This window comes from Bizionia gelidisalsuginis (genome assembly GCF_008086185.1).
GTDB lineage: Bacteria > Bacteroidota > Bacteroidia > Flavobacteriales > Flavobacteriaceae > Bizionia > Bizionia saleffrena.
On the sequence record NZ_VSKN01000001.1, the window covers coordinates 57,672 to 173,014 of the forward strand.

At 34.6% G+C, this 115,343-nt stretch carries 104 protein-coding genes and 1 riboswitch (2 of these 105 cut by a window edge); of the genes, 52 read left to right on the top strand and 52 right to left on the bottom strand.

Annotated elements, in window-relative coordinates:
* The 3 genes in view from ES677_RS00305 to ES677_RS00315 are tightly spaced (at most 18 nt apart) and all read left to right on the top strand, a layout consistent with a single transcriptional unit that may run on beyond the window.
* Positions 1-18, top strand: the 3' portion of a protein-coding gene (locus ES677_RS00305) for a 2TM domain-containing protein (RefSeq protein ID WP_148380279.1). It extends 1,320 nt beyond the left edge of the window; 18 of the gene's 1,338 nt are visible here — the last part of the coding sequence; the start codon falls outside the window, past its left edge; the stop codon is at positions 16-18.
* Between the two features lies 1 nt (position 19).
* On the top strand, positions 20-334 hold the full coding sequence (locus ES677_RS00310; RefSeq protein ID WP_148368754.1) for a 2TM domain-containing protein: 315 nt from the start codon (positions 20-22) through the stop codon (positions 332-334).
* Between the two features lie 18 nt (positions 335-352).
* A complete protein-coding gene (locus ES677_RS00315) occupies positions 353-1,108 on the top strand; it encodes a LytR/AlgR family response regulator transcription factor (protein WP_148368753.1) in 756 nt (251 codons plus the stop codon).
* Positions 1,109-1,114: 6 nt separating this feature from the next.
* On the opposite strand, the gene ES677_RS00320 is transcribed toward ES677_RS00315, so the two are convergent.
* On the bottom strand, positions 1,115-2,341 hold the full coding sequence (locus tag ES677_RS00320) for an LETM1-related biofilm-associated protein (RefSeq protein ID WP_148368752.1): 1,227 nt from the start codon (positions 2,339-2,341) through the stop codon (positions 1,115-1,117).
* A 145-nt stretch (positions 2,342-2,486) separates the two neighbouring features.
* Here ES677_RS00320 and ES677_RS15770 point away from each other — a divergent pair, with 145 nt between their 5' ends.
* The 4 genes from ES677_RS15770 (at position 2,487) to ES677_RS00340 (ending at position 7,370) form a co-directional block, all read left to right on the top strand.
* On the top strand, positions 2,487-3,137 hold the full coding sequence (locus ES677_RS15770) for a DUF4331 family protein (protein ID WP_148368751.1): 651 nt from the start codon (positions 2,487-2,489) through the stop codon (positions 3,135-3,137).
* A gap of 23 nt (positions 3,138-3,160) precedes the next feature.
* Positions 3,161-3,730 (top strand): DUF4331 family protein, encoded by a 570-nt coding sequence (locus ES677_RS15775; protein ID WP_148368750.1) that lies wholly within the window; start codon positions 3,161-3,163, stop codon positions 3,728-3,730.
* A gap of 106 nt (positions 3,731-3,836) precedes the next feature.
* Positions 3,837-5,126, top strand: coding sequence for a tetratricopeptide repeat protein (locus ES677_RS00335; protein ID WP_148380098.1), 1,290 nt, complete (start codon positions 3,837-3,839; stop codon positions 5,124-5,126).
* Positions 5,127-5,132: 6 nt separating this feature from the next.
* Complete coding sequence (locus ES677_RS00340; protein WP_148380099.1) at positions 5,133-7,370, top strand: TonB-dependent receptor; 2,238 nt, start codon at positions 5,133-5,135, stop codon at positions 7,368-7,370.
* A 553-nt stretch (positions 7,371-7,923) separates the two neighbouring features.
* Here the strand turns inward: ES677_RS00340 and ES677_RS00345 are convergent.
* The 3 genes from ES677_RS00345 to ES677_RS00355 form a co-directional block, all read right to left on the bottom strand.
* Entirely contained in the window at positions 7,924-8,733 is an 810-nt protein-coding gene (locus tag ES677_RS00345) for an anti-sigma factor (protein WP_148380100.1), read from the bottom strand.
* Positions 8,734-9,264 carry an RNA polymerase sigma factor gene (locus ES677_RS00350; protein ID WP_148368746.1) on the bottom strand — a complete coding sequence of 177 codons (531 nt, stop codon included), beginning with the start codon at positions 9,262-9,264 and terminating at the stop codon, positions 8,734-8,736.
* Between the two features lie 72 nt (positions 9,265-9,336).
* Complete coding sequence (locus ES677_RS00355) at positions 9,337-9,918, bottom strand: superoxide dismutase family protein (protein ID WP_148368745.1); 582 nt, start codon at positions 9,916-9,918, stop codon at positions 9,337-9,339.
* A 216-nt stretch (positions 9,919-10,134) separates the two neighbouring features.
* Between ES677_RS00355 and ES677_RS00360 the strand changes: the two genes are divergently transcribed.
* Together ES677_RS00360 and ES677_RS00365 are read left to right on the top strand one after the other, a co-directional pair.
* Positions 10,135-11,262: a vWA domain-containing protein gene (locus tag ES677_RS00360; protein ID WP_148380101.1), complete on the top strand. Its 1,128-nt coding sequence runs from the start codon at positions 10,135-10,137 to the stop codon at positions 11,260-11,262.
* A gap of 111 nt (positions 11,263-11,373) precedes the next feature.
* Positions 11,374-12,840, top strand: coding sequence for a sigma 54-interacting transcriptional regulator (locus ES677_RS00365; RefSeq protein WP_148368743.1), 1,467 nt, complete (start codon positions 11,374-11,376; stop codon positions 12,838-12,840).
* A 170-nt stretch (positions 12,841-13,010) separates the two neighbouring features.
* On the opposite strand, the gene ES677_RS00370 is transcribed toward ES677_RS00365, so the two are convergent.
* The 3 genes from ES677_RS00370 to ES677_RS00380 form a co-directional block, all read right to left on the bottom strand.
* Positions 13,011-14,222 carry a bifunctional alpha/beta hydrolase/OsmC family protein gene (locus tag ES677_RS00370; RefSeq protein WP_148380102.1) on the bottom strand — a complete coding sequence of 404 codons (1,212 nt, stop codon included), beginning with the start codon at positions 14,220-14,222 and terminating at the stop codon, positions 13,011-13,013.
* A gap of 17 nt (positions 14,223-14,239) precedes the next feature.
* Complete coding sequence (locus ES677_RS00375; protein ID WP_148380103.1) at positions 14,240-15,883, bottom strand: M1 family metallopeptidase; 1,644 nt, start codon at positions 15,881-15,883, stop codon at positions 14,240-14,242.
* Between the two features lie 123 nt (positions 15,884-16,006).
* Entirely contained in the window at positions 16,007-16,924 is a 918-nt protein-coding gene (locus ES677_RS00380; protein ID WP_148380104.1) for a helix-turn-helix transcriptional regulator, read from the bottom strand.
* A gap of 152 nt (positions 16,925-17,076) precedes the next feature.
* On the opposite strand from ES677_RS00380, the gene ES677_RS00385 reads away from it, so the two are divergent.
* Together ES677_RS00385 and ES677_RS00390 are read left to right on the top strand one after the other, a co-directional pair.
* Complete coding sequence (locus ES677_RS00385) at positions 17,077-18,168, top strand: hypothetical protein (RefSeq protein WP_148380105.1); 1,092 nt, start codon at positions 17,077-17,079, stop codon at positions 18,166-18,168.
* 41 nt (positions 18,169-18,209) lie between these two features.
* Entirely contained in the window at positions 18,210-18,842 is a 633-nt protein-coding gene (locus ES677_RS00390) for a hypothetical protein (protein ID WP_148380106.1), read from the top strand.
* An 86-nt stretch (positions 18,843-18,928) separates the two neighbouring features.
* Here the strand turns inward: ES677_RS00390 and ES677_RS00395 are convergent, their stop codons facing one another.
* From ES677_RS00395 to ES677_RS00415, 5 genes are all read right to left on the bottom strand, one after another.
* Positions 18,929-20,737, bottom strand: coding sequence for an acyl-CoA dehydrogenase family protein (locus tag ES677_RS00395; protein WP_148368737.1), 1,809 nt, complete (start codon positions 20,735-20,737; stop codon positions 18,929-18,931).
* Positions 20,738-20,911: 174 nt separating this feature from the next.
* Positions 20,912-22,102, bottom strand: a complete 1,191-nt coding sequence (locus tag ES677_RS00400; RefSeq protein ID WP_148368736.1) for an acetyl-CoA C-acyltransferase — start codon at positions 22,100-22,102, stop codon at positions 20,912-20,914.
* Between the two features lie 118 nt (positions 22,103-22,220).
* Entirely contained in the window at positions 22,221-24,629 is a 2,409-nt protein-coding gene (locus tag ES677_RS00405) for a 3-hydroxyacyl-CoA dehydrogenase/enoyl-CoA hydratase family protein (RefSeq protein WP_148380107.1), read from the bottom strand.
* Between the two features lie 5 nt (positions 24,630-24,634).
* Entirely contained in the window at positions 24,635-25,084 is a 450-nt protein-coding gene (locus ES677_RS00410; RefSeq protein ID WP_148368734.1) for a MarR family winged helix-turn-helix transcriptional regulator, read from the bottom strand.
* Between the two features lie 118 nt (positions 25,085-25,202).
* Positions 25,203-26,972 (bottom strand): AMP-dependent synthetase/ligase, encoded by a 1,770-nt coding sequence (locus tag ES677_RS00415; RefSeq protein WP_148380108.1) that lies wholly within the window; start codon positions 26,970-26,972, stop codon positions 25,203-25,205.
* Between the two features lie 525 nt (positions 26,973-27,497).
* Between ES677_RS00415 and ES677_RS00420 the strand changes: the two genes are divergently transcribed.
* Together ES677_RS00420 and ES677_RS00425 are read left to right on the top strand one after the other, a co-directional pair.
* Positions 27,498-28,052 carry a hypothetical protein gene (locus ES677_RS00420; protein WP_148368732.1) on the top strand — a complete coding sequence of 185 codons (555 nt, stop codon included), beginning with the start codon at positions 27,498-27,500 and terminating at the stop codon, positions 28,050-28,052.
* Complete coding sequence (locus ES677_RS00425; protein ID WP_148380109.1) at positions 28,052-28,498, top strand: hypothetical protein; 447 nt, start codon at positions 28,052-28,054, stop codon at positions 28,496-28,498. Before ES677_RS00420 ends, ES677_RS00425 begins: the two co-directional genes overlap by 1 nt.
* A gap of 224 nt (positions 28,499-28,722) precedes the next feature.
* Here the strand turns inward: ES677_RS00425 and ES677_RS00430 are convergent, their stop codons facing one another.
* From ES677_RS00430 to ES677_RS00440, 3 genes are all read right to left on the bottom strand, one after another.
* A complete protein-coding gene (locus ES677_RS00430) occupies positions 28,723-29,526 on the bottom strand; it encodes a helix-turn-helix domain-containing protein (protein ID WP_170234420.1) in 804 nt (267 codons plus the stop codon).
* Between the two features lie 198 nt (positions 29,527-29,724).
* Positions 29,725-33,390, bottom strand: coding sequence for a phosphoribosylformylglycinamidine synthase (purL, locus tag ES677_RS00435; RefSeq protein WP_148380110.1), 3,666 nt, complete (start codon positions 33,388-33,390; stop codon positions 29,725-29,727).
* 946 nt (positions 33,391-34,336) lie between these two features.
* On the bottom strand, positions 34,337-35,542 hold the full coding sequence (locus ES677_RS00440) for an RsmB/NOP family class I SAM-dependent RNA methyltransferase (protein WP_148368728.1): 1,206 nt from the start codon (positions 35,540-35,542) through the stop codon (positions 34,337-34,339).
* A 174-nt stretch (positions 35,543-35,716) separates the two neighbouring features.
* On the opposite strand from ES677_RS00440, the gene ES677_RS00445 reads away from it, so the two are divergent.
* Positions 35,717-36,823 (top strand): WD40/YVTN/BNR-like repeat-containing protein, encoded by a 1,107-nt coding sequence (locus ES677_RS00445; protein WP_148380111.1) that lies wholly within the window; start codon positions 35,717-35,719, stop codon positions 36,821-36,823.
* Between the two features lie 42 nt (positions 36,824-36,865).
* Here ES677_RS00445 and ES677_RS00450 read toward each other — a convergent pair whose 3' ends face one another.
* The 7 genes from ES677_RS00450 to ES677_RS00480 form a co-directional block, all read right to left on the bottom strand.
* On the bottom strand, positions 36,866-37,315 hold the full coding sequence (locus ES677_RS00450) for a hypothetical protein (RefSeq protein WP_148368726.1): 450 nt from the start codon (positions 37,313-37,315) through the stop codon (positions 36,866-36,868).
* Between the two features lies 1 nt (position 37,316).
* Positions 37,317-37,796 carry a hypothetical protein gene (locus ES677_RS00455; RefSeq protein WP_148368725.1) on the bottom strand — a complete coding sequence of 160 codons (480 nt, stop codon included), beginning with the start codon at positions 37,794-37,796 and terminating at the stop codon, positions 37,317-37,319.
* A gap of 33 nt (positions 37,797-37,829) precedes the next feature.
* A complete protein-coding gene (locus tag ES677_RS00460; protein WP_148368724.1) occupies positions 37,830-38,372 on the bottom strand; it encodes an RNA polymerase sigma factor in 543 nt (180 codons plus the stop codon).
* Positions 38,373-38,564: 192 nt separating this feature from the next.
* Positions 38,565-40,406: an ABC transporter ATP-binding protein gene (locus ES677_RS00465; RefSeq protein ID WP_148368723.1), complete on the bottom strand. Its 1,842-nt coding sequence runs from the start codon at positions 40,404-40,406 to the stop codon at positions 38,565-38,567.
* The gene (locus ES677_RS00470) at positions 40,407-42,137 is read right to left on the bottom strand and encodes a phospho-sugar mutase (RefSeq protein ID WP_148380112.1); all 1,731 of its coding nucleotides are present in this window, start codon (positions 42,135-42,137) and stop codon (positions 40,407-40,409) included.
* Between the two features lie 86 nt (positions 42,138-42,223).
* Positions 42,224-43,171 carry a glycosyltransferase family 2 protein gene (locus ES677_RS00475; protein ID WP_148368721.1) on the bottom strand — a complete coding sequence of 316 codons (948 nt, stop codon included), beginning with the start codon at positions 43,169-43,171 and terminating at the stop codon, positions 42,224-42,226.
* Between the two features lie 39 nt (positions 43,172-43,210).
* Positions 43,211-43,720 (bottom strand): DUF4199 domain-containing protein, encoded by a 510-nt coding sequence (locus ES677_RS00480; RefSeq protein ID WP_148368720.1) that lies wholly within the window; start codon positions 43,718-43,720, stop codon positions 43,211-43,213.
* A gap of 158 nt (positions 43,721-43,878) precedes the next feature.
* Between ES677_RS00480 and ES677_RS00485 the strand changes: the two genes are divergently transcribed.
* From ES677_RS00485 to ES677_RS00495, 3 genes are all read left to right on the top strand, one after another.
* Positions 43,879-44,130 carry a type B 50S ribosomal protein L31 gene (locus ES677_RS00485; RefSeq protein ID WP_148368719.1) on the top strand — a complete coding sequence of 84 codons (252 nt, stop codon included), beginning with the start codon at positions 43,879-43,881 and terminating at the stop codon, positions 44,128-44,130.
* 102 nt (positions 44,131-44,232) lie between these two features.
* Positions 44,233-45,408, top strand: a complete 1,176-nt coding sequence (locus ES677_RS00490; protein ID WP_148368718.1) for a GlmU family protein — start codon at positions 44,233-44,235, stop codon at positions 45,406-45,408.
* A gap of 87 nt (positions 45,409-45,495) precedes the next feature.
* On the top strand, positions 45,496-46,143 hold the full coding sequence (locus ES677_RS00495; protein WP_170234419.1) for a lysoplasmalogenase: 648 nt from the start codon (positions 45,496-45,498) through the stop codon (positions 46,141-46,143).
* On the opposite strand, the gene ES677_RS00500 is transcribed toward ES677_RS00495, so the two are convergent.
* Positions 46,140-47,774 carry an ABC transporter substrate-binding protein gene (locus ES677_RS00500; RefSeq protein WP_148368716.1) on the bottom strand — a complete coding sequence of 545 codons (1,635 nt, stop codon included), beginning with the start codon at positions 47,772-47,774 and terminating at the stop codon, positions 46,140-46,142. The two genes, ES677_RS00495 and ES677_RS00500, sit on opposite strands and share 4 nt — an antisense overlap.
* 515 nt (positions 47,775-48,289) lie before the next feature.
* Between ES677_RS00500 and ES677_RS00505 the strand changes: the two genes are divergently transcribed.
* The gene (locus tag ES677_RS00505; RefSeq protein ID WP_148380113.1) at positions 48,290-49,111 is read left to right on the top strand and encodes a T9SS type A sorting domain-containing protein; all 822 of its coding nucleotides are present in this window, start codon (positions 48,290-48,292) and stop codon (positions 49,109-49,111) included.
* A 62-nt stretch (positions 49,112-49,173) separates the two neighbouring features.
* Here the strand turns inward: ES677_RS00505 and ES677_RS15475 are convergent, their stop codons facing one another.
* Positions 49,174-49,527 (bottom strand): integrase core domain-containing protein, encoded by a 354-nt coding sequence (locus tag ES677_RS15475; RefSeq protein WP_317130598.1) that lies wholly within the window; start codon positions 49,525-49,527, stop codon positions 49,174-49,176.
* Positions 49,528-49,595: 68 nt separating this feature from the next.
* A complete protein-coding gene (locus ES677_RS15480; protein ID WP_211357852.1) occupies positions 49,596-50,120 on the bottom strand; it encodes a hypothetical protein in 525 nt (174 codons plus the stop codon).
* Between the two features lie 468 nt (positions 50,121-50,588).
* Between ES677_RS15480 and mtaB the strand changes: the two genes are divergently transcribed.
* Positions 50,589-51,917: a tRNA (N(6)-L-threonylcarbamoyladenosine(37)-C(2))-methylthiotransferase MtaB gene (mtaB, locus tag ES677_RS00515; RefSeq protein ID WP_148380114.1), complete on the top strand. Its 1,329-nt coding sequence runs from the start codon at positions 50,589-50,591 to the stop codon at positions 51,915-51,917.
* A 36-nt stretch (positions 51,918-51,953) separates the two neighbouring features.
* Here mtaB and ES677_RS00520 read toward each other — a convergent pair whose 3' ends face one another.
* Positions 51,954-52,250 carry a GNAT family N-acetyltransferase gene (locus tag ES677_RS00520; RefSeq protein WP_148368713.1) on the bottom strand — a complete coding sequence of 99 codons (297 nt, stop codon included), beginning with the start codon at positions 52,248-52,250 and terminating at the stop codon, positions 51,954-51,956.
* A 114-nt stretch (positions 52,251-52,364) separates the two neighbouring features.
* On the opposite strand from ES677_RS00520, the gene ES677_RS00525 reads away from it, so the two are divergent.
* Genes ES677_RS00525 through cls form a run of 3 tightly spaced genes read left to right on the top strand, consistent with a single transcriptional unit; the run spans position 52,365 to position 55,466 of the window.
* A complete protein-coding gene (locus ES677_RS00525; RefSeq protein ID WP_148368712.1) occupies positions 52,365-53,027 on the top strand; it encodes an alpha/beta hydrolase in 663 nt (220 codons plus the stop codon).
* Positions 53,028-53,079: 52 nt separating this feature from the next.
* Positions 53,080-54,009 carry a lytic transglycosylase domain-containing protein gene (locus ES677_RS00530; RefSeq protein WP_148368711.1) on the top strand — a complete coding sequence of 310 codons (930 nt, stop codon included), beginning with the start codon at positions 53,080-53,082 and terminating at the stop codon, positions 54,007-54,009.
* Positions 54,006-55,466 (top strand): cardiolipin synthase, encoded by a 1,461-nt coding sequence (gene cls, locus ES677_RS00535; RefSeq protein ID WP_317130595.1) that lies wholly within the window; start codon positions 54,006-54,008, stop codon positions 55,464-55,466. The genes ES677_RS00530 and cls overlap by 4 nt, the downstream gene beginning before the upstream one ends.
* 56 nt (positions 55,467-55,522) lie before the next feature.
* Here the strand turns inward: cls and ES677_RS00540 are convergent, their stop codons facing one another.
* Positions 55,523-56,095, bottom strand: coding sequence for a DUF2892 domain-containing protein (locus tag ES677_RS00540; RefSeq protein WP_148368710.1), 573 nt, complete (start codon positions 56,093-56,095; stop codon positions 55,523-55,525).
* 302 nt (positions 56,096-56,397) lie between these two features.
* On the opposite strand from ES677_RS00540, the gene rpmH reads away from it, so the two are divergent.
* Together rpmH and carB are read left to right on the top strand one after the other, a co-directional pair.
* On the top strand, positions 56,398-56,559 hold the full coding sequence (gene rpmH, locus ES677_RS00545; protein ID WP_092133229.1) for a 50S ribosomal protein L34: 162 nt from the start codon (positions 56,398-56,400) through the stop codon (positions 56,557-56,559).
* A 97-nt stretch (positions 56,560-56,656) separates the two neighbouring features.
* Positions 56,657-59,509, top strand: a complete 2,853-nt coding sequence (gene carB / locus ES677_RS00550; RefSeq protein ID WP_148368709.1) for a carbamoyl-phosphate synthase large subunit — start codon at positions 56,657-56,659, stop codon at positions 59,507-59,509.
* Between the two features lie 790 nt (positions 59,510-60,299).
* Here the strand turns inward: carB and ES677_RS00555 are convergent.
* The 5 genes from ES677_RS00555 to ES677_RS00575 all read right to left on the bottom strand — a co-directional run bounded on the left by ES677_RS00555 (position 60,300) and on the right by ES677_RS00575 (position 65,344).
* Positions 60,300-60,854 carry an acyl-CoA thioesterase gene (locus tag ES677_RS00555; protein WP_148368810.1) on the bottom strand — a complete coding sequence of 185 codons (555 nt, stop codon included), beginning with the start codon at positions 60,852-60,854 and terminating at the stop codon, positions 60,300-60,302.
* A gap of 50 nt (positions 60,855-60,904) precedes the next feature.
* Positions 60,905-62,296, bottom strand: coding sequence for a DNA recombination protein RmuC (gene rmuC / locus ES677_RS00560; RefSeq protein WP_148380115.1), 1,392 nt, complete (start codon positions 62,294-62,296; stop codon positions 60,905-60,907).
* A 69-nt stretch (positions 62,297-62,365) separates the two neighbouring features.
* Positions 62,366-63,160 carry an ABC transporter ATP-binding protein gene (locus ES677_RS00565; RefSeq protein ID WP_148368707.1) on the bottom strand — a complete coding sequence of 265 codons (795 nt, stop codon included), beginning with the start codon at positions 63,158-63,160 and terminating at the stop codon, positions 62,366-62,368.
* Position 63,161: 1 nt separating this feature from the next.
* Positions 63,162-64,193 carry a FecCD family ABC transporter permease gene (locus ES677_RS00570; protein WP_148368706.1) on the bottom strand — a complete coding sequence of 344 codons (1,032 nt, stop codon included), beginning with the start codon at positions 64,191-64,193 and terminating at the stop codon, positions 63,162-63,164.
* A 2-nt stretch (positions 64,194-64,195) separates the two neighbouring features.
* Positions 64,196-65,344: an ABC transporter substrate-binding protein gene (locus ES677_RS00575; RefSeq protein ID WP_148380116.1), complete on the bottom strand. Its 1,149-nt coding sequence runs from the start codon at positions 65,342-65,344 to the stop codon at positions 64,196-64,198.
* A gap of 68 nt (positions 65,345-65,412) precedes the next feature.
* Positions 65,413-65,641, top strand: a riboswitch (cobalamin riboswitch).
* A gap of 31 nt (positions 65,642-65,672) precedes the next feature.
* On the opposite strand from ES677_RS00575, the gene ES677_RS00580 reads away from it, so the two are divergent.
* From ES677_RS00580 to ES677_RS15580, 3 genes are read left to right on the top strand one after another with little or no spacing between them, the layout of a single operon-like run.
* Positions 65,673-67,502, top strand: coding sequence for a TonB-dependent receptor plug domain-containing protein (locus ES677_RS00580; protein ID WP_148380117.1), 1,830 nt, complete (start codon positions 65,673-65,675; stop codon positions 67,500-67,502).
* A 5-nt stretch (positions 67,503-67,507) separates the two neighbouring features.
* Positions 67,508-68,587, top strand: coding sequence for a YncE family protein (locus ES677_RS00585; RefSeq protein ID WP_148380118.1), 1,080 nt, complete (start codon positions 67,508-67,510; stop codon positions 68,585-68,587).
* A gap of 32 nt (positions 68,588-68,619) precedes the next feature.
* Complete coding sequence (locus tag ES677_RS15580; RefSeq protein WP_246124303.1) at positions 68,620-70,587, top strand: DUF5074 domain-containing protein; 1,968 nt, start codon at positions 68,620-68,622, stop codon at positions 70,585-70,587.
* Positions 70,588-70,635: 48 nt separating this feature from the next.
* On the opposite strand, the gene ES677_RS00595 is transcribed toward ES677_RS15580, so the two are convergent.
* Complete coding sequence (locus tag ES677_RS00595; protein ID WP_148380119.1) at positions 70,636-71,331, bottom strand: adenine nucleotide alpha hydrolase; 696 nt, start codon at positions 71,329-71,331, stop codon at positions 70,636-70,638.
* A gap of 15 nt (positions 71,332-71,346) precedes the next feature.
* Positions 71,347-72,744, bottom strand: a complete 1,398-nt coding sequence (locus ES677_RS00600) for a S41 family peptidase (protein ID WP_148380120.1) — start codon at positions 72,742-72,744, stop codon at positions 71,347-71,349.
* A 143-nt stretch (positions 72,745-72,887) separates the two neighbouring features.
* Between ES677_RS00600 and ES677_RS00605 the strand changes: the two genes are divergently transcribed.
* Genes ES677_RS00605 through ES677_RS00620 form a run of 4 tightly spaced genes read left to right on the top strand, consistent with a single transcriptional unit; the run spans position 72,888 to position 75,053 of the window.
* The gene (locus tag ES677_RS00605) at positions 72,888-73,397 is read left to right on the top strand and encodes an RNA polymerase sigma factor (RefSeq protein ID WP_148368700.1); all 510 of its coding nucleotides are present in this window, start codon (positions 72,888-72,890) and stop codon (positions 73,395-73,397) included.
* Positions 73,384-73,857: a hypothetical protein gene (locus ES677_RS00610; RefSeq protein WP_148380121.1), complete on the top strand. Its 474-nt coding sequence runs from the start codon at positions 73,384-73,386 to the stop codon at positions 73,855-73,857. The genes ES677_RS00605 and ES677_RS00610 overlap by 14 nt, the downstream gene beginning before the upstream one ends.
* Before the next feature lie 58 nt (positions 73,858-73,915).
* A complete protein-coding gene (locus ES677_RS00615; RefSeq protein ID WP_148380122.1) occupies positions 73,916-74,479 on the top strand; it encodes a DUF4252 domain-containing protein in 564 nt (187 codons plus the stop codon).
* Positions 74,480-74,507: 28 nt separating this feature from the next.
* A complete protein-coding gene (locus ES677_RS00620) occupies positions 74,508-75,053 on the top strand; it encodes a DUF4252 domain-containing protein (protein WP_148380123.1) in 546 nt (181 codons plus the stop codon).
* A 75-nt stretch (positions 75,054-75,128) separates the two neighbouring features.
* Here the strand turns inward: ES677_RS00620 and ES677_RS00625 are convergent, their stop codons facing one another.
* The 5 genes from ES677_RS00625 to purB all read right to left on the bottom strand — a co-directional run bounded on the left by ES677_RS00625 (position 75,129) and on the right by purB (position 81,004).
* Positions 75,129-77,801: a TonB-dependent receptor gene (locus ES677_RS00625; RefSeq protein WP_148380124.1), complete on the bottom strand. Its 2,673-nt coding sequence runs from the start codon at positions 77,799-77,801 to the stop codon at positions 75,129-75,131.
* On the bottom strand, positions 77,788-78,540 hold the full coding sequence (locus tag ES677_RS00630) for a GLPGLI family protein (RefSeq protein WP_148380125.1): 753 nt from the start codon (positions 78,538-78,540) through the stop codon (positions 77,788-77,790). The genes ES677_RS00625 and ES677_RS00630 overlap by 14 nt, the downstream gene beginning before the upstream one ends.
* A gap of 59 nt (positions 78,541-78,599) precedes the next feature.
* Positions 78,600-79,007: a GLPGLI family protein gene (locus ES677_RS00635; RefSeq protein WP_148380282.1), complete on the bottom strand. Its 408-nt coding sequence runs from the start codon at positions 79,005-79,007 to the stop codon at positions 78,600-78,602.
* A gap of 3 nt (positions 79,008-79,010) precedes the next feature.
* Positions 79,011-79,370, bottom strand: a complete 360-nt coding sequence (locus ES677_RS00640) for a hypothetical protein (RefSeq protein ID WP_148380126.1) — start codon at positions 79,368-79,370, stop codon at positions 79,011-79,013.
* Positions 79,371-79,660: 290 nt separating this feature from the next.
* Complete coding sequence (purB, locus tag ES677_RS00645; RefSeq protein ID WP_148368692.1) at positions 79,661-81,004, bottom strand: adenylosuccinate lyase; 1,344 nt, start codon at positions 81,002-81,004, stop codon at positions 79,661-79,663.
* A gap of 898 nt (positions 81,005-81,902) precedes the next feature.
* Here purB and ES677_RS00655 point away from each other — a divergent pair.
* Positions 81,903-82,376, top strand: a complete 474-nt coding sequence (locus ES677_RS00655) for a heme-binding domain-containing protein (RefSeq protein WP_148368691.1) — start codon at positions 81,903-81,905, stop codon at positions 82,374-82,376.
* 15 nt (positions 82,377-82,391) lie between these two features.
* Positions 82,392-83,630 (top strand): glycosyltransferase, encoded by a 1,239-nt coding sequence (locus ES677_RS00660; protein ID WP_148380127.1) that lies wholly within the window; start codon positions 82,392-82,394, stop codon positions 83,628-83,630.
* A 99-nt stretch (positions 83,631-83,729) separates the two neighbouring features.
* Here the strand turns inward: ES677_RS00660 and ES677_RS00665 are convergent, their stop codons facing one another.
* The 3 genes from ES677_RS00665 to ES677_RS00675 all read right to left on the bottom strand — a co-directional run bounded on the left by ES677_RS00665 (position 83,730) and on the right by ES677_RS00675 (position 87,489).
* Entirely contained in the window at positions 83,730-84,347 is a 618-nt protein-coding gene (locus ES677_RS00665) for a tRNA (guanine-N1)-methyltransferase (RefSeq protein WP_148368689.1), read from the bottom strand.
* A gap of 141 nt (positions 84,348-84,488) precedes the next feature.
* Positions 84,489-85,937, bottom strand: coding sequence for a glyceraldehyde-3-phosphate dehydrogenase (locus ES677_RS00670; protein ID WP_148368688.1), 1,449 nt, complete (start codon positions 85,935-85,937; stop codon positions 84,489-84,491).
* A 139-nt stretch (positions 85,938-86,076) separates the two neighbouring features.
* Positions 86,077-87,489 carry a trypsin-like peptidase domain-containing protein gene (locus ES677_RS00675; protein WP_148368687.1) on the bottom strand — a complete coding sequence of 471 codons (1,413 nt, stop codon included), beginning with the start codon at positions 87,487-87,489 and terminating at the stop codon, positions 86,077-86,079.
* A gap of 140 nt (positions 87,490-87,629) precedes the next feature.
* Between ES677_RS00675 and dapF the strand changes: the two genes are divergently transcribed.
* The 5 genes from dapF to ES677_RS00700 all read left to right on the top strand — a co-directional run bounded on the left by dapF (position 87,630) and on the right by ES677_RS00700 (position 91,659).
* Positions 87,630-88,409 (top strand): diaminopimelate epimerase, encoded by a 780-nt coding sequence (gene dapF, locus ES677_RS00680; protein ID WP_148368686.1) that lies wholly within the window; start codon positions 87,630-87,632, stop codon positions 88,407-88,409.
* On the top strand, positions 88,403-88,936 hold the full coding sequence (locus ES677_RS00685; protein WP_148368685.1) for a GNAT family N-acetyltransferase: 534 nt from the start codon (positions 88,403-88,405) through the stop codon (positions 88,934-88,936). The genes dapF and ES677_RS00685 overlap by 7 nt, the downstream gene beginning before the upstream one ends.
* Complete coding sequence (gene mltG, locus ES677_RS00690) at positions 88,926-89,969, top strand: endolytic transglycosylase MltG (protein WP_148368684.1); 1,044 nt, start codon at positions 88,926-88,928, stop codon at positions 89,967-89,969. Before ES677_RS00685 ends, mltG begins: the two co-directional genes overlap by 11 nt.
* Before the next feature lie 23 nt (positions 89,970-89,992).
* Positions 89,993-90,880, top strand: coding sequence for a DUF2279 domain-containing protein (locus tag ES677_RS00695; RefSeq protein WP_317130596.1), 888 nt, complete (start codon positions 89,993-89,995; stop codon positions 90,878-90,880).
* Positions 90,881-90,987: 107 nt separating this feature from the next.
* On the top strand, positions 90,988-91,659 hold the full coding sequence (locus ES677_RS00700; RefSeq protein WP_148368682.1) for a peptidoglycan-binding protein LysM: 672 nt from the start codon (positions 90,988-90,990) through the stop codon (positions 91,657-91,659).
* Positions 91,660-91,662: 3 nt separating this feature from the next.
* Here the strand turns inward: ES677_RS00700 and ES677_RS00705 are convergent, their stop codons facing one another.
* The 3 genes from ES677_RS00705 to dnaA all read right to left on the bottom strand — a co-directional run bounded on the left by ES677_RS00705 (position 91,663) and on the right by dnaA (position 94,362).
* On the bottom strand, positions 91,663-92,373 hold the full coding sequence (locus ES677_RS00705) for an SAM-dependent methyltransferase (RefSeq protein ID WP_148368681.1): 711 nt from the start codon (positions 92,371-92,373) through the stop codon (positions 91,663-91,665).
* Positions 92,374-92,451: 78 nt separating this feature from the next.
* On the bottom strand, positions 92,452-92,904 hold the full coding sequence (locus ES677_RS00710) for a low molecular weight protein-tyrosine-phosphatase (RefSeq protein WP_148368680.1): 453 nt from the start codon (positions 92,902-92,904) through the stop codon (positions 92,452-92,454).
* A gap of 30 nt (positions 92,905-92,934) precedes the next feature.
* On the bottom strand, positions 92,935-94,362 hold the full coding sequence (dnaA, locus tag ES677_RS00715) for a chromosomal replication initiator protein DnaA (RefSeq protein ID WP_148368679.1): 1,428 nt from the start codon (positions 94,360-94,362) through the stop codon (positions 92,935-92,937).
* Positions 94,363-94,546: 184 nt separating this feature from the next.
* Between dnaA and ES677_RS00720 the strand changes: the two genes are divergently transcribed.
* The gene (locus tag ES677_RS00720) at positions 94,547-94,951 is read left to right on the top strand and encodes an acyl-CoA thioesterase (protein WP_148368678.1); all 405 of its coding nucleotides are present in this window, start codon (positions 94,547-94,549) and stop codon (positions 94,949-94,951) included.
* On the opposite strand, the gene ES677_RS00725 is transcribed toward ES677_RS00720, so the two are convergent.
* The 5 genes from ES677_RS00725 to ES677_RS00745 form a co-directional block, all read right to left on the bottom strand.
* The gene (locus ES677_RS00725; RefSeq protein WP_148368677.1) at positions 94,948-95,568 is read right to left on the bottom strand and encodes an IMPACT family protein; all 621 of its coding nucleotides are present in this window, start codon (positions 95,566-95,568) and stop codon (positions 94,948-94,950) included. The two genes, ES677_RS00720 and ES677_RS00725, sit on opposite strands and share 4 nt — an antisense overlap.
* 85 nt (positions 95,569-95,653) lie before the next feature.
* Positions 95,654-96,517 (bottom strand): DMT family transporter, encoded by an 864-nt coding sequence (locus ES677_RS00730; protein ID WP_148368676.1) that lies wholly within the window; start codon positions 96,515-96,517, stop codon positions 95,654-95,656.
* Positions 96,514-97,125 carry an HAD family hydrolase gene (locus ES677_RS00735; protein WP_148380128.1) on the bottom strand — a complete coding sequence of 204 codons (612 nt, stop codon included), beginning with the start codon at positions 97,123-97,125 and terminating at the stop codon, positions 96,514-96,516. The genes ES677_RS00730 and ES677_RS00735 overlap by 4 nt, the downstream gene beginning before the upstream one ends.
* Positions 97,126-97,181: 56 nt before the next feature.
* Positions 97,182-98,168: a bifunctional diaminohydroxyphosphoribosylaminopyrimidine deaminase/5-amino-6-(5-phosphoribosylamino)uracil reductase RibD gene (gene ribD, locus ES677_RS00740; RefSeq protein WP_148380129.1), complete on the bottom strand. Its 987-nt coding sequence runs from the start codon at positions 98,166-98,168 to the stop codon at positions 97,182-97,184.
* A 4-nt stretch (positions 98,169-98,172) separates the two neighbouring features.
* A complete protein-coding gene (locus tag ES677_RS00745) occupies positions 98,173-98,628 on the bottom strand; it encodes a hypothetical protein (RefSeq protein WP_148368673.1) in 456 nt (151 codons plus the stop codon).
* Between the two features lie 54 nt (positions 98,629-98,682).
* Here ES677_RS00745 and ES677_RS00750 point away from each other — a divergent pair, with 54 nt between their 5' ends.
* The 4 genes from ES677_RS00750 (at position 98,683) to ES677_RS00765 (ending at position 103,016) form a co-directional block, all read left to right on the top strand.
* Positions 98,683-99,174: a GNAT family N-acetyltransferase gene (locus ES677_RS00750; protein ID WP_148380130.1), complete on the top strand. Its 492-nt coding sequence runs from the start codon at positions 98,683-98,685 to the stop codon at positions 99,172-99,174.
* A 14-nt stretch (positions 99,175-99,188) separates the two neighbouring features.
* Positions 99,189-100,055 carry a peptide chain release factor N(5)-glutamine methyltransferase gene (gene prmC / locus ES677_RS00755; protein WP_148380131.1) on the top strand — a complete coding sequence of 289 codons (867 nt, stop codon included), beginning with the start codon at positions 99,189-99,191 and terminating at the stop codon, positions 100,053-100,055.
* Between the two features lies 1 nt (position 100,056).
* The gene (gene ligA, locus ES677_RS00760) at positions 100,057-102,051 is read left to right on the top strand and encodes an NAD-dependent DNA ligase LigA (RefSeq protein WP_148380132.1); all 1,995 of its coding nucleotides are present in this window, start codon (positions 100,057-100,059) and stop codon (positions 102,049-102,051) included.
* A gap of 248 nt (positions 102,052-102,299) precedes the next feature.
* Positions 102,300-103,016, top strand: a complete 717-nt coding sequence (locus ES677_RS00765; RefSeq protein ID WP_148380133.1) for a hypothetical protein — start codon at positions 102,300-102,302, stop codon at positions 103,014-103,016.
* A gap of 37 nt (positions 103,017-103,053) precedes the next feature.
* On the opposite strand, the gene ES677_RS00770 is transcribed toward ES677_RS00765, so the two are convergent.
* Together ES677_RS00770 and ES677_RS00775 are read right to left on the bottom strand one after the other, a co-directional pair.
* Positions 103,054-103,971, bottom strand: a complete 918-nt coding sequence (locus ES677_RS00770; protein WP_148368668.1) for a bifunctional metallophosphatase/5'-nucleotidase — start codon at positions 103,969-103,971, stop codon at positions 103,054-103,056.
* A gap of 12 nt (positions 103,972-103,983) precedes the next feature.
* Entirely contained in the window at positions 103,984-104,739 is a 756-nt protein-coding gene (locus ES677_RS00775; RefSeq protein ID WP_148368667.1) for a 5'-nucleotidase C-terminal domain-containing protein, read from the bottom strand.
* A 73-nt stretch (positions 104,740-104,812) separates the two neighbouring features.
* Here ES677_RS00775 and ES677_RS00780 point away from each other — a divergent pair, with 73 nt between their 5' ends.
* The 9 genes from ES677_RS00780 to ES677_RS00820 all read left to right on the top strand — a co-directional run.
* The gene (locus tag ES677_RS00780; RefSeq protein WP_148380134.1) at positions 104,813-105,331 is read left to right on the top strand and encodes a DUF6913 domain-containing protein; all 519 of its coding nucleotides are present in this window, start codon (positions 104,813-104,815) and stop codon (positions 105,329-105,331) included.
* Positions 105,332-105,334: 3 nt separating this feature from the next.
* Positions 105,335-106,216 (top strand): 4-hydroxy-tetrahydrodipicolinate synthase, encoded by an 882-nt coding sequence (dapA, locus tag ES677_RS00785; RefSeq protein ID WP_148380135.1) that lies wholly within the window; start codon positions 105,335-105,337, stop codon positions 106,214-106,216.
* Between the two features lie 111 nt (positions 106,217-106,327).
* Positions 106,328-107,128, top strand: a complete 801-nt coding sequence (locus tag ES677_RS00790; RefSeq protein ID WP_148368664.1) for an outer membrane protein assembly factor BamD — start codon at positions 106,328-106,330, stop codon at positions 107,126-107,128.
* Between the two features lie 7 nt (positions 107,129-107,135).
* Positions 107,136-107,465: a DNA-directed RNA polymerase subunit omega gene (locus ES677_RS00795; RefSeq protein ID WP_148368663.1), complete on the top strand. Its 330-nt coding sequence runs from the start codon at positions 107,136-107,138 to the stop codon at positions 107,463-107,465.
* A gap of 5 nt (positions 107,466-107,470) precedes the next feature.
* On the top strand, positions 107,471-108,682 hold the full coding sequence (coaBC, locus tag ES677_RS00800; protein ID WP_148380136.1) for a bifunctional phosphopantothenoylcysteine decarboxylase/phosphopantothenate--cysteine ligase CoaBC: 1,212 nt from the start codon (positions 107,471-107,473) through the stop codon (positions 108,680-108,682).
* Positions 108,675-109,562: a type IX secretion system protein PorD gene (gene porD, locus ES677_RS00805; protein WP_148380137.1), complete on the top strand. Its 888-nt coding sequence runs from the start codon at positions 108,675-108,677 to the stop codon at positions 109,560-109,562. Before coaBC ends, porD begins: the two co-directional genes overlap by 8 nt.
* A gap of 61 nt (positions 109,563-109,623) precedes the next feature.
* Positions 109,624-111,276 carry a DNA repair protein RecN gene (gene recN / locus ES677_RS00810; RefSeq protein WP_148380138.1) on the top strand — a complete coding sequence of 551 codons (1,653 nt, stop codon included), beginning with the start codon at positions 109,624-109,626 and terminating at the stop codon, positions 111,274-111,276.
* A 45-nt stretch (positions 111,277-111,321) separates the two neighbouring features.
* Positions 111,322-112,143, top strand: a complete 822-nt coding sequence (locus ES677_RS00815) for an enoyl-ACP reductase FabI (protein WP_148380139.1) — start codon at positions 111,322-111,324, stop codon at positions 112,141-112,143.
* Positions 112,144-112,374: 231 nt separating this feature from the next.
* Positions 112,375-115,343, top strand: the 5' portion of a protein-coding gene (locus tag ES677_RS00820) for a fibronectin type III domain-containing protein (protein ID WP_148380140.1). The gene runs 121 nt beyond the window's last position; the window shows 2,969 of its 3,090 coding nt (coding positions 1-2,969); its start codon is at positions 112,375-112,377; its stop codon lies off the right edge, out of view.

A 115,343-nucleotide genomic window follows, 5' to 3' on the forward strand; every position in this document is an offset into this window, starting at 1 on the left:
ACTAAACACTGGAATTAAAATGGAAAATCGAAACTTAGAACAGGAGCGCTACCAAAGAGCAGCAAAACGCGTTAAACAAATAAAAGGGTTTTACACACACGCGTTAGTTTATACCGTAATTAATTTAATGATTGTGGTGATCAATATTCAGAATTTAGACGTCGGAGAAAGCTATTTCCAGTGGCATAATTTCACCACTTTATTTTTCTGGGGATTAGGGTTACTAGCTCATGGATTAAGTGTTTTTGTACCCACCTTTGTTATGGGGAAAGACTGGGAAGAACGCAAAATACGCGAGTATATGGAGAAAACTAAAAGTAATCGTTGGGATTAATTTTAAAATATAATTAAAATGAAAGTACTTATTATTGAAGATGAAAAACCGTCGGCAAGACGTTTACAACGGATGCTAAAAAAAATTAATATTGAAGCCGATACGTTATTACATTCGGTAGAAGAGTCTATTGAGTGGTGTGAGCATAACGCACATCCCGATCTTATATTTTTAGATATACAGTTAAGCGACGGCTTATCCTTCGAAATTTTTGAAGCGGTTTCTATTACATCGGCAATAATTTTTACAACAGCTTACGACGAGTATGCTCTAAAAGCATTTAAATTGAACAGTATAGATTATTTATTGAAACCTATAGATGAAGAGGAACTGGAAGCTGCCGTAAGAAAATATAAATCTAGACTAGAGTCGCAGCAACACGTAACATTAGATTTTAATGATATTAAGCAACTTTTGGTAAACCCGATAGAGCGCGAGTATAAAAAGCGGTTTTCGGTAAAAGTAGGACAGCATTTAAAACTAATACAAAGCGACGAAATAGAATGTGTGTACAGTGAAAATAAAGGCACATATTTGTACACTAGTCAAGGTCGCAATTACTTAATAGACGCCACTTTAGACGAATTGGAAACAGAGTTAGAGCCCCATATGTTTTTTAGAATTAATCGTAAGTTTTACGTTAATATTAATGCCATAAAAGATATGGTAAGCTATACTAATTCGCGAATAGAAATAAAATTGAATACCTATAAAGATTATGAAATTATAGTAGCCAGAGAGCGTGTAAAGGAGTTTAAGAATTGGTTAGAGTAAATCCTATTAATTTTTTAATTCTTTAGGTTTTTTTTCCTCTTTTACTTTTTCGACTTTGTTATCGTTAAAAGTAGACGGTAACATATTTGGAATTAATTTCACTACAATAGGTAATAGAATAGCGCCACCAGGTAAAATAAAAATAGCCAGACTTGGTATGGTTTTAAAAATATCTATCAATTGAGATTGTACTTTTTTCTGCTCCTCTTTTGTTAAATCTCGAGTTGTAGCCTGTGTAAGCAATACCATTAAATCTTTACTTTGAACGAGCTCTTTAAAAATACGCTTACTATTCCTTTTTATAAGTTTCATAACCAACTTCGACGAATTATCGTAAAAATTAGCAATTGGTGTAGAGGTTTTAAATACAGAAAACTCTTCTTTATGGCGTTTATTAAACGCTACAATATGGTTTAGCGCGTCGTTTATCTCTTCTACCGAAAGATTCATATCTACACCTACAGATTTTACAAAATTGTACGCTTTATCATCTTCAAAAACGTCTTCCCAAATGGCCAAACAAGCAATGTCTAAGAAATATTTTTTCTCGTAATAATTAAAATCTGTTTCTAATGCTCTTCTATAATTTAAGTTAAAATTTTTACTATCGTCCTTTACATAAGAAATCGATTCACGCAAACTTTTTAGAAAATCGAGATCTTTTTTATTGTTATCTACTTTATAATTTAAGGCGTCGTAAGTAATATTGACAAGGATGGTCTCTAAACGAGCGGCGTAAGTGTTTACGTTTATTCCTGTTTTTAAATGTTGTCTAAAGGTCAGGATATCAATAAAAACTAGCGAATTGGTAACCGTTTTATTAAAATTTCGGGTCAATAAGTTATTATCTAATTGCACACGATCGTTAATTAGGCGTTCTAAAACGGAAGCGTCTGAACTCCGAATAAATAATTTGTCCCACAGCGATAAATCTGAAACTTCTAAATCTTTATAAAACTGCACCACATTTGTTAAAAACGTATTAAAATTCGTGTCTCCCGTGGTAAATACATAAGTATGGTACAAGCCGGTGAGTAGATTTACTTTTCCAATTTCATCTTTAGAATAGGTATGCTCGAATTCAAATTGCGGTGGTGCAAAAATATTTAGACCGTATAAAAAGCCGCTTTGCCTTAGTTTAGAGTACAGCGCGTTAAAGTCGCTGCAAAACAAACCACTTTGTCTAACGATCGATTCGAATTTCTTTATCCAACCTGAAGTTGAAGGATTCATAACTTTTTATTTGAGTATAAAGGTACTTCTAAAAGTTTAAAATCCCATTTATTTTTATAAATGAAACAATTTATAAAACCCTATCTACTTTTTTTGCGTAGGTATTCTCGAGAACAAATTATTAATTAACAAAAAATCTCATATTATGAAAAAAATGAAAATTTTACTAGGAGCTTCAGCATTAGCTATTGCTGGCTTCTTTATGGTAGCAGCCGATCACATTGATGCACCAGATGTTACAGGCACAAGTAGTGACATCACCGACTTTTATGCGTTTCAGGGGCAAAACACAGATAATATTGCTTTTGTAGCCAATGTTCAAGGTTTATTAAGTCCGATGGCTTCGACTTCGGCAACTTTCGATGAAAATGTATTAGTGGAGATTAACATTGATACTAATAACGATAACGTTGAGGATTTAGTTATTCAAGCGATTCCTAGAAATGGAAAAATGTACTTTTTCGGACCAACCACTCCAGCAGCTGTAGGTTTAAATAGTACCATTATGAAGGATGCGACACAGACCGTGGTAGATATTACAGCTTACGGTGAAACAGCAAAAGTAACGAACAATCCAAACGGTATTAAAGCGTTTGCAGGGCCAAGAGACGATCCCTTCTTTTTTGACTTTGCTCAATATTCCGCAATTATTGCTGGAGATGCAACGAGTTTTAATACGCCAGGAGACGACACCTTTGCAGGAACTAACGTAATGTCTATTGTCGTTGAGGTGCCAAAATCTATGATTGGTGGTTCAGGGACCATTAATACGTGGATAGAATCTAAAAGAAAATAATAACAATTTAAAACTTAAAACTTATGAAAACTATAAAAATACTAATGACAGCATTATTAGTCTCGGCAGTTTCTTTTAACTGCTCTAACGACGATGATAGCTTTACGCCAACACCAACACCGGCACCAACAACTCTAGATTTTACTGGAACCTATAGTCAAGAAGACCAAATGGGACGCCCAGCTGTAAATACAGTGTTTGTGTCTTCAGGCTCTAAAGACGCTTTTAATACAACGGTTCCTACAGATCAAAACGCCGCGTATCAGGCCATGTTTCAAGCCAATTTAATGGGTTTAAGTCCTGCATTTGCTAACCCAGGAGATATGAATGCATTGGGGCAAGATGCTGCTGCATTTACAGGTCTATTAGCTACCGATGTTTTAAATGTATCGCTTGATGGAACAACAACGTTTTATGACGGAACAAATGTCTTAACAGGACGTAACCTTGCAGACGATGTAATAACTGTAGAGTTATTATTAATTTTTGGAGGAGAAGATTTTTCTGAAAACCCAGGTTTATCCAACGATAATGTTAATGAAAATGACAAACCTTTTTTAGCCTCATTTCCATATTTAGCTTCTGCTTGGTAGAAGCACTTTAAACTAAAGCGCTATCCTTACTAGCGCTTTAGTTTTTTATATGAATAAAATTAAAAAACAAACAAACAAACAAACAAACAAACAAACAAACAATATTATGAAATCGATACTTTATTCTTTGGTCCTATTACTTACAATAGCGAGTTGCAGCAAGATTTCTAACTCAAAAGATATTACAGCTGCTCAGGATTACAATTCTTTTTTAAATACTGAAAACAAAACAGTAGACCTTATAAATAAGGAGTACGCTTTTTGGTCTCAAAAATTAGAGAAAACGCCGAATCAATTTCCTTATTTAGGAAAAATGGCTGGGTTAAACGGAAGCAAGTTTGAAACCACTGGAGACATCTCTAAGCTTATTGAAGCTGAAAAAAACTACCTTATTTTAAACAAAAAAACCAATTACGATAATGCTAGCTATTTAAGAGGCTTAGCTCGTAATTATATTTCGCAACATAAATTTAGAAACGCGTTAGAATTATTATTAAAAGCTGAAGAAAATGGCGAAAAATTAACCGATACTCAGAAAATGCTATTCGATGTATATTTAGAGCTTGGAGACGATGAAAAAGCTAAGTTTTACTTAGAAAAGTTGATAAATCTTAATAGCTTTGATTTTCTAATTCGAACCGCTAAATGGAATGATCACAAAGGTAATTTAGACGCCGCAATTAAGTATATGGAGCAGGCTGTTGTTAAGGCTGAAACTTCAAAAAATGAAGGCTTAATGCAATGGTCTTATACAAATCTTGCCGATTTTTATGGACATATTGGAGAGATTCAAAAATCTTATAATTACTACCTAAAGGCACTTCAATTAGATCCAAATGACGCGTATTCTAAAAAAGGAATTGCTTGGATTGTTTACTCTTACGAGCGCAATCCAGAGGAAGCAATGCGTATATTAAATACGGTAACTAAAAATTACAATACACCAGATTTTTACTTGTTAAAAGCAGAAATCTCTGAGTATATGAAAGATGATGTCGCTAAAGATAATTATTTAGAAGCGTACAATCAGGCGGTAAAAAATGAAAATTATGGCGATATGTATAATGCATATAACGTACAATTATGGGCAGATAATAATACGAATTTAGATGCCGCATTAGCCGTTTCAAAACGGGAAATTGCAAATAGACCAACACCTTTATCTTACGATTTACTAGCGTGGTCTGAGTTTAGAAAAGGAAATTTTGATAAAGCATTAGACATTGTAGAAGCTTATGTTGTAAACAAAACCTTCGAGCCTAATGCACTGTATCATATTGCAGAAATATACAAGGCTAACCAAATGTTAGATAAAGTAAAATCTCTTAAAAAGGAATTAAAAGATAGCGCTTACGAACTTGGGCCTTTAATGGAAATTAAAATAAACCAATTATAATTATATATGAATCAATTTAAATTAATTTTTGTTACTTTTTTTCTTTTTAGTTTTACGTGCTCACAAGCACAACAGATTAAAGGTTTTGTTTTTGACAGTTATAAGCAACCTCTCAATGGTGCTTATGTGTACAATACAACAAGCAAATCTCACGCACATACTTCAGAAAACGGGTATTTTATTATAGAAGAAAGCGCGGTAGGGGATGTTTTAGAAATCGGATTATTCGGATTTGAAAAGTCGACAATAGTACTAACCGAAAGTTTAGTTTCGGGTTCACTATCTGTGGTTTTAGACAACAAAATTTTTAATTTAGAAGAGTTAGTGTTAACAGAGCAAATAAACCCGTTAAACACTTTAGTGAAAATGGATTTAGAAACAAATCCTATTAACTCTTCACAAGAGATTTTAAGAAAAGTACCAGGATTAATGATTGGGCAACACGCTGGTGGAGGTAAAGCGGAACAACTGTTTTTAAGAGGTTTCGATATCGATCACGGAACAGATATTTCTATAAATGTAGACGGAATACCCGTAAATAACGTGTCGCACGCTCACGGTCAAGGGTATAGCGATTTACACTTTGTAATACCTGAAACTATTAGTAATATTCATTTTGGAAAAGGCCCTTATTACGCTGAGGCTAGAGATTTCACAACTGCTGGCTATGTCGATTTTAAAACGAAGAGCAGTTTAAAAAATAATACGATTAAATTATCTTATGGTCAATTTAATACGATTAGAACTTTAGGGTTATTCAACGTATTAGAAAAATCTAATCGGGATAATGCTTACGTAGGTATCGAATATATTGAAACTGACGGTGCTTTTAAGACCTCTCAGAATTTTAATAGAGTAAATCTTATTGGTAAATACACAACATACGTTAACAACACCGATAAATTAGCGTTTACTATAACACATTTAGATAGTCGTTGGGATGCTTCAGGGCAAATTCCGCAACGGGCAGTGGACAGTGGGTTAATTGGCCGTTTTGGAGCCATAGACGATACTGAAGGAGGGAACACCAGTCGTACTAATGCTAATGTTGAATTTAGATCGGTGATTGATGATAATACCATATTAACTTCAAACGCTTTCTATTCTCATTACGATTTCGAACTGTATTCTAATTTCACTTTCTTTTTAGAAGATCCTATCAATGGCGATCAAATTAAACAAAAAGAAGACAGAAACATTTTTGGTTTCAATGCTCAAATCGAAAAGTCAAGTCTTTTAAGTTTTGCCGATTTAACAACCACAGCCGGCGTAGGTTTAAGACACGATAGAGTTAGTGAAATCGAATTATCACACACGCTAAACAGAACAACGACGTTAGAGAATATACAATTAGGGGATATAAACCAAACCAATATGTTTGCGTTTTATAAGGCTGAATTTGATTTAGGAAAATTCAAAATTACGCCAGGTCTGCGTTTAGAGTATTTTAAATTTATGTATAACGATGCTTTAGTTGAAGACTACAGTACACAAGCAGAAAATAAAGCAGGATTATTTCCAAAACTGAATGTCGTATTCGAACAAAACGATAACTTACAATGGTTTTTTAAATCTGGTATTGGTTTTCACTCTAACGATACACGTGTTGTGGTGGCTCAAGAAGGTAAAGATGTTTTACCAAAAGCGTATGGTGTAGATGTGGGGTCGATCTGGAAACCTATTCCTAAATTAGCCTTAAACGCGGCAGCTTGGTATTTATTTTTAGAGCAAGAATTTGTATATGTTGGAGATGCTGGAGTTGTAGAGCCTAGTGGAGAAACAGAACGTTACGGTGTAGATTTTGGTTTGCGTTACCAATTAACCGATCATTTATATTTTAATACCGATGCGACGTTAACAAAAGCTAGAAGTGTTGAAGATCCTGAGGGAGAAAACTACATTCCCTTAGCGCCTAAATTAACGTTTGTAGGTGGTTTATCATTAAATGAGTACAATGGATTTGCAGGGGGTATACATTACAGATATTTGGGAGACAGACCAGCCAACGAGGATAACTCGGTCGTAGCTGAAGGTTATTTTGTAACCGATTTTAATCTGAATTATAAAATTAATAAAAATATAACCCTTGGTGTTGTCATTGAAAATATTTTCGATACCGAGTGGAACGAAACACAATTCTTAACTGAAACACGTTTGCAAAACGAGGTGAATGCTGTAGAAGAAATTCATTTTACGCCAGGAACTCCGTTCAGTGCTAAAGGATCAATAACGTATAATTTTTAAGTGTAATTTAATTAAGTATCAACCAACATTTTTTTACTTTGATTGTTTTGTTGAGTAAGATTTTTTGTTTGTTTTTTGTTGGTTGATTACAAAGCCCTTTTTAAACGCAGTTTAAAAAGGGTTTTGTTTTTTGGTTTATTTTAAGCTGTTAGCACTCATCACAGAAAAAATGTGAAACAACACCTTAATTAGCCTAAAGAAATCGACTTAAAAATCATCACTTTACCTTAAACCATAGTATGATTGAGCATTCGGACTGCACAGAGGCTGTATTAAGCCAATACCTATTGAGTCGCTGAGATCATTTAATTAAACCGCTATTTTAAAGTCTTTAAACTTAAACTCTAATTTTTAAGCTTTCATTTTAAATTCCGCTATAGATTAGCTTTTATTAAGTGCTACTTTTAGAGTTTTTATTATTTTATTAACTTTTTAAAATCTCAGAACTTATTGGACTAAAACACCATTAGTAACTTTACAATTCATTTAAATCCATAAAAAAAGCTTAAACTGAAATTCAGTTTAAGCTTTTTTAGTAGTTAAGACCGCACCACTAGGTATCACTTACCACACCTAAGGTGTAGAGTTGTTCCATTGTAGGGGTTTTACTTCCGCCAGCCGGTTCTAAGGTAATACCGAACGCTTGAGAGGCATTGTTATTTTGTAATTCGAAAATTTTATTAGTATTGTCATTAAAATCGTCTATTGTTCCTAAACTCGTAGGCGACAACGGATTTAAAGTTAGCGACCAGATTTGGTAAACTTTACCTTTTGGAGGTTTTGGTAAGCCTTCTAAATCTAAATATACTGTTTCTTCAGATTTATCCCAATACACTTTCGCGTATGCTTCAGGGTAGACCGCTTGACCATCTAAGGTTATATTTATTAAATTTTCATCTCTAACAACATTCAGTAATTTTTTAGTGTCTGCCAAATCGGAATTGACATCTTCAATTTGAATTTCTAAAAATTCTTTATCTGTCGTTATAGTCGATACTTTGGTATTTAGAGACGCATTTTTGTTTAGAGTCCATAATAAACCAACGGCTAAAAATACTGCCGCTGCCCACCCCGTATAACTTAACCAATTGGTGTTTTTAGAAGGGGTATTTAAAGACATAACTTTAGTGTCTTCATCAGTAAGACCGAGTGCTTTTTTAATGCTTGCATAAATATGTTTAGAAGTTGAAGGAGAAACTTGGGCTGTCAATTTAACAACGGCAGCTTCAATATTTAAAACTTCGTGTAGTATTTCAGTATGCTTAAGCATAGCATTGTACACTTCTCTATTTTCTAAATCAGAGAGTGCGCCTGCAACATACAGTTCTAAAATTCCAGATTCTATGTAGGTTTTAATATCCATTTAGTTTAAAACGATTTGTCTTAATTCATTAATACAATTTCTATTTCTTGTTTTAACCGTCCCGATGGGTATTTCCAAAGTTTCTGCAGCTTCTTTTTGCGTATAGCCTTTAAAGTATAATAACTCTAACACTTCAATACACTTTTGTTTGAGTAAGCTTACAAATTTAGCAACACCAATAGCGTCAGTGCTATCGTTTAGGTCATCTTGAGATGGTAGAATATCTACGAAATATTCAGCATCAAGGTTTTTTGAATTGTTTTTAAAATGTTTAGATCTGGTTTTATCTATAGCTGCATTTCTAGAAATATTAAGAATCCAAGTGAAAAAGCGACCTTTAGTGGCGTCGTAAGATTCCGATTTATGCCAAGCTTTTATAAAAACATCTTGCATCACTTCTTCAGCAATATTACGATCTCTCACAATATTATAAATTACGCCATGCATACTTTCGCTATACATATTGTAAAGCGCTTCAAAAGCTTTTTCGTCTTTTTGCTGGAATTTCGAAATTAATAATTCTAATTGCATATCGTATATTTGGTTTAAAGATAAAAAAAAAGCAGCTTTAGTAAGCTGCTTTTTATTGAAATTAGAATGTGTCTATTTTATGATTCCTCCACAGCTAACTCTAAATCCAGCGTTTCCGCTAGGCTGAGAAGTGAAATCGTCGGCACCTTGATGTATTATAATCGATTTACCTAAAATATCTTTCGTATCATCACCACAACCAATACACCATTCATCGGTAGTCATATTTACCGTTGCGTATCCTTTATCGTCGGCTTCAAAGTTTCCAATGTCTCCTTTATGATATCCTGCGCTATCACCCCATTTCCCGTGAGGTTGTCCTGTTGGGTTCCAGTGTCCGCCAGCCGATGAACCATCTGCCGCAGAGCAATCTGCTTTATCGTGTAAGTGTATCGCGTGTGTTCCTTTATCTAACCCTTCTAAAATGGCAACCATTTTTACTTTGCCATCTACTTGGGTAAAGACTGCATTACCAGTTACCTTACTGTCACTTTTAGACTCTAAAATTACTTTTACTTTTATAGCCGTTTCAGTTTTTGTTACCATTTCTGTTTCTTTCTCCATTTCTGGTGCAGCTGGTGTTTCTTTTTTCTCTTTACAACTTGCAGCAAAAATGAAAGTTAATGCTAATGCTAATTGAGTTATTTTTTTCATTGTATGTTCTTTTTAGTTTATTAAAATACCTTTTAAATGTAAGTAGATATTAATCGTTATGCAAGTTCTAAATCTATAAATCCATATTGTGGGTGCAAACCGATGTATAACACGGTCATTTTTAAAATAAAACAATGTTGTTAGCGTAGTGTTAAAAGTACAGTTTTAACGAAACTTTACTTATTTTTTGCTTTAAAAGTCTTATTTTTATAAGGTATGAAAACACATCATAATTTTAAAAAAGGCTTTGTTTTTAAAACGTACGAAGCTCCTACACAGTCACCATTCGAAAAACTTTTCGAAATTTTTAAAGAACTTATAACACATACTTCCGGAGATTTCGATGAGGCGATAGAATGGTTACGAGAATTAGACAAAGAATATAAACTAACAACTTCTGAGTATACCATAGACGATTTTATTGAAGATTTAAAGACGAAAGGCTATATCCGCGAGGAAATTAAACCGGATGGTAAAGGCGGTATGGCAATTACGGCAAAAACCGAGAGAGCGATACGGCAGGCAGCATTAGATCAGATTTTTGGAGCAATAAAACGTAGTGGTTCTGGAAATCATAAGAGTAAACAAATGGGTCAGGGTGATGAACATACGGGCGATTTTAGAAATTATCAGTTTGGTGATGGGTTAGACAAAGTATCAATGACCGAGAGCTTAAAAAATGCGCAGATTAATAACGGTATTGGCGATTTTAGTTTAACCGAAGACGATTTGGTAGTCGAAGATACTATGCATAAATCGCAAATGAGTACGGTGTTAATGATAGATATTAGCCACAGTATGATTCTCTATGGTGAAGACCGAATCACGCCAGCCAAAAAAGTAGCGATGGCGTTGGCCGAATTAATTACTACCAGATATCCAAAAGATACCTTAGATATTTTAGTGTTTGGTAACGATGCGTGGCCAATTAAAATTAAAGATTTACCCTATTTAAACGTTGGCCCCTATCACACAAACACAGTGGCAGGCTTACAATTAGCGTTGGACTTATTACGCCGAAAGCGAAATACTAACAAACAAATTTTTATGATTACCGATGGAAAACCGAGTTGCTTACGACTTAAAGACGGAAGTTATTATAAAGATAGTAATGGATTAAATCCGCATATTACCAACAAGTGCTATGCAATGGCACAGCAAGCTCGTAAACTACATATTCCAATAACCACGTTTATGATTGCGGAAGATCCTTATTTAATGCAGTTTGTTCAAGAATTTACGAAGGCTAATCAGGGAAAAGCCTTTTATACGGGGATTAAAGGTTTGGGTGAAATGATTTTTGAAGATTACGAAACCAATAGAAAGAAACGAATTAAAGGCTAATTATCCTGAGAGAATAATTGGTGAATAGCAAGAAGAATAATATTGAAGCAGAAGAAGCGAATCGATTATTCCATATTATAATAAGAAATAGCTCAAAAGCTTAAACTACATATGAAAGTAAATACAATTAAAACTATAGGTGAATTAAAAAAGGCTAAGTACAAAAGCAAATCTATAAAAGATGAATTAAGAGATAATTTAATTGAAAAAATAAAAAATAAAGAGACCACATTTGAAGGCGTACACGGTTACGAAAACACTGTGATTCCAGAATTAGAACGCGCTATCTTATCGCGGCATAATATTAATTTATTAGGTTTACGAGGCCAAGCAAAAACACGTTTAGCACGATTGATGCTTAATCTTTTGGACGAATATATCCCTGTGGTTGAAGGTTCTGAAATTAATGACGATCCTTTACAGCCTATTTCTCGACTTGCTATAGAATTAATCAAAGAAAAAGGAGACGACACACCTATTTACTGGATGCATAGAAGTGAGCGTTTTGCCGAAAAATTAGCCACTCCCGATGTTACTGTTGCCGATATTATTGGTGATGTAGACCCCATAAAAGCAGCTAATTTAAAGCTTAGTTATGCAGACGATCGCGTAATTCATTACGGTATGATCCCAAGAGCAAACCGCTGTATCTTCGTTATTAATGAATTACCAGATTTACAAGCTAGAATACAAGTGGCTTTGTTTAATATTTTGCAAGAAGGTGATATTCAAATTAGAGGATTTAAGCTGAGGTTAAATTTAGATATGCAGTTTATATTCACGGCAAACCCTGAAGATTATACCAACCGAGGAAGCATCGTTACGCCTTTAAAAGATAGAATAGGCTCTCAAATACTAACGCATTATCCGCAAGATATTGAAACTGCTCGTCGTATTACAGAGCAGGAAGCGAAGCTCGGAACACAACAAAAAGAGACCATAGCTGTACCAGATTTGGCTAAAGATCTTTTAGAACAAATTGTATTTGAAGCTAGAGAAAGTGAATATATCGATGCTAAAAGCGGTGTTAGTGCACGTTTAAGTATTACCGCTTATGAGAATTTAATGAGTACAGCGGAACTTAGAGCGTTAAAAACAGGAGATGAAAAAACGACGGTGAGATTAAGCGATTTTACAGGTGTTATTCCTTCCATTACTGGTAAAGTGGAGTTGGTGTACGAAGGCGAACAAGAAGGGGCCGCAAAAGTGGCTTATAATTTAATAGGTGAGGCTGTAAAAAGTTTATTTCCTAAATTTTTCCCTGAAATCGAGAAACTAAGAAAACAAGAAGAAGAAAGTCCGTACGACGATATCGTATCTTGGTTCTTTAATAATCGTGATGGTTTTGAATTGTTAGACGATTTAAGCGATAAAGAGTATAAAGACCTCCTAGATGCTGTAACGCCATTAAATGATTTATTAGAAAAACACCAACCGGAACTTTCTAAAGAAGAAAGTTATTTCTTAAAAGAATTTGTGCTTTGGGGATTGGTTGAATTTAAACAATTGAGTAAATTTAGATTTACCGAGGGCGTTCAATTTAAAGATCCTTATGGAAGTTTTATAAACGACTTATAATCTTTTAAATCAGTATTTCTAGATAAAGGCGATAGGACAGCTTTGCTTTTAATACTACGAAGCAGAAATCAAGACTTAATTTTAAATTAAATAAGCATAGAAAAGGAGTGAATTATCACTTCTTTTTTTTGTGCCTCATATTTATATAAACTTTTGTAATCAACCTGTTTTTAAAGCAAATTCGTTATAATTTGTGTAGCACTATGCAATGTTTTGTGTACTGGACATTTATCTGCTATTTGTAAGAGGCGCTCTTTTTGTTTGTCGTCTAAGTGACCCGTTAATTTAATATCGCGTGTAAACGTATCAATTTTGGCTGAAATATCCTCAGAGTTTTCACAATCTTCAGCGTGCGTTTTAGAATAGCTTGTGTGTACCTCGATATTTTCTAGATCCCATTTTTTTCTTTTCGCATACATTTGCACGGTCATAACCGTGCAAGCCGAAAGTCCTGCGCTTACATATTCGTAGGGCGACGGACCGAAATCATTCCCGCCAAAAGAAGTAGGTTCGTCTGCTATTAAGTTATGATTTCCAACTCTTAGTTGCGTTGTAAAACCTTCCTCTTTATCCAAACTAGCAATAACGTGATGCGTTGTGTTCAAGGTTTCGATTTCTGGTAAATTAAGATAGCGTTTCGCCCAACTCGCAATTAATTCACCGGCATACATAGAATCTTCTTTCTTTAGTAATAAATGATCTGCACCATCTAAAGAGACAAAACTTTTAGGGTGTTTTGCGGCTTTATAGAGCTCTTCAGCGTTTTTAATTCCTACTATAGCATCTTGCGGCGAGTGTAAAATAAGTAATGCTTTGTTGAGGTTTTTGGTAACTTCAGGAAGCGCGTTTGTTTTTAAATCGTCTAAAAATTGTTTCTTAATAGTAAAATCTCTCCCACTTAAATTAACAACTGCTTTGCCTTGCTTATTAATTTCGTCGAGATTACTTTTTAGTAGATTTTCTACGTGACTGGTGTTGGAAGGCGCTCCTATGGTTGCGATGGCTTTAATATTTTGGAGTTCGTTTGCAGCAAATATAGCGGCTGCACCACCCAGTGAATGCCCAATTAACAGCGTAGGGGCGGTGTGATTTTCTTCGAGATATCTTGAAGCTTGAATTAAATCTGAAACATTCCCAGAAAAATTAGTGTTCTCAAAATCTCCGTTGCTTTCTCCCAAACCAGTGAAATCGAAACGTAGAACACCAAATCCTTTAGACGTTAGAGCTTTGCTTATGTTTCTAACGGCTGATAAATTTTTATTACACGTAAAACAATGCGCAAAAAGAACAAAATTATGTGGTTTTTGTTGCAGAGGAAGTTCTAGTCGTCCTTTTAACTCTAACCCGTCCGTATTTTTAAAGGTAACTTTTTGAATATTCATTTTACGGCGTATTTATTTTAAAGCTTTTTTACTTCAATATAGAAGTTTTTATTCACTTTAAAGTCAGGGTTTGTAGATTTTAATTTTAATATTTTAGTGGTTGCAGAAGGTTTTATCCATTGTGTTTTTCCATCAATTTCAATTTGAATCGGCATTTTAAACCCTTCAACAGTATTGCTCCATCTATACTTTAATTCTCGGTCTTTAATAGTATATTCTAACACCGGAATACGGATATCTCTTAAATACTGATTAAAAATGAGGTGAAGGTTTAACCCTGTATTTTCTATCAGATAATTTTCAATTTGTTGTGTGGTTACCGTTTTATGGTAAAAGTCTTTATTTAAACCACGAAGAATAGTTCTCCACTTATTGTCGTTATCTAAAAGCGTTCTAATAGTGTTAAGCATATTCGCACCTTTGTAATACATATCTCCAGAACCTTCGCTATTAACATTGTAATTTCCAATAATTGGTCGTTCGTTTTGTATGCCTTTTCGGGTTCCAATAACATATTCTGAACCTGCTTGTTTGCCATAGTAATACTCTACAAATAAGCTTTCTGAATAGGCTGTAAAACTTTCATGAATCCACATATCTGCAATGTCTTTGCTGGTAATGTTATTCGCAAACCATTCGTGGCCCGCTTCGTGAATAATAATAAAATCGAATTTTAAACCCCAACCTGTTCCCGATAAATCGCGTCCTAAATAACCGTTTTTAAATTGATTGCCATAGGTTACAGAGCTTTGGTGTTCCATTCCTAAATAAGGCGCTTCAACTAACTTAAAACTATCTTCGTAAAAAGGATAAGGACCAAACCAGTGCTCGAAAGCTTCCATCATTTTCGGCGCATCTTTAAATTGCTTTTTTGCTTTTTCTAAATTATAATCGAGTACGTAATAATTCATATCTAAATCACCGTTTTCTCCTTTGTAGACTTCAGAAAAGTTAACGTAGTTACCAATATTAATATTTACACCATAATTATTAATAGGATTGTCTACAAACCAATGATACGTTGTTGTATTGTCTTTTTTAGGTTCTATTTTACGAAGTCTACCGTTAGACACATTCACTAATTCTTTCGGCACATTTACGCTAATCAGCATACTGTCGACCTCATCGTACATATGGTCTTTATTTGGCCACCACACACTAGCGCCAAGACCTTGGCAAGAAGAGGCTATAAAATGATTTCCGTTCGTGTCTTTTTTCCAAGAAATACCACCATCCCAGGGCGCATTAATAGCTTCTTTAGGGTAGCCTTCATAAAACACATCTACAGATTTCAAGTCACCAGTTTTTTGTTTGCTTTTTAATGTTATAAACCATGCATTACCCTCTTGTCTTACTTGTAGTTCTTTAGTATCTTGAACTGCTTTTGTGATTTTAAGTGGTGCCTGCAGGTCTATTTGCATAACATTATTGGCTAGTAGCACCTTGTATTGCACTGTGTTTTTACCAGAAATAAATTTCTTATCTGGGTGTACAGCAATATCTAAATGATAGTAAGTTAAATCCCACCATTCGCGTTCTGGCGTAATAGAACCACGGAGTGTATCTTGATGAGTGAAGTTGTTTTTTTCTGAAAGTAAGCCTTGGCTATAACTGTTTAGAGCTAAAACGAGAAGCAATGGTAAAAGGACTGTTTTTTTCATTTAAAAGATAAAGTTTAATCAAAAATACAAAAAAATAAAGCCGTTTCTTGGGAAGAAACTGCTTTAACACCTTAAAAGGAATCCTTATTGAGTGCTTTTATTTTTCCTGCTTAGTAAATAGGTTTAGTTATACAGCTGATACATTTCACTAATGTGTTTTTTAATTTTATCTCTAAACCATTGCGGTTTTAAAACCTCGACCATATTGCCCAGTTTTAAAATCTGTATTTCAAACTCGTAATTCGGTTTTAATTTAAAAGTAACGGTACCCCAATCGTTATTTATTCCATTTACACATTCTTGAGATTTATGCAGAGGCAAACTGCGTAAATATTTAAGTTGATTATTATGGGCTTTAATGACAATGTTTTCCACGTTTTTGTTTGGATATTCACTGTAGTTTAAACCGACCACAGTGTCGTATTGTTTTAATTGCTCTTGGAAATCTTCAATTTTTAATGATTTAGAGTTTAGAATCTCAATTTTTGAAAGTCTATCAATGCCAAAATTTCTGATTTGCGTTTCACCTTCTGCTACTGCAATTAAATACCAGCGGTTGGAATATTCTTTAAGACATAATGGAGAAACAATGTATCGCTTATTGGTGTCACCGTAATAATTTTCCTTTATAAAAGAAACTTTACGGAGTAAAGAGATGGCGTAAATTAATTCTTTAAAATGTCGTACACCGCTAAACCCAGAACTATCTTCTGGAATTATCCGTTTTTGAAAGGCTTTATAATCCTTAATACCACTTTCGTAAATCTCTGCCATAGACGCGAATTTGGCAAACTTAAAAAACTGATTTAAAGCGTCTTCACTCTCTTCTATATTGTAGCCTCGCGTTTTATAATTATACATAATTGCAATACCAAAATACAATTCTAAATTACGCTTGTCGCTTTCAAAAGTGCGCATAGCGACATCTAAAGCGTAGTCATTTTGCAAACGCTCTAAAATTTGTGTTTTATTGAGACCTGGGTAGGAGTCCACTAATTTTACAATGCAATTTAGTCGCTTTAATATTTTATAGTTAGACATTGTAGGTTTTTATTTCAAAAATAGAACAACATAGTTTAAAACAATAGAAATGATATGCTTTTAATAGAGATTTTATAAGTATTTTTTTAGTCCGCCGTCAAATGGCGGAGTGCTGAGTGATATTTGTGTTTTTAATCACTAAAACTGCTATTATGAAAAACGACTATTTACTGCAAAATGAATTTAACGACTGGTTAAAATTAAGATTTTCAACACTGTCTTTTAAGTCTACTTTCTACGATACTCAATTATTAAAACTGAATAAACTCTCTGTTTTCAATGAGGGGAATATAGGTCTGTTAGAAGCTATAGAAAATGAAATTCTTTGTGACAATGACGAGGGGGTTGAAGCTTTAATTTTAAACGTTCTAGAAAAAATGGAGCAAAGAGGAATTAAACATGACCTAAAGATAAATACTGCGGGGTTAGATGGGTTACGCAGTGGACTATTAAAATACAGGCTTTTTCTTTTCGATTTTTTAGCGCTACGAAGTATTAAGTATCAATCTGCATATACTACTGCAAGTCATTTATGGGAGATAAAATCTTTACAGCTAGAAGCTGTTTTTAATGGCGATATGCGCTATTCGCTTCCCATATACGGTGATAATTACACTTATAATAAAGGTGAAATTGATACACTATGGGAGCACGTTTTATTGGTTAACACGAGTAATGAAAGCGGACTAATTGACGAGCCAATACAATTGGAAAGTATTTTAGAATGCATATTAGTGAGACCACTAGGAAAAAACCAATTGGAGGTTATAGATGGGGGGAATGCTATAATACTATTATCATTACTACTGCATACGCTCTATGAGTTTTCAGAAAGCACAAATAATAGAGAGTCTTTTGAAGCAAAAGCGAAAATTATACCTCAGCTCTTGTCAGTCAATACAAAGTTAAATGACCAGAAATTGTTTAGGGTTCTAATTCATAACGGTATTAATAAAAGGGCAACAACTCCCAACACAATAAGTAAAGGAATTGTGTATAAATGTGAAGAGCCTGGGTTAAATATGGGCTTTCATTTTTTGCAAACTACCTTTCGATTTGTACAATTAATTCAAGCTTCTAAAATCCCACAATCGGAACATTATATTAAGAATATGGACGTGTTTATAGAGCGTTTTCTTAAAACAGTTTGTATAAATAGAAAACAATTAACCGTTGAAAATTGTAGCAAAACGTATTTAAATAACACCACCATTTTATTGAAAAATGTAATGGAATGGTTGTAGGAAAAGCTTTATATTTAATCAAAATAAAATTAATCAAAGTTATGAACACAAGTATTCATTATCAAGTAGAAACCAAATATTGGCGAAGAGACGTACCGTATGTTCACGATGAATTTCAGGACGCAACACCTACTTTTGCCGATCTAGCAGAAACGAACACTATCTTTAAAAACGGGCCTCCGCTTATGGCTAGAGAGGCAGCTTTTAACCATTATTTCAGCATTTTAGACGTACTATATGAAGGCTTGGGTAAAGAGCAAACAACCGATGCCCAAGCGCGGATAGATCTACAACGTTATTTTGACTCTGGGAATGCGATAGAGCTGGGAGGGAAGGGGGCTACATTTAAATCGTCTCCAGATAATAATAAAGGCATTGAGATTTATATGGTGATTGAAAATGTTTCAGATAAAACTACTGCGAAGATTTTAATTCACGGCATTCGTTATTTAGATTATCTCGATCGGTTTGATGCCGGAATACAAGAGTCGCTTGAGGGGCTCATTAAGGAATTCAACCATTACAAACAAAACGGTTCTGCACTACATAAAAATGTTGAAGATTTAAATTTGGAAGCGAATGGTGGCGAAAAGGTGTCTATTATAAAAACGCCTTTTAATTGGGGGCAATTAATTTTAGATTATAAGGGATTGGATTTATTTGAAATGTGGTAAGTCTATTTATAGTAATACTATATAACAAAAAAAAAAGCCGTTTCTGGGGAAGAAACGGCTTTAACAATTTAATAAAAAAACGCAACTTAAAAGCAGTACTTGTTCTCTGCTTTAACTTTTTCAGCAATTTCGTTACGTAAGTCAACAATATCTGGGTAGTTAGCATATTTAGTAAAACGCTTTAATCCCATAAGCATCATACGTTGCTCGTCGCCTTCAGCAAAAGAAATAATACTTTCTTTTCCTTTTTTCTCTATAATATCTACGGCGTTATATAAGTATAATTTAGACATTGCTATTTGCACAGCTTGTTTGTCTTCACCAAAACGTTTTGCATTTTTCTCTGTTCTTAAAATTGCAGATTCAGCCATATAGATTTCAATTAAAATATCGGCAGCAGCAATTAGTAATTGTTGGTGTTGCTCTAAATCTGGACCAAATTTTTGAACCGCTGCTCCAGCAACCATTAAGAAGGTTTTTTTAAGCTTCTTAATCATTTCTTTTTCTTCTGAAAATAATTCAGAATAATCCGGCGTATCGAAAGACGGAATCCCCATTAACTCTTCTTGAACTGCTTGTGCAGGGCCTAATAAATCAACATGGCCTTTCATTGCTTTCTTTACTAACATCCCTACGCAAAGCATACGGTTAATTTCGTTAGTTCCTTCATAAATACGAGCGATACGTGCATCTCTCCAAGCGGCTTCCATTGGTGCTTCTTCTGAGAACCCCATACCTCCAAAAATCTGGATACCTTCATCTGCGGCGTGTTGTACATCTTCTGAAACAGCGACTTTTAAAATAGAACATTCAATGGCATATTCTTCTACCCCTTTTAATTCTGCTTCTTGATGTGTATTTCCAGACGATTGGCGCATTGTAATGCGGTCTTCAATGTTTTTAGACGCTCTATAGGTTGCTGCTTCTCCAGCATAAGCGTTGGTAGCCATTTCAGCGAGTTTAATCTTTATCGCGCCAAAGTCAGCAATAGGCGTATTAAACTGTTTACGCTCTTTAGCATAGTTAACAGCCGTTGTAAGAATACGTCGTTGAGAATCTAAGCAGGCACCAGCCAGTTTAATACGGCCAATGTTAAGGGCGTTCATAGCGATTTTAAATCCTTCGCCACGACCGGCTAACATATTATCGGCAGGCACAACGGTGTCGCTAAAAAATACTTGACGGGTAGAAGAGGCACGAATACCAAGTTTGTGTTCTTCTTCTCCCATAGTAATACCGTTAGGGCTGTTTTTATCGTACTCTACAATAAAACCAGTAATATTTTTGTCATCTTCAATACGTGCAAAAACGATCATCAAACTACAGAAACCTGCATTCGAAATCCACATTTTTTGTCCGTTTATCTTGTAGTTTTTTCCATCTTCCGATAGTGTCGCTGTTGTTTTTCCTGAATTCGCATCAGACCCTGCACCTGGCTCTGTTAAGCAGTAAGCCCCAAACCATTCTCCCGTAGCTAATTTAGGAACGTATTTTTTCTTTTGTTTTTCGGTTCCATATAAAGTAATTGGCATAGTACCAATTCCGGTATGTGCACCAAACGCGGTACTAAAAGATCCTGTTCCACTTGAGATGTAATCGCAAGTTAATAGCGTAGAGACGAAGCCCATTCCTAACCCCGAATATTCCTCTGGAACCGCAACACCTAAAAAGCCAAGATCACCAGCTTTGCGCATTACTTCTTCGGTAAGTGCATAGTCTTTCGCTTCAAAACGAGCTTTGTGCGCAATGATTTCACGTTCGTTGAACTCCATTACGGCTTCCTTCATCATTATTTGTTCCTCCGAAAAATCTTCAGGAGTAAACACATCTTCACAGTTTGTTTCTTTTACTAAGAACTGACCTCCACGAAGGATATCTTTTTCAGTTGTTTCCATTTTTTGTTTAAGATTTATAGATTCAAGAATTAGGAATCAAGACATAATTACTCCAGATTTAAAACTTGAAATTATTTTTTGTATTTGTTTTATTTTTTGCTTTAATTTTTTACATTTTTTATTTCTTAAAATTTAGCATACTCTTGTTACGCTTCACTCTAAGAGTCTTGATGCTTAAGATAAAAATTCAAAAACTCCACAAGCCCCTTGGCCGGTACCAACACACATTGTTACGGCACCGTATTTACCTTTCATATCGCGTTTTCTCATTTCATCAAATAATTGAACAGACAACTTAGCTCCTGTACACCCTAGTGGGTGACCAAGTGCAATGGCGCCACCGTTTACGTTCACAATGTCTGGGTTTAAGTTCAACTCACGGATTACGGCTACAGATTGCGAAGCAAAAGCTTCGTTTAATTCAATAAGCTCTAAATCTGATTGTTTTAAACCCGCTTGCTTTAAGGCTTTAGGAATCGCTTTAACGGGGCCAATACCCATAATGCGCGGCTCTACACCAACAGCGGCATAGTTTACTAAGCGAGCAATAGGTTCCAAATTTAATTCTTTTACCATCTCTTCACTCATCACCATTACAAAAGCAGCGCCATCACTCATTTGCGACGAGTTTCCAGCCGTGACACTTCCGCCAGCGGCAAATACCGCCCTTAATTTAGATAAGGCTTCTAAGTTCGTTCCTTTACGAGGTCCTTCGTCTTTTGTTACGGTGTAGGTTCTTGTCGCTTTTTTCCCGTTGTCATCTACATAAGTTTCGTCAACTTCTATAGGTACAATTTGGTCTTGAAAACGATTTTCGGCTTGCGCTTTTAAGGCTTTCATATGTGAATGGTAAGCAAATTCATCTTGATCCTCGCGAGACACATTAAATTGTTTTGCTACCGCTTCCGCAGTATTGCCCATTCCCCAGTAATAATCTTCGTGACCCGCTTTTACGATATCGTAGTTTAATTCTGGTTTAAACCCCGACATAGGTACGGCACTCATACTTTCGGCACCACCTGCAATAATACAATCGGCCATACCAGATTGTATTTTTGCTGTGGCCATCCCGATGGTTTCTATTCCCGAAGAACAAAAACGATTAACGGTAACCCCAGGAACATCCACAATATCTAATCCCATTAACGAGATTAATCGCGCCATATTTAGCCCTTGAGCTCCTTCGGGCATTGCATTACCAACCATAACGTCGTCTATGCGTTTCGGGTCTAAGTTTGGCAGTTCTTTCATCATATATTTTATGGTTTCTGCTGCTAATTCGTCGGTTCTTTTAAAACGGAACACGCCTTTAGGTGCTTTACCAACTGCGGTTCTATATGCTTTTACTATATATGCTTGTTTCATTTTGTTTCTTTAAGATTTATAGAACCAGGCGTCAAGAATCAAGAGCGTAGTCTTGAATCTTTTGGTCTTGTTTCTCGTTTCTAATTTACTCAATACTAATACTTCACTACTTAAAAAACTAATTTCTAAGTGGTTTCCCTTTAGTTAACATGTGCTGAATTCTTTCTAACGTTTTACGTTCTGTACATAAACTTAAGAAAGCTTCGCGCTCTAAGTCTAATAAATATTGCTCGCTAACTAAAGTCGGTTCAGATAAATCGCCACCAGCCATAACGTAAGCTAATTTATTAGCGATTTTCATATCGTGATCAGAAATATAGTTACTATCATTCATTGCGTCTGTTCCTACTAAAAACATACCTAGCGCTTGTTTACCAAGTACTTTTACGTCATTACGACGAACAGGTTGCGTGTATCCCATATCGGCCATTAATTTTGCGTGTTGCTTTGCAACGGCAATTTGTCGGTCTTTATTGACAACAACGATATCTTTTCCTTTTTGTAAAAGTCCTAAATCGAAAGCTTCATAGGCCGAAGTTGATACTTTTGCCATAGCAATAGTTAAGAAGTATTCTTGCAATCTATTTAATTGCACATCGCCTTTTTTGAAAGTGTCTGATGCTCTTAAAGCCATTTCTTTAGAACCACCACCACCAGGAATAACACCAACACCAAATTCTACAAGTCCCATATAGGTTTCTGCAGCAGCGACTACTTTATCAGCATGTAATGAGAGTTCACAACCACCACCTAAAGACATACCGTGAGGAGCTGAAACTGTAGGGATAGATGAGTAACGCATACGCATCATTGTATCTTGGAAGTGTTTAATAGCCATATTAAGCTCGTCATATTCTTGTTCGGCAGCCATCATAAAAATCATTCCTATGTTTGCTCCAACTGAGAAATTCGCTCCTTGGTTACCCACCACAAGTCCAGCAAAGTCTTTTTCGGCTAAATCGATAGCTTTATTTAAACCCGCTAATACGTCGCCTCCAATAGTATTCATTTTAGATTGGAATTCGCAATTAAGAATGCCGTCTCCTAAATCTTCAATAACAACACCAGAGTTTTTAAAGACTTCTTTTGTTTTTCTAATATTATTTAAAATGATAAACGAATCTTGTCCTGGAATTTTTTCTTGTTTTTTCTTCGGAATATCGTAGCAGTAAGTGGCGCCATCTTTAATGGTGTAAAATGAAGAATTACCAGAAGCAACCATATCATTTACCCAAGCAGCAGGCTCTAAACCTTCAGCTTTCATTAATACGATTCCTTTTTCAACGCCAATAGCATCCCAAATTTGAAATGGCCCGTGTTCCCAGCCAAAGCCCGCTTTCATAGCATCGTCAATTTTATATAAATCGTCTGTGATTTCTGGAATTCTATTAGACACATAAGCAAATAATGCCGTGAAGCTTTTTCTGTAAAACTCTCCAGCCTTGTCTTTTCCATTGATAAGAACCTTAAATCTATCAATAACCTTATCGATTGTTTTTGTTAATTCTAAAGTGGCAAATTTAGCGCGTTTAGAATCGCGATATTCTAAGGTGTTGAGGTCTAAAGTTAATATTTCTGAAGACCCATCTTTATTTCTAACTTTTTTATAAAATCCTTGTCCTGTTTTACTTCCTAACCATTTCTTTTCCATCATTTTCTCGATGAAGTCTGGTAGTTTAAACAATTCTAAACGTTCGTCTTTAGGACAATTCTCTCTAATACCATTGGCAACGTGTACCAAAGTATCTAACCCTACAACATCTACTGTTCTAAAAGTAGCCGATTTTGGGCGCCCAATAACAGGGCCTGATAATTTGTCGACTTCCTCTACCGTTAAGTCTAATTCTTTTACGGCGTGAAATAAACTCTGAATACTAAAGATTCCAATTCTGTTACCAATAAAAGCAGGGGTGTCTTTTGCAACTACCGATGTTTTACCTAAGAATTGCTCGCCATAATCGTTTAAAAACTCTAAAACAGAAGCCTCTGTTTTAGGACCAGGAATGATTTCGAATAATTTTAAGTAACGTGCTGGGTTAAAAAAGTGGGTGCCACAAAAATGTTTTTGGAAATCCTCAGAACGACCTTCACTCATAAAGTGAATAGGAATCCCTGACGTATTAGAAGTAATTAATGTGCCCGGAGTTCTATGTTTTTCAAGCTTTTCGAAAACCTGTTGTTTTATATCTAGCCTTTCAACAACAACTTCCATAATCCAGTCGACATCTTTAACTTTCGCGATGTCGTCGTCTAGGTTTCCTGTTGTAATCCTTTCGGCAAAAGACGGATGATAAATAGGAGAAGGTTTCGATTTTAAAGAAGCGGTTAACGCCTCGTTTACCAATCTATTTCTTACTATTTTATCTTCCAGAGTTAACCCTTTCGCTTTTTCTTTATCATTTAGTTCTCTAGGAACAATGTCTAACAACAGGACTTCTACACCAATGTTAGCAAAGTGACATGCAATACCGCTTCCCATAATTCCGGAACCAATAATTGCAATTTTTTTTATTCTACGTGTGCTCATATTATTTATGATGTTAACTTTTGATTGTAAATTTTTTTATTTGAAATTAGCTCTGTAATTGTTTCACTCACTTCTTGAAAGTGTTTTAACTGCTCTTCAGAGACGTGATTTCTAATCGTGTTATTAAACGTTAACACACGATCTCTAGAATATTCTCGCTTTTCTTTACCGAACTCGGTTAAATAAATGAGAACACCGCGCCCGTCTTCGGGGTTTGGTTTTCTTTCAATTAATCCTAACTCTTCCATTTTTTTTAAGATGCGAGACAAACTAGTCGCTTCCATACCCATTATAGGACCTAAAGAAGTGGAAGGGGTTCCTTTTTCTGGATCTATACTTAGTAATGTAAACCCAGTTGCCATTGTAGAATCGAACTTAGCGGCTTCTTCATTATACATTTTATTCACAGCTAGCCAAGTTGTGCGTAATAAATAATCAATGGTTTTTTCTTTCATTTTTTGATGCCCGTAATTGTATGATTACCAAATATAAGAAAAAATACTATGCACGCATAATAAATTGTAGTTTTTTTTAAGGTACAAAAAATGCCTCGAGTTCGAGGCATTTTAACTTTTATGATCTGTAAATTTTTTCTATAAGGTCTTTGTAAATTTCCTTAATTACTTTACGTTTCATTTTCATTGTTGGAGTAAGGTGTCCATCCTCAATTGTCCAAGAGTCTGGAGTGATTTCAAATTTTTTAATTTGTTCCCAATGGCCGAAACATTTGTTAACTTCATCTATTTCTTCCTGAATTCGCTCCCTAAGTTTTGGATTAGAGGTTAACTCTTCTTTTGTTTTTAAGGCATATTTATGTCTTTTAGCCCATTCTTCGACAAACTCATAATTAATCTGGATAAGAGCTGCTGGCATTTTTTCACCTTCGCCAATAACCATTATTTGTTCGATAAAGCGGGATTGTTTAAACTTGTTTTCTAATAGAGCAGGAGCTACATATTTTCCACCAGAGGTTTTAAACATTTCTTTTTTTCTATCGGTTATTTTCAAGAATCCATCACTGTCTATTTCTCCAATATCACCTGTATAGAAATAACCATCTTTAATAACTTCGGCTGTTTTTTCTGGGTCTTTAAAATAGCCTTTCATAACATTTGGACCTTTTACCAGGATTTCACCGTCTTTGGCTATTTTTACTTCTACATTGTCTATGGTTTTTCCAACGGTTCCAACTCTAAAACCACCATCTCTCATATCATTTACAGAAATAACTGGAGATGTTTCGGTTAGTCCGTAACCTTCCATAATAGGTAATTCGGCAGCAGCAAAAACACGGGTAAGTCTTGGTTGTAGAGCAGCACTACCAGAAACCATTAAATCTAATTTTCCTCCTAAACCTTCTTTCCATTTACTAAATATAAGTTTTCTTGCTACTTTTAACTGGGTTTCATACCACCAACCGTTAGCGCCGTATGGTTCGTATTTTAATCCTAAATTTACAGCCCAAAAGAAAAGTGCCTTTTTAACGCCTGTAAGTTCGGCGCCTTTCGCAACAATTTTATCAAAGACTTTTTCGTATAAACGAGGCACCGCAGTCATAACATGAGGTTGAACTTCTTTTAGATTGTCGCTCATTTTTTCAATGGATTCGGCAAAATAAATTTCTACACCGCAATATTGGTATAAATAAAGAATCATTCGTTCAAAAACGTGGCAAACAGGAAGGAAACTTAAAGCTTTTGATTTTCCGTAATCAAAAGGGACACGTTTCTCACTATTTAATACATCCGACACAATATTTTGGTGCGACAGCATAACACCTTTAGGCTTTCCGGTGGTTCCAGACGTATAAATTAGGGTGGCTAAGTCGTCTGTTTTTATTGCTATTTTTCTGGCTTCAACCTCATTTTGGTTACTCGTGTCTGCACCTAATTCTAAAACGTCATTCCAACTTTTTTCATTAGCAACATCATCAAAGGTATATATGGCTTTAAGCTTTGTATTAGCTTTAATTAAATTTATTTTTTCTATAATACTAATATCTGAAACAAAACAATAAGTAGCTTCAGAGTGGTTTAAAATATAATCGTAATCTTCTTTCGAAATTGTAGGATAAATAGGTACGTTCTGGGCTCCAGTTTGCAAAATACCAATATCCATAATATTCCATTCCGTTCTATTGTTGGTTGAAATAACTGCAATTTTATCATTCGGTTGTACGCCTAAGCGCAGTAAGCCTCGACTAATAGTATTGGCTTTATCAATATATTCTTTAGTTGAAGTTTTAATCCATTTACCATTGTATTTAGTAACTAAAGCAGCATCCAAATTGTATTTTTCCAACTGGTAGTAGGGAAAATCGAAAAGTCTCGTGATTTCTTGCATAGGGTTATGTTATATTGTAGAGTTGCAAATTAAGAAAAGGAATGGTTATTTTAAAATTAGATTGATAAAAACATTTCACACTGGATTTTTTACGCTAAACCCGTTTAATCGCTTTTGTTATAAAGAGTTAAGCCGTGATTTTACTTTCGCATTTGCGTTTATTTGATTGATTAAATCTACAAATCTACTTTTAAATTAAATAAAATGGCATTTTAAAGCTGAAAAGTGTTTCGGCATTATCAAATTCGCGACATAATTTAAAAATACGTTGTAAATTACTACAATTATCTCTTTTACGTTGGAAAATTATAACTAAGTTTTCCTTTTTATCTCATTATCGAAAGATTGCTATTTAATTCTGTGTTTGACACAATGAAGATAGCTATTTTTTTTATTAGCATCAATTGTTAAAGTCTTCTTTAATTGCTGTGTTCAGGGGTAGATATAACGTAGTTTTGTTAGGAGTTTTTTTATCGAATACTTTCTAGGCTTGTTCTAAATAACTCAAATTAGATTACATTTTAAATGGTTAAAAAACGAGTAAAACAAGTCACCTTTATTTTAATATTACTTATACATTTCTCTTTTTTAGGCTGGGTCCTTTTCGAGAAACAGAGTAATGGTTATGTAATACTCTGCTTTTTTATTATTACTCTATTACTCGTTGTGACTTATGTAAAAAAGCCGGTGCGCCCACAACACCATAATCTAGATGAATTAAGCGCCATAATTTATGTGTTTATTGGCGCCATTTCTACGTATTTTTTACATACCTCTTTAAGCTTAAGTACTGTTCTTTCGGCTAGTATTGTTGGATTAACGGTTAGTTTTTTACCGAGCATTCTTAAAAATGATACCGTTGTAAAATCGATACCAGCGTCAATATATTGTGGTACTTTTGTTGGAATGACCAGCACTACGTTGGCTGCGGGTTATTTGTTTATTGTACTAGCGAGTGGCATAACAGGTCTTTTATTGGTGAGCGCTAATGGTGTTTTTCATAATATAGGCGGCAAGTTGGGGACCCTAGCTTTTGGTGGGGTTCTTGTCGTTTTTTTAATAACCTTTTTATTATCGTAATGAATTTAGAACTCTTATTATTAGTTGGATTGGGAGCTTTCTCTGCTATTGTGACCTTTATTTTACACACTAAATATAAGCAAAACACTGTTAGAGCCTCTGCTTTGGTCGGACTGTTTTCGAGCTTAGTGGTACTTATTTTTCCTGATGCTCTTTCAGCCTATCATATTAAAAATATTCCATTAGTCGCTTTTGGAGCGTCATTTATAGGTATGGTGTCGTCTTCTGTTCTGTCCAATTACTTTTTATTAGCGTGCTCTGGAAGTGTTTTTACCTTTGTGTTTTTAAAAGCCAATTCTGTATTTAGTGGCTTTGGTGGAGGTTTAGGAGTTGCTGCGTGTATTTCATTATTAGTTGTTTTAGCGCTACCCGTAATTTTTAAAAAAGCAATAAGATCCATTGTGTGGTTACACGTAAGAAAAAGCGTTACAAAATTTAAGGATTAGTTTACTTCAACATAAATTATGCAAAAAAAAAGAGCTATTTAGAATAGCTCTTTTCATCAATAGATTGATAACAAAACGTTACGTGTATATAAATTTATTTAATTATAAGTATTAAATGAATCCCTTAACTTTCATTCAATTTAAATAAACTTCACATAAGTTTGTCCAAAAATATGTAGAATTATACAGTTATTATTGTAAAAAATCGTAAATGTGAAAATATTTTAACGTTTAATATATTTCTTAAGAAATTCGTTATCTTTTTTAAAGAAATTTTTAGGTGTATCGTTCATAAATAGTTTGAAATCCTTATAAAAGTGAGCCTCGTCGTAATAGTTGTATTTAAAAATTAAAGTTTTTAAATTAATATCTTGGTTTTCGTACTTTTGCATAAGATTTAAAAAACGCGTTAATTTAATAAAGCGACCTGGCGTAAGACCTACCATTTTTTTAAATTTAGACTCTAACGTTTTTTGAGAAATCGCCATATCCTTGATTAACTGTTTAACGCTAATAAGTCCTTTTTTCTTAATAATTACATTGACGGCTTGATCGATTTCCTTAATATTAACATCTTTAGATTTAACTAAAATTTTGAGTGCTTTTTCGTACGCCAATAACGCTTCTCTTCCGTTACTTTCTGAATCTAAAACAGTAGCAACCGCATCATACAGCGGTCGTGAGACACTCTTTAAGGAGAGGTGTTTATGGCTTAATTTGGAAATATCTTTATTTAATAGTTTATAAAGTGTGGTAGGATGCAACACGATACCAACACCTTCGTAGGCTTCGTTTGCCTCTATATTATAAGATCTAAAAAACTGTCCGGTTAAAACAAAGCCCTCAAGATTATAATCGTTTTCTGCAGTTTTAGCTTCAAGTTTTCCTTTCTGTCCAAACGAAATGGTTGGCTTCGCTATGGGTAATATAGTAGACTGGAAAGGAATTACTGAATTTGAAAAAGTAAGTTCAAAATACTCGTGTATTAATGCCGATTTATTTGCGGAATGATAAGTTTCGTAAGTCATTATTGGTTGGTAATTTAGAGTAACAGCGAATAACAAAAATACCATTTATTTTGTGGGGAAATTATTTAAGTAATAAAAATCTTACTTTTATGTGCGATTAACGGAATTTACCCTTTCTCTTATTGACTTCATCTCAAATTAAGGCAAAAAAAAAGGAAGCTTAATTAAGCTTCCTTTTCCTATTAAATGATATGTATTTTATTTCTGGTCCTCAATCCAAAGTCTAGCATTTACAAATGCTTCTAACCAAGGTGAAACTTCGTCTGTTCTGTTTTCTGGATAATTGGCCCAGTTCCATTGAAAGGTAGAGCGCTCTATGTGCGGCATCGTAACTAAATGTCTACCTGTTGTGTCGCAGAGCATTGCTGTATTATAATCAGATCCGTTAGGGTTGCTAGGGTAGTTGTCGTAACCATATTTTGCCACCACATTATAGTGATTTTCTTCTTTTGGTAAGTTGAATTTTCCTTCACCGTGAGAAATCCAAACCCCTAAAGTAGCACCTTCTAAAGTGGATAACATTACAGAATTGTTCTTCTGAATATTTACAGAAGTAAAAGCGCTTTCGTGTTTTTTAGAGTCGTTATGAATCATTTTACCGTGCACATCGTGTTCTGGATTAATAAGATCAAGTTCCATAAATAATTGACAACCATTACAAATACCAACCGATAGGGTGTCTTCTCTTTTAAAGAAATCTGTAATAACTTCGTTTGCTTTTTCGTTGTATTTAATAGCTCCAGCCCATCCTTTTGCCGATCCTAAAACATCACTGTTCGAGAAACCACCAACAGCTCCAAGAAATTGAATATCTTTTAAATCTTCGCGACCAGAAATTAAATCAGTCATATGTACATCTTTAACATCAAAACCTGCTAAGTACATTGCATTAGCCATTTCGCGTTCACTATTACTTCCTTTTTCTCTAAGAATAGCGGCTTTTGGTTTCTGCTTAGCGTGTTCTGTTTTTGGTAATTTACCAGTAAATTGTTTTGGGAAATTATATTTAAGTGGTTGCGTAGCATAGTTTTTGTAACGCGCTTCAGCTAACCCATTGGCGGTTTGCTTTTGATCTAATAAAAAGGACGTTTTATACCATACATCTCGTAATCTTGATACCGTTAACGTATGTACTTCATCTGTATTGATAATACTTAACACATCGCTATTTGTTGGTTTTCCAATGTTGAAAAACTCAATATTTGCATCTGCTAATACTTTTTCTATTGATTTGTCTTTCGCTTGAAATACAATTCCACAATTTTCAGAGAATAATAATTTTACCGAATCTTTTTCGGCTACGGCAGTTAAATCTAATTCGGCGCCTAAATTCACTTCAGCAAAACATAATTCTAATAACGTTGTAATTAATCCGCCCGAAGCCACGTCGTGCCCAGCGATTATTTTTCCGTCCTTAATTAATTGCTGTATTGTATTAAACGTCGTTTTAAATTGAGATGCATTCTTAATGGTCGGTGTTTCTTTTCCTACTTTATTTAGAATTTGTGCAAAAGCACTTCCTCCTAATTTAAAAGCATCTTCCGACAAATTAATATAATAGATATCACCTCCGTTTACCTTTAAAACAGGCTCAACAACTTTAGAAATATCGTTACAGTTTCCAGCAGCAGAGATAATAACAGTACCGGGAGAAATCACTTCCTCACTAGGGTATTTCTGCTTCATAGATAAAGAATCTTTTCCTGTTGGAACATTAATCCCTAAGTCTATAGCAAATTCTGAAACAGCTTCTACTGCTTCGTATAATCTTGCATCTTCACCTTCGTTTTTACAAGGCCACATCCAGTTTGCCGATAAGGAAACCGACTGTAAACCGTCTTTTAACGGTGCCCAAATTATATTGGTAAGCGACTCTGCAATGGCATTTCTACTTCCTGCTTTAGGACTAATTAATCCTGAAATAGGAGAGTGCCCAATAGCGGTTGCAATACATTCTTTACCTTTAAAATCTAACGCCATTACACCACAGTTGTTAAGTGGTAATTGTAAGGTTCCAGCACATTGTTGTTTGGCAACTTTACCTCCAACAGATCGGTCTACTTTATTAGTTAACCAATCTTTACAAGCTACGGACTCTAGCTGCAATACTTGATCGATATAATGTAATATCTCGTCTGGATTGTAGGTTACCTCTTCGTAATTTCTATTTACAGTAACGTCGTTCATTATTGTTTTTGGTGAACTTCCAAACATATCCTCAAGCGCTAAATCCATAGGCTTTTCGCCAGTAGTTTTAGACTCAAATGTAAATCTATTATCAAGTGTTACATCGCCAACAGTATACATTGGGGAGCGTTCCCGTGCGGCAATACGGCTTAGTGTATCTAAATGTTTTTCAGCAATAACTAATCCCATTCTTTCTTGAGACTCGTTACCAATAATTTCTTTAGCCGATAATGTTGGATCGCCAACGGGAAGTTTATCTAAATCGATTTTTCCTCCGGTATCTTCAACCAATTCCGACAAACAGTTTAAATGTCCTCCAGCGCCGTGATCGTGAATAGAGACTATAAAATTTTCTTCGCTTTCTACCATTCCTCGTACAGCATTGGCAGCACGTTTTTGCATTTCAGGGTTAGAACGTTGTACTGCATTTAGCTCAATTCCTGAAGCAAATTCTCCAGTATCGGCACTAGAAACTGCAGCGCCACCCATTCCTATTCTATAGTTTTCACCACCAAGAATTACAATTTTATCACCTTCTTTTGGTGTGTCTTTTAAAGCTTGATCTGCTTTGGCATAGCCAATTCCACCAGCTTGCATAATCACTTTATCGAAACCTAATTTTCTAGCGTCTTCTTCGTGCTCGAAAGTGAGTACAGAACCGCAAATTAATGGTTGTCCGAACTTGTTTCCAAAATCCGACGCTCCATTACTGGCTTTAATTAATATGTCCATTGGCGTTTGGTATAACCAATCGCGTTCTTTCATTTGTTGTTCCCAAGGTCTAGTGTCTTCTAATCGTGAATAAGATGTCATATAAACCGCTGTTCCGGCTAATGGTAACGATCCTTTTCCTCCTGCTAAACGGTCTCTGATTTCTCCGCCAGATCCTGTTGCAGCACCGTTAAAAGGTTCTACAGTTGTAGGAAAGTTGTGCGTTTCTGCTTTTATAGAAATTACAGATTCGTACTCTGTAGTGGCGTAAAAATCTGGCTTATCGGCAGTTTTTGGCGCAAATTGTTCGACTACAGGGCCTTTTACAAACGCTACGTTATCCTTGTAAGCAGAGACAATAGTGTTGGGGTGTTTTTTAGACGTTTCTTTTATTAATTTAAAAAGAGAGGTTTCTTTTTCTTCGCCATCGATAATAAAAGTACCATTAAATATTTTATGTCTACAGTGTTCTGAATTGACTTGGCTAAAACCAAAGACTTCAGAATCGGTTAATAGACGACCAATTTTTGCAGAAACGCCTTCAAGGTATTGTACTTCTTCGTCGTTTAGCGCTAAGCCTTCTTTTTCATTATAAGCTGAAATATCGTCGATGTTTAAAATCGCTTCAGGCGTACTATTTATGGTGAAGGACTCTTGGTTTAAGCCTTTATAGAGCTCAGAAATCATAGGGTCGAACTCTAAAAAACCTTCAGTTGAAGCTAAAAATTCTTCAATTCTAATTATTCCAGAAATTCCCATATTCTGAGTGATTTCTACTGCGTTTGTACTCCAAGGTGTTATCATCGCTACTCTTGGTCCAACAAAAAAAGCATCTAAAGATGCGTGGTCAATTTTTGGTTGGTTCCCAAATAACCACGTTAATTTTAAAATGGTCTCAGTCGATAATTCTTTTGCTGTTTGTACTGCAAATACTTTGCTGTTTACGTTTCCAAAGAAATGAATCATTGTATGTTAAATTGTGTTGTTGTTTGTAAAATGCAAATTTAGCTTTTTTAATGATATAGTATATTAAAAAATCACGCATTATTTTATAGGTTATTCACGTGGTTATTAACCATAAAAAGCGACACAAAAATCGCTATTTAATTAATGTAGTACTAGAGGTGTTATCAATTAAATTAAATACACTCCTTGTTAGAGGTTATAAACAGCCTAAAAGAGTGAAATGTAGGGATTTAGTAATAATGGTTAGCGCATATCCTATGCGTAGAATTTGGGTGCACCCTTATTTTGAGAGTTGTTTTAGAAGGCGAATTGATTTGTGTAGAGTAACGTGTTCAAGTTAAATGGTTTCTCTAAACATAATCGTTACCAGTAGTGTTTAAAATAATTACAGCCATAATGGTGCCATCGAAATTACAACAACAAAGTGTAGTTGTTTTTGCCCTAGCCCTGTAAGATATTCTGGCTTTTAATTAACCATTAATGATAGATTTACCTTAAAAATGGATAGTAGGTTAATGTTGTATCGTCATTATTAACTGTTCTCTAACTTAAAGAACTTTAGCGGAAATTAATGTTGCAAATTTAGAGTTTCTTACGTCTAAAATGATTGGTTTTCTATTAAAATATTTATCAGCTAATGATAATTGTACGCTCTATGCTAGGGTGTAAACTAGTACTGTACCTTATTTTATTCCATTGTATAAAAGTAGGTGTCTAGAGACGACTTAAGATACTTATAAACCCATAACCGTTATTTATTGCAATAAAACAAGTGGATAAAATGTCTTTTGTGGTACCAATACTCCCTTGTAAATGCATTTTTAGAGTAAAGCTTATTCCTGCGGTAAAGTCGTAACTACCAGCAGGAATTTTGAGCTATTGAATAACGTTAATCACTAAAGAGATAAAAACTAGTTAAAGTGTTTCATCGGTATTAATAATACCATTATTTTCTTTCTAATAGGGCCATATAAAACCCATCAAATCCAGATTTGTGCGACAATACTTTTTTGTCTTTTATAAAAGTAAATTCTTTATTCGATTCTAAAAAAGTTTTTACTTGGTTTTCGTTTTCCGAAGGTAAAATAGAACACGTGGCGTACACTAATTTCCCCCCTGGTTTTACCATTCTAGAATATTGTTCTAAAATTTCTTGTTGTGTTACTTTTATTTTTTCAATGAATTCTGGTCTTAATTTCCATTTGGCATCGGGGTTACGTCTTAATACCCCAAGTCCAGAACATGGAGCATCAATTAAAACACGGTCTGCTTTATCGTGCAATTTTTTAATAGGCTTTGTAGAGTCTATTACACGAAATTCTATATTATGAGCTCCAGCACGTTTTGCACGACGCTTTAATTCTTTAAGCTTGTTTTCGTAAATATCCATTGCAATTATTTGGCCTTTATTTTCCATAAGTGCTGCCATATGCAATGTTTTTCCTCCCGCTCCTGCGCAAGTGTCTACCACTTTCATTCCTGGTTTAACCTCTAAAAATTCGGCAACTAATTGCGAAGAAGCATCTTGAACTTCGAACCATCCATTTTGAAACGCGTTGGTAGTAAATACATTGGAGCGTTCTTTTAATTTTAAAGCATCAGGGTATCCTTCAATAGATTCCGTTTCTACATCTAAATCAAAAAGTTCGGTTTGTAATTTTTCTTTTGTCGTTTTAAGTGTGTTAGTTCTTAAAATAACATCGGCTTGTTCATTTAAGGCTGTTGCTTCTTTATTCCATACGGCTTCACCAAGTTCGCTAACAATAAGCTCGTCCATCCAATCGGGAATAGATTCTTTTATCTTTCTAACTTTAGAAAGCTCGTCGAAACGTCCTTTTATTTTACGTAAAGGTGTCCCTTCAAAGTATTTCCAGTCTGGCAATTTAATACCTCTTAACGTCGCCCACACTGCGAACATTCTCCAAACATCGTCGCGACTAAATGGTTCTTTTACATCTGCAATTTCTGCGTACAAGCGTTTCCATCTTACAATGTCGTAAGTCGTTTCAGCAACGAAACCTCTATCGCGACTTCCCCAACGTTTATCTCTTTTTAATAATTGTTGTACAACTTTATCGGCGTACATACCCTCGTTAAAGATTAGTAATAAACCATCAACCGTTGCAAAACATAAATTTCTATGTAATCTCATTTTTGTGTATTCGTTGTCAATCTTCTATAATTAGAAGCGTATTTTTCTGTAAAATTGATTTGAATTAAAGCGGTTAACGCTTCAAATTCAGCCTGCAAAGTTACATTAAAAGCTTCGAATAGACGACTATTTTTTAATTATCTGTATTATATTATCTTCACCAAAAATATAAAAATGAAGACTAAATTACTAGTATTACTAACAATTGTATTATGTTACGGTTGTAAGAAAGATTATAAAAATGAAGCCTCTGGCGTAAGCGAAAGACCTTCGGAAATAGTTAAAAAATCATTTTCTGAAGTTGAAATTGCTGTGTTACTTAACGATTCGATATTAAATATCAGGGCTTTAGAATTGCTTAAAAATGATGCTGGTTGTTATTTCTTAACTTCGGAAGGCCTAGCAGGACAAATAAAAACGCCCGATTTAAATAACGTGTTCTTAGATGAAATTACGTATCCAATTACAGTAGACGCTGATAAAAAGGGCTTAAATTTTAGAGCGTTGGCGGTGACTACAAACGCTAATTTTGGAGTTACAGTGGGGAGTCCAGCGTATGTATATAAAATAGACGATTCCGGTGCATCATTAGTGTATCAAGAAAGCCATAAAAACGCATTTTACGATGCTATGGCTTTCTGGAATGACAACGAAGGTATTGCCATTGGAGACCCTACCGATTCGTGCATGAGCATTATTGTGACCCGTGATGGTGGGGAGACGTGGACTAAAATAGAATGTGGCAATTTACCAAGGGCTAAAGACGGTGAAGCAGCTTTTGCAGCAAGTAATACCAATATTAAAATTATAGGCGATAACACGTGGGTAGCGACAGGAGGGAAGTCTAGTCGCGTGTTGTTTTCTTCGGATAAAGGGCAAACGTGGAGTGTCTTTGAAACACCAATTGTACAAGGCTTACAAACCACCGGAATGTATTCAATAGATTTTTACAACGATAAAATAGGGTATGCCATTGGTGGTGATTATACAAAACCTGATGGCAATGCGGTAAACAAAATTAAAACCAACGATGGCGGCAAAACGTGGCAAGTAGCTGCAAAGAATAAAGCGCCGGGCTACAGAAGTTGCGTACAATATGTGCCAAATAGCAACGGTGAAGGTTTAGTTGCTGTTGGTTTTAATGGTATTGATTACTCTAATGATAGTGGTGAAAATTGGATGCATTTAACGAACGAAGGGTTTTACACCATAAGGTTTGTTAATGATAGTATTGCATATGCAGCTGGAGATAAACGCATAGCAAAACTTAATTTTAGATAATAGTTAGAAAGGCAAATAAAAAAGCAGCCATTGGCTGCTTTTTTATTTTTTAACTTCCTTTTTATGGCGCTCTTTAAACTCATCGATCATTTTTTTTCGGAAAGAGCGATTCGCTTGAATGACTTTAATAATTTTTTTAGCGGACAAAACACTTTCTAATTTGGCATAATACTCTTTTTGATTGGAGTAATAATCGTCCTCAATTTTAAGAAGGGTATTTAAATATTTCTTTGCGGCAATCTCAGAGATGCCTTCTAAGTTTTCTTTTTTACGCTCTTTAGACGCTTCGTGAAGCGTATTACGTTGTGCTTCGTAAGTATTATATAGCGGCCAAAAGGCTTGTGCTTCTTGTTGCGTAAAACTTACTTGCTCTGTAATATGTGCAACTTTTAGTGTTTTTAATTTATCTCTATCTATTTTGCCATCGTGGTGTTGTGCAGAAACGTGATGAGTAAAAAGGACGAGCAGTGCTGTTATGAGTAGGTATTTCATTTTAGTCTAAAATTAATTCATCAAAATCTTCATTATCTAATAAAGAGTCTATGGTATCTATATTCAAATCGTAATCTATAAATTGAGATTCGGTTAATTCTGAGTTAGAAAAAAGGTGCGATAATTCGCTGCTATTGGCTTCTTCTAATAAATAACTATCTAAAGTGGCTGTGCTTAGAGCGTTGAAATTTAAGTCTTTTTTAAATAGGTTCAAGCTGAAAAACACCAATAAAGCTGCGGCAATACTTCCAAAAGATAGTATTACTTTTTTATACAGAGGTAATACTTTTGTTTCCTTTTTTAGAGTAGGTGAAATAACCTTAAACGTTTCAAAATAATGGTCTGGAGTTTTAAAACCAGATTGTGGCACCTCTTTTTTTAAGCGTGCAGTAGTTTGTATATTGATTTCGAACGCTTCAAAGTAATTTTGAGGCGTTTTAAATCCGGTATTTTTTATAGTATGTAATCCTTTGTTTTTCATTCTATTACTAAGACTGATAAAAAGTCAAAAAGTTTAATGAGCTATTAAATACGCTTCAATTTTTTTTGATGCTAAATGGTAAGAGGCCTTTAAAGCACCTTCGCTCGTCTCTAATATTTCAGACAATTCCTTATATTTTAAATCTTGAAAATATTTCATATTAAAAACCAACTGCTGTTTTTCGGGTAATGTGGCAATAGCTTGTTGCAATTTTAATTGAATCTCGCTGCCTTCAAAATATACATCCGATTGTAAATTATTTAGGGCTAATTCCTGAGCTTCTTCATTAGAAATATGTAAACGTTTCGCGTTTTTGTTAATTAATGTTATCGATTCGTTAGTTGCAATACGGTACAGCCACGAATATAACTTGCTGTCTCCATTAAATCCATTAATGTTTTTATACACTTTAATAAACGTGTTTTGTAAGACATCGTCGGCATCATCATGAGATTTTACAATATTACGTATATGCCAATACAAACGCTCTTTGTAAAGCGTAACTAACTCTTTAAAAGCGGCGTCTCTATTGCTGTTAGACTGTAATTGTAATAAAAGCTTTTTTTCTTGTGTCACAAACACTATTTTGCTTTAGACTTTACTTTTGTGTAAAAGTTTAAATATTATTTAATTATTTCCCGTGTAAAATTCAGTTTCTTTTAAAATTGTGTAAATACTGAACTATACATTTTAGTTGATATAAAAACAGAAATGATTTTTTATTACAAACGATCTCGGTAAAAGTTTCAATGCGTTTGCTTTTTAATCTTATTCAAAACTCTGCATTTCTACAAGACGTTTATAAATACCATTTTTAGCAATCAATGTGTCGTGTGTTCCTTGTTCTGCAATTTCTCCTTTTTGCATCACAATAATTTCGTCTGCATTTTGAATTGTCGATAAACGGTGGGCAATTACAATTGATGTTCTGTTTTTCATCATATTGTCTAAAGCCACTTGCACTAAACGCTCACTCTCTGTGTCTAACGCCGAAGTTGCTTCGTCTAGAACCATAATAGGGGAGTTTTTAAGTACGGCTCTCGCAATACTTAAACGTTGTTTCTGTCCGCCAGAGAAATTATTACCAGCATCGCCTACATTAGTTTCAATGCCTAAAGGTAAGTCTTTAACAAATTCCCAAGCATTTGCTATTTTTAAGGCATCAATAACTTCTTTATCGGTAGCGTGTTCTTTGCCAATAAGTATGTTGTTTTTAATGGAATCATTAAACAAAATAGAATCTTGAGTGACTAAGCCCATTAGATCGCGTAACGAATGAATGTCTAAATCTTTAATATCTATATCATCAATTAAAATACTGCCTTCATTTACATCGTAAAAACGCGTTAATAGATTGGCAATCGTACTTTTTCCACTTCCCGATTGGCCAACCAAAGCAACGGTTTTTCCTTTAGGAACAGTTAAGCTGAAATTTTTGAGTACGTTGTCGTTGTCATATCTAAACGTGATATTATTAACGTGTATTCCTTTTGTAAAATCGGTTTTATTGATAGCATTAGGCTTTGCTGCAATGGCATCTTCCTGTTCTAATATTTCAAAAACACGCTCGGCTGCTGCTAAACCGTTTTTTACAGAATACGACGCTTTAGAGATGGCTTTTGCAGGGGTTAAAATATTATAAGCTAATAATAAATACACCAAGAACAGTTCTCCTTCTAAGGTTTTATCCACAAGAACCAAATTACCACCATACCACAATAACGTCGCAATAGTAACAATACCCATAAACTCACTCATTGGTGAGGCTAAGTTATTTTTATTACCAATACTATTCGATAATTTTAACAAGCGATCTACCGAGCTATTAAATTTAGTTCTAAAATTGGATTCGGCGTTATAACTCTTTACAACTTTAAGGCCGGTTAAACTTTCTTCGACTATAGAGATTAATCGACCCGATTCTTGTTGCGCTCGTGTAGATTTAGATTTTAGATTTTTACCAATTCTAGAGATTATAAAACCAGAGATTGGAATAAAAATAAACACGAAGAGTGTAAGTTCTACACTAATACTTAGCATTGCATAAATGGCGAATAAAATGGTTAAAGGTTCGCGAACAATAAGCTCTAAAATAACGAAAAATGAACTTTGTACCTGCCCGATATCGCCCAACATTCTAGCCATTATATCCCCTTTACTACGTTTAGAATAAAACGGAATTGGTAAACTGATGATTTTATCGAACATTGTTTTACGTAAATCGCTTAAGACACCATTTTTTAGATGCATCATATGTAACGATGCTAAGTAATTAAACAGATTTTTTAATAAAAACGTAGTGATTACTAAGCCAACGGCCAACAGTAAAGAGTAGTGTGGGCCGTAGTTCTCGTTTAGATTTGAAATATGATAGAAAAACGATTCTTTGGCGTAATCTGCAATGTTCCAGAGGTCTGTGTATTCTGGTTTTGTTAGTATTTCGGGTGTAGCGTCAGTTTTTTTTTGAAACAACACTTCTAACAACGGAAACATCGTAATTAATGATAAGGTGCTAAAAAAAGCGTAAAGCACATTAAATATAACATTCCAAACAATATTAGTTTTATACGGTTTAGTATATGGAATTATTTTTTTTAGATTTAAATCCATTTAGTTTAATTGCATATCTTTTATGATAGCCTCAATTTTGGTTTCTAATTCAGTTTCTTTATCTTGAAAATCTATTGCGGCTTCTAAAACCGTATTTACACTGATGTAAAATTTAATTTTGGGTTCGGTGCCACTTGGTCGAAGTGCAATTTTACTGCCATCTTCGGTATAATATATTAAGACGTTAGATTTAGGGATGTCTAACGCTTCTATTGTATTAGTTGCAGTATGTATTGCAGTTGATGATTGATAATCTTCAATTTTAATCACTTTTGAACCATTCACGGTTTGCAACGGATTTTCGCGTGCAGTAATCATCATTTGTTTAATGTCTTGAGCGCCTTCAATTCCTTTTTTGGTCATTGAAACTAAACGTTCTTTAAATAACCCGTAATCCACATATAAATCGATTAATTTCTTATATACCGAGCTGCCTTCCGCTTTAGCTTGAGCAGCCATTTCGCAAATTAATAGCGTAGCAGTAACGGCGTCTTTATCGCGTACAAAATCGCCAACCATAAACCCAAAACTTTCTTCTCCACCACCAATAAAATCTAGCTCTGGGAAGTCTTTAATCATTTTAGCAATCCATTTAAAGCCCGTTAAACCTACTTTTAATTCCACATTATAAGCATCGGCAATATTTTGCATCATTGGTGTAGAAACGATGGTGCTGGCAATAAACTCTTTACCTTTAATTCTGTTACTCTTTTTCCATTGTTCGGTTAAAAACGCGGTCATTAACACCATAGTTTGGTTGCCGTTAAGTAATACCAATTTGTTATCAAGGTTTCTTACGGCAACACCTAAACGGTCGCAATCGGGGTCTGTACCAATAACGATATCTCCGTTGGTTTTTTCTGCTAATTCTAAAGCCATTTTTAAAGCTTCAGGTTCTTCGGGGTTTGGTGATTTAACGGTAGGGAAATCGCCATTTGGAACACGTTGTTCTTCAACAACAGTAACGTTTTTATAGCCTGCACGTTTTAAGGTTTTGGGAACTACTGTTATAGAAGTACCGTGCAGCGAGGTGAAAACAATATTTAAATGGTCTTTGTCGGGCTGAGGCGTGTTGAAACTACCATTTTTAACCGAGGCATTTATAAAAGCATCGTCAATAGCTTCACCTATATATGTTATTAGTTTTTCGTTTGGTTCAAATTTAATTTCGGCGTAATCAAGTGCGTTAATTCGCGCAATTATTTCAGCGTCTTCTGGCGGTACTAACTGTCCGCCATCTTGCCAATAGACTTTGTAGCCGTTATATTCTGGTGGGTTGTGTGATGCGGTTAAAACAATACCACAATGACAATTTAAATGTTTTAAAGTAAAAGATAGTTCTGGAGTAGGGCGTAAGTCTTCAAATAAAAAGACCTCTATATTATTGGCCGAAAACACATTGGCAACCACTTTAGCAAGTGCTTTACTATTGTGTCTACAGTCGAAAGCAATTGCTGCTTTTAATTGTTCTCCAGGAAATACGGTATGCATATAATCGCTTAGTCCTTGGGTGTTTTTTCCTAAAGTATATTTATTAATACGATTGGTGCCAATGCCCATAACACCTCTCATTCCACCAGTTCCAAACTCTAAATTTTTATAAAAACTTTCTGTTAATGTTTGTGAGTCTTCAGCAATAAGATGTGTAATATAATCTTGGGTGTCTTTATCGAAAGTGGGCGTTAACCACGTGTTTACTTTTTTTAAGACTTCAGGCTCTATGTGTATCATATTATAATAGTAAGGCGTATTGAGATAAACTAAATATGTGTTTTTTGTGCTAAAATAAGCATAATAACACGGTTAGTAAAGGAGGTTTAAAAATTAAGCTCTTTTTTAACGAGGTAGCGTTTTTTATCGGGTCTGTTTCGTAGAATGATCTCACCTAAAAAGCCTGCAATAAAAAATTGAGAACCAATTACCATAGTGATTAAGGAGATGTAAAATTGAGGTTTTTGGGTGATTAATCTACCGTAAGGGTGCAAAAATAATTTATCGATACCTAAATAAACGGCAAAACTTAAACCAATAGCAAACATAATAACCCCTAAAGCGCCAAACAAATGCATAGGGCGTTTACCAAAGCGCGTAATAAACCAAATAGTGATTAAATCGAGGAATCCGTTTATAAAACGCTCCATTCCAAATTTCGTTTCCCCGTATTTCCTGGCTTGGTGTTGTACGACTTTTTCTCCAATATTTATGAAGCCTGCATTTTTTGCCAATACAGGAATGTAGCGGTGCATTTCACCATTAACATCAATATGTTTTACCACGCTGTTGCGGTACGCTTTTAAGCCGCAATTAAAATCGTTAAGTGTAACACCCGATGTTTTTCTCGCTGCCCAATTAAATAATTTAGAAGGTAAGTTTTTAGTCAGTTTATTATCGTAGCGTTTCTTTTTCCAGCCGGAGACCAAATCGAATTTATCGTTTACAATCATATTGTAAAGCCCAGGTATTTCTTCTGGATTGTCTTGTAAGTCGGCATCCATTGTAATAACAACGCTGCCTTGTGCTTTTTCAAATCCGGCATGCAGGGCTTGAGATTTCCCAAAGTTCTTTAGAAATCGAATTCCTTTAACGTTATTATCTTCCTTAGAAAGTGTTTCAATACGTTTCCAAGAGCCATCGGTGCTACCGTCATCTATAAAAATGATTTCATACGAAAAATGATTGGACTGCATAACTTTAGCGATCCAATCATATAATTCTTTTAAAGATTCTTTTTCGTTAAGTAGTGGTATGACTACTGATATATCCATGCTGTGCATTTGAAATTTAATGCTTCAAATATAAGGTTATTATGCGTTTTTAACTATTAAACCAGTTATTAACGATACAACAAGTCCGAAAAATATAGAGCCTATCAAACTAATCGTACTAATGAAACCCGGAGAAGTAAAAATATTCATCAACGACAAGGCTTGTTCTTCTGCGTCTGCAGTCATCTCTGTACCAGATTTATAGATATCTTCTAAGGCGTTTTCTCTAATGGTTGTAATAAATTCAGGATTAATAAATGAATAATGAATATATGTAAAAAGAGCAATTAAAAGGCCCCCAATTGCAGCCGTAGCTAATCCCGCTTTCATTGATTGACTTAAAGTAATAGCATTTCCATTTTCCTTTTTGTAGGCAATTACAGAATACGCTATAATCCCTACTGTACCCAACACATTAACGATGGTTAAGATTATATTGCTATCCGTTTCCATAATATATAAAGAAACGATCATAGCGATACCCAGAAGCGCATAATAGACTCCGTAGGTATATGCAATTGATTTAAATGATTGTTGTGGAGATTCCATATTTTTCGTAGTTTTGTAGTTAATTATAGTTGATTAGTAATCAAAGATAAGCAAACGTTACAGAAAAAGATTAAATATTTTTAAAGAAAAGGTTGGTAATAAGTAAAATTTACTTAAATTTGCACCTCGAAATTAGAATACAATTAAAGCATTTAGCGATGAAAAAAGATATACATCCAGAAAATTATAGATTAGTAGCATTTAAAGACATGTCTAATGAAGACATATTTTTAACTAAGTCTACGGCTAACACGAACGAAAAAATTGAGTTCGAAGGTTCAGAATACCCATTAATAAAAATGGAGATTTCTAGAACATCTCACCCGTTTTACACAGGTAAGTCTAAATTAATTGATACCGCAGGTCGTATTGATAAATTCAAAAACAAATACGCGAAATTTAAAAAATAATTTTAGCAGTTTTACCATATTAAAAGCCTTTCATTTACTGAAAGGCTTTTTTGTTGTGCGTAATATATTTACTTTTGGAATACATAACCAACTCAACACCCAATGAACTATATTCTTTTTGACGGCCCAGCAAGAAATCAATTACTGCCTTTTACTTATACGCGTCCGGTGGCCGATATTAGAGTTGGTATTTTGACGATTAGAGAAAAATGGGAGCTGCATCTAGCAACTACCACCACCACAATTACCGAAGAATTTTTATCTGACAAATACCCAATGGTGGAGCTGCCAGAAAATGTACTCATTAATTCTTCATATTGTCCTACGCCTCAATTAGTAGAATTGGTTAAAGGACTAAAAGAAAATCAAGCCATTTTTAAAGACGAAGATGTTATTGCTTTTTTTACCAAAGAGTCGCAAGAGGATATCAATTTAGAAACTTTTGAAGCTATAGAGTTTACAGATAACTGCCTGAAGATAGAGTATACTTGGGACATTTTTTCTAAAAATGCCGAAGCCATTGCTTTAGATTTTGCGTTTTTAACACAGAACAGACAGTCGGAACCTATTCCGGCATCAAACAATGTCATTGCGCCAGAAAACGTATTTATAGAGGAGGGAGCTAAACTAGAATTCACCACTTTAAACGCCAGTTCGGGGCCTATTTACATCGGTAAAAATGCTGAAATTATGGAAGGCTCTGTTGTACGAGGTCCGTTAGCTTTATGTGATAATGCGACTTTAAAATTAGCATCAAAAATTTATGGCGCGACGACGGTTGGTCCGTTTTGCAAAGTAGGAGGAGAGGTTAATAACTCTGTTTTAATGGGCTATTCTAGTAAAGGACACGATGGTTTTTTAGGAAATTCGGTATTAGGTGAATGGTGTAATATTGGCGCAGATTCTAATACTTCTAATTTAAAAAACAATTATGCAGAAGTAAAACTTTGGGATTACGACACCGAGAAATTTGCTAAAACAGGACTACTGTTTTGCGGTTTAATGATGGGCGATCATAGTAAATGCGGAATCAATACGATGTTTAACACCGGTACTGTAATTGGTGTGAATGTTAATATCTTCGGAAGTGGCTTTCCTAGAAACTTTGTACCGAGTTACAGTTGGGGCGGTAGTGCAGGATTTACCACTTATAAAACCGATAAGGCCTTTGAAGTAGCCAAAGTAGTAATGTCTAGACGCACTATGGAATTCTCCCAAAAAGATAAAGCGATATTAGAATTCGTATTTGAAGAGACTAAGAAATTTAGAAGACAATAGTTTTAAGAGTTAAATAATTGCCTGTTTATGATCTTCTTATTTAAGAAACAGTACTATTTTGGTTTAGTGTTTTTTACACTATTATTTTTGGATATTTATATAAAATTGGAAATAGAAATACCGTTATTAAGAGTGGGGAGTAAAATACTACTTATTGCCTCTTTGATTATTTATTACCTTATAAACGAAAATGAAAAAGTAAGACATAATAAAAAATGTACTGTAGCAGCATTGTTGCTTTTCATGATGGGCGATGTGACCTTTGTATTTGATTATTTGCCTGTGTTTTTTTTAATCTCAACGCTGCTATTTGTGTTGGGAAAATGCTTTTATTTACGGCGTTTTAGAAATCATGAAATCTTTGAAATTTCTAAAATAGTACCATTTCTATTGATTTCTTTCTTATTTATGGTGTCACTTTTATATGTTATTTATCCGCAATTAGGGAGCTATTTTATACCGATTCTAATTTATTTTTTTATAGCTCTTTTATTGTTTTTATTTGCCTTTTTAAGAAAACAGGCAGTTAATAAGATAAGTTTTATAGTGGTACTGTGTGGTGTCTTTTCATTTAGCTTATCAGAAACCATTACAGCTTTAAAGATGTTTAGTTCTGGGTTGCCTTACGATGACTTCTTTATTATGGTTTTTTACGGAGTTGCTCAGTATTTAATTGTTTTAGGGTTACTGGCTGAAAATAGAAAAGAAACTACCCCTTTAAAAACGGTACTTTAATGAGTCGTTTTTTGTACTCGTTTTAAATCTAATAAATTGATAGGGTTATTGCCTAACCCCGTAATTCCTTTTCTAGTAAATCGTATCACTTCGTCGTAATACAACGGTACAATTGGTGCTTCCGACATAACTAAACTATCCATTCTCGCGTACAAGCGTTCTCGCGTTTTATTATTCGTTTCTTTAAAAGACTGGGTATACCATTTATCGAAAAGTGGGTTTTTATAGTGGGTATAATTGGGGCCATTTGGAGCAAAATTCTGACTGTAATATAATGATAAATAATTTTGAGCATCTGGGTAATCGGCAACCCAACTAGCTCTAAACATATCTAGTTTACCGTTGGCTTTAGCGTCTTTTAAAGTTGCCGGTGGCATCACATCTACAGCAACCTCCAAACCTATTTTTTGTAATTCTCGCTGTATATATTCGCAGAAATTAAGATAATTACTTGTGGTAGTGATCGCTATTTTTGGAGAATCGTTTCCGGTTTCTTGTATATAACGTTTTAATAAGTTTTTGGCCTTTTCCGGATTATAACTAAAACCAATGGTCTCATTAAAACCGGGTAACCCTTTAGGAATAAAACCCCCATTAGCAGGAATCCCAACGCCATTACGTAAGTAAATCATCATCTTTTTTCTATCAAATCCATAATTAACAGCTTGTCTTAATAGTTTTGATTGCATTTCAGAACTTTCAGAATCCATAAAGAAAGCTAAGTATTCTGTGTTTAAATAAGGGCCTCTAATAATATCGATTTGGTCTTGATATTTTGTTCTTAATTCTCCTGTTGTCGTTAAAATGTCGTCTTGATATGAGGCATCGAGAGAATTTAAGAAATCTAAATTACCTTGAATAAACTGAAGAAATTCACTTTGTTTATCTGGTAAAAAAGTAATAGCAACAGCTTCTAAGTAGGGAAGTGTCTTTCCGTTGGTATCGGTTTCGAAATAATTATTGTTCTTACGTAAAACTAATTTAATGTTTTCTATCCATTTTTTAAACTTGAAAGGACCCGTTCCAATGGGGTGTGCTCTAAAATCGCTACCATAATGTTCCACAACTTCCTGGGGTACTACCGAGCAATATTTCATTGTTAGTTTTCCTAAAAATGACGGGTCTGGTGTTTTTAAAGTAATATGAAGAGAATCAGAAGTAACAGCCTCAATATCATAAATATTATTAACCACCCAGCTGCCTGGCGATGCTAAATTGGTGTCACAATTTCTAAACAAACTGTATTCGAAATCTTCGGCCACAACGTTTCGTGTAGAATCTTTACCAAATACCTCGTGTTTATGAAAAAAAACGTCCTTTTTTAATTTAAAAGAATAGGTGAGTGCATCGTCAAAAATTGTCCAAGATTTAGCTATGCAAGGTACCACATTTAAATTCTCGTCCATTTGTATTAACCCATTAAATAACTGATTAACAGCCCAGATATCAGCATTATCTTTAGCAAATGCAGGATCTAAAGAGCCAATGTTTTTATGTTCGTTATAACGAAAGACCATACCTTCCTGTTTCTGGTCTGGTTCATTTCGGCAGGATAGAAACATAAAAAGAAAGCAACTGGTTAGAAAAAAGTTGGTTACTGTGTAACATTGTTTGGCTGTCGGTTTTATCATATTGTAAATAAGTTGTAAATTTTTATCGTGGGTAAAAATACGAGAATGAATGCTAGAAAAAAAGGCGACATTTACTCTTTTGGAGGTAAACTTAACTTCTATAATTGGTGAAAATTTTTAGTAGCGAGAATGTGTTCGTGGCCATCTATCTAAAGGGGGTATTTTAACTAATAAAATCGATTTTAAATCCTGAGCTATTACTTATTGTTAATACCTATCTAAATTAGTTAAAGGCTCATCAAGTGATAAAACTTTAGGGATATCATAACTTGAGTGCATAAATTTCAGAAGGTGTTTTAAGCAAATGTATCGATTTTATTTACGCTTCGAGATTTAAACAGTCATTTGGGGTGTAACAGCGCTATCTTATAAAATCTAATTAATTTTTATCTAAATTAGAATAGATAGATCTAAAAGACTTTATTTCGTAATGATTTTTATTTTTCTATATTCGTTGTTATTAACAACTTAAAAATAATATTATGAAAAAAAATTACATTTGAGCTCTATTAACTTTGTTTGCCTTTTGTGGATCTTACGCACAGGTTACTTTATCGCAAACTACAGATAATACAATTGTATCCGCGAATTCTGTTGCCTGCTCTGGTGATGGTGTTGTGTCAGATAATATTTTTTATCGTGTTTACGATTTAACATCTTATGCATCAACTTTTAACGTGCAGGAAGTCTCTTTTGCAGTAGAAGCTGTATCAAATGCTTTACCAAATTTTTCTGTGGACGTAATTATTTATAGTAATACAGGTGGCGCATTTCCAGCAGGAACGTTAACAGAGATTTCAAGAGTCACTGTACCATTAACAGATGCAGCCACTGGAACCATTGTAGATGTTGCAATTTCTGCCAATGTATCAGCACCAGAATTAGTGTTTGGTGTAGAAACTCCAGACGAATCTAATGGTGCTATGCCCGCAAATACTACAGGTTTCCAAATAGGAAGTAATCCTAACGGAGAAACTAACCCAGGTTATATTTATTCTGTTGCTTGTGGTATAACACCTCCTTCAACGTTAGCAAGTATTGGTTTTGGAACGATGCATATGGTAATGGAAGTCAGAGACTTTAGTACGTTAAGTGTAGATGAATTTTCTATTAATGACTTATCTATTTCACCTAACCCAACAACAAGTAAAGTTAGTCTAAGCTTACCTAATTCAATTAAAGAATTTACTACAGAATTATATTCTGTAACTGGGCAACTAGTTAATAAGCAATCAAATAACAGTACTTTAGATCTTACCGATTTAACTTCTGGAATTTACATATTAAAAATTGAATCAAATTTAGGTTCAATTTCAAGAAAGATTGTTAAACAGTAGTCTTTTCAAAATGTCTAGTCCTGACTAATCGCTACAGATTGATAAAGGATTAAATTTAATATTTAAAGCTGAACAATGACTCCATTGTTTAGCTTTTTTGATTTATAAGTTTTCATTTCTATTTTACATTGTTTGTGCATTTGATTTGGAGTCAACATATGATTTGATAAATGAGGTCTTTCTTGATTATAAATTTTGATTGATTCATTAATGATTTGTTTCTTTATTTTTAGGTTTACCTCATATTTAGCGATATTAAATTCTTGCTTTAAAATTCCATTGATTCTTTCTGCTACTGCATTTTCGTAAGGATCATATTTTTCTGTCATACTGGTTTTGATTCCATTTTGCTCAAGTAATTCTTGGTAATCATTTGAGCAATATTGTAAACCTCTATCTGAATGATGAATTCTTATAGCATCTGTTTTTTATAGCTATACCTAATGCTTGTAAAGAACCTTCAACAGATAAACTATTGGACACGTTAAACCTCTACAATTTTCTTGGAATAAGCATCCGTAATTAACGCTAAATAACTTGGGGTTTCTCGCCTTCCAACATAAGTAATATCACTACCCCAAACTTGTTCTTGTTTATTAATCTTTAGGTTACAAACTTTATTTTTATGCTTTCTAAATCTATGGTGTGAGTCTGTTGTAATATGATATGATTTCCTTGGAATAATTAATAAATGATTGGCTTGAAGTATTCTAAAGAGCTTATCTCTTCCTATTTTTATTTTTTTTAAATCCTCTTCTAACAAATAATATAGTTTTATTTTACCTAAACGTGGCATCTTCATTCTTAATACACGAACCAAATGCATGACTTGTTGTGCTAAATTTTGCTTACGCAGTTTTGATTTTTTAGTTCGGTAATACACCTGTCTATTTACCCCAAGTAATCCGCAAGTAGAAACTATTGTTTCTTTGGTTTGCTCTCGGTATTGATCGATAACTTCGGTGTGTAATTTTTTCTTATTTTGAATATCATACTCTCTTTCAGCCATATCAACCAACATATCAAAAATAATAACCTTTTTGTCTGCTCGTTCTGCTAAATGTTCCGCTCTAGCTTTTGTTTTTCTAACAGCTTAACTTTTGCTTCTAGCTCAAGTATTCTTTGTTCAGGTGTTTTAGACATAGTAACGGGTGTTTGATTTGCCCAATCAAAATTACCCTATTTTTTTAACCATTTAGTTACAGTGGAGTCACTTTGAATACCATATTTGGTCTGTGCTTAACTTTTTGTAAGAAGTCCTTGTTCAACTTCTTGAACAATTTGTAGTTTAAAAGAAAGTGAGTAATTTTTTTGGGTCCGCTTTACGTGCCCGGTGTTTTCTATGCGTTTCATTACACTATTGTTTTAGTGTATCGCTATTTCAGGACGGGACAAAATATAGAATTAAAGAGTGTAGCAATAGTTACACTCTTTTTTTTTTGCTAAATTTGCACGAAAATTTAGAATCACTATACATATGTCGAGCAAGAAGAAAGTCGCTTTTTACACTTTAGGATGCAAACTTAACTTTTCTGAAACATCTACAATTGCAAGACGTTTTGAGGAGGAAGGATTCGATCGTGTAGATTTTGCCGAAGCGGCCGATATTTATGTCATAAATACGTGTTCGGTTACAGAAAATGCCGATAAACGTTTTAAGACTATTGTAAAACAAGCACAGAAAAAAAATGCCGATGCTTTTGTTGTAGCTGTAGGTTGCTATGCGCAATTAAAACCGCAAGAATTAGCCGATGTTAATGGTGTAGATTTGGTGCTTGGCGCAACCGAGAAGTTTAAAATTACTGATTATTTAAACGATTTATCTAAAAATGATTTTGGCGAAATTCATTCTTGCGAAATCGAAGACGCCGATTTCTATGTTGGTAGTTATTCGATTGGCGATAGAACACGTGCTTTTTTAAAGGTGCAAGATGGTTGCGATTATAAGTGCACCTATTGTACCATTCCTTTAGCCCGAGGAATTTCTAGAAGTGATGATTTACAGAATGTATTGAAGAATGCGAAAGAAATTTCTGAAAGAAATATAAAGGAAATCGTTTTAACCGGCGTCAATATTGGTGATTACGGTAAAGGTGAATTTGGTAACAAGAAACACGAACATACGTTTTTCGAGTTGGTAGAAGCTTTAGATACTGTTGAAGGTATCGAGCGGCTACGTATTTCTTCTATCGAGCCTAATTTACTAAAAAATGAAACTATAGATTTTGTTTCAAAAAGTAGAACGTTCGTGCCGCATTTTCATATTCCGTTGCAAAGCGGAAGTAATGAAATCTTAAAATTGATGCGCCGTCGTTATATGTCGGAATTATATGAAGATCGCGTTAATAAAATAAAAGAGGTAATGCCTCACGCGTGTATCGGGGTGGATGTTATTGTTGGTTTTCCAGGCGAAACAGACGCACTGTTTTTAGAAACGTACAACTTCCTAAATACACTTGATATTTCCTATTTACACGTTTTTACATACTCTGAAAGAGATAATACTGTTGCTGCCGATATGGAAGGTGTTGTGCCTAAAAAGGTACGCGCTAAGCGCAGTAAAATGCTTCGTGGCTTGAGTACTAAATTACGTCGCTCGTTTTACGAGAGTCAGTTAAACACGACACGACAAGTGCTTTTTGAAAGTGAAAATAAAGAAGGATATATTCGCGGTTTTACAGAAAACTATGTAAAAGTAAAAGCGCCTTGGAACCCAGAATTAGTTAATACGTTACATACTGTAGAATTAACACATATTGACGACGACGGTTTAGTGCGACTTGAATTTGCTAAAGATTTGGTATAAACAAAAAAGTCAAGCATTGCGCTTGACTTTTTTTGTTTAAATTCTTAAACCTACCGGAAGCAGGCTTTTGTATTCTCTGTTTCGCCTTACAAATTTTGCGATTTCGGGGTTTGTTGGTACTATGCTTAAATTGCGGTCTTTAATGCTCTCGAAAACGAGTCTTAAAAAATCATCCTGAAAGTTTTCATTAGTAATCCCTTCTGGAATAATTAATTTCGTTAAGAAAATTTTACGTTCTTGTAAAGAGTATTCAATTTTCGCAAAATGGCCATCAATAGTTAATTCAAATTGACGTTGAAATTCATTATCAACGAGTTCATCAGCATCTAACATAATTATGGGTTTTTGTGAGTAGAGATTCAAAAATAGTGCGCACTATTTTATAAATTTATATCCCAAATTTACGCATAATTATCATCATTAGTTAGTCTATATTGTTAAAACCTTATGAATCACGATTTAATCCATATCTATTTAATGCCAGGAATGGCCGCCAATCCTTCAATATTTGATAACCTATCATTACCTTTAGACCAATTTCAGCTACATAAATTGCATTGGATTACTCCGTTGGATAACGAAACATTAAAAGACTACGCATTACGTATCATTAAAGATATTAAACACGAAAACAGTGTGTTATTGGGCGTGTCTTTTGGTGGTGTTTTAGTTCAAGAAATGAGTAAGCACATTAAATTACGTAAACTTTTTGTGGTCTCTAGTGTTAAAACAAAACAAGAAATGCCAAGGCGGTTAAAAGTCTTAAGAGCTACAAAAGCCTATAAATTATTGCCCACTCAATTGCTGGCTAATGTCGATCTTTTAGCGAAATTTGCCTTTGGGGAGACTGTTACAAAACGTGTGGAGTTGTATAAGAAATACTTGTCTGTAACCGATAAAAAATATCTAGATTGGGCGATTGAGCAAATGGTTTGTTGGGATCAAGAGGAACCGTTACCCGAAGTTATTCATATTCACGGCGATTCGGACCTCGTATTTCCCCACCATTATTTAGGGGATTGTATTACTGTTAAAGGCGGCACACACATAATGATACTTAACAAGTACAAATGGTTTAACGAAAATTTACCTAAGCTAATATTAGGTTAAATATAATGACAGTTAAAATATTTGTTTTAAATTTATGCAAAACTATATGAAGATGAAATACGTGCAAAAAGGATTAATGGTAGTGGGGTTGTTGGCTGTAGGTGCAGTTTCAATTAATGCATTTAAGGAAGCGCCTACCGATGAGTTTATAGAAAAGAAAATAAAAAACGAATATAATGTATATGCACTTCAGGTGCCGGAAAAACTAGATTTTGCCGGTGAAGCTTTACCGTTGCACAATCCAGATATTTTAGAACGCATTGATCGCGAATTGTTGGTGAATACGTATTGGCAATCTAATGGACTGTTAATGTTTAAGCGTGCTAAAAAGTATTTTCCTATTATTGAGCCTATACTTAAGAAAAACGGAATTCCAGAAGATTTTAAATATCTGGCAGTGATAGAAAGCGGCTTAACAAATGCGCGTTCTCCTGCGGGAGCAAGTGGTTTTTGGCAAATTATGGCGGCTACAGCAAAAGAAAACGGACTAGAAGTTAATGATAATGTCGATGAACGCTACCATCTTGAAAAAGCGACCGAGGTGGCTTGTAAATATTTAATAGACTCTAAAGAACGTTTAGGATCTTGGACCCTTGCGGCGGCAGCTTACAATGCTGGTAATTATGGTATTTCAAGACGCTTAGAGGAGCAAAAGGTAGAGGGATATTACGATTTATTGTTGGGAGAAGAAACGGGACGTTACATCTTTAGAATTGTTGCTCTTAAAGAAATTTTATCGCATCCAGATACGTACGGGTTTAACTTTAGACCAAAAGATTTATACAGCGCCGTACCTACTTACAAGGTGAAAGTGGACACGGTTGTCTCCGATTTTGCTCAATTTTCGAAAGATTTAGGTTTAAATTATAAACTATTAAAAATTCATAATCCTTGGTTAAGAGAGAGCAATTTAAATAATAGATCTAATAAACTATATTATTTAGACATCCCGAGAGAAGGATATTACATTAATAAGCCTTGATACTCAGTTTTCTACAAGACAATATTTGGTACGTTTTAATAATAATTAACTATTTGCTCGCCATCTCGGCAGTAATAGCTCTCTTATTTAGAAATGTAAACCCAACAAAAACACTATCCTATATTATAGTTTTAGTGTTTTTTCCTTTTTTAGGCCTATTGGTTTATTATCTATTCGGACAAGAATATAGAAAGAATAAAATATTTAATAGAAAAAATATTTTAAATCAAAAGGTCGTTAAGCAGTTAAACGACAGTTTGGAGCAATCAAAATCAGAATTAGATGCTCTAGAACACAGCCTTTTAGAGGACAAAATAAAGCTAGTAAAACTACTTCAAAAGAGCGATAAAGCGCCGTTAACAAAACGTAATACAGTCGATATTTTACTTAATGGTGAAAATAAATTTAAACGCCTAATAGACGATTTAAAAGCCGCTGAACACCATATTCATATTGAATATTATATCGTTAGAGATGATAAAATAGGATCTAAAATTTTAAACCTTCTTTGCGATAAAGCGAAAAGTGGTGTAAAAGTACGATTAAGTATAGATGACGTTGGAAGCAGTATTACGCGAAAAATGAAATCTAAACTTAGAGATAGCGGCGTTGAGTTTTATTCGTTTATGCCGGTGCTCTTTCCTCAGTTTACAGGGCGAATGAATTACAGAAACCATCGTAAAATAGTGGTTATAGATGGCGTTATTGGCTACCTTGGCGGTATTAATATTTCTGATGCTTATGTAAATTATGCAAATAACGATACGTATTGGAGAGATACGCATTTAAGATTAGAAGGGGAATCTATCGTTACGTTACAAGTGCAATTTCTAATTAATTGGAATTTTGTTTCCGGTAGTGATTTAAAAATTTCGGAAAGCTTTTTTCCTAATAAGCCGTGTAAAAGTAATGTTGCGGTACAAATAGCGGCAAGCGGTCCAGATACTGATTGGGCTAATATAATGGAAGTTATTTTTTCGGCCATAACCACCGCAGATAAATATATTTATTTAACCACTCCTTATTTTATTCCAAATCAACAAATAATAACAGCCTTACAAGTGGCTTCTAGAAGCGGTATCGATGTTAGACTACTAATACCAGACCAATCCGATTCGTTTACGGCAAAGTACGCTACAAATTCGTATTTAGGTAGTTTGTTTGATGCTGATATAAAAGTATACCGTTATGAAAAAGGATTTATTCACGCAAAAACAATAGTAGTAGACGATATATTTTGCACTATTGGCACGACCAATATGGACTATAGAAGCTTTAATATTAACTTTGAAATTAATGCTGTTATTTACAACGAAAAAGTGAGTAAAGACCTTAAAGCGATATTTTTAAACGATTTAGAATCAGCTAGACTAATGAATCCTAAAGAATGGAGCAAGCGCTCTAAAACAGAAAAAATAAAAGAATCTATTTGTAAATTATGGGCACCACTATTATAGAGTTAAGCACTTAATATTAGACATAAAAAAACGCCTTAATTAAGGCGTTTTTGTTTTTATCTTCTCGTTGCTCTGCGCTGCTGGCGACCACCACCGTAATGTTGGTTTGGCATTTGCGCTTTCTTCATATTCTCTTTCATCTCCTTTATTTGGTCTTTAAGCATCCCCTGCTTATCTAATTTCTGAGCTTCGTTAATAAGTATCGTCGCTTCATGTTTTCTGCGTTTTGAAAAAGCAATACCTGCTAAATTTAATTTAGCCATCGCCATATCTTGATCCATAGATAAACCTAAAACAATGGCTTTTTTAAAGTAACGTTCGGCCGCATTCATATCGGTTTGAGAGACCATTATACCGTTTAGGTAATTATAATATCCTTGTTGTTTTGAGGTTAAGGCGGTTTCTGGTGTTTTAATTTTATCCAACCAATTTTTAGCACTTTTAAAATCTTGTTTTCTTAATTTTAAAAAGGCTATTAAAATAAACTCATTTTTAAAATATAAGAATATAAATATCAGAGAGATTAAAATAAGCATAATTCCATTTCCTATGCCTCCCTGTATGAATTGCCAAACAGCGGCAGCAATAATTAGTGCTGCGATTACTAATTTTAAATTTTTATTGTACATATTTATGTGTTTTATATAAAGTTGAGCGCTTTTATAAGCTTGATTTGCTTTAAAAATATCGTCAAGGTGCAAAGAAACTAATTTTTATCTAAAAATGAAGCTAAAGAAAATCTAAATCTCATTACTTTGTACTGTATTTCAAGGTTTTTTTATTTTAAAAAGAAAGGAAAACAGATCTATTGAAAAATAATTTTAAATAAGGTTTGCGAAATTAAAAAGTCGTTGTATATTTGCGATCAGTTTTGGAGAAATACTAGGACACATAAAATAAATTACATTTCAGACTTTAAAGATATTATAAAATGAGTAAAAGAACGTTTCAGCCATCAAAAAGAAAGAGAAGAAACAAGCACGGTTTCAGAGAAAGAATGGCTTCTGCTAATGGTAGAAAAGTATTAGCTCGTAGAAGAGCAAAAGGAAGAAAGAAAATATCTGTTTCATCTGAAACTAGACATAAAAAATAATGATTAACAATTGTTAATATATTAAGGCGTTACTTAGGTGTAACGCCTTTTTTTGTATCTAATTTTTATTATTTTTGCCACACAATAAAACAATGCAATGCCTAAAAATTCAAAATTAAAATCAATCCTTATTATTGGATCAGGACCCATCGTAATTGGTCAAGCTTGTGAGTTCGATTATTCTGGAACTCAGGCTTTAAGATCCTTGAGAGAAGACGGAATTGAAACCGTTTTAATAAACTCTAATCCAGCAACAATTATGACCGATCCGTCTATGGCAGATCACGTCTACTTGTTACCGCTAACAACGAAATCTTTAGTTAAGATTTTAAAAGAACATCCGCAAATTGATGCTGTGTTACCAACAATGGGTGGTCAAACAGCATTAAATCTATGTATTGAAGCAGATGAAAAAGGAATCTGGAATGACTTTGGCGTCGAAATTATAGGGGTCGATATAGATGCAATAAATATTACCGAAGACCGTGAAAAGTTTAGAGAGTTAATGCTTAAAATTGGAGTGCCAATGGCGCCTCAAGCAACAGCAAAATCGTACTTGCAAGGTAAAGAAATCGCTCAAAAATTTGGTTTTCCTTTAGTGATTAGAGCCTCTTTTACTTTGGGTGGAGCTGGCGCTTCAATTGTATACAAAGAAGAAGATTTTGACGATTTATTAACGCGCGGATTAGAAATTTCTCCAATCCACGAGGTGATGATCGATAAAGCGTTAATGGGTTGGAAGGAATATGAATTAGAATTACTTCGCGATGCTAACGATAACGTCGTTATCATTTGTACTATCGAAAATATGGACCCGATGGGAATTCATACTGGAGACTCTATTACGGTTGCTCCTGCAATGACCTTAAGTGATAAAACGTATCAAAGAATGCGTGACATGGCTATACATATGATGCGTAGTATTGGAGATTTCGCCGGCGGTTGTAATGTGCAATTTGCCGTTAGCCCAGACGAAAAAGAAGATATTATCGCTATCGAGATTAATCCTCGTGTGTCGCGTTCTTCGGCGTTAGCAAGTAAAGCTTCAGGATATCCTATTGCAAAAATTGCTGCAAAATTAGCGATTGGCTATCATCTAGATGAATTAGAAAATCAAATTACTAAATCAACTTCAGCGTTATTTGAACCGACTTTAGATTACGTTATCGTAAAAATACCACGTTGGAACTTTGATAAATTTGAAGGATCAGACCGCACGTTAGGACTTCAAATGAAATCTGTTGGAGAAGTAATGGGTATAGGCCGTTCGTTTCAAGAAGCCTTGCACAAAGCCACACAGTCTCTCGAAATTAAACGTAACGGTTTAGGTGCCGATGGAAAAGGATATACAAACTACGATCAAATAATAGAAAAATTAACGTACGCCAGCTGGGATCGCGTATTCGTTATTTACGACGCCATACAAATGGGAATTCCGTTAAGTCGTATCCACGAAATCACGAAAATTGATATGTGGTTCTTAAAACAATACGAAGATCTTTATAAATTAGAGAAAGAGATTTCAACGTATAAAATTAATTCTATACAAAAAGATTTATTGCTGGAAGCGAAGCAAAAAGGATATGGCGACCGTCAAATCGCGCACATGTTAGGATGCTTAGAGAGTGAAGTGTATAGTAAACGTGAAGAATTAGGCGTTAACCGTGTGTACAAGTTAGTCGATACGTGTGCTGCCGAGTTTAAAGCGAAAACACCTTATTATTATTCTACCTTCGAAAACGATGTGGAATTGGCAAATGGCGAGCGTTACGCAGATAATGAAAGTGTTGTTTCAGACAAGAAAAAAATTATTGTTTTAGGTTCTGGGCCAAATAGAATTGGTCAAGGTATCGAGTTCGATTACTGCTGTGTGCACGGTGTTTTAGCTGCCGCAGAATGTGGTTACGAAACCATAATGATTAACTGTAACCCCGAAACGGTATCTACCGATTTTGATACCGCCGATAAATTATACTTCGAACCTGTGTTTTGGGAGCATATTTACGACATTATTAAGCACGAAAAACCGGAAGGTGTTATTGTGCAATTAGGTGGCCAAACTGCTTTAAAATTAGCAGAAAAATTAGATCGCTACGGCATTAAAATAATAGGAACTACTTACGAATCTCTAGATTTAGCTGAAGACAGAGGAAGTTTTTCTAAATTGTTACAAGAAAATAATATCCCTTATCCAGAATTTGATATCGCTGAAACGGCGGAGCAAGCCTTAGCAGTATCAGATAAATTAGATTTCCCAATATTAGTGAGACCCTCTTATGTTTTAGGAGGTCAGGGAATGAAAATTGTGATTAATAAAGCCGAGTTAGAAAAACACGTCGTTGATTTACTAAGAAGTATTCCTGGTAACAAATTGCTTTTAGATCATTATTTGGATGGTGCTATTGAAGCGGAAGCCGATGCGATTTGCGATGGAGAAAACGTGTACATAATAGGTATAATGGAACATATTGAACCTTGTGGAATACACTCTGGAGATAGTAACGCAACATTACCGCCGTTTAATTTAGGTAATTTAGTGATGCAGCAAATTAAAGACCACACAAAGAAAATTGCCTTAGCATTAAACACGGTAGGTTTAATAAACATTCAGTTTGCCATTAAAGACGATATAGTATATATTATTGAAGCGAACCCAAGAGCCTCTAGAACTGTGCCTTTTATTGCTAAAGCGTATGGTGAGCCGTATGTAAATTACGCCACGAAAGTTATGCTGGGTGAGAAAAAAGTAACCGATTTTAATTTCAATCCGCAATTAAAAGGATATGCTATTAAACAACCCGTGTTTTCTTTTGATAAGTTCCATAATGTAAATAAGCAATTAGGACCAGAGATGAAAAGTACTGGAGAAAGTATCTTATTTATAGATGATCTAAAAGACGATGAATTCTATAACTTATATGCACGACGACAAATGTATTTAAGCAAATAAAATAAATTATTCTTAAATTTTTAACAAAAACCCTCTATATATTAGAGGTTTTTTGTTTTAATTAACATTTTGGTATTATTAAAAATTGTAGATTAAAGAGAATCCCTTAACTTTTTTTTTATGACTAAAATGCTACTATTTGTATTTATGTTAGTGTTCTGATTTAGTGGTAGCTCATAAACCGAGACATTCAATTAAATTCAGTTTTCTGGTAATGGCTCGATCCAAATTTAATTATAGAAACAAGAGAATCTGTTATATTAAGATTTGGACGCGCCTAAACCATTCACTTCATTAGAAAGTGATCTGTAAAAACAAATGTGAAGTCTTTAACGAAGATGTTGTGGTGCACACGGATTTACATTTTTAAGAACCTTTATAATTTTAGTTACCAGCCATTATTATGGGGTGTTCAGGGTGCAGCGAATAGGTCTGGAACAATTACTGTTGTTACTGAAGGAACGAACGTTGCGTACACCTCAATTTAAAACACCATCCTCTTTTTCAATGACTCCTAATCCTGAGAGTATTCTTCTATATGTTGATGTGTCCAGTATAAATAAAAACGGAGTGCTTTTCGAAGTGTTTGATGTTTAAGGAAAATGTATTTATGCGCAGCGTTTAGCCATACTAAATTCTACAAATGGAGTGGTAATATGGAAGAGTGGCGTGTATTTCATTCGGCTAACTGTTATAAACAATGCCGGGTAATTAACTAAGTGCGCTGTTAAAAATTAACACATTATTTTAAGTAGAAAAGCCTTCACATTTTGTTGTGAAGGCTTTTTTATTACTCGTTAGGCAATTCTATTTGAACTTTATACCCTTCTAAATCGGGAATATAATCGTCTAAAGAAAAATCTTGATGATCAAATTCTATCGTACGTTGTTGTTTTGTTTTATTCCGTATTACGGCATTTAAAAATCGTTTTACTTCCTTTTTATCATTTAAAATTAAACCGGGCACTTTCACCGATTTTCCGTGGTCGTCTTTAGCAACCATTGTAAAATAAGACGAGTTACAATGTTTGGTTACACCCGTCTGAATGTTTTCTGCTTCTACGCGAATACCAACAACCATCGACGTATTACCAACAAAATTCACAGACGCTTTCATCGTTACTAATTCGCCAACCTCTATGGGGGCCAAAAAATTCACTGTATCTACAGACGCTGTAACACAGTACATTTTAGAGTGTTTAGAAGCACAAGCAAAGGCAATCTGGTCTAATAAACGAAGAATATGGCCTCCGTGTATTTTTCCGCTAAAATTGGAGTGTGATGGTAACATCAATTCCGAAATACTAATGCGCGAGGCATCTACTGTTCTAAAAGTGCTTTTCATCATATAGGTCTTCAATTATCTTATTATAGTAATATTTTTCAATTTAAAAACTATTCGTCCTCGTCATTTTTAGCACGCTTTATTAGTTTTTCGGGTAGTGATTTTTTAGCTTTCGCTCCCATTATTTTAAGTTTCTCGACGCTCGTTATTAGGTTTCCACGCCCATCGACCAGTTTATTCATAGCGGCAGAATAGTCTTTTTTTGCATCATCAATTTTTTTACCAACACCTGTTAAATCTTTTACTAAACCATCAAATTTATCGTACAATGCGCCTGCCTGTCGCGCTATTTCAATGGCATTTTGTTGTTGCTTTTCGTTGTTCCACATGGTATCGATAGTACGTAACGTTGCTAATAATGTCGATGGCGTTACAATTACAATATTACGCTCGAAAGCTTTGTTATATAGCGAGTTGTCTTCATTAATAGCAATAGCGAAAGCAGGTTCTATAGGAATAAATAACAACACAAAATCTGGAGATTCGATATCGTATAAATCTTGGTAATTTTTATCTGAAAGTTGTTCGACGTGGCGTTTTATCGAATTAATATGTGCTTTTAAATATGGCGCACGATCGTCGTCTTCTGCATTAACAAAACGCTCGTAATCGGTTAACGATACTTTGCTATCAATAATCATACGTTTGCCGTCTGGTAAATGTAGTACAACATCTGGCAATACGCGAGAGCCATCGGCGAGTGTAAAACTTTGCTGCACAAAATATTCTCTATCTTTCTCTAATCCCGATTTTTCAAGCACGCGTTCTAACACTAATTCGCCCCAATTACCTTGCATTTTACTATCGCCTTTTAAAGCGCGCGTTAGGTTGGTGGTTTCCTTAGTCATTTGTACATTTAGGTCTTTTAAACCCAATAATTGCTCTTTTAAAGCGCTGTGCATACTAATACTCTCCTTTTGCGTATCGTCTACTTTTTTCTCAAAGACTTGAATGCGTTCGTGTAACGGATTCAATATATTTTTAATATTTTCTTTATTCTGAAGTGTGAATTTCTCCGATTTCTCGTCCAGAATTTTCGTCGCTAGCAATTCAAAATCCTTTCGCAATTGCTCTTGTCGGAGTTCTATTTCGTGCTCTCGCGTTTGGCTATGTTGTTTTAAATTATCGTATTCTGAAGATTTTCGGGTAAGTTCCGTCTGTAAAAACTCTTTTTTTCTACGAATATCTTCGCGGTCACTTTCAATCTTGGAAAGCGTTTCTTTTAAGTCTATAAGTTGCTGATTAAATTGAAGCTCTTGTTTTTGTACTTCAGCTTCAGAAGTTTGCTTATATTCTAGTAATTGCGCGCCTAGATTCGTGTTGCGTTCTTCCAACGTACTTTTTTCACCTCTACTTTTTAAGCGAGAAAAAAGCAGACCTAAATAACCGCCAATAGCAGCCGAAATAAAAATGGCGAGGATAAGAATAATGGTAGCGTTCATATATAAAACTGAATTTAATCAAATATATTATTTAAAATGAAGTCTACCATTTATAAATAACAATTGTTATTATTTCTTTACTTTAAAGCTTCCTGTAGCCGTATCAAAAACGATTAAATCGTCGGGGAATAAATTATTAAAAACACCTTGCGATATTAAATTACAAGGGGCATCGCAAACAATGCTATCTGTTTTCATTACAATGAGTCGGTCGCATAATTGAATCGCTAAATCGATTTCGTGAGAAGAAAACAGAATCGTCTTTCCTGTTTGCTCGACTAATTTTTTAAGCCACTTTAAAATATAGGCTTTGTGGTACATATCTAAATGCGTGGTAGGTTCGTCGAGAATAATAAGATCGGTATCTTGAGCGAGTGCCCGCGCAATCATTACTTTTTGGAGTTGTCCGTCGCTTAATTCGTAGCATTTTTTATGCTTTAAAGACTCTAAATTTGTTTGAGAAATAGCCGCATTTATTGCATTTGCATCGGCCGTTGTAAGTGTTCCCACCCAATTGGTATAGGGTTGTCGTCCTAAAGCAATCAGCTCAAAAACCGATAAGTTTTTAGACGCTATTGTTTCGGTTAGTACAATACTTAATACTTTAGCTAAAGTTAAATTATCGTAGCTTTCTATAGTTTTTCCGTGCAATAAAACGCTTCCTTTTAATGCGGGTTGTACGTTTGTTAACGTACGCAACAAGGTCGATTTACCAATACCATTACCACCAACCAAGCCTATAAGTTCGCCTTTGTTTAGGGTTAAATTAATGCCAGAGGCGATACTAGTTTCGGTTTTTTTAGAACGATACCCTATGCTTAAGTCTTCCGTTTTAAGAATCGTGTTTTGATTGTTGTTTTTCATATTAAAAGACCATTTTACGTTTTCTAATTAACAGCCAAATAACAACGGGTGCTCCAATTAACGACGTTATAGCATTAATAGGTAAAGTATAATCAGAGGTTGGTAACTGAGCAATACTATCGCAAATAAGCATAATTATAGCCCCAAATAAAAAGACGGCAGGAATTAATATTTTATGGTTTGCCGTATTAAAAACTAAGCGTGTAATATGCGGAATAGCCAAACCAATAAAGGCAATCGGACCAGCAAAAGCAGTAATAGTTCCTGCTAATAAACTTGTGGCTATGATTATGATTAGTCGGCTTTTTTTAATATCTAACCCTAAACTTTTAGCGTAATTTTCTCCCAATAATAAAGTATTTAATGCTTTTATAGAAGCGATGCTAAACAAGAGACCAATGGCATAAATAGATGCAAAGACGGCCAATTCGTTCCATTGTAGATCGCCTAAACTACCAAAGCCCCAGAAAATATATTGTTGTAATTCTTCGGCCGAACTAAAATACGATAACACGCTTACAATTGCCGAAGTGATACTGCCAAACATTAAACCAATAATAAGAATAGCCATTGTATCGCGCACTTTCGACGAGACGATTAATACGGTAAGCAGTACTATAAAACTACCCAAGCTGGCGGCAATAACTAAGCTCCATTTAGAGATTAATACTGCGGTAAACACACCACCAATTACCGACGAACCCATAATAACTAGAGCAACCCCTAAACTAGCGCCCGAAGTTATTCCTAAAACAAACGGCCCCGCTAACGGATTCCGAAATAGGGTTTGCATTAACAATCCAGAAATACCGAGTCCTGAGCCTACCAAAATGGCGGTTAAAGCTTTTGGTAATCTGTAATTTTGAATAATGTATTCTTTGTTGGTGTATTGTGAAGCGTCTGCAAAAAAGCTGTTAAAAATGTCGCTAAAAGGAATAGAAACCGAGCCTAAACTTACATTGACGAGAAATAAAAGTACGACGAGAAGTAATAAGATAAGAAAAGTGACGGTATATGTTTTTTGCGGATTCAAAATTACTTTAAAAGTTTAAAAAAGTAAGGTGTGTAGTTTGGCAATACTCCCGGATGGCAGATTTTAATAATGTCTTTTAAAACCAAATCTGGGCGTGCTGTACCTAATTCGTAATAAGTGACACCACCAGTTTTCCCCGTTGTGTTAGCGAACGTGTATATTTTATTATTTTTAAAAGCATCAAAATTACTGTAATGCGCATTGGCTTTTTCTAAGGCTTCTTTGCTTGTGTAATACGACGGACTTAACCAAATATCTGCGTTTTTTGCGGTGTCGTAAACCACTTCAAAATTTAGCGATAAACTTCCTGTGCCTCTAGTCTCACTCCATAAATAATTGGTGTTGGCATCTTTTAAAAACTGTGCCTCGGTACTTTGACCATTAGGTAAATACCATGTATCTTTATGCAAAGCGCCACTTAAAACACTTGGTTGTGTACTTGTGTTTAAGGCTAGTTTTTTCGCTGCGTTATAATCGGTTTCAATACGATTAAAGATTGAATCGGCTTGCCTTTCTTTATTGTATAAAACGCCAAAAAACTTAATCCATTCTGCTTTTCCTAAAGGCGATTTTTCTACCCAATCCCCATTATAGATAACAGGAATATTAGCTTTTTTTATGGTTTCTAAGGATTTGTTTTTACCATCTACTCCAAATGCAACGACCACATCAGGATTAATATCTAAAACGACTTCGGTATTTAAACCTTCAGTTTTACCTAACTCACGGACTTTATTGGCAGCGATTCTTGCGCGTGTTTTTTTAGACGAAATATAATCGGTGCCCGGAAACCCAATAAGTGTTTCTTCAACATTTAAAAGCTCTAAAGCGGGGATATGCGTTGTAGATGTTACGACTACATTTTTTATGGGTGTAATAATTATACCGTCGTATTGGTCTTTTAAAAACGTGGTTTTAGCTGCTTCTTCTTTGGAAATTAAAACATAATTAAAACTGTTTTTAGCAGTCGGCCACGGACTTTTTATCTCTAGAACCGAGTGGTTACCATATTTAGTAATTGCAAACCCTTCGGCATAAGATAACGGAACCGTCGTACTTTGTGTTTTAGGAAGTACAGTGTTTTTTTTTGTTTCATTTTTGCAAGACCATAATGAAAGGCTAACAAATAAAAATAATAAGAATGTTTTCAAAGCTTTAGTTTTAATGCTCCAAAAGTAATATTAATTAATCTTTTGCAATAACATAAACTAAAATGTTTACTTTTGCATCGAATTTTGGTTCGGTATAGAAAAGTATCAAAGCAGTTTTGAACTTTATGTATCGATTAAAAGGGAATTCCGTTAAATTCGGAAGCTGTTCCCGCAACTGTACTCTTTGTTCACGTTTGTGAATGCTTACTATTACACTTCAAGTCACTGGATATTTTTTCTGGGAAGACAAATAGTTAAGACGAAAGCCAGGAGACCTGCCATTTTTTAACATCTAAAACGACTTTCGGGAGAAAAGTCTTCAAGATTTATGGAACGATTATTTTTTATACTAATATTTTTATGCTGCGGTGCAACTTTTGCGCAAGTTGTTCCTATCACGGAATTGAGTGAAGTTAATTTGAAATATATCAAGTTAAAGGATTCTGTTTATACAACAACTCAAACCGTTTTAAACGATAGTATTCTAAAGCGTAACCAAGCGTCTCTTACCAGTCTATTAAATTTTAATTCTACGATTTATTTAAAGGAAAACGGATTAGGGATGGTGTCTTCTCCTAGTTTTAGAGGCACAACGGCCCAACAAACGGCTGTTTTATGGAATGGAATAAATATTAATTCGCAAACGACAGGTCAAACAGATTTTAATACTATTAATACACGAGGCTTTGATAAAGTGATTGTAAAATCTGGTGGAGGTGGTGTTTTAGATGGTAGTAATGCGATTGGAGGAAGTATTTATTTGGAAAATAATGTGACCTATAATTCAGGTTTTGAAAACGAAGTTTTTTTAAAATATGGGAGTTTTAATACTTTCGGAATAGATTACAAAACAGCCTATTCAACTAAAACTAAAAGTTTTTCACTAGGCGTTTCGCGTAGAGGATCGGATAATGATTATAAGTATCTAGGAACCGACAGAACTAACAAGAACGGTCAATTTAATAGTACAAATATCAACTCAAATTTTGGTTTTAAGTTAGGTCATAAAAACACCGTAAATTTATATTCTAATATTTATGATGGTAAAAGAAATTTCTCTGTCCCAACTCCAAATGCTTTAAAAACCAAGTATTACGACTTTAATACTCGAAATATGTTAGAGTGGGTGTTAAAATCGGATAATTTAGTGTCTAATACTAAAGTAGCTTATTTAACAGAAAACTATGAGTATTACCCAAATATAGATAGAGATTATAATACCTACGGAGAAGTAGGGAGTTTATTTGTAAAATACAATGTAGATTATCGATGGGAAAGTTTGCTTTTAAGTGGCGGAGTTAATTACGACCAAAATAATGGCGAAGGGTCTAATATTGAACATGAAATTCGTCATTTAGGCTCTGTTGTTTTTGGGGTAAAACAAAAAGTAAATAATCAATTTCTCTACGAAATAAGTGTACGTCAGGAACTTAATAATACGTATGAAAATCCTTTTTTATATTCTGCAGGAATACGAGCTGAAATTACTAGTTTCTACAAATTAAAATTGAACACTTCTAAAAATTTCAGAATCCCTACTTATAACGATTTATATTGGGAAGGACTAGGTAATTTAGACTTGAAACCAGAGTTATCTTATCAAGGAGAAATTAGTAATGTTTTACATATACCCAATGCGTCATTAACTGTTACGGGATATTACAATGCGGTTCAAGATCTTTTATTATGGACGCCAGATGTTAATGGTGTTTGGAGACCAAAGAATGCCGAAAATGTTAATATTTATGGACTTGAAGCTCTTTTGAAAGCCAATAAAAAAATAGGAACGCATACTATAGATGTATCGGCAACCTACGCATATACTGTCTCGGAAAATGAAAAAACAGATATGCAACTTATTTATGTTCCCTATAACAAACTAACAGCTTCTGTTAGTTATAATTATAAAAAAATGTCTGCTTATTACCAGTTTATTAATAACGGAGAAGTGTATACAACAACCGATAATGCCTCAGAACATATTGTTAATAGTTATATGGTCGCTAATATAGGAATGGAATATAGCTTTGGAAAGGGCGAAAGTAAATACATCCTCGGAGCACAAGTTCTCAATTTATGGAATGAGACTTACGAGAGTGTTTTAAACAGGCCTGCGGCAGGAAGAAACTTTAGTGTGTATTTAAATCTTAATATTTAGAAATTATGAATAAACGTTTAAAATTATTTGCCATGTTCGCTGTGATTATGCTTCTGCAAAATTGTACTAGTGACGATCGTGAAATTATTATAGACAATCCACCTCCTTCGGGCAATTATGCTAATGGAATATTTGTTTTAAATGAAGGTGGTTACACACATTCAAATGCTTCGGTCTCTTTTATAGATGTTTCCGGACAAGTTTATAATAACGTTTTTTTTGCTGTTAATGGTAGAGAATTAGGAGATGTAGCACAAAGTATGACGTTTTATGAAGACAAAGCCTACATCCTGATTAACAATTCAAATACTATTGAAGTCGTAAACCGCTATACTTTCGAGAAAATTACAACTATTGAAAACGGCATTTCGAACCCGCGATATATGACTTTTGTTGGTGATAAAGGGTACATAACAAACTGGGGAGATCCAGCAGACACTACCGATGATTATGTGGCGGTTTTAGACACTCAAACTAATGTTATTATAAATACTATACTGGTTCCAGAAGGACCAGAGGCCATATTAAATAATAACGGAACATTGTATGTAGCACATAAAGGCGGTTGGGGTTACGGTAATACAATATCCGTACTGGATGCGACTTCGGAAACGATTACTTATAGTATAGCTGTTTCAGATGTACCTGGAAATATGGTTACTCAAAATAACGACTTATATGTTATTTGTTCCGGAAAAGGTGGTTATACAGGCGACGAAACTTTAGCGGGTTTTTATAAAATTAACATGATAACAAACCAAGTTGAAGATGAGATCGCTTTTGCTGATGGGGTTCATCCAGGGTATTTAGAAATTAATAACAATTCTCTTCTATACACTTTAAATTCAGAAGTTTTTGAAATGGAGTTAACTGATTTTTCATTGTCTACAGCAGCCTTATTTTCAACAAGTCCTCAAAATGTAGGCGTATTATATGGATTTAGAATCATTAATGGGAACATTTACATAGCAGATGCTAAAGATTATGTTTCTAATGGAGAAGTATTAGTCTACAATTTACAGGGTGAGTACCAAGAAGGCTTTGACGTAAAGATAATTCCAAACGGATTTTATAATAATAATTAAATAGAAACTTAAATAAATTAAAACTTAAATACATGAAAAAAAATTATCTATTCTTGATCACCTCTATTTTTAGCTTTTTAGCTTTCTCAGGCTTTGCCCAGAGTTATGAAAATGGTGTTTTCATTTTAAATGAAGGAATGTTTGGTACCGAGACGGCTTCAGTTTCCTTTTTAAGCAATTCTGGAACTTTAAGTACAGATGTATTTGCATCAGAAAATACAGGGCAGAATATAGGCCAATTGGCACAAGGCATGGGGTTTTATGGTGACAATGCTTATATTATTTCTAATGGTAGTAGCGAAGTAACTGTGGTTAACCGTTCTACATTTGCTCATATTGCAACTATAACAACTGACATTAGTAACCCAAGATATATTGCATTTGACGATGGTTTTGGTTATATAACCAATTGGGGAGATCCTTCAGACATTGCCGATGACTATGTCGCTGTGTTGGATTTAACATCAAACACAATTATCAACACTATTTCCGTAGTTGAAGGGCCAGAAGAAATTATAAAAGCCAATAATCAATTGTTTGTGGCACACCAAGGCGGTTATGGTTACGGAAACTCTGTTTCTGTGATCAATTTAACCGATAACACTGTGTCTCAAATAACAGTGGGCGATGTTCCAAATTCTATTACAACTGATGCTGATTATCTTTATATTCTTTGTGGAGGAAAAGAAGCTTGGACTGGAGAAGAGTCTTTAGGGAAATTATATAGAATAGACTTAACAGATTTTTCTGTAATGAATGAATATGATTTTGCGTCTGGAGAGCATCCAAACTTTTTACAAGTTGATAATGGAGAGGCATTCTACGTAGTAAATAATAATATTTTTAACTTCGATTTTTCAGCAAGTTTACCGAGTACAGAATTTATTAATACCTCTACTCAAAACGTTGAGATAGCCTATGGATTATCATTAATTGATAATACGCTTTATTTGGCAGATGCTGTAGATTACGTGAGTAATGGTAAAATAACAACTTACGGTATAGCAGGGAGTTACGAGAATACTTACACCGTTGGTATAATCCCAAATGGTGTTTATAAATATACTATGCCATTAGGTCTTTATGCTCCCCCAGCAGGGCAAGCAGGATCAACAGCTATTGCTGTAGATAGTAATTTGTTTATAGATTGGGCTTCAGGAGCGACTGTAACAAGAGGATTAATAAATATAACGGATCCTTCAGCTACTTACAATGGTAGTAATTATCCTACAGTAGGGTCGTCAGATTCAGCTGTTGGTGTGGCTAATGGAGATGTTGTAAGTTTAGGTGATGGAGGAGAAGCCATTTTGACATTTGATACACCAATTATAAATAGCTCTGGATTCGATTTTGCTGTTTTTGAAAATAGTTTTAGCGATACCTTTTTAGAATTAGCTTTTGTTGAAGTAAGTTCGGATGGTGTTAATTTTTTCAGATTCCCTTCTCATAGTCAGACACAAACAACTACACAAGTTGGTGGTTTTGGAAATGTTGATGCAACATATATTAATAATCTAGCAGGAAAATACCGTTCTGGATTTGGAACACCTTTTGACATAAGTGATATCGCTGACGATCCATTATTAAACAAAGATGGTATTACGCATATAAAGGTAATTGATGTTGGAGGAACTATAGACCCAGCGTATGCAACTTACGATTCTTATGGGAACATAATTAACGAGCCTTTTCCAACTCCTTTTCACTCCGGTGGGTTCGATTTGAATGCCATTGGCGTAATAAATAACGAAACCTTAAGTATAAACTTTTTTGCTAAGACCGAAGGGGTGAAGATTTATCCTAATCCAGCAACCTCTGAATTTTATATCTCTAAAGCGGGTTTAATTTCTATTTATTCTTCGGAAGGACGTTTGGTTTTACAACAAAACAATAAATCTGCTAAAACTCCTATATATATAGATCGTTTAACTACTGGTATTTATTTAGTTAATATTTTATCTGACAAAGGCACCGTAACTGTCAAGTTGATTAAAAAGTAACAAGCATATTTAATTTCATAAAAAAAGCCTCTTTTAAAGAGGCTTTTTTTATACTAAATCACAAAACCAAAAGCCGGTTTTCTCTCCTTCGGCATTGGGTGCATCGTATTCTCGATACGTTTTTTCTCCAATAGTAAACTTAACGGGCGATTTAAAAATGGGCCCATCATAACAAAAGGTATGGAATTCACCATTTTCACCACAAGGATCTACATCGCTTGGTAGGCCTGCTATAAGGTCTTTAGTTAGTGTTTTACCTACAAAATCTTCATCGAAATATTTAGCGCTCGCGCAAATAACAACGGCTTTAAAGCCTAAGTCTAAAAACGTATTAATTACTGTTTTGGTATCTTTTTTCCACAAAGGGAATACGCCAGTTAATCCTACTTTTTCTAATTCTGTTTCGCGATACTGTTTTAAATCTTCCAAAAATATATCGCCAAACAAACTATGGGTATATCCTTCGTTTTGTAAACGCGTGGTGGTGCGTTTCATAATTTGGTTGTATTGATCCATTGATGGGTTTTCGGGCAACTCTATAGTCGTGCCTTTTATGCCAATAGCCTCCGTTTGTGCTTTTAGTAAATTTATAGGCAAGCCGTGCATTGTAACGCGTTGAAAATGCGAGTTCACAGAGGTCACTAGTTCTGTAACATCGTATTTGTTCTCTTTAAGCGTATAATGTAAAGCGAGCGCAGCATCTTTTCCGCTGCTCCAATTGCAATAAGTTTTATGTTTAGGCATATCGTGTTTGTAGTGTTAATCGATGTACATTTCTTTCGAAAAAGGCACTAAATCATTACTGTCTCCAACGGCTTCAAACGATTTACCTTCCGTTGTATTGGCGGTTCTGTTAGTATTTGAAATATGGTTTAAAGCTTCAGCTAAAAGGGGTTCGGTTTCAGTTCCTAGAATGCCTAAGTTATTTAGTTGCTCGTCATATTCTACTAAAGGAACTAATCCAGTTGATGGCACCCCTTCATCTAAAACATTGACCGTTGTTGCCACTAATGGTTGTAACGCATACGTATGTCTAGGATCGGCGTTGATACGACCAAAATCTGGAGAATCGTATAATGTTATTGAAGCTTGAGATTTCCCAGTTGTAATAGCCCCCACCTGCACTACGGTTATATAAGGTTTTAAACTATTAATCACCATTTCGCTTGCTGAAGCAGAGCTTTTAGAGGTTAACACATAGACTGTATTAAGATTTAAACTATTGCCTTGAGACGTAAAATTATAACTTGTGTTATTACTTTGTAATTGATAATTGTACTGTAGTTTAGAGAAAATATCACCATTAAAGTCTCCCGTAATAAGGCTCCCTAAAAGTGCAGCAGAAGTTACCGAGCCACCAGGGTTATACCGCAGATCGACAACCAGATGCTGCACTGCATTCCCTTTAAACACGCCAAAAGCAGCACTTAAAGCATCATTAAAATTAGCGACGAAACCATTGTACATTAAGTACCCCACGTTTTCACCTTCCACTTGCAAGACATCTGTTTTAAAAACGGGGTTTTCAGTGTAGGATACGGTATTTAAATCGATTGTATTTATTGTAGGATCAATAGTATCATCATCTGGAGTTGTGGTGGTGTTATCGTTGTATTCGGCTAAATTCAACGTAAACGAATATTGACCTAATAAACGTCTATAATTGGAGACCGTTAAAGGTGTTCCGTTTACGGCATAAAACAAATCGCCACGCTGTAATCCAGCACTTTCGGCACTGGTATTGGGTAAAATATAACGCACGTAACCATAGATATCATTAGAACCTGAAGCATAACGCACTAAGCCAAATTCCATTCCAGTGGTTGTAGTGATACCGCTAAATTGTTGTTCTAATGCTAAATAATCGTCGGTTATCCAACTAAAACGGTCAATAGTAGTACGGTTGTAAATTAAACTTTCAAACAATTCTTGTGGCCGCGAATATTGCGATAAATAATTGTTGTAATCTGCACTCGACACTTTGTCTTCAACTAAAACAGGAACATCTTCTTTATAGAGATAATAGACATCCATTGCTTTGTATACGAAATCGTTAATATCGACGTTAGCAATAGGTTGGTCGTCTAAATCTTCAAAACAACTGGTTAATGCAATGGGTACTGCTAAATAGAGTAAGATTCTTGAGAGGGGTTTCATTATAATAGTTTTCTTTTTCAGTTTAAATGTACTTACTTTTATCGGGATTAAAAACAAATTGTAACAAAACCGAAAACCAATCGTCGTAATACTATAGAGCGATAAAAAGTGCTATAAACCAAACCACCAACCAAAGTAATATAATGACACAGTCAGATTTTTTAACTATTGTGACGCCTTTTAAAGACAAAGTGTTTCGTTTAGCAAAACGATTACTGGTGTCGACAGAAGAAGCTGAAGATGCCACACAAGAAATTTTAATGAAGCTGTGGAAGAATAAAAAAACTATAAAAAACTATAACAATGTTGAAGCGTTTTCGATGACGATGACAAAGAATTTTTGTTATGATAAATTGAAATCGAAACACGCTCAAAATTTAAAAATAGTTCATAATAATTACGAAGACACGCAAGTAGCCTTGCAAAAACAACTAGAAGTTAGTGACAGTTTAGAGTGGGTTGGAAAAATAATGAATACGTTACCCGAGCAACAAAAACTGATTGTCCAACTTCGAGATATCGAGCAATACGAGTTTAAAGAGATTGCAAAAATGCTGGATATGAATGAAACCGCCATACGCGTGAATTTATCTAGAGCCAGAAAAACAATTAGAGAACAATTAACTAGTACACATAATTATGGTATTAAATAATATAGAAAAACTATTAGAAAAGTACGATAATGGGGAAACCACATTACAAGAAGAGCAGCAGTTAAAAGACTATTTTTCTCAAGAAACTGTAGCGCCGCATTTGGAAATGTATAGACCAATGTTTGCCTATTTTTCTAAGAGCAGCAAAGAACAATTTACCAAGCAAGTGCCATTAAAAACTAAAAGTGTTATACACTATAAATGGTTATCTGTAGCAGCGGTAGGCGTTTTAATGTTTGGGTTTTTCTTTAATTTATTTTTAAATGAGACTGATGACTATACCGAAACTGAGAAAGCACTCGCTTACCAACAGGTAAAAGAGTCGTTGCACTTTGTGTCTAAACAATTTAATAAAGGCACCGAAAAAGTAGGCTATCTAGAGGCTATAAACACAGCAGGAATACAAGTCGATTATTTAAAAGAATTTAATCACCCATTAAGAAGAGTATTTAACAATTAAAAATAAAAAACATATGAAAACTATAAAAAACACCCCGTCAATCATAAAATTAAACACTATGAAAAATTCAATTATTCTATTTGCTTTAGCAGTTATTTTAATGCCTTTAACCGCTTTAGCACAGAGCGATATATTTTCGAGATATAGCGATGATAGTAACGTAACTTACGTGTCTATTAAACCTAAAATGTTCCAGATGTTAGCCAAAATGGACATTAATTCAGATGATGCCGAAGCTAAAGAGTTTATGCAAATGGTAAATAGTATTACCAGTTTTAAAACGTTAGCAACCGATGATAAGGCAATAGCTGCTGATGTCTCTAAATGGGTGAAATCAAGATCTAATGTTTTAGAAGAATTGATGGAAGTAAAGGATAACGGAATGATCGTAAAGTTCTTCGTTAAGGAAGGTAAAGATGAAGACCATGTTGCAGAGCTGTTAATGTTCGTAAACGGATTGGACGCTGTAATGAATGATGCAGATATTAATATCAATGGGAAAAAGCGAAGCCTACAAACGGTTGTCGTTTCTTTTACGGGAGATATTAATCTGAATCAGATTTCTAAATTAACTAAGAAGTTTGACTTACCGGGAAGCGACGAATTAGAGAAGAAAAAGTAATTAACGATTCTAAAAACCACCATCCATTATGAAACCATTAGTTAAACTATTTGCATTAAGCGCCTTATTTTTAGTAACACTTTTTAGTTGTACAAATGAAGAATCCATACAAACGTACTTTGTAGGGCATCAAGATGAGCCTGAGTTTTTAATGATTGATCTGTCTCCTAAAATGATAGATATTTCGCAAACTGAACTAGATGACGAACAACGAGACGTTTACAATTCTTTTAAGAAGGTTAATATTTTAGGTTATAAAGTTGATAAAGCAAATAAAGCGTCTTATGTGTCAGAATTAGAGAAAGCCAAAACTGTTTTTAAAAATAAAGATTATAGCGAATTAATGGAGTTTAGCGATAATGGTATTAAATTTAGAGTAAGCACCATTGGAAATAATGATGAGATCGACGAGTTTATACTATTAGCGAGTTCAGAAGCGGTCGGTTTCGCCGTGGTTCGTGTTATTGGAGACAATATGCAACCCGAGAAATTAGTACACCTTATGGAAAAAATGAAAGATATGGATGTCGATGGCAACCAATTAGGTAAAGTTATGGACTATTTTAATAATTAAAGTTTATAGGTCATAAAACTAAAAAAGGATAGCGTGAGCTATCCTTTTTCTGCTTTAAAGGCTTTCTTGAAGGGTTTATAATTTAAACCGAACCGAAAATAAAAAATAACGTTCTAGCAATTTTTGCGACTGCAGTGTTGATGAATAATCGGAAGAATTTAATTCTACAAACTCTCTTTTATTAAGTAGATTATTAACCTGCAATGAATAGTCTATCTTTTCATTTTTCTGCTGATAATTAAAAGCAGCATCAATAAACGTAATGCTGTTATTGCGTGTTTTTAAATTGGGATCGAAGTATTTTCCATCTACTGTAAAATAGAACCTGTTTTTAATATACTTTACAGAAAAGTGATTTTGAAAAGTCGTAAATTGATTGCTATTATACCCTTTTGAAGAAAACGAATTATTTTGAAAAATCACTTTATTAGCAAAATTTAAATCCTTTTTAAACCCTGTTCTTACTTCTAATTGTAAATTTAAAGATTTGTTTTTGTTCTCCCGTATCTCTGTGTTATTAATAATATTCTTATAATTATTAATAGTATACGCTGTTTTTAAATCTAGCGTAGATTTAATAAAATCAATATATTTTTCAGTATCTATTCCTAGGCGATAATTGTTATTATCCAATTTTTGCAATTCAGAAATATTTAAGGTGTTAACATCATCAATAAAAAGTGTGTTTAGATAATCATAGTCCACTTTAGAATAGTTGAAATAGGAATTAAATTGAAACAAATTATAAAAATCATTAATTCTGTAACCAAAAGAAGTGTTTTTGTTTTGTATTAAGTTGAAATTAAATTGATTAGACAATAGATTTCGGTTATCCGTTTTAATTCGGCCAGAAAAGATTTTATTTAATTCTGGTAATTTGTTTACAATACTGTGTTTAGCATACAATACAGCGGCATTACTTAAACTGAAATTAACAGTAGCCGATGGATTATTTATAATTTTATGGGTCTTAAATAAAGCCGCATTATTATCAATTTTAATTGCAGATACTAACAACTCATTTTCTAGTATAAATTGCCAGCGATTCTTTTTAAACACGTATTCTACATCCAAATACACCGAATTATCTTCAATAGTCGTAGTATTTCTATTATATAAATTAGAAATAGTATCGAAGCTATTCGTTGAGGTTAGCGCGTTATTATGGTTGTAATATCCCAAAGCTATAGCGTAGTTCCCGTTTTTTAGTTTCGATAAAAATTTTGAAGCAACGTCTATAGTTTGGTGCTTAACTCTAATATCTTGTGCGGTAATAGTTGAGTTAATACTCGTAATATTATTAAAGTTTAAATATTGAGGAATATCATTTTTCGAAAAATCTCCAGTAACCTGAAACACACTTTCCGTAGTTACTTTCTTTGTAAATTCTATCTGCTGCTTAATAAATAAGTCTTTACTGTTTTTATCCTCTTTAAAAAGCGAGTTGTTATTAGTGCTTAAAGCATCAATAGCAAGGGTGGTGTAATCTATTTTACCTTTAAAGTTTAAAGCAGATTTTAAACTTGGTTTTACTTTAAGTTCATAGTCCAAAACATTAACTATTGGCTTTTTCTCTAAATCGTAAGTGTTGCTAATTGTTAAATCGCTTTCATCTAGATTATAAAGTGTTTTTGTGGCATTATTTAAACGCAATTTATCTCTAAAATGATTTAAATTAAGGCGTAACGCTATTTTATCTGATAGTTTATTTAAAGCATTTAAACTCCCAAAAAACGTGTTGCTAGAGCCTGTGTATTTAGAAGGAAGGCTGGCGCTAAAAGCAGTGGCATCTGTAAAATTATGAGCTCTTTGTTTGCTTTCCTCAATTTTGGATAAATCAAAGGTGTTGGCATCAAAACGATACGGACTCATATTTTTGTTAACGTTATTATAGTTTACTAGAGCAAATCCCTTTATTTTCTTCGATACCGAAAGCGCATTCCCATTTAAGCTATATACATTGTCAATGCCTAAACCCAAATCTAGATCTCCGGAAACGTCTGTTTCACCCTTTTTTAGTGTTAAATTTAAAGCAACATCTTCAGAGTGTTTAACATCTTTTAATAGTGCGTTTTCTTGATACCCTTCAATAGCTTGGATTTCTTGAATAATCTCTGGATTGATGTTTTTAGTACCAATAGTGTAATTAACATCAAACAAGTTATCGTTATCTAGCAATACGCGCGTTACTTGTTTTCCCTTAAACTTTATACTTCCGTTTTCGGCGATAGTTAGTCCTGGTAATTTTTTAAGTAAATCTTCTAAAACACGCTCCGTACCATCTTTAAAACTATTAGGCCTGTAAAATGTGGTGTCGTTTTTAACTATAATGGGTTTTTTAGTTGCAATGAAGACTTCCTCTAAGTCTGAAACTCTTAAGTCAAGTTCAAAGTTTTGAATATAATTTTTATGTGAATCACTTTCTTTTGGAAGCTTAATTTTCTTTGAAATATGACTTATTATCGAAGTTTCAATAGTGCTATTTTTAGCTGTATCTATAAACTCAATAGAATAGTAACCATCTGTATTCGTCGTGTTAAAAGAGAGAATTGTATCGTCACTATCTCTTAAAAAAACACTTGCAAAGGCAATAGGTTCTTTGGTTTCGCTGTCTATTACAGTGCCCGAAATAGTGTTTTGTGAAAACACACTATTAAAACTACAAGAAAACAAAACCATAGCAAGTATGATTTTGAAATAAGTAGGGTTAATAACTATTTTCGATAGTTTTAAATTAGTTGTCGGCACTAATTATAGTTTCAATTAATTTTTTAGGAATGGAGAATCCACCACCATTTGGAGTTCTATAGTTTTTTAATTCGTTATATTTTTTATAATATATCTCTGTATATAAGTTCCAGGATATAGGTTCTTCTTTATATTCAGAAAAAGGGTTTGTTATATCAACCTGTTTCTTGCTTATGTTTATTTTATTAGCAATCATTTTAAATTCACCATCATCAGATTCTACTTGTAATATAAGTCCTGGCAAGCCGTAAAATTTCCAAGGCCCCGTTTGAAAAGGGATTTCCGCAGTAAAATAAGCTGTGTACTGTCTGCCGCGGTATTCAGTAGTCGCTTGCTGGCAAGTATAGCCTAGTATGTCTTTCTTCTCATTTTTAATGTTCCAGTTAAAAATATTCATCGAATCCTTCACTAAAAAAGGTTTCATACCAACCCGTTCTATACTATAAATATGTCTTGTTTTTGAGTCTTTATAAATGATTGGATTTTTTTTCGACTTTAAATTTAAAACAGAACCCCCGTTTACTCCAGCTTCTTCCTCAACAAGATTAAAGTTGCCTACAAAGTCCATTTCGTAATGCGAAAGCACACCGTTAGAAATTAAACGTGAATTTATTGTAGTTACTGAAGGAAGACTTTTAAACTGAATAGAATACGTGTAATCTGCAATTAATATGCTTTCTTGAGCGTGACCGAGACTTGCACAAAGTATGAATATTAAAAAGTAGAATTTATTTTTCATATAAGATATATTAAATTTATTTATGCTTGAGAATTAAATCCTATTTAAATAGTAATGCCCTAATAATCTTTTAAAAGAATGGATTCTGGATAGATTAATGTCTCTATTTTTTGTTTAGGTATAGATCGTCCCCCTCCATTTGGTCCTCTGTAACTTTGCAATTCTTTATACTTTTTTTCATATTCTTTTATATAATCATCCCAAGACATCGGGTTTAATTCTAATGTAATAAGAGGGTTTTTAATAGTTACTTCTTCATTCTTCATATTAATAGCGTTTGCCATTAGTTTCAATACACCGTCATCCGATTCTACTTGTAATATAAGTCCTGGTAAACCGTAAAATTTCCAAGGCCCCGTTTGAAAAGGAATTTCGGTAGTAAAATAAGCTGTGTATTGTCTGCCGCGGTATTCTGTAGTCGCTTGCTGGCAAGTATAGCCTAGTATGTCTTTCTTCTCATTTTTAATTTTTCAATTAAAAATATTCATAGAATCCTTTACCAAAAAAGGCTTCATACCAACCCGTTCGATACTATAAATATGTCTTGTTTTTGAGTCTTTATAAATTATAGGATTGTTTTTAGGTTTAATGGCGAGGATAGAGCCACCATTTTCCCCAGCTTGTTCTTCAATAAAATTAAAGTTGCCTACAAAGTCCATTTCGTAATGCGAAAGCACACCATTGGATGTTAATTTTGAATTTACTGTTGTTGTAGAAGGACTTGTTTTAGGCTGAATAGAGTACGTGTAATCGGCAATTAATATACTTTCTTGAGAGTGACCGAGACTTGCACAAAGTATGAGTATAAAAAAGTATAATTTATTTTTCATTTTGTAAATTTTAATCTGATTTTACAGCGAACGAAAGATCGTAATAGAAAGTTTAATATATGTTAAAATCCTCATCTGAATTATCTGCTATTTAATTATATAATGTTGCTAATATATTATTATTATTATTATTATTATTATGTTTTGAGGCGTAAATGCAAATAATTTTGAAAATAAAATAAATAGAAAGAGTTTTCTTTGGAACCCTAAAGTCATAAAACTAAAAAAGGATAGCGTGAGCTATCCTTTTTGTATTAAAAGAGTTTCTATACGAACTCACAATTTTATTTTTATATCCCAGTATAATTACTTGGTGTAATAGCTTTTAATTCTGTTTTAATAGCATCGCCAACTTCAAGCGTATCAATAAAATTAGCAATAGACGTTTGCGTAATCGCTTCGTTAGTTCGTGTTAAACCTTTTAGAGCTTCATACGGGTTTGGGTATGCTTCACGACGCAATATTGTTTGGATCGCTTCGGCCACAACTGCCCAGTTGTTTTCTAGATCGGCAGCAAATTTACTTTCATTTAAAAGCAATTTATCCAATCCTTTTAATGTTGAAGCAAAACCAATTAATGTATGTCCAAAAGGCACACCAACATTACGTAACACCGTACTATCTGTTAAATCACGTTGTAAACGAGAAAGTGGTAATTTTGCCGATAAATGCTCGAAAATAGCATTAGCTAGTCCTAAGTTTCCTTCACTATTTTCAAAATCGATAGGGTTAACTTTGTGTGGCATTGCGCTACTTCCAACTTCACCAGCTTTAATTTTTTGTTTAAAATACTCCATAGACACATACGTCCAGATATCTCTATCTAAATCAATAAGTATCGTGTTTATACGTTTTAAACAATCAAACAAAGCCGCCATATGGTCGTAGTGCTCAATTTGAGTGGTTGGAAACGAGTGGTGTAATCCTAATTTATTATGGACAAAAGCACTTCCAAATGCCTTCCAGTCTATAGACGGGTAAGCCACTTTGTGCGCGTTATAATTTCCTGTTGCTCCACCAAATTTCGCAGCGCTTGGGATAGCGTTTAATAAATTAAATTGTTCCTGTAAACGCACAACAAAAACGTCTAACTCTTTGCCTAATCGAGTAGGCGAAGCGGGCTGGCCGTGAGTTCTAGCTAACATTGGTATGTCGGCCCATTCTGCAGCGAGTTCTTTTAAACGGTTTAATAATTTAGTGTATTCAGGAACGTAAGCCCCATTCATAGCGTCTTTAATACTTAACGGAATCGCTGTATTGTTAATATCTTGAGACGTTAAACCAAAATGGATAAACTCTTTAAACTTTGATAAATTTAAAGCATCAAATTTTTCTTTAATAAAATACTCAACAGCTTTAACATCATGGTTTGTTACACTTTCTATTTTTTTAATAGCTAGCGCGTCTTCCGTAGAGAAGTTTTTATATATAGCTCTTAATTCTTCAAAACGAGAGGAATCTACGCCGTCAAGTTGCGGTAATGGTTGTTCACAAAGTGCGATAAAATATTCTATCTCTACTAAAACACGGTATTTTATTAGTGCTTCTTCAGAAAAATAAAGAGTTAATTTATCAATTTTGTTTCTGTAACGGCCATCAATTGGAGAAATGGCATTTAATGTAGATAATAACATAGTGATTTTGTATTGTTTTTGAAAAAAAACAAAGATAGCTTTTTTGGACGATGATTACCGATTGTATTTTTAGGAATTTCTTAAAATATTGCTTTTTATAATTACTGTCTTTAACCCTTTTAACAGAACACGGTTTGTAACTTTATTAAAATAACACTTGGTGTTAAAAAAGTGATTTTAATGCGGTAGAAAGGACGCTTTTTAAATAAAGCATTGCTGTCTTTTAGAGTGTTACAATTAATTGTTGTTTCTTAATACTTAAAGTGAGGTGGCCTTATCGCACTTATCGGATAACAATTAATCGCTGCATTTTTTTTAGGATCTGTTGTGCTCTATCTTTAAAACCAATACTTTGCATTTGGTAATCGCGCTCTAAAATCAGTGAAGTTCCGGATGAAAGCAAGAGTATTCGTTACCAAATAAAAACAAACTATTCATAGTATAGGCTTTGGGTGCAATGCCGTCATCGTTTATCATCGAATCAAAACAAGACGCAATCATTTTTTCTTTGTGTGTTTCGTCTAAATGATGCTTGACTAGCGCATCGAGTTTAGAATAGTATGCCGTGTTATCTATGCGCCGACTTTTGCGGCAGGTCGCACAGCAGAATCAAGGTGCACAGTATGCATTTGGTTGATAAGCGTCTCTAAATAGGGGTGACAAGCCTCTAGTTTTTGCCCGCACTTAATAGCGGAAACCCACTCGGCTCGGCACGAAATAGGATCGTTTGGCGTAAACAGAATATTGAGTAATTGTGGGATTAAATTTGGGGTGTTAATGACCCGATTAGCATAATACAATTGTTTTTATCGCGCGTGATTTACCTAATTTAATTTGTCGTAGAGTTGCTGTAGTGTCCCTAGTTTTTTTACTTTTGAATTCTAATGTAATCAAAAACATGAAACTCCTAAAAAAAATACTAGTCGCTTTATTTATTTTATTTATTGTAGCTCAGTTTTTCCGACCAGAAAAAAATGACGGTAACTTAGAATCGGTCAACGCGTTTCTAGCTGAAACTAATCCGCCAGAAAACGTAAAAGCTATTTTGAAAGAATCGTGTTTCGATTGTCATACCAGCGCTTCACGATATCCTTGGTATAATGCGATTACGCCAGTTAATTACTGGTTAGCAGAACATATTAACGACGGAAAAAAGCATCTTGATCTCTCAAATTGGGAGGGTAATTCGGTAAAACGAAAAGACCATAAATTTGAAGAGATTATAGAAATGGTAGAACAAAAAGAGATGCCGTTACCCAGCTATATATGGACACATAGTGAAGCGCAATTAAGCGAGTCACAAATTCAAGCAGTTATAGATTGGGCAAACCAAGTGCGATTAGGCTATGCATTAGCGCCAAGGCCAGAATAGTATAATTATTTTAATGTGAAAAAAAACATACTTATTATCGGTTTTGTTTGGCCCGAGCCTAAAAGTTCGGCTGCTGGAAGTAGAATGATGCAATTAATTGCGGTGTTTCAAGCTCAAGAGTATACCGTTACATTTGCAACCGCGTGTGCTAAAAGTGCTAATGCTTTCGATTTAGAAAGTATTGGTGTTAAAACGGCCGCTATTGCAATAAACAGTGCGAGTTTCGACACGTTTATTTCAACTTTAAATCCTGAAATTGTGATGTTCGATCGGTTTAATGTCGAAGAACAATTTGGGTGGCGGGTTGCAGAACAGTGCCCAAAGGCGCTACGTGTTTTAGATACCGAAGATTTACATTCCTTACGACGCGGCCGTCATCAAGCCTATAAAGATAACGCTGAATTTAATACCCACTATTTGTTTAACGATACGGCAAAGCGTGAAATAGCGAGTATTTATCGCTGTGACCTTACCTTAGTTATTTCTGAAGCTGAAATGACCTTATTAAAAGAGCAATTTAAAGTTGATGAGCGCCTACTGCTGTATTTGCCGTTTATGCTAGATTCCGTTTCGGTTGCTGCACAACAACAGCTTCCATCGTATTCTAAGCGCAAACATTTTGTAACCATAGGGAATTTTTTACACGAACCCAATTACAATTCTATTTTGTATTTAAAAGAAAGTATTTGGCCACTAATTAAACAACAATTACCAGCAGCCGAAATGCATATTTATGGTGCTTATGCCACTCAAAAAGTAACACAACTTCACAATGAAAAGGAGGGCTTTTTAATAACGGGATTTGCCGAGAATGTGGCTACAGTAATGCAGAATGCAAAAGTCTGTTTAGCGCCTTTACGGTTTGGCGCAGGGTTGAAAGGAAAGATCGTAGATGCAATGGTAAGCGGAACACCTTGTGTAACGACAACAGTGGGAGCCGAAGGCCTTTTCGGAAATTTAAATCCCAATGCCTTTATTGAAGATACTCCAAACGCTTTTGCAAATAAGGCCATTGAGTTATACAGTACTGAATTTATTTGGAATACGTTTCAAAACAACGGATTTGAAGTGGTAAACCAGCGCTTTAATAAACTTCATTTTGGAGCGCTATTGGTACGTCGACTGAAATCTCTAATAACAGATTTAGAATCTCATAGATTACATAATTTTACCGGTCAGTTACTAATGCATCATACGTTGCAAAGCACAAAGTTTATGAGTAAATGGATTGAAGCCAAAAATAGAAAAGATTAAACTAAAGACAAGAATAGAAAGAATCTAACTCGCTTTTAAATAAAAACCCTCCTGCAATACGAAATTACAGGAGGATTTTTTGTGGTGTAAAACAGTTTTTTATTTACTGTTTTTGTGCTTATTCAATTCGTCTTGCAGTTGTCTGCGCACTTTTTGTTCACGTTCTAGAGCGACACGTCTGTGATCTTCAAATTCTTCTTCGGTTTCAGAAAGTGCTGTTCTCGCTTCTTTAGTAACCACATTACTATTTTTAAATCTATAAATGAAAAAAAGGAGTAAGGCTAATAAAGCGCCAATAATAGACCAAAGTAGGGTGTTATAACCCGATTTACTCATTTGTAAACCGAAAAGAGACATACTGTCTTTTTCTAAATTTGTCTTGTCTAAAGATTCCTGAGTGTTTGATAAACCAGATTTTAACTTCGAAATTTCTTGATTCTGATTGTCGCTAATAGCTTGCGTCGCATCTAGATTTTTATTAATGGCTTTTAATGAATCTAGTGTGTGTGCTTTAAGAGCATATAACCACGTTTTCTTTACAACTTTATACTCTTGGTAGTCGTTAGAGCGTTGTATAACAAACTCAAATTGATTGTCTAAAGTACCACTATTTAAAGATAGTTTTTCCTCTTCTTCGGTTACTTTGTTTTGAGCTTTAGTGTGATGTGATAAGTTGAAAATTATAAGAAATACAACTAGTATCTTGCAGTTATTCATTGTTAAAAATTAAAGTAGTTATAAATACCGAGAAGGTATAAAATAAAGTTTAGTGAGTAAATTTATAGATAATGAAAAGCCTCACTAAAAGTGAGGCTAATGTATATACGTTAAACATCTTTAAATTGGATGTTTTACTTATTAATAATACGTAAAACGTCTTACTTTAGCGATGTATTTTGCTAAGCGAATCACTTGGTGACTGTAACCGTACTCGTTATCGTACCATACGTAAAGGATAGCGTTTTTACCGTCTTCTCTTACTATGGTAGCTTTACTGTCGTAAATAGAAGGAGCGGAGCAACCAACGATATCGCTGGACACTAATTCATCGCTCATTTCGTATTTAATTTGCTCTACTAAATCGCCCTCTAAAGCGTATTTTTTTAAGGTTGCGTTAATGCTTTCTATGCTTGCTTCAGATTCTAACTCTAAGTTTAAAATAGCTAAGGAACCATTAGGAACAGGCACGCGAATAGCGTTTGAGGTTAGTTTACCTTCAAAACTAGGCAATGCTTTACTTACTGCTTTTCCAGCGCCAGTTTCTGTAATTACCATATTTAATGCTGCTGCACGGCCACGACGGTATTTACTATGGAAGTTATCTACTAAGTTTTGATCGTTAGTGTAGGCATGAATAGTCTCTAAGTGACCGCTTTTTACGCCGTACGTATCTTCGATCGCTTTTAAAATAGGAGTAATAGCATTTGTAGTACAAGACGCTGCCGAGAAAATATCGATTTCGTCTGGGTTGTGTTCTAAGTGGTTAACACCGTGAACAATGTTTGGTACTCCTTTTCCTGGTGCTGTTAATAACACTTTATCTGCGCCTTTAGAAGATAATAAACGACTTAACGCTTCTTTGTCTCTAAACACACCTGTGTTATCAATAATTAAAGCATTATTAATATCGTATTGTGTATAGTCGATATCTTCAGGTTGGTTTGCTGAAATAATTCTAACGGTTGTTCCGTTTATAATTAATGCTTGTTTTTCTAAATTTATTCCAACCGTTCCAGGGAAATCTCCGTGAACAGAATCGTTGCGTAATAAAGAGGCTCTTTTTTCTAAAATTGTAGCATTTATAGCACCACGTGTTACAATTGCTCGAAGACGTAATTGACTACCTTTTCCGGTTTTGGTCATTAACTCTCTCGCAACTAAACGCCCAATTCTACCAAAACCGTATAACACGACATCTTTAGGTGTAATCGCTTCGTAAGCATTAGCGCCTTTAAGTTTACTTGCAACAAAGGCGATAGCATTACTAAAGTTTTTTTCTTCTAGATGGTATTCGTACGTTAATTTACCGATATCTAACTTTGCTGGTGGAACATCTAAGGTTTGTATCGCTTCAGCTATTTCTACAGAATCAAAAACAGAGATTGGTTTTTGTACAAATTCTCCAGCGTATTCGTGAAGATTTAAAATTTCGCTTACATTTCTATCAATAAGTTGATTTCTAAAAAGAACTAACTCAATAGATTTGTCGTACCATAGGTCGCTTACAATTTTAATAAATTCTACAGTTGCTCTACGTCTGTCTGCTTGAAACGCTAATTCGCTTTCGTAAGTTTCGTTAACTGGCATCTTTTAAAGTGTTTAGTGTGTTGTTTAAGTTTGTGCAAAAGTATAGATTTTTAAGGTTTTTCTGAAACTTTTTAACTAAAAAAACAAAAGCACTTTATGGTCTATAAAGCACTTTCAATATTACTGTAACAAAAAGAGATTAACGCAATCCATATCGGGTTTTTTCGCCATTCGAATTAATGATTTCTATGTTTAATGGTTGGTACGGATTTCTATTTTTTATAATGGTTTGTACGTCTTCTATAGAGTTGACTTGGGTATTATTAATAGCTGTAATAATACTCCCTTCGGTAACACCATCACGCTTAAAATAATCGGCATATTGGCTATTCAGTTTTACTATTTTCACACCTTCTTTAACGTTGTAGGGACGTAAATCTTTGGGTTTAGCTTCTTTTATAACACCAATATTAGGAATAGTGTAAGTATCGTTTTTTAATAAAGTTACGCCCGCTTGTTTAGTAATGCCATTTCTTAAATACGTTACTACCACGACATCATTTGGACGCTTAGTATCTAATAAGCCCCTTAAATCCGAAAACTTAGAAATTTTAACTTGGTCTATACTCTTAATAATATCACCGTGTTGAAGTCCGGCAGCTTCGGCGCCGCTATCTTCTTCTATAGTATCAATATAAAATCCTTCTGTTTCATCAACGCCTAGCTTTTCGGCCACCATACTGTTTAATGCTCCTCCCGTAACACCCAAAATACCATTTTGGACATTTCCATATTCCATAATATCTTCCACTACTTTTCGAGCAATATTACTTGGCACCGCAAAAGAATACCCAATATACGATCCTGTTTGAGAGGTAATGGCCGTATTTATGCCAATAAGTTCCCCGAGCGTGTTAACAAGAGCGCCTCCAGAATTTCCGGGGTTTACAGCGGCATCGGTTTGTATAAACGACTGTTTGCTTTGTCCCGATAGATCTCTAGATTTTGCACTAATAATTCCAGCAGTAACGGTGGAGGTTAAATTAAAAGGGTTGCCAACTGCCAATACCCATTCACCAATTTTGACGTGATCACTATCGCCAAACGTTATGTAAGGTAAATTTTCATCGGTTTCTACTTTTAAAAGCGCAATGTCCGTTTTAGGATCTGTTCCTATAATTTTAGCCGGTAACGTTTTATTGTTGTTAAGCGTTACGCTTAATTTTTCAGAACCATCAATAACGTGGTTGTTGGTAATAATGTAGCCATCGGGCGAAATAATTACGCCACTACCAGTGCCTAATTGCATGCGTTGTGGGAGACGTCCCATAAACAAATCTTCAATAGTGGGTTGGCCCGTCTCTAGAGTAACGTTTTTAACGTGTACCACCGCGTGTACGGTGCGCTCTGCTGCTGAAGTAAAATCAATGTCTTCGGCGGCAGCCAAAGCGTTAGAGTTATTATCCGTATAATTTACCGGAGTAAACGCAGCGGTAAAGGGAGCGTTTTTAACCGTTGTAATTTCATCTTTTTCTAAAAAGGTTTTATAAGCTCCTAAAGTAATTGCCCCTCCTAATACTGAAACGAAGACCATTGTTAACACTTTTTTCATTAGTATATAGATTAATTAATAATTACTATGATAACGATTAAAAATAATTATTTATTGAGTCAATTTTTTAACTTTAACGTCCATTTAACACCCTGAATAATTTTCGAAAAGCCTATATTTGCCGTAATAACTAAGCAGAAATGGCGCATACATTTTATAAATATCAAGGCACGGGAAACGACTTTGTGTTTATTGATAATAGACAACAGACCTTTAATAAAAACAATACTAAATTAATCGCTAAATTATGCGACAGACGCTTTGGTATTGGTGGTGATGGCTTGATTTTGCTAGAAAATGATGACAATACCGATTTTAAAATGGTGTATTTTAATGCCGATGGAAACGAAAGTAGTATGTGTGGTAATGGCGGAAGATGTATAGTAGCTTTTGCTAAATTTCTTAATATTATTGAGGATAAAACAGTATTTATAGCTGTTGATGGCGTGCACGAAGCCATTGTTACCGCTGAAGCTATAGCACTCAAAATGCAAGATGTCGCTACTATTGAAGAGACGCCAACCCACACGTTCTTAAATACAGGGTCGCCACACCATGTAACTAATGTGGACGATGTAAACGCTTTTGATGTTAAACTAGAAGGCGCTAAAATACGATACGGCGCTCCTTATAATGAAGCAGGAACGAATGTAAATTTTGTCACCAAAGTTAATGAGAATACTTTTACTGTAAGAACATACGAGCGTGGGGTAGAAGACGAAACCTTGTCGTGCGGTACTGGCGTTACAGCCGTGGCTTTAGCAATGCACAAGCGAAATAAAACCAAGGCAACGACTATAACCTTACAAACCGAAGGAGGAATCTTGCAAGTTTCTTTTAAAAAACAAAACGATGGTTATACCGACATTTGGTTAAAGGGACCAACACAACAAGTCTTTAAAGGAGAAATAGAATGGTAACATTACACGGCGAACATATTTACTTACGTGCATTAGAGCCCGAGGATTTAGAATTTATCTACGCCATAGAAAACGATGAATCTATATGGGAGTTAAGTGCCACTGTTGCACCATATTCTCGCTATTTAATAAAACAGTATTTAGAAAATGCGCACCAAGATATTTATGAAGCTAAGCAATTACGATTGGTTATCTGTAATAAAGAAACGCTCGTTTTAGGATTAATCGATATATTCGATTTCGATGTTAAAAACAAACGTGCTGGTATTGGCATTTTATTACAACATAGTGAGAATCGACATAAAGGCTACGGCAAAGAAGCGCTAAATTTACTGTGTAATTACTGTTTTACACATTTAGATTTACATCAATTATATTGTAATATTTCTGAAGAGAATATAGCAAGCATTAAATTATTTTCAAATCAAGGATTCCAAGACGTCGGTTTAAAAAAAGACTGGAATTACAGCAACGGAAGTTTTAAAAACGAATATTTATACCAATTAATCAACACGAATGTACATTAAAAAAATCCTTTTAGCCATAGTAATCATTGGCCTTTTTGTAGCGGGTTACTTTTCTTATTTTGTTTATAACGCAATGTTTAAACCGAATACTAATTTCGAGCCCTCTGAAACGTACTTGTATGTTCCAACCAACGCACGGTATACGGAGGTTAGAGAACGTTTAAAACCACTTTTAAAAGATATTGATGGATTTGATGCTTTAGCGGTAAGAAAACAATACACCTCGAATATTAGAGCAGGGCGTTTCGTGATACAAAAAGGAATGAGTAATAACGATATTATTAATACCATTCGCAGTAAAAATACACCGTTACAATTGGCTTTTAATAATCAAGAGTCTATTGAAAAATTAGCGGGACGTATTGCCACCCAAATAGAACCGGATAGTTTAAGGTTGCTACAAGCAATGACCGATGCCCAATTCGAAACTCAAAATGGATTTACTACTAATAACCGATTGGGGATGTATATTCCTAATAGTTATGAGTTTTTCTGGAATACTTCTGCCGAAGAGTTTAGAGAGCGTATGTTAAAAGAATACAATCGGTTCTGGAACGCGTCTAGAACAAAAAAAGCGGAATCTTTAAATCTAAAACGCGATGAGGTGATGACTTTGGCTTCAATAGTTCATGAAGAATCTAAAGAAGCTAGCGAACAACCTCGTATCGCTGGTGTGTATTTAAACCGTATTCGTATAGGGATGCCTTTGCAAGCCGATCCGACGTTAAAATATGCCGCTTATCAATTGCCAGAGTATCAAAATACGGTTATTAAACGCGTATTGAATAAGCATAAAGATATCGATTCGCCATACAATACATATCAAAATCGAGGTTTGCCACCGGGGCTTATCGCTATGCCGGACGTTACTGCAATCGATGCTGTCTTGAACCCAGAAAAACACAGTTATCTTTATTTTGCTGCCGATGCTAGTCGTCTTGGGTTTCATAAATTTGCAAAAACCTTATCCCAACACAATAATAATGCCCGAGAATATCAAAGGTATTTGTCGGCTCAAGGTATTAATAGATAATGAAATGTTGTGTCGTAGTTTGTTTGTGTATCATATTACATTCGTTTTCTGTAGGTGCACAATCTGCGGTTCAATCCTTTTTAACGCCTAGCGATTCATTACATATTCCTCGACGAAATGCCGTGGTTATTGCCGAAGCTTCCATTGGAGGTTTAACATTAATCGGGTTAAATACCTTGTGGTATAGCGACTATAAGCGTTCCAAATTCCATACTATAAACGATAATCAAGAGTGGTTTCAACTCGATAAATTGGGGCACGCTTTTAGTGGATATCAATTAGGAAGACTAGGCGCTGAAACGTTAAAGTGGAGTGGAGTCCGTGAAAAAAATCGATTATTATACGGCGGAACTTTGGGGTTTTCATTTTTAACAGCTGTCGAAATTTTAGATAGTTTTTCTGAAGAGTGGGGCTTTTCTTGGGGTGATTTTACCGCCAATACTGCTGGTGCTGGATTATTTATAGGGCAGGAATTATTGTGGGACGAACAGCGTATCGCATTAAAATATTCCTTTCATCAAACTAAATATGCGGCTTTGAATCCTACTAAACTAGGACACGGATTGACCGAAGAGTTTTTAAAAGATTATAATGGGCAAACCTATTGGTTAAGTCTTAATTTATACTCCTTTTTTAAAGAGAGTACGCTTCCAGAATGGCTAAATCTAGCGGTTGGCTATGGTGCAGATGGAATGTTGGCAGGAACGAATAACGTTCAAGATTTAAAGGGGTTTCATCAAAAGCGCTACGCACAATATTACCTGAGTTTAGATCTTGATTTAACTAAAATAAAAACAAATTCGGCCTTGTTACGTACGCTTTTCAGTGTCTTTAACAGTGTTAAGGTACCCTTGCCAACTTTAGAGTTTACTAGCGAAAACGGACTCAAATGCTATCCGTTTTTCTTTTAACATACTTTAACACCTTGATTATCAGTATAATTAAAAAAGCTGTATATTTGCACTCGGAAATTTCAGGCACGCATTATAAATTTAAGTGTTTGAGAAAATCTAAAAAAATGAATAAAAAAAATAGTGTAAAGTTTTTATTATTAGCGATAACGATATGTGCATTAGCGGCATTTTCTGTATCTCCTAAAATAGATACAGAATTTGATATGACAGACCATTCTACAAAAGGATTAGATCTGGAGTATACGGTGTGTATAACCGACTCTGTTACTTTTGCCTTAGCTAATCCTAAAGAAAAAAAGTTTAGTCCTAAGCTAGGGAAATCGTTTTTAGGTTTTAAAGAAGCCTTAGGCTTTAAAGAATCTCAAAACAATTACTTCACAGTAAACTCTCTGGGATATCTAGGAAAGTATCAATTTGGAAGAAGCACTTTAGCGCTAATTGGTATTAATAACACGACAGAGTTTTTAAATACTCCAGAATTACAGGAAAATGCTTTTATAGCACTAACATCGCGTAATAAATGGGTATTGAGAAAAGACATTAAACGTTTTGTTGGAAAAAGTATCAATGGTATTAGAGTGACCGAATCTGGTATATTAGCTGCGGCGCATTTAGCAGGCCCAGGAGGTGTGAAAAAATACTTGAGAAGTTATGGTGCTTCAGGATTTTCTGATGCCTACGGAACCTCTATTGGTTCGTATATGAAACGTTTTTCAGGTTACGATACGTCGGTAATTAAACCTAATAAAGCAGCTAAAGTACGATTACAAGCGTAATTGTTAACTTTTATGAATTATAAATAACGTTGGTCTTTTATGAAGGTCAACGTTATTTTTTTTCCATTCATTTACCGTTAAAGTTCTAATGTATTCGGTAGGTAAAGTAATATCGCAAGCCACACAAACCGAAGTGTTTCCGGTTAAATAGGCGCATAGATCTTCTAATAATTTATTGTTGCGATACGGTGTTTCTATAAACGATTGTGATTGATTGTGCTCGAAAGACAATCGTTCTAAACGTTTAATCTCTTTTTTACGATCTCCCTTATCTATTGGTAAATAGCCGTTAAAAGCAAAGCTTTGTCCATTCATTCCAGAGCTCATCATAGCCAGTAAAATAGACGATGGCCCAACCAGTGGAATCACTTTCAAATTATTTTGGTGTGCAATGTTTACAATATCCGCACCCGGATCGGCAACGCCAGGGCATCCTGCTTCCGAGAGTAAGCCTACGTGCTCTCCTTTTTCGCAAGGCAATAAATAACTTGGTAAATCGGTACTATCTGTAAATTTGTTTAAAGGAAAGAGTTGTAAGGTAGACAGATCTTTTTCCGGACAAATCTTTTTAATGAAGCGTCTCGCCGTTTTTTCATTTTCAACAATAAAAATAGAAAGTGCTTCTATTTTATTTTTAACTGTTATTGGTAAGACATTAAGTGGTTCGGTATCTCCTAGGGTAGTTGGAATGAGGTAAAGTGATCCTTTTTGCATAGTTAGTCGTTCTAATAATTGGTTAAAAGGTGCTAAAAAGTAGCGGAATAAAGAGATGTGATTTATAATTAAAGGAGTCTAAACCTTTAATTTTTCGGCAATAGCATTACAAGCCACGTCTAATAAATTATATACATCTAAAAAACCAGAATCTCCTCCGAAATAGGGATCTGGAACATCTAAATTTTTATTGGGGTGACTTTCGTTTAAAATAAGTTTTACTTTCGAAATGTCTTTAGGATTACGAGCGCACTTTATAATGTTTTCGTAATTAGAACTATCCATTGCATAAATAGTGTCGAAGGTATCAAAATCGTCAACGTTAAACTGTCGTCCGCTTTGCTTAGAAATATCTAAGCCAAACTTTTTGGCAATCGCAATGGATCTTGGGTCTGGCGGGCTACCAATATGGTAATTACTAGTCGCGGCAGAATCCACTATAAAAGGAGTATCTAGTTTAGATTCTAAGATACCTTGAGCTAGTGGTGAGCGACAGATATTTCCGAGGCAAACCATTAGTATTTTAGTCATAATTTTTACGGTGAAACCCGATAGTTTAAATTAAACAGATAATTTTTTAGTAAGATCTTCGACGTACTTTTTAAATTGTTTGTCGGTAGCCGATAAATTATCTACAGTTTTGCAAGCGTGTAATACCGTAGCGTGATCTCTTTTTCCTATTTGTGAACCAATACTTGCTAACGATGCTTTCGTTAATTTCTTAGCAAAAAACATAGCTAATTGTCTCGCTTGTACAATATGGCGCTTTCGTGTTTTAGATTGTAGGGTATCGACATCCATTTGGAAATAATCTGAAACTATTTTTTGAATATAATCTATAGATACTTCCCGTTTGGTGTTCTTTACAAATTTCTCGACAACCTGTTTCGCTAATTCAATATTAATTTCTTTTTTGTTAAAAGAGGATTGAGCGATTAGAGATATAATAGCGCCCTCTAGCTCGCGAATATTAGATTTAATGTGTTTAGCAACGTATTCTATAATATCGTCTGGCATTTCCACCCCATCGCGATACAATTTGTTTTTAAGTATAGACACACGTGTTTCAAAATCTGGCGTTTGTAACTCGGCCGACAGACCCCATTTAAAACGCGAGAGTAAACGTTGTTCAATATCTTGCATATCAACAGGTGCTTTATCACTTGTTAAAATAACCTGTTTACCATTTTGGTGCAAGTGGTTAAAAATATGGAAGAAAACATCTTGTGTTCCGGATTTTCCAGAAAGAAACTGCACATCATCAATTACCAAAACATCAATTAACTGGTAAAAGTGAATGAAATCATTTCTATTATTTTTCTTAACAGAGTCTATGTATTGTTGCGTGAATTTTTCAGCAGAAATATAGAGAACGGTTTTTTCTGGGTATTTATCTTTAATATCAACACCAATAGCGTGCGCTAAATGCGTTTTACCTAAACCAACACCTCCAAAAATTAATAAGGGGTTAAAAGACGTTCCGCCTGGTTTTGCAGAAACAGCTAAGCCGGCACTACGCGCTAATCTATTCGAGTCACCTTCTAAGAAGTTCTCGAAGTTGTAATTAGGATTGAGTTGAGATTCTATTTTTACATTACGAATTCCAGGAATAACAAATGGATTGCGTAATTGTGGGTTTTTATTATTTAACGGCACATCAATATCTTGCGATTTAACAGCCGAGCGATTAGAACTTGGAATGCGTTCTGTAAACGGTTGTTTATTACCGTAAGTGTTTTCCATTTTAATAATGTAAACCAGTTTTGCATTTTCACCGAGCTCTTTTCTAAGTGCTACTTTTAATATTTTAACGTAATGTTCTTCTAGCCATTCATAGAAGAATTTACTAGGTACTTGAACACTCAAAGCATTATCACTTAGTTTTACCGCCACGATAGGTTCAAACCATGTTTTATATGCTTGTGGTTGAATGTTGTCTTGAATAAAGTTGAGACAGTTAGTCCAGACCGATTGCGCAGTAGTACTCATTATTGATTAAAAGGTTTATTAATATTAGATAATATAGACCATTATATTTGAAAAATAGGGTCTGTTTTAAAGCGTGACAAATATGTGAACAAATTTCTAAAAAAAAAAATCATTTACTATTGATTATTTAGTTTTTTTTCCCCATGTTGAGGAGGGATTCTAAACTACAAAAAATTTTCTAAATATGAGTGTTAAAAGCAATGAAATTAAAATAAAAGTACGTTATGCAGAAACAGATCAAATGGGAGTGGTACACCACGGAAATTATGCGTTATATCTGGAAATAGCGAGAATTGAGTGGTTGCGAGAATTAGGGATTTCTTACAAAAAAATGGAGCAAGATGGTATCGGCTTGCCAGTCATTTCATTACAAGTAAATTACAAAAAATCGGCGTATTATGATGACCTCTTAACCGTTAAAACTACACTTGCTAAACCACCAAGTGCAAGGGTAGAATTTGACTATATAATTGTTAATAATTCGGGCGAAATTATAGCTACAGCAAAAACAGTTTTAGCTTTTGTAGATATGAAAAAAAATAGACCAACGCGACCGCCTCAATTTTTTATAGAGGCGTTACATAATTAATCTTCTAGTTCTTTTACAGACACTTCATAAATACTATTAAAAGAAGTCTCCACTTTCGAGGCTTCTTTTTGTCGTACCGAAATAGTGATTTTGCAATCGAGTTCTAATTTTTGATCGACGATGTTTAAATTCTTCTCTTTAATAATACGCATCACTTTATTCATGTTTTTATATTCGAAAGAAATTAAATATAAAACATTAATTGTTTTGGTTTTAATATTAGAGCCATCGAGAGCCATTTGTGCTCCCGTGCGGTAGGCGCTAATTAAACCCCCAACCCCCAGTTTTACGCCTCCAAAATAACGCACCACTACAATTAGTATATTTGTAACGGCATACGACTGTATTTGACCGTAAATTGGCATTCCGGCGCTATTATTTGGCTCACCATCGTCGTTAGCTCTGTATTTTATTTTATCGGTTTGCGTTCCTATTTGATAAGCGTAACAAAAATGCCCTGCCGAGCTGTGTTGTTTTCGAAGTGATTCAAGTGCTATTTTTACATCCTCTTCGTTCTTTATCGGAAAGGCATAGCTAAAAAATTTACTATGTTTTTCTTTAAATAGTGTTTCTTTCGAAGGTTTTGTAATCGTTTTATAAGTGTCTGAAGTACGCAATGGTTTGGATCTTTAAGTAGTTTGCAATGTACTAAACACAATACAAACGGTGTTGCACTCTTGGCGCTATTCTATTTATAATCTATTAACTATTTACAATTAAAATAATACTTAGAAGTGCTAAACCAATACCAATCCAGTTCTTTGTTATAAGTTTTTCTTTAAATAATAAAAGGCCTAATAAAGTAGACGTTGCAACGATAGCAACATTATTAATGGTAAAAACTATCGAGCTCTCAAGATGTTTAGACTGTAAGGCTAGTAAAATATAGTGAATGGAATAGTAATTGGCAACGCCTAAGAAAAAACCTCCTACCACACTTTTATAACTCAAATTCAATGGAGGTTTCGTTGATTTCACAAGTATTAAAAGCGTTCCAATAAGTCCTGCAAAGCAGAAAATAGTAGCCGAAAATATAGGAATACTATCAGGCTCTAAGTAGGTGTTTTCTATATAATTAATAAAGGTATCTATAATTCCAGCACCCAAAAACAAACTTAGGGGAAGCCATAAACCTTTACTGTTAAACACCACTTTTTTCTCCTTAATGGATGTGAGATATACCGCAATTAAAGCGAAGACAATACCAACTATTTTTAAAACACCTAGTTTTTCGTGGTATAAATATATGCCGAAAACTATAGGAATCACCACACTCATTTTACTAGCAACAGAAGCCACGGACAATCCGTTTTTTTGAACAGTTAATGCCATAATATTAAAAACGGTTATAAATAACACACCTAAAACTATAGCTCCAATAAGCCATTTTGCGTTTAAAATAGTAGTGATGTTAACAGGCGTTTTATAATGTAACAGACCAAATGCACAAGCCGTATAGTAATTAAAAACAATAGCGTGTAAGGTATTGACTTGGTATTTCTTAAAAAGTTTAAAAATAACAAATATAAAAGTGGAAGATAATATGCTAAATATTAATGCTATCAAAAGAATTCTCTTTTTAGGGTGAAAACATCTATAATATCTTCGGTTTTCGGGTTGTTATTCCATACATTAAACCCAAGCGCGCTGGCGGCTTCAGTATTTTCTGTAGTGTCGTCAATAAACAAACACTCTTCAGGTTTTAAATTGTTTTCAGAAAGTACAAAATCGAAAATGGTAGCGTCTGGCTTACGCATCATAACTTCGTGAGATAGATAGAATTTATCAAAACACGCTTTAAAATCTTCGTAAAAGGAGAGGTGTTTGTCTATAGATTCAATATGCAAAGCGTTGGTATTACTTAATAAAATAAGTTGGTATTTTTTGTCTCTAGCCAATTGCTGTATAAACTCTAAACGGCGTACAGGGAAATCGCACAAAATATGATTCCAAGCGTCAATAATATCGCTTTTACTCAATTCTGGAAAATTCGAGCTATAAAAATCAACAAACTCTTCAGTAGATAATAATCCTTGTTCGTAAAGTGCATTCATAGCAACAAGTTCTTCAGGGAATTCTTCAATCTTAAATAATTCTAAAGCATTTGCCATTGCGCCCTCTTTATCTAAGTTAATAAAGACATTTCCAAAATCGAAAATAAGTGTTTTAATCATAAAATAGGGTAGTGTTTTTCTGTTGAAATGAACAGAGTGTATTGTGGTTTTATCTTTTATTGTAACGGATGATACGTCGTTAATTTATCGATTCCTAAGTGTTCTATGGATGCTGTTTTACCTTGAAATTGTGGTGCTTTTACACCGTCGTTAAATGTAATGTTTCCAGTAAATATTCGTGCTTCATCCCATATATTTTCGTTTATAAATAACTGAAGCGTTTTCGCGCCCCCCTCAATAATAACCGATGTTATATTGTGCTTATACAGTGCATCACAAATTGTTTTTGCACGCGTTTCTTTAAGACGCAGTGTTTCTGCATCAGCGTTAAAAATAGTATGTGAGTGGCCTAAGATAGTATTTTTGTCAAGAACAATTCTTGTAGGGTTCTGTCCCGTCCAATCACGCACCGTTAAACTCGGGTTATCTTGTAAAACGGTTTGTGTACCCACTAAAATAGCTTGTTCTTCGGCTCTCCACTTGTGTACTAACTGGCGAGATAGTGCAGTGGTAATCCATACTGGTTTTTTCTCGTCTCTGTGTTTCGGTGCTATAAAACCGTCGCTAGTTTCTGCCCATTTTAAAATAACGTATGGTCGTTTTTTGTTATGAAACGTAAAAAAACGCTTATGGTGCGTTTTACACGCGTCTTCTAATACACCAATTTTAACCTGTCTTCCTGCTTCCAATAATTTTTGAATACCTCTTCCGGCCACTTGGGGATTGTCGTCCAAGCAACCAATTACAATATTGGGGATATTATAATGTATAATAAGATCGCTGCACGGTGGCGTTTTTCCGTAATGGGAGCATGGCTCTAAGGTAACATATAAAGTGGCGTGCTTTAAAAGCGATTTATCTTGTACAGAATCGATAGCATTAACCTCGGCGTGATTGCCGCCGTAAGGGCTCGTGAAACCTTCTCCAATTATGGTGTCGTTGTACGTAATTACAGCGCCCACCATTGGGTTAGGACGCGTATAGCCTAAACCATTTTTAGCGATTTGTAAACACCGTTTTATGTGCCTTTCGTGTGTATTCAATAGATTAGAGTTTAATTTTTACATCTTGAATTTCGTTAACCGAATAGGTGTGCGAAAAACCATAAACTTGATATGAAATAGTACCTAAATACTGTACCTTAACCGTTTTGTTAAGATAACTATCTAGCAAACTGCTTAAATTATTTAAGTTTAAAATACGTTTGGTAGGAATATTAGCTTGTAACGGAATGGAGAACTCTTGTTTTGCGGGTACTTTGAATTTTTTAGACGATATATTAGCTACTTCAAGGTTGTTAACAAGTACTTTAAGACTATCGGTCTTTAAATAGCCACTCACAGTATTCGGGTTATTGAAAAAAGCATCGGCACTTAAAATAATGAATTCCGAATTAGAATCTACCACATTTATATTTTCAACTTTTAAAAATTCCGGCTTTTTATTAATGCCGCAACTTAGCATTGAAATTAGTATTGTTGATAAGATTATAAGTTTCTTCATATCTATTTTTTGCGAATTCTTGTATCTTCACGTTCGTAAAAATAATGTTTTAACGTGAGCAAAGATACTATTGTTATTAGAGAAATAGAAGTTAAAGATAATGCCGAAATGGAAGCGGTGATAAGAGACTGTTTTATAGAGTATAAGTTGCCGTTGGAAGGAACTGCTTACGCCGATAAGGAAACTACTATGATGTTTGAGTCGTACCAAAATGCGCGTAGTGTGTATTATGTTATCGAGCAAAATGGTGTTGTTTTAGGTGGAGGCGGTATTAAAGCGTTGCCTAATTATGAAACTGAGGTTTGCGAAATTCAAAAAATGTATTTTGCACCAGAAATAAGAGGCAAAGGTTACGGTAAACTTCTTTTTGAGCAATGCTTAAAAGCGGCAGTCGATAATCACTTTAAACAGATTTATATTGAAACAGTGTCATCATTAGAAGCGGCTATTCATATTTATGAAATCTATAATTTTAAACATTTAAAGGTCCCTTACGGCGATACTGGTCATTATTCTTGCGATATTTGGCTTCTAAAAGACCTTTAATAAAAATTTAAACAGTGTTATTAAAAGATTTAAAAAAAATATTCCATAACGAATTGGATGCTATTTATGGTGAAAACGAAGTCCGTAGTTTATTCTTTATTTTAATAGAAAGCTATTTCGGTATCTCGCGTTTAGAGTTAGCGTTGCAGCCCGAATTGGCAATTACAACGAATGAGCACCCCAAAATTATGGAAGCCTTAAGTCAGTTAAAATCGCAATACCCAATTCAATATATTTTAAAGGAAACAGAATTTTATGGTTTTCCATTTAAAGTCACTGCCAACACACTAATACCACGTCCGGAAACGGAAGAATTAGTCACTTGGGTTTACGATTCTGTTAAGGCTTTCGCTACTAAAACCGAGCACCCAAAACTAGTCGATATTGGTACAGGTTCTGGCTGTATAGCAATTTCGTTGGCTAAATTATTACCGAAAGCACAGGTTTCTGCCATCGATGTTTCTAAAGCGGCTTTGCAAGTCGCAAAACAAAATGCGAAGCGCAACAACGTAAAAATAAATTTTATAGAAGCTAGTGTTTTAGAGCCCCAGCCAGAGGTGTTTTTCGAAGGTTTAGATATTATTGTTTCTAACCCGCCGTATGTTCGCGAATTAGAAAAACAAGAAATGAAACCCAATGTTTTAGATAACGAACCGCATTTGGCGCTATTTGTTGAAAACGATAACGCTTTACAGTTTTATACAGCAATTATAGACTTTTCTAAATTACATTTAAAAGAAAACGGTCTGTTGTTTTTTGAGATTAACGAGTCTTTGGGGCAAGAAATGATCGCCTTACTAAAAGAGAATGACTTTACAGATATTGAACTGAGAAAGGATATGTTTGGTAAAGATAGAATGATAAAAGGAGTAAAAAGTTAAAATGAATACACACGAGTATATACAACAATTACGCACGGAGTTACGCGAACATAATTATAATTACTACGTTTTAGATAATGCGACTATTAGTGATTATGATTTTGATGTAAAACTGAAAGAACTCCAGGATTTAGAAGAAAAACATCCTGAGTTTGACGACGCCAATTCGCCAACGCATCGCGTAGGGGGGCAAGTCACTAAAAACTTCAATACGGTTGTACATAATCACAGAATGTACTCTTTAGATAATTCGTATTCTCTAGAAGATTTGCAAGATTGGGAAACCCGAATTAAAAAAATGATTGATGGTGATATTGAATACACCTGCGAATTAAAATACGACGGCGCCTCAATAAGTATAACGTACGAAAATGGAGCGATAGTTCGTGCTGTTACGCGCGGCGATGGTTTTCAGGGTGATGACGTAACAACGAATATAAAAACTATTAAATCGGTACCGTTACTGTTAAAAGGTGATTACCCGCCAAAATTCGATATTCGTGGCGAAATTGTTTTGCCGTTTGAAGGCTTCATGAAAATGAATGAAGAACGCATTGCAAACGACGAAGAACCGTATAGAAATCCAAGAAACACAGCGTCTGGAAGTTTAAAATTACAAGATAGCGGTGAGGTTGCAAAACGCCCATTAGACTGTCTATTATATAATATTACAGGAGAGAATTTGGGTATTGCAACGCAATTTGAAAGCTTAGAAAAAGCGAGAGCAATGGGGTTTAAAGTACCCGAAGCTTCTAAGTTAGTAGCTTCTATAGATGGTGTTTTTGAATTTATAAATTACTGGGACACGGCACGACATAATTTGCCCTACGAAACTGATGGGGTCGTTGTAAAAGTGAATAATTTATACCAACAAGACGAGTTGGGGTATACGTCGAAATCGCCCCGTTGGGCAATGGCTTTTAAGTTTAAAGCGGAACAAGTCTCTACGCGATTAAACGACATTACGTATCAAGTAGGGCGAACGGGAGCAATCACTCCAGTCGCCAATTTAGAACCCGTAGAATTGGCAGGAACGACAGTTAAAAGAGCATCGTTGCATAATGCCGACCAAATTGAAAAGTTAGATATTAGGGTAGGAGATGCGGTTTTTGTAGAAAAAGGAGGTGAGATCATTCCTAAAATTATCGCTGTCGATTTAAGTCAGCGACCCGTAAACGCAAAACTGACGCAGTATATTTTAAACTGTCCGGTTTGCGAAACGCCGTTGGTGCGAATTGAAGGTGAAGCAAAACATTATTGCCCTAATTATAACGGTTGTACACCACAAGTGGTAGGTAGAATTCAACATTTTATCTCTAGAAAAGCAATGGATATTGAAGGCCTTGGCGGGGAAACTGTCGCCTTGTTAGTTAAGGAAGGGTTAATTACCAATTACTCAGATTTATATACATTACAAAAAGAAGATGTGCTGCCTTTAGAGCGTATGGCAGAAAAAAGCGCTGATAATTTAATTCAGGGGATTTTAGCATCGAAAACCATTCCTTTTGAGCGTGTTTTATTTGCTATCGGTATACGTTTTGTAGGTGAAACTGTGGCTAAAAAATTAGCGAAACACTACAAAAGTATCGATGCTATCGCTTTAGCATCACTAGAAGATTTGGAGAAAGTAGATGAAATAGGGGTTAAAATAGCCGAAAGTGTGGTAGCTTTTTTTGCTTCGGAAGAAAATATTATCACTATCGAAAGATTACGATTATTTGGTGTTCAGTTGGAAATTTCAGCTGAAAAATTAGCTAATCAAACAAACAAATTAGAAGGTAAAGCTTTTGTCGTTTCTGGGGTGTTTGTAGAAGTCTCGCGAACCGAACTTAAAAAACGGATTGAAGATAATGGTGGTAAAAACGTATCGTCCATTTCCTCAAAAACGGACTATGTGATTGCCGGTGATAAAATGGGACCGAGTAAAAAGGAGAAAGCAGAAAAATTAGGAGTCTCAATTATTTCAGAATTTGAGTTTTTAGAGATGATTAATTAAGTAGTAACTATTTATACATTCTTATGTGGTGATAGGATTTATGACTATTAGTAATTTAAGATGACTTTAATTAGAACAAATTTTGTGTTTTTGATCCTTTTATACATTATTAAAAGACTACTTATAAGAAGAAGTACTAATTATTTTTTGATTCAATGCTAATTAAATAATGGTAATTAATCGATAAAATTAATCGTTTCGTCGGTTATGAATGTATTTTTATTTATATTTGGTGATAAATCAGCGTGATGAATATATCAAAATCTCAAATCATATCGGTAATATTAGCTATACTAGCTGTCGCTTATGTTTTGAGTGTGGTTTTTAAATTAAAAGAAATCCCAATATTTTCCAGGGCGTTAATTTTCCCATTGTTTGTGGTCCATTATTTTTTACAGTCTAAAAAGACGGACTATTTCTTTCTAGGATTTTTAGTGCTCTTTTCGATGTCTGAGATTTTAATCATTTTTGATGCTGTAGATAGTTTTCCGTCGTACTATGTGGGTAATGGGATGTGCATTCTAGCTTATTTCAGTTTAGCCCTATTTTTTATAAAAAAAATAAGCTTTCTAGTGCTTTTTAATCGATTTAAGACTTTTGTAACTGTTTTATTGGTATTGAGTTCCTATATCGTTTATGTGTTAAATAGTATAGTTTTAGATGAATCTGGGATACACGTTTGGTCGATTGACTTTTTCTTAGAAAGTTTCTATAATCTTTCTATTACAATGGTGTTGTCCTTGTCTTTGTTAAATTATTTATGCCGCGATTCTAAAGACGATTTATTATTGTTTTTGGCTACGGCTTGTATTGTGTTTTCAGAAATGGTTCACTTAGCGAGTTTCTATATTTCTGAGGTTTATATATTAGGACTTACTAATGCTATATTACTTACTGCAGGTTTCTCGCTAGTGCATTTTTACATCACTTCAAAAGTGAACACCTATTACCGCGTATTATTTTAGAGGTTTTAAAATGTAGAAGAATAAGATCTGTTATTCTTTATACAATAATCGATGTACCGTTTGCCGTTTTATTTTTATCATTATCGAAGTAAAAGTCTATGCGCCCTAAATTGATGCCGTAACAACCTACCTGATTGACTAATACATTTTTACCTTCTTTATTTTGAGCCACTGTTGGTTTTGGTAAGAAAGTGTGTGTGTGGCCCCCTATTATTAAGTCTATATCTTTGGTCGCTTTTGCTAGATTTAAATCGCTAATCCTGTCTGGTAGGTTCTTGTAGTGATATCCTAAGTGCGATAAACAGATAATTAAATCGCATTGCTCTTCAGTTTTTAAGCGGCGTGTCATTTCCTGAGACATTTCTATAGGATCAAGATATTCGGTTTCTTTAGACATTTTTCTATCGACTAAACCATCTAGAGCGATGCCTAAACCAAAGATTCCAATTTTTAATCCGTCTTTTTTAAATACTTTATATGGTTTAACATGGGTATCTAAAACCGTGTTTTTAAAATCGTAGTTGGCCGAAATAAAATCAAACTTCGCGTGCGGTAATTGTGCATAAAGACCGTCGACACCATTATCAAAATCGTGATTTCCTATAGTCGCGGCATCGTATTTTAATTTAGACATTAATCTAAATTCTAATTCACCTCCATAATAATTAAAATAGGGAGTGCCTTGAAAAATATCTCCGGCGTCTAGTAGTAATGTGTTTGGGGTTTCTTTACGAATACTTTCAATCAAACTGGCACGTCTCGCCACACCACCTTGATTGGCATTACGCCCGTCCTCAGGACCAAAGGCGTCAATATGACTGTGCACATCGTTGGTATGCAATATTGTAATTTGCTTTACTCGTGGCGCTGCATTAAAGGATTGCAACCCAAAACCACCTAAAGTAACTAACGTTGTTGCGGCTACAGATTGTTGTATAAAATGTCTACGTTTCATAGGGTGTTGTTATTAAATTTGGATGAATCTATCATCAATGATGGGGTTAATGGTATCTACTTTTTTGAAATAATCAATTAATGCATTTCTAATTTTATAGTCTAAAGGATATTCACCTTCATTATCAGCAAAAAAGCGCATATTATCACCACCGGTTACTAGATAATCGTTCGTTGCTACATAGTACGTTTTTGCGGTATCAATAGCTTTTCCGTTAACGGAAGACGCTACAATATTATACTCTTGGTCAATACTTAATTTAAAACCCTGAATGGGGTGTGCACGCTTAAAACGGGCTAAATACTGCATCATACTATCAATTTGTCGTCCTTTTAATGCAACGACGACAATGCTATTTTCAAAAGGCATAATTTCGAAAGCCGTTTTGGTCGTAATATCGCCTTTAGAAATAATCGAGCGAATTCCACCGTGATTTAAGATAACACCGTCCAACTCAAAATTGGTCCGGGATTTAAAAACGCCTTTAGATTGTTCAAAAATAATATCGGCCATTAAATTTCCTATAGCGGTATTAAAAGCACCGTTAGATTTCGAGTACGTTTCTGGAGCATACGACAAAACCGTATTCATATCCTCGTTTAATCGGTCTCTGTACGGTTTAATAATCGAATCGAAAGCGGGATCAATTTCTAAGCTATCTGTAACAGGTATTAGTTTACCTTCAATTTTAGAAAGCGTAAATTTTTCATCTTTACAACTTGTAAAACAAAGAAGAATAAGTACTATAAGTAGTATTTTGAATTTCATCGTGTAAATGTGTTATATTTTATCTTACAATTAGTATGCTTTAGCTACTTTTGTAATAAAGGAGTAAATATAAATGTTTTTAAAAAGATTTAGAGAGAAAATACATAAAAAGCATATTAATTCTGAGTTAAGAAGGCGTGAAATTTTAAAGCCTAAGACTCCAGTACAACGTGTAGGAATTATTGTAAATAGCGAAGAGTGCTTCAATTTAGATTGGAATACTGAATTAAGTTCACTTTTTCCTATGGCCAAGCCAAAGATAGATATTATCTTATTTTCGGAGGCCAGTAAAAAAAACGAAACTGCTGAAGCAGTAATTTATAACGCGAGTGATATAGGTTGGAACGGCACTATAAAAAATGAAGAATTAAAAACATTTATAGATACCAAGTTTAGCCTTTTAATAAGTTATTACACAACAAACCATACGCTTTTAAAGTTACTAACCGCAAGCTCTAAAGCAGCATTTAAAGTAGGGCTTTTAAAAGAAGATCAGCGCCTTAACGATTTAATAATACATACAGAGTTACCGGCGTTTACCACATTTAACACCGAATTGATTAAATACTTAAAGATTTTAAAACGACTATAAATAATGAATAACCCTTTTTTAGGAACAGGAATAGCGATAGTAACACCTTTTAAACACGATGGAAGCATAGATCACAGTGCGCTGACTAATATTGTAAATTACACTATAAATAACGGTGTTAATTATATTGTAATTAGTGGTACAACTGGCGAAAACGGAACTTTGACGACTACAGAAAAAAAAGCAATTATAACAACGATTGTTGAAACGAACGCCAATAAAGTGCCTTTAGTTTTAGGAATTGGAGGTAACAATACTGCTTCTGTAATTGAAGAAATTAAAACCACCGATTTGTCACCATTTGCTGGGGTTCTTTCAGTATCACCGGCCTACAGTAAGCCCACTCAAGAAGGGATTTACCAACATTTTAAAGCAATTGCACAAGCGAGTCCGGTACCCCTTATTTTGTACAATGTCCCAGGGCGTACAGGTGTAAATATGACTCCAGAAACGATTTTGCGTTTGGCTAACGATTTCCTAAATATTGTAGGCGTAAAGGAAGCAGGTGCTAATATGAGTCAGTATTACAAACTAATACACAATAAACCAGCACATTTTAATGTTATCTCTGGTGATGATGATTTGGCTTTAGCCATAACATTGGCCGGTGGAGCAGGGGTGATTTCGGTAATTGCTCAGGGATTGCCAAAGCAGTTTTCTAAAATGATTCAATTAGGATTAGAAGGTAAATCCGAAGAAGCTTACGCTATACATTATCAAATAATTGATGCTATTGATCTTATTTTTGAAGAAAATAATCCGGCCGGAATTAAAGCGGTTTTAGAAGGATTGCAATTATGTGAAGCTACCGTAAGATTACCTTTGGTAGACGCGAGTAAAACATCTAAAGAAAAAATTAATGCTTTTTTAAAGCAGAACAATTAGTTAAATATAACCTAAACCACCTATTAATCTGAATTTAACAATTATTTTCGCTTAGAGAAATATTTTTAAAATCAATATAATTAGTGTATTTTTGCATCTTGTTAAAAAATTATGAAGAACCTTTTTTACATATTAATAACATTTCTAGTTTTAAGCTCTTGTAGTGAGTATCAAAAGGCTTTAAAGTCTGAAGATATCGCCGTAAAATTTAAAAAAGGAGAAGAACTTTACAATGCCGGTAAATACTCTAAAGCTAACAAATTGTTTGAGCAAATAATACCTAGTTATAGAGGGAAACCACAAGCAGAAAAATTAATGTATCTAAACGCTAATGCTTCTTACGAAATGGAAGATTATTACGTGTCTAGTTATCATTTTGAGCGTTTTGTTTCGGCGTATCCCACGAGTGAGAAAATAGAAGAAGCGACTTTTAAAAGTGCAAAAAGTTACTATAAATTATCGCCAGCATATTCTAAAGACCAATCGGAAACAATAACAGCAATTGAGAAGTTGCAAGAGTTTGTAAATATTTTTCCTGAATCAGAGGATCTTTCTGAAGCGAATCAATTGGTAAAAGAATTGGTTTTTAAATTAGAGAAAAAAGCTTTCGAAATTGCTAAACAATACAATCATATTTCAGATTTTAAAGCATCAATGGCATCATTCGATACTTTTATTATCGACTTTCCAGGCGCGCAATTAAGAGAGGATGCCTTGTACTACAGATTTGATTCTGCGTACCAATTGGCTATGAAGAGTGTGGAGTACAAAAAGAAAGACCGTTTAGAAACCGCGAAAAAATATTATATGTCATTTAAACAAGGATATGCTAACTCACAGTATCTAGAGAAAGCTACCGATAAATTAAATGATATTGAAGAAGAATTAGAAAACTACAGTACTAAAAGTTAATATAACTATGGATTTAAAAAAGATTGATGCGCCTTTAAGTACAACTACTTATGACAGAAATATAATTGAAGCGCCTACGGAAAATATCTACGAAGCGATTTCTATTATTTCTAGAAGAGCAGACCAAATTAACTCTGAAATTAAAAAAGAATTAATCGAGAAGTTAGAGGAATTTGCAACTTACAATGATAGTTTAGAAGAGGTTTTCGAAAACAAAGAACAAATTGAGGTGTCTAAATTTTACGAAAAATTACCAAAACCACACGCTTTGGCAGTACAGGAATGGTTAGAAGATAAAATTTATTACAGAAACACAGAGGAAGACAACAAAGACTAAATTCTATGTCTATATTAAGTGGCAAAAATATACTGTTAGGCATAAGTGCTGGTATAGCCGCTTATAAAACAGCTTCACTCGTAAGAGAATTTATAAAAGCAGGCGCTAATGTGCAAGTCGTAATGACGCCTGCTTCTAAAGACTTCGTTACACCTCTTACGTTATCTACCTTATCTAAAAATCCAGTCTATTCATCCTTTTACAATGAAGACGATGATAACGCAGAATGGAATAATCACGTCGAATTAGGGCTGTGGGCAGATCTTGTATTAATCGCACCAGCAACCGCAAATACTTTATCTAAAATGGCTAATGGCCTTTGCGATAATTTGTTATTGGCAACCTATTTATCTGCAAAATGTCCGGTTTATTTTGCTCCAGCGATGGATTTAGATATGTACAAACATCCCACGACTTTAGAGACGTTTAAAAAATTAAAAACTTTTGGTAACACAATAATCCCTGCCGCTACTGGAGAATTAGCCAGCGGATTGGTGGGCGAAGGACGATTGGCCGAACCTGAAGATATCGTGACGTTTATCGAGCAAGATATTTTAAATCAACTGCCACTAAAAAATAAACACGTTTTAATTACGGCTGGACCAACTTACGAAGCTATCGACCCTGTGCGCTTTATAGGAAATCATTCTAGTGGAAAAATGGGTTTCGAAATAGCGAGAACAGCGGCAAATTTAGGTGCAAAAGTAACTTTAATTTCAGGACCTACCCAGCAAAAATTAGCCCATAAATCTGTAGAGATTGTACCTGTTATTAGTGCTCAAGAGATGTATGATGCCGTACACGCGCATTTTAAAGATTGCGACATCGCCATTTTATCTGCTGCCGTTGCCGATTATAAACCTAAAGATGTAGCCACGCAGAAAATTAAAAAGAAAACGAGTACCTTATCTATAGACTTAATAAAAACTAAGGATATTTTAGCTTCTTTGGGTGCTATAAAAACAAGTCAGTTTTTAGTCGGTTTTGCCTTAGAAACACAGAACGAATTAGAAAATGCAAAAGGAAAATTAAAAAAGAAGAATTTAGATTTAATTGTATTAAATTCGTTACAAGATAAAGGCGCAGGTTTCAAAACCGAAACTAATAAAGTCACTTTTATAGCAAAAGATACTACGGTGACGGCATTCGATTTAAAATTAAAATCTGAAGTTGCTGTTGATTTAATAAATGAAATAATAAAAAAAATAGATGCGTAACTCAATACTTCTTTTCTTACTTTGTTTTACTACTGTTGGTTTTGCGCAAGAGTTAAACTGCAATGTTGCCGTAAACGCACAATTAACGGGTAACGAAAATTTGCAAGTTTTTAAAACCTTAGAAAATGAGTTAAAAGAATTTGTTACGAAAACGCAGTGGACAAAAAGAACATTCGAACCTCAAGAACGTATAGATTGTAATATAGCAATAACTATTAAGAGCTATAGCGGCGATAGTTTTTCGGGAACGATTCAGGTACAATCATCAAGACCTGTATACGGTTCCTCTTACACCACGCCCGTTTACAATATGAACGATAAGGAGTTTTCTTTTAATTATATAGAGTATCAAAACTTAATTTATAATCCAAACCAGTACGAATCTAACTTGGTTTCTGTGGTTGCTTTTCACGTGTATATGATTTTAGGTATGGATGCCGAAACTTTCGAAAAGAATGGTGGCGATCCGTATTTTAAACAAGCACAGCGTATTGTTAATTTTTCACAGCAAGAAAAGTTTAAAGGCTGGAAATTAGAAGACGGTTTACAAAGTCGTTTTGCTTTAATAGATAATATTTTATCACCTACTTTTGCCGACTTTAGAACGGTAATGCATAATTATCATATTCGCGGTTTGGATGTCATGAGTAGCGATATTAAAGCAGGGAAAAAAGAAATAGCTCTGGCTATAGACTACTTTAAAGAAATGAGTACCCGAAGACCAAACTCGTACTTGTCTCGTGTGTTTTTCGATGCAAAAGCCGAAGAAATCGGTCAGATTTTTTCAGACGGACCAACTGTAGACGTTAGCAATTTAGTCGATGTTTTAAACCGCGTCGCTCCAACACACTCCGATAAATGGAGAACTATAAAATACTAAAATAGTCTTCGAACTTCTGTATTTTACAACACATATTAATAGGTTAAACTTGAAATAAAATATGTTATCCGCACTTACTATAAAAAATTACGCTTTAATAGATCATCTGCAAGTGGATTTTACCGATGGGTTTACTATTATAACAGGAGAAACAGGTGCAGGAAAATCTATTCTTTTAGGTGGTTTATCTTTAATTTTAGGAAAAAGAGCCGATTTATCTAGTCTTCGCGACACCACCAAAAAGTGTGTTATCGAAGCGCAGTTTAATATTGTAAACTACAATTTAGAAGGTCTTTTTACAAAAAATGATATAGATTTTGAACCGCTAACAATTATAAGACGCGAAATTTTACCATCCGGTAAATCGCGTGCATTCATAAATGATTCACCAGTAAATTTAAACGTTTTACAACTATTAGGAAGTCAGTTAATCGATATTCACTCGCAAAACGAAACCCTTCAGTTGGTAGACGATGCTTTTCAGTTTCAAGTAATTGATGCTTTAGCTGAAAACACAAAAGATTTACACCTGTATAGCGAAAGACTTTCGGCCTATAAAAAATTAAAAAAGGAGCTTTTAAAACTCAAAGAATTTCAAGCGGAAGCCTTAAAAGAACACGACTATAATTCCTATTTACTGAAAGAATTACTGGAAGCTAAATTAAAGGAAGGGGAATTAGAAGCGTTAGAAGAAGAATTTGAAAGCCTTAACAATGTCGAGCAAATACAAGAAAGACTAACCATAGCTCAGGCCTTATTTAATGAAGAAAATATTGGTATTTTGACCAGTTTGACGGAGTTGAAAAATACGTTTGTTAAATTATCTGGTCTAGCTTCAAAATACAAACCCGTTTCAGATCGTGTTACAAGTAGCTTAATTGACTTAGACGATATTTTTGGCGAAGTTGAAGAGTTTCAAGAGCAATTGGACGCTAATCCAAACCGATTAGAAGAAGTCAACGCTAAATTAATGGTGTTGAATAATCTATTTAAGAAACATTTTGTAAAAGATGTTGCAGAATTAATAATCCTTAGAGAAGCTCTAGATTTAAAAGTCGCCGACACAGAGAATGTAGAAGCCAATATCGTTAAAAAAGAAGAAGAGATTTCAGTTGTACAAGCCACGTTAGATAAAGCCGCGCAGCAAGTACACAAAAAACGATTGTCTGTTTTACCAAAACTTAAAAAAGAACTCGAAACTATTTTAGTGAGTTTAGGAATGCCAAACGCCCAGTTTAATATTGCATTAAAATTTGGTGAAACATACTTTAGTAACGGAAGAGAGGAATTGTCATTCTTGTTTTCTGCGAATAAAGGGGGGCAATTTAATATCTTGAAAAAAGCGGCGTCGGGTGGAGAATTGTCGCGTATTATGTTAGCGATTAAATCAATTTTAACGCAATACGTAAAGCTGCCAACTATTATGTTCGATGAAATTGATACCGGAGTTTCTGGAGAGATTTCTAACAAAATGGCCGATATTATGGCACAAATGAGTACAGCTATGCAAGTGTTTAGTATTACGCATTTACCACAGATCGCTGCCAAAGGTGAGACGCATTTTAAAGTCTTTAAAGAGGACGTAAATGAAGTGACTACTACTAATTTGGTAAAATTGAATCCAGACGATAGAGTGATTGAAATAGCACAAATGTTAGGCGGAATCGAAGTGTCGACTTCGGCATTGGCACACGCGAAACAACTACTTAATTAAGTAGCGTATAAAATAAGAGTTTAAATAATATAAAGAAAATATAGAATGTCTTACAACTTACTAAAAGGAAAAAGGGGAATTATTTTTGGCGCACTCGATGAAAACTCTATTGCTTGGAAAACGGCCGAACGTGTTCATGAAGAAGGTGGTATTTTTGTGTTATCTAATGCGCCAATAGGTATGCGAATGGGTACTATAGATCAATTAGCAGCTAAAACAGGATCTCAGATTATACCAGCCGATGCGACGTCGGAAGAAGATTTACAAAACTTAATAGAGAAATCTATAGAGATTTTAGGTGGTAAAATTGACTTTGTATTGCATTCTATCGGGATGTCTGTAAATGTTAGAAAAGGAAAAGCGTATACAGATCAAAAATACGATTGGACACAGAAAGGAACCGATGTGTCTGCAATGTCATTTCATAAAGTGATGCAGACCTTGTACAAAAATGAAGCAATGAACCAATGGGGAAGCATCGTGGCTTTAACTTATATGGCAGCACAACGTGTATTTCCAGATTATAATGATATGGCTGATAATAAAGCCTATTTAGAAAGTGTGGCGCGTAGTTTTGGTTACTTTTTTGGACGGGATCATAAAGTACGTGTCAATACTATTTCTCAATCTCCAACTGCTACAACTGCTGGTCAAGGTGTAAAAGGATTTGACGGTTTTATTAACTATGCCGAAAAAATGTCTCCTTTAGGAAACGCTTCTGCTTTAGATTGTGCGAATTATACGGTAAGTTTATTTAGCGACTTAACGCGAAAAGTAACCCTTCAGAATTTATTTCACGATGGCGGATTTAGCAATATGGGAGTTAGTGATGCGGTAATGGAAGCCTTCGAAAAAGGTCAGGAATAAGTTTTTAAACCATATAAAATAAAAAGTCCCCAAATTATATATGATTTGGGGACTTTTTATGTAAAAGACTGTTAATGTTATATTAATAAAGTTTGTAGCCGATTTTAAATAGAAAGTTATTTGCTTTAACAGTTTTATTGGCATTTTATTTATTTGTTAGAGAAATCCTTGATAATTGTTAAATTTTGGTTAATTTAGAGGACTAATGTTATTAACTAATTACTTAAAACTATGAAAAAAATTACTTTTTCGTTACTATTGCTTATATGTTGTATATGGCAATCTAGCGCACAGATTTTTATTGAAGAAAATCTGGACTCAGGCTTTCCTACCGGATGGACACAGAATAGTTACTTTGCAAGTACAACTGCAGCATACTTATGCGAAGGCACAGGAAATCTTTACAACAATATGTTCAGTTCATCATCAAATGATGGATCGTTAACGTCGCCAAATTATGTAGGGATTTCTAATGAAACAGATACGACTGTAGAGTTTCAATGGTTAGCTAGACCTTATTCAAGTAATGCTGTAGATTATATTATGTATGTAGAATATTCAGCAGACGATGCTGCTACATGGAGCTTATTATCTTCGTTTGCAGTAACAGAAACAACGGCTTGTTCAGATTATTTAGAAACTATTCCTGCTTCAAGTTTACCATCAGGTTCTGATTTTAAATTTAGAATTCGTGGCGAATGGCAAAGTGGAGACAGCTATTTTTATTTAGATAATATAGCTATTTCACAGGTTATTTCTTGTCCTCAACCGTCTGCTTTATTGGCGTCTAATTTATCGACCACTACTGCCGATTTAGAATGGACTGGTGGTACTGAAACAACTTGGAACATCGAATTAGTAGATGTAACTGCTGGTGGTACGCAAACAATGACGGCTACAGATGCTGGTGTGACTACGAATCCTTATTCTATTTCTGGCTTAGTTGCTACAAATGATTACGAATTTTATGTACAAGCTGATTGTGGATCAGGCGAATTAAGTGCTTGGGTAGGACCTTTTGCCTTTACAACGCTTTGTGATGCTATTGTAGCACCGTACACAGCGTCTTTTGAGGACGCAGGAGCATTGCCTGGCTGTTGGAATAACACCAGTTCTACAAGCAAAGTTTGGAGTTTCGATACGGCGCCTACATTTGGAAACTCTTATTCTGATCACACATCAGGTTCTGGTTATTTTGCTTTAGTTGATGGTTCGACTACAGTGACCTCAATAGATACTACTTTAGAATCTGGAGAGATTGATGTCAACGGATTAGCAACACCTTACCTTCAATTCTACGTGTATCATTTTATTGCGGGAGGAACTGATTCTAATAAAATCACCGTTGAAGTTTGGGATGGAGCAGCTTGGAATGAGGTTTATATGGACGACAATGGAGATGTCGATGAATGGGAGTTCGTAGGTGTAGATTTATCTACGTTAACTATAACAGGAAATATTAAAGTGAGATTTATTGTAGATACCGCAACAAATTCTAATTATGAGAATGATATTGCTGTAGATGATGTTTCTATTATAGAAGCACCTGCTTGTCCAGAACCATTAAGTTTAAGTGTATCAAATATTGCTCTTGACACAGCCGATTTATCTTGGGCTCAAGGAGGTACTGAAACAGATTACGATTATGCTCTATTATTAGCTACAGACCCAGCTCCTACGACAGGAACAGCAATTACGGCAACTACCTTTGCTGCAACAGGTTTAACTGCAGGAACAGATTATGTTTTTTATGTAAGAGCAGTTTGTGGAACGGATTTTAGTCCTTTTGTGACTAAGCCATTTTCTACATTGGCGTATGGTGAAATATGTGAATCAGCTATTGAAGTAACAGCATTACCTTATAACACCTCAGATGATACAGCAAATTATGGCGATGATTATACTGGTTCTCCAGGTGCATCGGGTTGTGGTACTACTTCTAGTTATTTAAATGGTGATGATGTTGTGTATTCTTATACAGCTTCTGCTGATGGAACAATTAACATTGCTTTGTCTGCTTTAGGCTCTACATATTCTGGAGCATTCGTGTATACAGATTGTGCAGATATAGGTTCTGCTTGTGCGGTAGGATTTGGTAATGGAAGTAGTTCTGCAGATTATAATTTTGACGTCGCTGTAACAGCAGGGACAACATACTATGTGGTTATTTCTACATGGGCAACACCACAAAGTACTACCTATACTTTAGATATTACTCAAATTTTGTGTCCTGATCCAACAGCTTTAACTGCTACTAATATAACAACAACAACTGCAGATTTAGGATGGACAGCAGGAGCCACTGAAACGACTTGGAATATTGAGGTTGTTGATATTACTGCTGGAGATTCGCAAACTATGACAGCTACTGATGCTGGTGTTACTGCAAATCCATTTACAGTTACAGGTTTAGTTTCATCGAATGATTACGAATTTTATGTACAAGCTGATTGTGGAGGTACCGATGGTGTATCTGAATGGGTAGGACCGTTTGCTTTTTCTACAACTTGTGAAGCAATAACTGTATTTCCTTCAACAACAGACTTTACTAACAATCCTCCAACAGTATGTTGGTCGGAAGCTGGTTCTGGAGAAGTAGTTGATGGGCCTTCGGGGACTTCAAGTGATTGGAGAGGCAATAGAGCTTATGAAGACGGTGATGGAAATACCGTAAATTCAAATGCTATTAACTTGTATTTTAATACAGATAGAGAATGGTTAATTTCTCCTGTCTATGATTTATCAGCAAGTACAGACCAAATGTTAAAAGTTAATGTTGCTGTCACCAATTATAGTTCTTCTAGTACGCCAACAACTGTAGGAGATACAATGGGTAGTGATGACGAAGTTCAATTATTAATGACAATTGATAATGGAGCAACATGGACAAACCTTACCACTTGGAATGTGGGTAATCAGCCGTCTGTTAATGGAACAGAGTTTCTTGCAGATTTAGCAGCGGTTAGTGGTAATGTTCAATTTGCTTTATGGGCAAGTGATGGAACTGTAAATGATTCGGAAGATTATGATTTCCACGTTGGTGAGTTTGAAATTACTGATTCTACATTATCAACATCAAGTTTCAATACAGAAAACAACTTCTCTTACTATCCAAACCCAGTAGAGAATACATTATCTCTAAAAGGTATTAAGAACATCCAGAATATAGCAGTGTTAAACATGTTAGGACAAGAAGTTTT

Bases quoted from the DNA above. Each gene is read 5' to 3' on its own strand.
- ES677_RS15580 (WP_246124303.1), top strand. From the start codon at position 68,620: ATGAAAAAAAATTATCTATTCTTGATCACCTCTATTTTTAGCTTTTTA.
- ES677_RS00700 (WP_148368682.1), top strand. From the start codon at position 90,988: ATGAATAAAAAAAATAGTGTAAAGTTTTTATTATTAGCGATAACGATA.
- coaBC (WP_148380136.1), top strand. From the start codon at position 107,471: ATGTCTATATTAAGTGGCAAAAATATACTGTTAGGCATAAGTGCTGGT.
- ES677_RS00470 (WP_148380112.1), bottom strand. From the start codon at position 42,137: ATGATACACATAGAGCCTGAAGTCTTAAAAAAAGTAAACACGTGGTTA.
- ES677_RS00320 (WP_148368752.1), bottom strand. From the start codon at position 2,341: ATGAATCCTTCAACTTCAGGTTGGATAAAGAAATTCGAATCGATCGTT.
- ES677_RS00370 (WP_148380102.1), bottom strand. From the start codon at position 14,222: ATGAATATTCAAAAAGTTACCTTTAAAAATACGGACGGGTTAGAGTTA.
- ligA (WP_148380132.1), top strand. From the start codon at position 100,057: ATGAATACACACGAGTATATACAACAATTACGCACGGAGTTACGCGAA.
- dapF (WP_148368686.1), top strand. From the start codon at position 87,630: ATGGCGCATACATTTTATAAATATCAAGGCACGGGAAACGACTTTGTG.
- ES677_RS00360 (WP_148380101.1), top strand. From the start codon at position 10,135: ATGAAAACACATCATAATTTTAAAAAAGGCTTTGTTTTTAAAACGTAC.
- ES677_RS00790 (WP_148368664.1), top strand. From the start codon at position 106,328: ATGAAGAACCTTTTTTACATATTAATAACATTTCTAGTTTTAAGCTCT.
- ES677_RS00815 (WP_148380139.1), top strand. From the start codon at position 111,322: ATGTCTTACAACTTACTAAAAGGAAAAAGGGGAATTATTTTTGGCGCA.
- ES677_RS00630 (WP_148380125.1), bottom strand. From the start codon at position 78,540: ATGAAAAATAAATTCTACTTTTTAATATTCATACTTTGTGCAAGTCTC.
- ES677_RS00600 (WP_148380120.1), bottom strand. From the start codon at position 72,744: ATGAAACCCCTCTCAAGAATCTTACTCTATTTAGCAGTACCCATTGCA.
- ES677_RS00335 (WP_148380098.1), top strand. From the start codon at position 3,837: ATGAAATCGATACTTTATTCTTTGGTCCTATTACTTACAATAGCGAGT.
- ES677_RS00345 (WP_148380100.1), bottom strand. From the start codon at position 8,733: ATGGATATTAAAACCTACATAGAATCTGGAATTTTAGAACTGTATGTT.
- ES677_RS00410 (WP_148368734.1), bottom strand. From the start codon at position 25,084: ATGAAAGAAAAAACCATTGATTATTTATTACGCACAACTTGGCTAGCT.
- ES677_RS00340 (WP_148380099.1), top strand. From the start codon at position 5,133: ATGAATCAATTTAAATTAATTTTTGTTACTTTTTTTCTTTTTAGTTTT.
- ES677_RS00375 (WP_148380103.1), bottom strand. From the start codon at position 15,883: ATGAAAAAAACAGTCCTTTTACCATTGCTTCTCGTTTTAGCTCTAAAC.
- ES677_RS00610 (WP_148380121.1), top strand. From the start codon at position 73,384: ATGGTATTAAATAATATAGAAAAACTATTAGAAAAGTACGATAATGGG.
- purB (WP_148368692.1), bottom strand. From the start codon at position 81,004: ATGTTATTATCTACATTAAATGCCATTTCTCCAATTGATGGCCGTTAC.
- ES677_RS00380 (WP_148380104.1), bottom strand. From the start codon at position 16,924: ATGTCTAACTATAAAATATTAAAGCGACTAAATTGCATTGTAAAATTA.
- carB (WP_148368709.1), top strand. From the start codon at position 56,657: ATGCCTAAAAATTCAAAATTAAAATCAATCCTTATTATTGGATCAGGA.
- ES677_RS00620 (WP_148380123.1), top strand. From the start codon at position 74,508: ATGAAACCATTAGTTAAACTATTTGCATTAAGCGCCTTATTTTTAGTA.
- ES677_RS00640 (WP_148380126.1), bottom strand. From the start codon at position 79,370: ATGAAAAATAAATTATACTTTTTTATACTCATACTTTGTGCAAGTCTC.
- ES677_RS00490 (WP_148368718.1), top strand. From the start codon at position 44,233: ATGAACTATATTCTTTTTGACGGCCCAGCAAGAAATCAATTACTGCCT.
- dnaA (WP_148368679.1), bottom strand. From the start codon at position 94,362: ATGAGTACTACTGCGCAATCGGTCTGGACTAACTGTCTCAACTTTATT.
- ES677_RS00705 (WP_148368681.1), bottom strand. From the start codon at position 92,373: ATGCAAAAAGGATCACTTTACCTCATTCCAACTACCCTAGGAGATACC.
- ES677_RS00780 (WP_148380134.1), top strand. From the start codon at position 104,813: ATGTTTTTAAAAAGATTTAGAGAGAAAATACATAAAAAGCATATTAAT.
- ES677_RS00565 (WP_148368707.1), bottom strand. From the start codon at position 63,160: ATGAAAAACAACAATCAAAACACGATTCTTAAAACGGAAGACTTAAGC.
- ES677_RS00795 (WP_148368663.1), top strand. From the start codon at position 107,136: ATGGATTTAAAAAAGATTGATGCGCCTTTAAGTACAACTACTTATGAC.
- ES677_RS15770 (WP_148368751.1), top strand. From the start codon at position 2,487: ATGAAAAAAATGAAAATTTTACTAGGAGCTTCAGCATTAGCTATTGCT.
- rmuC (WP_148380115.1), bottom strand. From the start codon at position 62,296: ATGAACGCTACCATTATTCTTATCCTCGCCATTTTTATTTCGGCTGCT.
- ES677_RS00615 (WP_148380122.1), top strand. From the start codon at position 73,916: ATGAAAAATTCAATTATTCTATTTGCTTTAGCAGTTATTTTAATGCCT.
- ES677_RS00540 (WP_148368710.1), bottom strand. From the start codon at position 56,095: ATGTACAATAAAAATTTAAAATTAGTAATCGCAGCACTAATTATTGCT.
- mltG (WP_148368684.1), top strand. From the start codon at position 88,926: ATGTACATTAAAAAAATCCTTTTAGCCATAGTAATCATTGGCCTTTTT.
- ES677_RS00315 (WP_148368753.1), top strand. From the start codon at position 353: ATGAAAGTACTTATTATTGAAGATGAAAAACCGTCGGCAAGACGTTTA.
- purL (WP_148380110.1), bottom strand. From the start codon at position 33,390: ATGATTCATTTCTTTGGAAACGTAAACAGCAAAGTATTTGCAGTACAA.
- rpmH (WP_092133229.1), top strand. From the start codon at position 56,398: ATGAGTAAAAGAACGTTTCAGCCATCAAAAAGAAAGAGAAGAAACAAG.
- ES677_RS00580 (WP_148380117.1), top strand. From the start codon at position 65,673: ATGGAACGATTATTTTTTATACTAATATTTTTATGCTGCGGTGCAACT.
- ES677_RS00775 (WP_148368667.1), bottom strand. From the start codon at position 104,739: ATGAAATTCAAAATACTACTTATAGTACTTATTCTTCTTTGTTTTACA.
- ES677_RS00525 (WP_148368712.1), top strand. From the start codon at position 52,365: ATGAATCACGATTTAATCCATATCTATTTAATGCCAGGAATGGCCGCC.
- ES677_RS00475 (WP_148368721.1), bottom strand. From the start codon at position 43,171: ATGGATATATCAGTAGTCATACCACTACTTAACGAAAAAGAATCTTTA.
- ES677_RS00735 (WP_148380128.1), bottom strand. From the start codon at position 97,125: ATGATTAAAACACTTATTTTCGATTTTGGAAATGTCTTTATTAACTTA.
- ES677_RS00400 (WP_148368736.1), bottom strand. From the start codon at position 22,102: ATGAAACAAGCATATATAGTAAAAGCATATAGAACCGCAGTTGGTAAA.
- ES677_RS00720 (WP_148368678.1), top strand. From the start codon at position 94,547: ATGAGTGTTAAAAGCAATGAAATTAAAATAAAAGTACGTTATGCAGAA.
- ES677_RS00385 (WP_148380105.1), top strand. From the start codon at position 17,077: ATGAAAAACGACTATTTACTGCAAAATGAATTTAACGACTGGTTAAAA.
- ES677_RS00675 (WP_148368687.1), bottom strand. From the start codon at position 87,489: ATGAAAAAAGTGTTAACAATGGTCTTCGTTTCAGTATTAGGAGGGGCA.
- ES677_RS00655 (WP_148368691.1), top strand. From the start codon at position 81,903: ATGAAACTCCTAAAAAAAATACTAGTCGCTTTATTTATTTTATTTATT.
- ES677_RS15480 (WP_211357852.1), bottom strand. From the start codon at position 50,120: ATGGCTGAAAGAGAGTATGATATTCAAAATAAGAAAAAATTACACACC.
- recN (WP_148380138.1), top strand. From the start codon at position 109,624: ATGTTATCCGCACTTACTATAAAAAATTACGCTTTAATAGATCATCTG.
- ES677_RS00670 (WP_148368688.1), bottom strand. From the start codon at position 85,937: ATGCCAGTTAACGAAACTTACGAAAGCGAATTAGCGTTTCAAGCAGAC.
- ES677_RS00355 (WP_148368745.1), bottom strand. From the start codon at position 9,918: ATGAAAAAAATAACTCAATTAGCATTAGCATTAACTTTCATTTTTGCT.
- ES677_RS00465 (WP_148368723.1), bottom strand. From the start codon at position 40,406: ATGGATTTAAATCTAAAAAAAATAATTCCATATACTAAACCGTATAAA.
- ES677_RS00605 (WP_148368700.1), top strand. From the start codon at position 72,888: ATGACACAGTCAGATTTTTTAACTATTGTGACGCCTTTTAAAGACAAA.
- ES677_RS00405 (WP_148380107.1), bottom strand. From the start codon at position 24,629: ATGAGCACACGTAGAATAAAAAAAATTGCAATTATTGGTTCCGGAATT.
- ES677_RS00310 (WP_148368754.1), top strand. From the start codon at position 20: ATGGAAAATCGAAACTTAGAACAGGAGCGCTACCAAAGAGCAGCAAAA.
- ES677_RS15775 (WP_148368750.1), top strand. From the start codon at position 3,161: ATGAAAACTATAAAAATACTAATGACAGCATTATTAGTCTCGGCAGTT.
- ES677_RS00450 (WP_148368726.1), bottom strand. From the start codon at position 37,315: ATGAAATACCTACTCATAACAGCACTGCTCGTCCTTTTTACTCATCAC.
- ES677_RS00710 (WP_148368680.1), bottom strand. From the start codon at position 92,904: ATGACTAAAATACTAATGGTTTGCCTCGGAAATATCTGTCGCTCACCA.
- ES677_RS00665 (WP_148368689.1), bottom strand. From the start codon at position 84,347: ATGAATAACTGCAAGATACTAGTTGTATTTCTTATAATTTTCAACTTA.
- ES677_RS00485 (WP_148368719.1), top strand. From the start codon at position 43,879: ATGAAAAAAGATATACATCCAGAAAATTATAGATTAGTAGCATTTAAA.
- ES677_RS00395 (WP_148368737.1), bottom strand. From the start codon at position 20,737: ATGGAAACAACTGAAAAAGATATCCTTCGTGGAGGTCAGTTCTTAGTA.
- ES677_RS00420 (WP_148368732.1), top strand. From the start codon at position 27,498: ATGGTTAAAAAACGAGTAAAACAAGTCACCTTTATTTTAATATTACTT.
- dapA (WP_148380135.1), top strand. From the start codon at position 105,335: ATGAATAACCCTTTTTTAGGAACAGGAATAGCGATAGTAACACCTTTT.
- ES677_RS00430 (WP_170234420.1), bottom strand. From the start codon at position 29,526: ATGACTTACGAAACTTATCATTCCGCAAATAAATCGGCATTAATACAC.
- ES677_RS00455 (WP_148368725.1), bottom strand. From the start codon at position 37,796: ATGAAAAACAAAGGATTACATACTATAAAAAATACCGGATTTAAAACG.
- mtaB (WP_148380114.1), top strand. From the start codon at position 50,589: ATGTCGAGCAAGAAGAAAGTCGCTTTTTACACTTTAGGATGCAAACTT.
- ES677_RS00390 (WP_148380106.1), top strand. From the start codon at position 18,210: ATGAACACAAGTATTCATTATCAAGTAGAAACCAAATATTGGCGAAGA.
- ES677_RS00770 (WP_148368668.1), bottom strand. From the start codon at position 103,971: ATGAAACGTAGACATTTTATACAACAATCTGTAGCCGCAACAACGTTA.
- ES677_RS00415 (WP_148380108.1), bottom strand. From the start codon at position 26,972: ATGCAAGAAATCACGAGACTTTTCGATTTTCCCTACTACCAGTTGGAA.
- ES677_RS00445 (WP_148380111.1), top strand. From the start codon at position 35,717: ATGAAGACTAAATTACTAGTATTACTAACAATTGTATTATGTTACGGT.
- ES677_RS00585 (WP_148380118.1), top strand. From the start codon at position 67,508: ATGAATAAACGTTTAAAATTATTTGCCATGTTCGCTGTGATTATGCTT.
- ES677_RS00595 (WP_148380119.1), bottom strand. From the start codon at position 71,331: ATGCCTAAACATAAAACTTATTGCAATTGGAGCAGCGGAAAAGATGCT.
- ES677_RS00425 (WP_148380109.1), top strand. From the start codon at position 28,052: ATGAATTTAGAACTCTTATTATTAGTTGGATTGGGAGCTTTCTCTGCT.
- ES677_RS00480 (WP_148368720.1), bottom strand. From the start codon at position 43,720: ATGGAATCTCCACAACAATCATTTAAATCAATTGCATATACCTACGGA.
- ES677_RS00520 (WP_148368713.1), bottom strand. From the start codon at position 52,250: ATGTTAGATGCTGATGAACTCGTTGATAATGAATTTCAACGTCAATTT.
- porD (WP_148380137.1), top strand. From the start codon at position 108,675: ATGCGTAACTCAATACTTCTTTTCTTACTTTGTTTTACTACTGTTGGT.
- ES677_RS00555 (WP_148368810.1), bottom strand. From the start codon at position 60,854: ATGAAAAGCACTTTTAGAACAGTAGATGCCTCGCGCATTAGTATTTCG.
- ES677_RS00530 (WP_148368711.1), top strand. From the start codon at position 53,080: ATGAAATACGTGCAAAAAGGATTAATGGTAGTGGGGTTGTTGGCTGTA.
- ES677_RS00765 (WP_148380133.1), top strand. From the start codon at position 102,300: ATGAATATATCAAAATCTCAAATCATATCGGTAATATTAGCTATACTA.
- ES677_RS00350 (WP_148368746.1), bottom strand. From the start codon at position 9,264: ATGCAATTAGAATTATTAATTTCGAAATTCCAGCAAAAAGACGAAAAA.
- ES677_RS00440 (WP_148368728.1), bottom strand. From the start codon at position 35,542: ATGAGATTACATAGAAATTTATGTTTTGCAACGGTTGATGGTTTATTA.
- ES677_RS00365 (WP_148368743.1), top strand. From the start codon at position 11,374: ATGAAAGTAAATACAATTAAAACTATAGGTGAATTAAAAAAGGCTAAG.
- ES677_RS00500 (WP_148368716.1), bottom strand. From the start codon at position 47,774: ATGATAAAACCGACAGCCAAACAATGTTACACAGTAACCAACTTTTTT.
- ES677_RS00745 (WP_148368673.1), bottom strand. From the start codon at position 98,628: ATGAAGAAACTTATAATCTTATCAACAATACTAATTTCAATGCTAAGT.
- ES677_RS00685 (WP_148368685.1), top strand. From the start codon at position 88,403: ATGGTAACATTACACGGCGAACATATTTACTTACGTGCATTAGAGCCC.